Source organism: Curtobacterium sp. LFS079 (assembly GCF_047977865.1).
Taxonomy (GTDB): domain Bacteria; phylum Actinomycetota; class Actinomycetes; order Actinomycetales; family Micrococcaceae; genus Arthrobacter.
On the sequence record NZ_JBFPFO010000011.1, the window covers coordinates 1 to 114,441 of the forward strand.

Consider the following 114,441-nt stretch of genomic DNA (forward strand, 5'->3'; position numbering starts at 1 on the left):
ACCCACAGCGCCGATGGTACTGCACCCGGGAGGGTGTGGGAGAGTAGGACACCGCCGGACAACCATTACAGGTCGAGGCCCCCGGAAGGAACCCCCAACAAGGGCTCCCCCGGGGGCCTCCCACATTTAATGTGTGCAAACACGATTCGTGCCCCGGTCCTTGGACCGGGGCACAGCCGTTTAACAGCCATCAGCCGGGCTCAGCGGAACGCGGGAATTCCCGTGATGTGATTGCCAAGGACCAAGGTGTGGACTTCGTCGGTGCCCTCATAGGTGCGCACGGATTCCAGGTTATTGGCGTGCCTCATAGGCGGGTAGTCCAACGTGATCCCGTTGCCGCCGAGCATTGCCCTGGCTTCCCTGCAGATCCCGATGGCTTCGCGGCAGTTGTTCAGCTTGCCCGCGGAAATCTGGTGGGGCTGCAGCTTCCCGGCTTCCTTGAGCCGGCCGATCTGCAGGGCCAGGAGCATGCCCTTGTTGATCTCGAGGGCCATGTTGACCAGCTTCTCCTGCGTCAGCTGGTAGCCGGCAAGGGGCTTGTCGAACTGGAGCCGCTGGCGCGAGTACCCGAGTGCGGTGAGGTAGCTGTCCCGCGCTGCGCCCATCGCGCCCCAGATGATGCCGTAGCGGGCCTCGTTCAGGCATTCGAAGGGGCCACGCAGTCCCTTGGCCCCCGGCAGCAGGGCCGAATCGGGAAGCCGGACGTCCCGGAGCTCGATATCGCACTGGATGGAAGCGCGCATGGACAGCTTGGGTTTGATCGGCGTCGCCTGGAATCCCGGAGTGTCCGTAGGCACGATGAAGCCGCGCACGCCGTCGTCGGTCATGGCCCAGATGATGGCGAGTTGCGCGATCGAGGCGAGGCCGATCCAGCGCTTTGATCCGTTGATGATCCAGCCGTCGCCTTCGCGCCGCGCGAAGGTCTTCATGCTGCCGGGATCGGATCCTGCTCCCGGCTCGGTCAGGCCGAAGCACCCCACCACGGCACCGGCCGCCATGCGGGGGAGCCAGTGCTGTTTCTGCTCCTCGCTGCCATGCTTGTGGATCGCGCTCATTGCGAGGGAACCCTGCACGCTGACAAAGGTCCGCAGCCCGGAATCGCCCGCTTCGAGCTCCAAAGCTGCAAGCCCGTATTCAACCGCGCTGCGTCCAGGGCAGCCGTAGCCCTTCAGGTGCATGCCCAACAGGCCGAGCGCGCCCATTTCCGGGATGATCTCCACAGGAAAGACCGCGTCCTCGTACCAATTCGCGATGTTCGGCCGGATCCTGGCGTCGACAAACGCACGGACCTTCTCGCGCAAGGCGAGCTCGTCCTCCGTGAAGAGGGAGTCGATATCCAGCAGGTCGGGGTCGTCGGGCACAGTTGCTCCATTGTTTTCGGGCGTCATTGCTCCACGCTAAGGCGCCGAAAGCGCTACTGGCATTGGATGATCCGCCCGGCAAGGCGCGGAAACTGGTTAGATTGTCCAGTCCGCCTTAGCCGACAGGGCTTTTCCGAACAACGATCAAAGGCAGCCATGATCAGCCTTGCGCAGCTTCAGCACCGGCTCGGTGCCGAACTTAGTCCGTGCGACGGTGCCGCGGTGCCGAGGCGGCAGATTTCCGGGGTGCACATCTCCGAACTTGAAGACCCGACTCCCTACCTGGAAGGCGGGGAATTGCTCCTCACCACCGGGATACCTCTCGCCCGAAACGTGTCGGGGAATGCCCCGCGCATTCATTCCTATGTGGAACGCCTGGTGGAACGCGATGTTTCCGCTTTGGGCCTGGGCCTTGGCGCCGGGCTCGACTCCGTTCCTGCCGCTTTGGCGGATGCGTGCGGGGACGCCGGGTTGGCTTTGCTGCTGGTGCCTGCGGGTGTGCCCTTCATGAATGTGTCCCGTGCGTATTGGGACCTCGTTTCCAAAGCCGGCCAGTCCGACCTTGTGGCGAGCCTGGGCACCCAGACGGCCTTGGCCCGCGCCGCGCTGCTGCCGGACGCGCATGCTTCCGTGATCAAGGCATTGGCCCAGGCCCTGGGCGGATGGGCCGCCTACCTGCCCGCAGCCCCGGCCGAACCGGAGGCTGAAACGTTCTGGCCGCCAGGCACGCACGGGTTGATTCCACAGCTGCGCGAACAAACTGCCCGGCTGAACCTGGGTGCGCTGCACTCGGCCGCCACGTTCCAGATCCACGGAAGCGACGTCGTCGAGCATCCCGTGCTGGTGGGCCGCCGCATCGGCGGTTTCCTGGCAGTGGGCGCCGGCCGGAAACTGGGCAAAGCGGATCGCCAGATCATCCAGACTGTCTGCATGCTGCTCTCGCTCAAAGCGCAGCAGGAGCAGGAAGCCCTTTCCGCGGGAGCTGCCCTGGATTCGGCTGTGGCCAAGCTGCTGCTGGGCGGCCACACGGATGCCGCCAGGATGCTGGCGCGCGATCTGTCCGTCCCGTTGCCTGAGGGTCCCGTGCGGCTGCTGCTCCTGAAGGGCGCCTCACCGGCTGGCGGCCGGAGCCCGGGCGAAGAAGCGGCCGACGTCGTCGGGCGCTTGCGTGCGGAACATCCGCTGCCGTGGCTCCCCGCCGCCGTCCGCGGGTGCCGGCTGCGGTTCTCCGACGGGACGGTGTCCTGTTTCATCCTGGAGGCCGTGCCTTCCACTGACGATGGGGAAGACCCGCCGGCTGCCGGCGCCGCCGGGCAGCCGCTTGAACGCGCAGCGTTGAGCCGGGTGCTGCCCCTGCATCGGCTTGCAGAAGCCCGTGACGCGCTGGTGGAAGTGCTTCTTTCCCAGCAGCCCGGAACGCTCGGTTTGCCCGGTAGTCCGCATGCTGCTGACGCGAAGGTGGAGGAGTGGATCGAGGCGCTGCGGAGCTTTCCGAGGGCCGACCTGGTGGGGACGGTGCGCAGCTACCTGAGGCACCGGGGCCAGTGGGAGGCCGCGGCCCGGGAACTGGCGGTGCACCGGAATTCCCTCCGGCACCGGATTGCCACCGCGGCCAGGATCATCGAGGCCGACCTCGACGATCCGGATGTCGCCGCCCGGCTGTGGTTGGGATTGCGGCGCACCAGCTAGCTCAGCCATTCGCGGAGCGCGGCATCGTGTTCGCCCAGCGACGGCGGCGCCTGGGTGCGCGGAGCCAGCGGCGGAGTCCAGCTGACCGGATGCCGGACCTGGCGTCCGACGGCGGCACCAGAGGAATCGTGCACCTCGATGGTGGGATCCAGGCCAAGGGAGCCGGCGAACTCAAGTCCCTCATCAATGCCGGCCACGCGGCCCGCGGGTACCCCGGCGGCCGTCAGGCGCTCCTGCCAGTGCGCGGCGGGAGCCGCAGACAGCGCCTGTTCCAGCAGCGCGACAAGCTCGGCGCGGTTGCGCACGCGCTCAGGATTGCCGGCGAACCTGGGCTCGGCGGCGAGGCCGGGCAGGCCAAGGACGGCGCCGAGGGCCGCGAACTGGGAGTCGTTTCCGCAGGCCACGGCCAAGGGGCCATCAGCGCACTGGAGCAACTGGTAGGGAGCGATCGACGGGTGGATGTTTCCCAGGCGACCCGGCACTGTACCTGCGCCGAGGAACGCCTGGGCCTGGTTGGCCAGGGCACCCTGCAGGCTCGAAAGCAGGTTGACTTCAAGCAAGGCCCCGCGGCCATGGGCGCTGCGGGCCTGCAGTGCAGCGAGGATGCCGATGGTGGCGTCCTTGGCGGTCAGCACATCCACCAGCGCCACGCCCGCCTTCATCGCTTCGCCGTCCGGCGCGCCCGTGATGCTCATCAGCCCGCCCATGGCCTGGACTACGAAGTCGTAACCTGGAATCTCCGCTCCGCCGCCGCTGCCGAAACCGGAAATGGACGCGTACACGAGGGCAGGGTTGTCCGTCGAGAGTTCCGTGTAGCCCAGACCCAGCCGGGCCATGGTGCCGGCCTTGAAGTTCTCCACCAGCACATCGGCACGCAGGGCAAGTTCGCGCGCCAGCTTCCGGTCCGCCGGATCGCCCAGGTCCAGGCAGAGCGATTCCTTGTTCCTGTTCACGCTGTCGAAATACGTTGAACCCGTGTCCGAAAAGGGCGGACCCCAGCGCCTGGTGTCGTCCCCGGTGCCCGGCCGCTCCACCTTGATCACCCGCGCGCCCAGGTCAGCCAGCGTCATGGTTGCCAGGGGGCCGGCGAGGACGCGGGAGAAATCCGCCACGAGGACACCCTCGAGGGGCAGCACGGTTTGCGGTGTCGCGTTGAGGTGATTCATGGAGTCCTTCCGCCGGCGGGAACTGATACAGCACACCCTAGGGCGGGCCGGGAGGGGCGTCGCTGGACGGTTCGTCCTGTCCGGGCCGGAACGTCCCGGGCCGCGATGTTTTACGGCACGCGGCCGCGGGACGGCTCCCGCCGGACGCGAAGGACGGCGACGGCGGCAGCTGAGTACCGCCGTCGTCCTCCGTCCCAGCTGTGATGCTTCCCACGGGAAGTCTCCAAAGCGCTCCGGAAATGCGGGAGCAGGGGCACCGTCGCCTAGAATTGCAGGAGACATACGAGCCGGATCCCGGCGGCGTGAGAACAAAATACGGATACGAGCGGCTGCGCATGCGCCAGTGGTCGGCTCACAACAGGAGGAATCCAACATGGCTGAGCACAACGGCGGAAACCGCGGCAACTACGGCGGCGGCCGAGGGGATCGCGGGCCCTTCCGCGCCAACAACAACTCCGGGGGCGATCCGCGCGGATTCCGTTCCCGCGATGACCGTGACGGCAAGCCGTCCGGCGATCGTGACCGTAAGCCGTTTGGTGATGGTGAGCGTAAGCCGTTTGGTGATCGTCCGCGTCGTGAGGGTGAGGAGCGCCGGAGCTTTGGTGAGCGTCCTGCCCGTGATGGTGAGCGCAAGCCCTTTGGCGACCGTGACCGTAAGCCGTTCGGCGATCGCGACCGTAAGCCGTTCGGTGATGGTGAGCGTAAGCCGTTCGGCGATCGCGACCGTAAGCCGTTCGGTGATCGTCCGCGCCGTGAGGGCGAGGAGCGTCGCAGCTTTGGTGAGCGTCCTGCCCGTGACGGTGAGCGCCGCAGTTTCGGTGACCGTGACCGCAAGCCCTTTGGTGACCGTGACCGTAAGCCGTTTGGTGATCGTCCGCGTCGTGAGGGTGAGGAGCGCCGGAGCTTTGGTGAGCGTCCTGCCCGTGACGGTGAGCGCCGCAGTTTTGGCGATCGCGGCCCGCGCAATTTCGATGGTCCGCGCCGTGAGGGCGAGGAACGCCGCAGCTTCGGTGAGCGAAAGCCTTTTGACCGTGACCGTAAGCCGTTTGGCGACCGTCCGCGCCGTGAGGGTGAGGAGCGCCGCAGCTTCGGCGACCGTGACCGTGACCGCAAGTTCGGCGACCGCCCGGGGCGCGGCCCCCGTAACTTTGACGGCCCCCGTGACGGCCGCGGAGCCGGTCCCCGCGAAGAGCGACCCGTCCGCGTTCCCAACGCCGCTGACCTGCGCAGCGCCAACCGCCCGGACCGCGACCGCTCGCCGGAAATCGACGACGACATCACGGGCCAGGAACTGGACCGCGCCACGAAGCACCAGATCAACACACTCGAAAGCACCAACGCGAGCTGGGTCGCCAAGCACCTGGTGATGGCCGGCCGCCTCATGGACATCGATCCCGAGGTGTCCTTCCAGCACGCCCTCGCCGCCAGTCGCCGCGGTGGCCGCCTCGCCGTCGTCCGCGAAGCCGTCGGTCTGACCGCCTACGCTGCCGGACACTACGGCGAAGCGCTGCGCGAGTTCCGTACCTACCGCCGGATCAGCGGCTCCAACGTGCACCTGCCCGTCATGGCCGACTGCGAACGTGGCCTCGGCCGCCCGGACCGCGCGCTCGACGTCGTCCGCTCCCCGGAAGCCCAGGACCTCGACGCCCCCGGCAAGGTTGAACTGGCCATTGTCGCATCCGGCGCCCGGGCCGACCTGGGCCAGCTGGATGCCGCCGTCGCCGAACTTGAGATCCCGCAGCTGGACATCAACCGTGCCTTCTCCTACAGCCCGCGCCTCTTCCGCGCCTACGCCGAGGCCCTGATCGCCGCGGGCCGCGCCGAAGAAGCAATCCGTTGGCAGCGCCAGGCAGTGGTGGCCGAAGATGCCCTGGGTGTCGGCCAGTTCGAGGAGCCGGACATCATCGATCTCGGCGAGGACGACGACGAACCCGTCAAGCCGCGCTACCGCCGCGACGAGGCAGCCGAAGCGGCACCTGAGGCCGGGGAAGCGCAGCCCGCTTTCGGCGAAAGCGAAGAAGAAGCCCCGGAAGGCGACGACGTCGAACTTGATGACGTCGAGTCCGACTACTTCGAATCCGACGACACCGAGTCGGACCGTGACTCGGTGGAAGAAGATGTCCTGGAGGATGCCGAAACCGACGAGGAGACCGCCGAAGGCAAGCAGAATGACTGAGACCCCCTTGCTGGCGGGCTTCGACTCGGTTCTCTCCGACCTCGATGGCGTGGTGTACGCGGGACCGCACGCCATCCCGGGCGCGGTGGAGTCCCTGTCCAGGCTTGGGGAAGCCGGCGTGGGCCTGGGGTACGTGACCAACAACGCCTCGCGTACCCCGGCCCAGGTGGCCGCGCACTTGCGCGAACTCGGCGCCCCCGCCGAAGACCACCAGGTGGTGAGCTCCTCGCAGGCCGCGGCCGTCCTCCTGGCCGAACTGCTGGCTCCGGGTTCCCACGTGCTGGTCACCGGCAGTGCCGCGCTCGCCCATGAGATCGAGCTGGTCGGACTCGTCCCCGTCCACGACGCCGCCGGGAAACCGGTGGCCGTCGTCCAGGGCTTCAACCCGGAAATCGGGTGGAAGCAGCTTGCCGAGGCCTCCTACGTGGTGGCCGGCGGGGCGCTGTGGGTGGCCACCAACACGGACATGTCCATTCCCCAGGCCCGCGGCATGGCCCCCGGCAACGGCACCCTGGTGGCGGCTGTCTCGGCTGCAACCGGCCAGACGCCCCGGGTCGCCGGCAAGCCCGAGGCACCGCTGTTCCACGCGGCCGCCAAGCGGCTGGGCTCCGAACGTCCCCTTGTCGTCGGCGACCGGCTCGACACCGACATCCTGGGCGGCAACCGTGCGGGATTCGCGACCGCGGCGGTGCTTACCGGCGTCGACACCCGCGAGTCGATCCTCGCCGCGCGTAGCCTGGAACGTCCCAGCTACCTGATCCTGGACCTCACGGCCCTCTACGAGCCGTACCCCGCGATCAGCGAGGACGGCGGACGCTTCCGCTGCGGCAACTCCACGGCGTCCGTGCAGGACGGCACGGTCACGGTCAGCGGGCCGGCGGACGAGTTGGATTCGTGGCGCGCGGCCTGCGCCGCCTGGTGGGCGGCCACTCCCGATGCCGCCGAAGCCACCGCCCCGAACGTTGTTTGGCTTTAGGGCCGGGATGGATCGAAAACTAGACTGCTGGCATGACTGACGTGAACGGGATTCCGGACGAGGCGCGCTGGCCTGACCTCCCGGACGACGGCGGCGATCCATTGGTCGACGCCGTCGTGGCCGGCCTGGCTGACATCCCCGCGGCCCCTGTGGAGGAACACTTGGCGCGATACACGGAGATCCATGACGCCTTGCTGTCCGCCTTGGACACCGAAGAAAGCTGAACGGGAAAGCTGATCATGGCACGTCTTGACCAGGAACTCGTCAGCCGCGGGCTGGCGAGGTCCCGCACCCACGCGGCCAAGCTCATCGCCGACGGCAAAGTCAGCTCCGGCGGCACCGTGCTGCTCAAGGCCTCGCTCCAATGCGCGGAAGACACGGCCTTGGAAGTCCAGGCCCACGCGGAGGACGCCTACGTCAGCCGCGCCGGCCACAAACTCGCAGGCGCCCTTGAGGCCTTCCCTGAAGTATTGGCTGAGGGCAAACGCTGCCTGGACGCCGGGGCCTCCACCGGCGGCTTCACCGACGTCCTGCTCAAGCGCGGCGCCGCGCAGGTAGTGGCGGTCGACGTCGGGCATGGCCAGCTGGTGCCGGCGCTGCGGGAGGATCCGCGCGTCGTTGTCCATGAGGGCCTCAACGTCCGGTACATGGATGCCGCGCAGATCGGCGGCGAAGCCGCCCTGACCGTCGCGGACCTGTCCTTCATCTCCCTGACCCTGGTCCTGGAGCCGCTGGCGGCGTGCACTGAACCCGGGGGAGACCTGCTGCTCATGGTCAAGCCGCAGTTCGAAGTCGGCCGGGAACGGCTGTCCCGCACCGGTGTGGTGTCCTCCCCGGAAGAACGACGCCGGGCGGTGGCCGGCGTGGCCCGGGCAGCTCTGGATGCGGGGCTCGATTTGTGCGGGCTGGCGGAGAGCCCGTTGCCGGGCCAGGACGGAAATGTGGAGTACTTCCTGTGGATGAAGCGCAGGATGTCGCCGGTCCTGCCTAAGATCGAAGAGCGCGACGGGCACGTCGACGCACTGTTGTCGAAGATCTGGACCTGAGAACAGGCCACGAGCGGAACGGAACACCATGAGCAGGCGCGTACTGGTCCTTGCCCACACCGGGAGGGAAGAGTCCCTCCGCGCAGCGTGGGATGCCTGCGACGCCCTGCATACCTCCGGCCTTATACCGGTCATGCAGAAATCAGAGCTCGCTGATGTGGAACGCTTCTTCGGCCACGTGGACAAACCGATCGAGATCCTTCACGAAGACGTCCGGCTCGAAGACGTCGAACTCGTCATGGTCCTGGGCGGCGACGGCACCATCCTGCGCGCCGCGGAACTGGTCCGCGAGGTCGACGTACCCATGCTCGGAGTGAACCTGGGCCACGTGGGCTTCCTCGCCGAGAGCGAACGGGCGGACCTCACCCAGACCGTCGACTGGATCGCCAGCCGCGAGTACACCGTCGAAGAGCGCATGACCATCGACGTGCAGGTGTGGGTGCGGGGCCAGAAGATCTGGCACACCTGGGCCCTCAACGAGGCCGCCATCGAAAAGGCGGACCGGGAACGCATGGTCGAGGTGGTCACCGAGGTGGACGAACGCCCGCTGACCTCCTTCGGCTGCGACGGCGTGGTGCTCGCCACCCCCACTGGCTCCACGGCCTACGCGTTCTCCTCGGGCGGTCCCGTGGTGTGGCCCGAAGTCGAAGCCCTGGTGATCGTGCCGATCAGCGCCCACGCCCTCTTCACGAAGCCCCTGGTGGTGTCCCCGCGCTCCAAGCTCGCCGTGGAAATCCTCAACCGCACCGACGCCAAGGGCGTGCTCTGGTGCGACGGCAGGCGTTCGGTGGACCTGCCGCCGGGGGCCCGTGTGGAAGTAACCCGGTCCACCCGCCCCGTGCGCCTCGCCCGCACCCACCAGACGCCGTTCTCGGCCCGCCTGGTCCGCAAGTTCGAGCTTCCCATCCACGGCTGGCGCGGCCCGGTGCCGCGTTCGGCCGAGATCCACACGGGCCCGGTCCCGCTGGTCCGCACGCCCATGCCCACGCCCCTGCCTGGCCCCCATGATCCCGGGCAGGAAAGCTCCGCCGAAGCTACAGAGGAGAGCTGATCCATGATCGAGGAACTGCGCATCCGCGACCTCGGCGTCATCACCGACGCCACCCTGCCGCTCGGCCCGGGACTGAGCGTGGTCACGGGCGAAACCGGCGCCGGCAAGACCATGGTGGTTACCGCCGTCGGGCTGCTGCTGGGCTCGCGTTCCGACGCGGGTGCTGTCCGGACCGGCGCGAAGTCCGCCTCCGCCGAAGCCCTGCTGAAGTTGGATCCCGGGCACACCGCCGTCGAGCGCGCCCTGGAGGCGGGCGGCGAGGCAGAGGAGTTCGAGGGCGGTGCCCAGCTCCTGCTCGCCCGGACCGTCGGTGCCGACGGCCGCAGCCGGGCGTTCGTGGGCGGTCGTTCCGCCCCCGTGGGGGTGCTCGCCGAGCTCGGTGAGAGCCTCGTGGTGGTGCACGGCCAATCCGATCAGATCCGGCTCAAGAGCGTTACGGCGCAGCGGAACGCCCTGGACCGTTTTGCCGGGACCGAGCTCGCAGGGGTCCTGGGCGGGTATCAGGAGCTGTACAGCCGCTGGAAGTCGGACCAGACCGAACTGGACGCCCTCCGCGGCGAAGCCCGGGAACGCCTGCGCGAGGCTGAATCGCTGCAGGCGGCGCTGGAGGAGATCGACGGCGTCGATCCCCAGCCCGGCGAGGACGAGTCCCTCAAGGGCGAGGCCGTTAAGCTGGCCAACGTGGAGGAACTGCGGATCGCCGCTTCGGCCGCCCATGAAGCTTTGATCGCCGAGGATTTCGGCGACAGCGGAGACGCCACCACGCTGGTTGACTCGGCCAAGCGGCTCCTGGAACAGGTGGCCGAGCACGATGAGGCGCTCGGTGCGGCGGCGTCCCGGCTCGCGGAGGTCGGCTTCCTGCTCAACGACATCGCCGCGGAACTCTCCAGCTACCAGGCGTCACTCGATTCCGAAGGCCCGGAACGGCTTGCCGAAATCGAGGAACGCCGGGCCGCGCTGGCCAAGCTCATCCGCAAATACGCCCCCAGCATCGACGAGGTCCTGGAATGGGCAGCCACTGCACGGGTCCGCCTGGACGAACTGCAGGACGACTCTTCCCGGATCGAAGCCTTGGAAGCGGCGGTGACCTCCGCCGAGGCGGAACTGCGCAAGCAGGCGGCCCGGATCAGCAAGGCCCGCGCCAAGGCCGCAAAAGGCCTCTCCGCACGCGTCAGCGCCGAACTGACCGCCCTTGCCATGGCCGACGCCACCCTGGTGATCGAGGTGCAGGACAGCGGGGAGCTTGGCCTGCACGGCCAGGATGACGTGGCGTTCCTGCTGCAGCCGCATTCGGGGGCACCCGCCCGTCCGCTCGGCAAGGGTGCCTCGGGCGGCGAACTGTCCCGGGTGATGCTGGCCATCGAGGTTGTCCTCGCGGCGGTGGACCCGGTCCCGACGTTCGTCTTCGATGAGGTCGATGCGGGCGTGGGCGGCAAGGCCGCCGTCGAAATCGGCCGCCGGCTGGCGATGCTGGCCCGCCACGTCCAGGTCCTGGTGGTCACGCACCTGCCGCAGGTGGCCGCATTCGCCAACCAGCACATCCGTGTGACCAAAACCTCAGTGCGGGGCGCGGACGGCAAAACCTCCACCGGGTTCACTTCCAGCGACGTGCAGCTGCTGGACGAGGACGAGCGGGTGCGGGAGCTGGCGAGGATGCTCGCCGGACAGGAGGATTCCGAGTCCGCCCGCGCCCACGCGCAGGAATTGCTCGACGACGCCAAGCTCCTGCCGCAGCCCGCTTAGCCTCAGCGGGGTCCCCGGACGGCTCCCGGGAAGGCATTTCCGCGGGCAGGCTCTTGCCCGCGGGTGGCGCCGCGGGAGAGCATGGATCATTTGGGGAAACAAGCGGCGGAACCCTTGGAGGCGCAATTGATGATAAGCTCGAATTCCGTGGTGCAGCGATCTAATTCCCGTGTAAATTCCCGGTTCCCGGGCTCGTCCAAGACGACCAAACACATCTTTGTCACCGGCGGTGTGGCGTCCTCGCTCGGAAAGGGACTGACGGCATCCAGCCTCGGCCACCTGCTGCGGGCACGCGGTCTGTCTGTAACTATGCAGAAGCTCGATCCCTACCTGAACGTGGATCCGGGCACGATGAATCCTTTCCAGCACGGCGAAGTCTTCGTCACCGACGACGGCGCCGAGACGGACCTCGACATCGGACACTACGAGCGCTTCCTCGATGAAAACCTCGAAGGCTCGGCCAACGTCACAACCGGCCAGATCTACTCGACCGTCATCGCCAAGGAACGCCGCGGGGAATACCTCGGCGACACCGTCCAGGTCATCCCGCACATCACCGATGAAATCAAGCGCCGCATGCGCCTGCCTGCCGAAGGCCAGAACGCTCCGGACGTCATCATCACCGAAATCGGCGGCACCGTAGGCGACATCGAATCCCAGCCCTTCCTGGAATCCGCCCGCCAGGTCCGTCAGGACATCGGCCGCAACAACGCCTTCTTCCTGCACGTTTCCCTGGTGCCGTACATCGGTCCTTCCCAGGAACTGAAGACCAAGCCCACGCAGCACTCCGTGGCGGCGCTGCGCTCCATCGGCATCCAGCCCGAGGCGATCGTGATCCGTTCGGACCGCGAGGTCCCCGACGCGATGCGCGAGAAGATCGGCCGCATGTGCGATGTCGATATCGACGCCGTGGTCAACGCTGCGGATGCGCCGAGCATCTACGACATTCCCAAGACCCTGCACTCCCAGGGCCTGGACTCCTACATCGTGCGCGCCCTGGACCTGCCGTTCAAGGACGTCGACTGGACCAAGTGGGACAAGCTGCTCGAAGCTGTCCACAACCCGAAGCACGAGGTCGAGATCGCCCTGGTGGGCAAGTACATCGACCTCCCGGATGCCTACCTGTCCGTGACCGAGGCCCTGCGTGCCGGCGGCTTCGCCAACGAGGCCAAGGTCAAGATCCGCTGGGTCCCCTCGGACGAGTGCGAAACCCTCGAAGGCGCCCAGAAGTCCTTGGCCGGCGTGGACGCCATCTGCGTCCCGGGCGGCTTCGGCATCCGCGGCCTTGAGGGCAAGCTCGGCGCCCTCAAGTTCGCCCGCGAAACCCGGCTCCCGGTCCTGGGCCTGTGCCTCGGCCTGCAGTGCATGGTGATCGAGTACGCCCGCAACGTTGTCGGCCTGGAGGGTGCCTCCTCGTCCGAGTTCGAGCCGGATTCGAAGTACCCGGTCATCGCCACCATGGAAGAGCAGCTGGACATCGTGGACGGCAAGGGCGACCTTGGCGGCACCATGCGCCTGGGCCTGTACGAAGCCAAGCTGGACGAAGGCTCGGTTGTCGCCGAAACCTACGGCGCCACCGCAGTCAGCGAACGCCACCGCCACCGCTACGAGGTGAACAACAAGTACCGCGAGCAGATCGCGGCCGAGGGCTTGGTGTTCTCCGGCACCTCCCCGGACGGCAAGCTGGTTGAGTTCGTCGAACTGCCCCGCGAAGTGCACCCGTACTACGTGGCCACGCAGGCGCACCCTGAGCTCAGCTCCCGCCCGACCCGCCCGCACCCGCTGTTCGCCGGCCTGGTGAAGGCCGCCCTGGACCGCCGCAACGCACCCGCGGCAGAAGTTCCGGCAGCCAAGGCGGCAAGCAAAGCAACAGCAGCAGCAAAGTAGTTCACAGCACCCGCAAAGGACGGCGCGATGCCCGGCAGTTCCGAATCTTCCAGCAGTTCCCGGCAGTTTTCGGACACACCGAGCCCGCGCCGTCTTTTGTCGTCCAGCAAGGTCTATGAGGGCCGGATCTGGGACGTTGTCAGCGACGCCTTCGAACTCGCCGAGGACAGCGGCACCCTGATCCGGGACTACATCGACCACCCGGGAGCGGTCGCCATCCTTCCCATGAACGACGACGGCGACATCCTGCTGCTCAAGCAGTACCGTCACCCGGTGGGCATGGATCTCTGGGAGATTCCCGCGGGCCTGCTGGACATCGAAGGTGAGGATTTCGTCGTCGGTGCCGCCCGGGAGCTGGCGGAAGAAGCCGACCTGCAGGCCGGGGAATGGAACGTGCTGGCGGACTTCTTCAACTCGCCCGGCTCCTCCAGCGAAGCGATCCGGATCTACCTGGCCCGCGGCCTGTCCGACGTCCCGGAGGCCGAGCGCCACGTCCGCACGGACGAGGAAGCCGAGATCGAGCTGCGCTGGGTCTCCCTTGATGACGCCGTCGCCGCCGTCCTGGAGGGCCGGCTGCACAACCCCTCCGCCGTCGTCGGCATCCTTGCCGCCGCGGCCGCGCGCGCCGGCGGCTTCAGCGGACTGCGGCCCGGCAACGCCCCCTGGCCGGCCCACCCCAGCCAGCGCTGAGCATGCAGCCGGGGGAGGGCACACGGGCGGCCACCGCCGTCGACCGGGCCGTCAGCGACTACCTGCAGCACCTGGGGGTGGAACGCGGCCTGGCCAGCAACACGCTATCTGCCTACCGGCGCGATCTCTCCCGCTACGCCAACTTCCTCGCCGCTACCGGCGTCGACAAACCCGGCAACATCACCCGGCATGACGTCACGGCGTTCGTGCAGGCGCTCTCGGATGGGTCCGACGGCGCCACGGCACTGGGCGTCCGTTCCGCCGCACGGACGGTGGTTGCCGTGCGCGGCCTCCACAAGTTCTGGGCCCTGGAAGGAACCACGACGGCGGACCCCGCCAGCGATGTCCACCCGCCGATGCCCGGCAAACGGCTGCCCAAGGCGATCAGCGTGGACGAGGTCACCCGGATTCTCGAAGCTGCCGGCGCGGACACCCCAACTGGGCTGCGGGACCGCGCGCTGCTCGAATTCCTGTACTCCACGGGCGCCCGCATCAGCGAAGCGGTGGGTCTCGACGTCGACGACGTATCGCTGGAAAACGACTCCGAGGGGCCCGCGATTGTCCGGCTCTTCGGCAAAGGCTCCAAGGAACGCCTGGTGCCGCTGGGTTCCTACGGGGCACGGGCCGTCGGCGCCTACCTCGTGCGCGGAAGGCCCACCCTGGCCGCCAAAGGCAAGGGCACTCCCGCCCTGTTCCTCAACGCGCGCGGCGGGCGGATCAGCCGGCAGAGCGCGTGGACCATCCTGAAAACCGCAGCGGACAAGGCCAACATCACCAAGGACGTCTCCCCGCACACCCTGCGGCACTCCTTTGCCACCCACCTGTTGGAAGGCGGTGCGGACGTCCGAGTGGTCCAGGAGCTCCTCGGCCACGCCTCGGTGACCACCACCCAGGTGTACACGCTGGTCACGGCCGACACCCTCCGCGAGGTCTACGCGGCAGCGCATCCCCGCGCACTCGGCTGAGCCCGTTCGCGCCTCCACGCTGCCACGATCACGTTATACGGGCTGTAACCTGTGGTGCCCGGCCGGAAATCATAGGGTTAGAGGGCCATTCTTTGATGGCCGTCTGGATAGCCGGAAACCGGTGTGACCGGTGAGTGAAAGTAGGGGGAATTGTGCTTTCCGAGGGGGAGACGGCGTTCATCGCCTTGCATAGGGACACTTATCCGCGGGTGTTCCGATATGTACGCCGGCGCGTTGATGATGCGCACTTGGCGGAGGAGCTTGCTGCAGATGTTTTCAGGGTTGCGTGGCAAAAACGGGATGAGGTGTCTGGGGCGGACACTGCCTGGCTTCTCACCGTGGCGCGGAACCTGCTGGGTAATGCGTACAGGAGCCACAAACGTCAGACGGCGCTACACGAGAGGCTCCGGGAACCGGCATCGGTCCACGAAGAGGTGGACGGTGATTCGTATTCCTTGGTGGACGAGGTCCTGGATTCCCTTCGCGAAAAGGACCGCGACATCCTTCAGCTGGCCTATTGGGATCAGCTGACGATGGTTGAAATCGCTGCGGTGCTGGGGTGCCGTGAGTCGGCAGCAAAGGTGCGGTTGCACCGGGCACGGGAGGCATTTCGGAAGAACATGCCGGCGATGTCCAGGCCGCTGGCACAGGAAATGGGGGCTTGAAATGGATCCTATTCAGGAAATGATTCGTGATGCCGATCCGTTGAAGGCGGCTTCAGGGCCGGAGCCGGATGCCCAGGCGGCGCTGGAACGGATTCTTGCCGATCCCGACGGCTTTGTGGACAAGCTTCCGGCGGATGTTCCTTCGCTGGAGCATGCCCGTCGGCGCAGGACAGCGCGGGTGGTGGGACTGCTCACGATAGCCGCGGCCGCCGTGACAGCGGGGGTGTTGATTGTTGCCAACCTTGGGTCGCTTACCTCTGTGCCTGAGCCGGCCGGGACTGCCACGCCGACCGCGTCACCGACCGTTTCGGCCAGCGGCCCGGCTCCTGCGACGCCTACGCCCACGCCCTCAGCCACGGGGACGGCAGCAGCCGTGCCCACAGCTGCGTCGTGGAAGACGTTCACCGACATGACCGGACAGGCGACCTTCGAGATGCCCGCGGACTGGATCGCCGTGCAACGGCCCACCATGATTGACGGGATGCCTTTTGCGGGGGTCAGCGTGCGGAATGCCGCCAACAAGGAGCTCGCCAAGCTTGTCATGTACTACGACATGGCGGCAGGACCCTGCGAAGTTCCCAAGCCAGTCACCGTCTTGGATGCGGAGATACTCGACATCCCGCAAACGCCTTACAAAGGGCCTGCAGGGCCGAACAGGTTCAGGTTTGCCGTCATCCAAGGCGACAAGCTCTACGGAACAGTGGCGATCTCCGATGAACCTGGCCCGTCGGCCCAAGGTGCCTGCGAACTATGGAACATGGTGACCGGACCCGAAGGTGTGCCGGGGCTGTCGTTCGGTGACGTGCTGACACTCCGGGCGGATTCCACGGCGCCTCTGGTTTTCGATACCGTGGCGGAGGCCCGCGCGTACATGCAGACGCAGGAGTACCAGGACCTGAAGCGGATGTTGATTTCCCTGTCACTGCGTCCAAGCAAGACGGTGGTTTCCAGCCTGTACAGGAACGAAGCAACCAAGATGCAGTTTGAGCTTCCCATTGGCTGGACTGCGGCTGAGGTCCCTGCCGGAACCGCGGCAGCGCCGGAAACCGGCATCGTGGTCCGCAACGAGACCGGAAGGACAATGGCCCGTTGGAATTACGGTGCAGCCCAGCCGCCTACCAAAGTTTGCCGTCCGGGAGAGAGCTACCCCATGGCGGAGCTGGACACTTACAGGCCGCAGCTGACGAACGATTGGACCCTGAATGCCGGGGCACGGTTCTCCTACCGGACGGTGGACCGCACCGCGACAGGGCAGGGGGTCGCCTACGAAATCGGCCTGGTAGACAAGTCGAGCGGGACGCTCAAGGACTCCTGCACCCTGAGCTCGACCGTCAGCGGCGGACCGTTGGGAACGCTGACCTTTAGCACCGGCGATCCGCTGGGCGAGGTGAGCCACCAGTTCGCAACCATGGCTGAAGCGATGGCGTATATGGAAACGACTGAATACGCCAAACTCAAGATGCTGTTCAATTCAATGCAAATGTCGCAGTAGCACCTTAACAATCCGACGGCGGGGCCAGCCACCAATCAGGTGGCCGGTCCCGCCGAAGTTTTTCCAAGCCCTGTAAGAATCCGCTGCTCCCGGGACACTTAGTCATTAAGATCGAAGAGCCATCGAGTCCGGGGGGATCAAGATGTTGGCTGCCAGGGAACACGAGTTCATGGCTTTGCATGCTCAGCATTTCACTCGCGTCTACCATTACATCGCCTATCGCATCAGCGACCAGGCCCGGGCGGAGGAGCTCGCCGCGGATGTCTTCCGGATTGTCTGGGAGAAACGCCTCGAGGCGCCGCCGGGCATCGGCTGGCTGATCTCGACCGCCAGGAACGTGCTGGGCAATGAGTACAAGGGCCGGCGCCGCCGCGAACAGCTCGTCGAACGGCTGGCGGAGGAAGCCCGCACCCGGGGCGAAGCGGCCGACGACGGCCAGCGCGCCGCCGTCGCCGATGTCCTGACGCGCTTGAACGACCGGGACCGGGAGGTCCTCATGCTCAGCTACTGGGACGATCTGAGCACCGCCGAACTGGCCGAAAGCCTCGAGTGCTCGCCGTCAGCTGCCGCCGTCCGGCTGCACCGGGCGCGGAAAGCCTTCGCGAAAGCCGCCCCCTCACACCTCATGACAGAACGGAAGGGCTAGTCATGGACCGCATCGAAGAGCTCATGAAAGGCGCCAAGCCGCGCGTCGGCGAGCCCGGGACCAAGCCAGGAACCGACCCGGTCCGGTCGATCGTGTTCTCCACCGATCCGAATGTGGTGTCCCTGGCCGCTCGGAGACCGGCGCGGCGCATGGCTGTGCGCGTTGCCGCGGCCGGTATGGTCGCTGCAGCGGCGGTCGCGGCCGCCGTCGTTGTCGGCGGGAACTTGGTACAGGGGCCGGCGCCTGATCCAGCCAACACCGGTACCCCGTCGATTTCGGCAAGCCCGGCACCGACCGCCACGCCCAGTCCGACGGCGACACAGGCACCGGCGCTGAACACCAACGGCGTCGAGTGCACCCCCGCCAACATCGACCAACAGCGCAGTGACCAGGTCCGCGCCATCACGCCCATCCCGAAGGAACACTGGAAGTACTACACGGTGTTGGGCTGCGCCGACGGCTGGCTGGCCTACGCGACCTCTGATGAAGGCATCAGCGCGATGGGGATCGACGGCGGCAACGCCTGGTACAACCTGGCGAGGCTGCAGGAGAACAAGCGTTTCCTCACGGACTTCCAACAGGAATGGTCCTACGTCTTCACATGGAAGTTCCAGGCGTTGAACAACGATGTCTCGCAGAATGGCCGGCACCTCACGCCGCAGCAGGCCATGGACCAGGAGTTCGCGCAGAAGGGGATTCCTGTCCGGTTGCGGCCGCAGCTGCTGGGCGACGGTCCGGTGGCAACACCCGCAACCGGGCCATCGCTGCAGGGATATGTAAGCCCGGACGGACGGATCAGCTTCAGCTATCCGGCACAGTGGACCGTGCAGGCGAAGGAAAGCAACACAGCCGGCGCCGTGAACCTGGCGGTGAACGACGCCTCCGGGAAGAAGCTCGCGGAGCTGTCCTACGGAAACAAGGACGGCGGACTCAGCGGCTCCTGCACCTCGCCTGTTCCGTACACCGTGCTGGACTACGCCGAAGTCCGCTTGCCCTACAACAAGGGGTTTCCGGGCATCATCACGCCCCGTTTCGCCTACAGGGCCATGGAATCCGGCGGGAAGGTCCTTGCTTCCTACGGACTCACCAGCACCGTCGGAGGCGCGGACGGCAAGGCCTGCCTGATCTACAACGTGGTCAACGGTCCGCAGGAATCGCCCACCTACATGTTCGCCAGCGGAGTGCAGATGACGGCCGGCTTCAGCGACGAGGACGCGAAGGCCGCGGGGGTCCTCGTCTTCCGCACCATGGATGAAGCCATCGCCTACCGGAACAGCGAGGAGTACAAGCAGGTCAAGGCGATGATCACGTCGCTGACGATCGCCGGCGAACTGGTGGATTAGCAACACCCGTCGCGGCTATAGGGTGGGGGACATGGAATTCACCGCCGTCACCCTTTGCTTCCTGGTCCGGGACCTGCCCGACGGCGGCCGCGATGTTCTGCTCGGACAAAAGAAGACAGGATTCGGAAAAGGCAAGGTGGTGGGCCTTGGCGGGCATGTCGAGCCGGGGGAGACCGACGCCCAGGCGGCCTGCCGGGAGGTCTTCGAAGAGTCTGGAGTGACGGTCCGGGAAACGGATCTGGTGGACGCCGGGACGGTCCGGTTCGTGTTCCCGGCGCGTCCCGAGTGGAACATGCGCACCCGGCTGTTCGTGACCACCGACTGGGAAGGCGAGCCACAGGAAAGCCTGGAAATCGCCCCGGAGTGGTTCGCCGTGGACGCCCTCCCCGTCGAACGAATGTGGCAGGACGCAGAACACTGGCTGCCCATGGCACTGGGCGGAAAGATCCTGGACATCGACGTCGTCCTCAACGACGACAACACCACGGTCAGCCATGTGACGCACCGCTAGCTGACGTACCTGACGCTGATTCACGGAACTGAAGACGCGGCGGGCCGGCCACCATCAGGTGACCGGCCCGCCGTCGCGGGTTCTTGTGAGGGACTTACGGAAGGTGCCGCTCGTCTACGCCGTTGTATTCGCTCAACGGGCGGATCAGTGAGTTGGAGCCGAGCTGTTCCATGACGTGGGCGGTCCAGCCGGTGATGCGGCTGGCCACGAACAGGGGAGTAAACGTGGGAGTGTCGAAACCCATCAGGTGGTAGGTCGGCCCGGCGGGGTAGTCGAGGTTCGGCTTGATGCCCTTGGCCTCGTCCATGGCCTGCTCCAGGCCGTTGTAGAGCCCCAGCAGCTCGGGCCGGCCGTAGTGGGCGATCATCTTGTCCAGGGCGGCCTTCATGGTGGGTACGCGGGAGTCGCCGTGCTTGTAGACGCGGTGGCCGAAGCCCATGACCTTCTTCTTGTGGGTCAGGGCGTCTTCCATCCAGGCCTTCGCCCGGGCCGCGGCGTCCTCCATGGACTCTTCGGCGCGGATGCCGATTTCGTCGAAGGTGTGCATCACGGCCTCGTTGGCGCCGCCGTGCAGGGGGCCCTTGAGGGCGCCGATGGCAGCGGTGACGGCGGAGTGCAGGTCGGACAGCGTGGAGGTGACCACGCGGGCCGTGAAGGTGGAGGCGTTGAAGGAGTGCTCGGCGTACAGGATCATCGAGACGTTGAAGGCCTTCACCACCTCTTCCACCGGGTCTTCTCCGAAAGCCATCCAGAGGAAGTTCGCCGAATAGCCCAGGTCATCGCGGGGTTCCACAAGGTCCTGGCCGCGGCGGCGGCGCTGGTCGTAGGCGACGATCGCCGGCATCGCGGCGAACAGGTCCACGGCCTTCTTCATGTTGGCCTCGGGCGAGGAGTCCTCGGCCAGCGGGTGCCGGGCACCCATCACGGAAGCGGCCGTGCGGCACACATCCATCGGGTGGGATTCCAGCGGCAGGGTGTCAACCACCTGCTTCACCACAGGGTCCAGCGCACGGCCGGCACGCTCACGGGAGGTGAATTCCGCGAGCTGTTCCGGCGTCGGAAGTTCACCGTTCCACAGCAGGTAGGCGACTTCCTCGAAGCTGCACCGGGCGGCGAGTTCCTGCACGGGATACCCGCGGTAAAGCAGCGAATTGGTGTCCGGATTGACCTTGGAAATCGCGGTGTAGTCCACGACGACGCCGGCCAGCCCCTTCTTGATTTCTTCAGCAGCCATGCCGAACTCCTTCGTTCATCTGGCAGGGCACCGGCGGATGCGCGGTCCCTGCTTTGCCCTTCATTGATCCGCTTACCGGCGGGTGCCGGGAACCTGGAAGTTGAAAACGCCTGTGTCGAAGTGGTTGTAGGCTTCATAGTCCACCAGCTCATAGAGCCGGGCGCGGGTGAGCATGTTCTCCACCTGCGCCTGCTGCGTCCCAGATGCCTTGATCGTTTCCAGCGTACGCTCTGCAGCCCCCATGGCAATGCGGAGCAGCGTGACGGGATAGATCACCATATTCACCCCGACATCCTGGAGCTGTTCCACCGTGAACAGCTCGCTCTTGCCGAACTCGGTCATGTTAGCCAGGATGGGCACGTCCACGGCCTCGCGGATGGCCTGGAACTCGTCCAGGGTGGCCATGGCTTCGGGGAAGATCGCGTCGGCGCCGGCTTCCACGAGGGCCTGTGCGCGTTCCTTCGCGGCCTCGAGGCCTTCCACTGCGCGGATGTCGGTGCGGGCCATGATCAGGAAGTCCGGGTCCCGGCGGGCGTCCGCTGCGGCGCGGATGCGCTTGGCCGCGGTGTCTACGTCCACGACGTTCTTGCCGTCCAGGTGACCGCAGCGTTTCGGGTTGAACTGGTCCTCGATGTGGCAGCCGGCCAGGCCGGCATTCTCGAGCTCATGCACAGTACGGGCCACGTTCATCGGTTCGCCGAACCCTGTGTCCGCGTCGACCAGGCAGGGCAGTTCCGTCATCCGGGCGATCTGCCCGGCGCGCTGCGCGACCTCGGTGAGCGTGGTCAGGCCGATGTCAGGCAGGCCGAGGTCGTTGGCCAGGACGGCCCCGGAGATGTAGACGCCCTGGAAGCCCTTCTCTTCGATCAGCCGGGCGGAGAGCGGGTTGAAGGCGCCAGGGAACTGCAGGATCTCTTCGGAGGCAAGCATGTCCCGCAGCCTGCGCCGCTTCTGCTCCGGCGTGGTGGTGGAGTACAGCATCTAGAACAGTCCCTTCGGTGCGTCGGCGGGGTCGATCACGCCGGGTGCGGCGATGATGTTGAGCTGGTCCAGTTCGCCCGCGGCCAGTTCCGGGAGGCGTTCGACGGCGGCCAGGAACCGTTCGATTTCTTCTTCCGTCACGAGTCCGGCGGCCAGGGTGCGGAACTTGTTCACGTACTGTTCCCGGGCGAACGGGCGGGCACCGAGCGGGTGGGCGTCCGCGACGGCGATCTCGTCCGTAATCACCGTCCCATCGGTGAGGGTGATGACAACCGTGCCGCCGAAGGCCTTCTCGGCGATGTCCAGGGAGTGGTAGCGGCGGGTCCATTCCGGATCCTCCACCGTGGAGACCTTGTGCCACAGCTCCACGGTGTCCGGCCGGCCCGCGCGTTCGGGGGAGTAGGAGTCCACGTGGTGCCAGGCACCGTCCTGCAGGGCGACGGTGAAGATGTACGGGATGGAGTGGTCCAGGGTTTCCCGGCTGGCGGTGGGATCGTATTTCTGCGGATCGTTGGCCCCGGAGCCGATCACGTAGTGCGTGTGGTGGCTGGTCTTGATCAGCACCGACTTCACGTTCGCCGGGTCCGTGGCTTCCGGATGTTCCTTGTTCAGCTTGCGGGCCAGGTCGATCCAGGCCTGCGCCTGGTACTCGGCGGAGTGCTCCTTGGTGTAGGTGTCCAGGATGGCGCGCTTGGCTTCGCCCTTCTCCGGCAGGGGCACTTCGTAGGAGGCGTCCGGGCCGTCCAGCATCCAGGCGATCACGCCGTCTTCGCCTTCGTAGATCGGCACGGGGGAGGTCTGGCCGCGCATGGCACGGTCGGCGGATTCCACGGCCATCTTCCCTGCGAACGCGGGGGCGTGGGCCTTCCAGGTGGAGATTTCGCCCTTGCGGGACTGCCGGGTGGCGGTGGTGGTGTGCAGGGCCTGGCCCACGGACTGGAAGATGGTCTCCACGTCCAGGCCGAGCAGGGTTCCGATGCCGGCGGCGGCGGAGGGGCCGAGGTGGGCCACGTGGTCGATCTTGTGCTTGTGCAGGCAGATGGCCTTGACCAGGTTCACCTGGATTTCGTAGCCGGTGGCGATGCCCCGGACCAGGTCAGCGCCGGAGGCGCCCACGTGCTGGGCCACGGCCAGGATCGGCGGAATGTTGTCGCCCGGGTGCGAGTAGTCCGCGGCCAGGAAGGTGTCGTGGTAGTCCAGTTCACGCACGGCCACGCCGTTGGCCCAGGCAGCCCACTCGGGGGAGACGCTCTCCTGGATGCCGAACACGCCAGCGCCCTTGCCTCCGGTGCTCGGGGCGTGGGTCAGTGCCTGCGCACGGGCCGCGACGATCGGGGCCCGGTTCAGCGATGCGACGGCCACGGAGGCGTTGTCGATGATCCGGTTGATGATCATCTCCGTGACCTCCGGGGTCACCTCGACGGGGTCGGCGGCGACGACGGCGATCTTGTGGGCAAGTTGCTCCTCGCGGGGAAGGTTCTCTTCGCTCTTGTAGACACGGACGTGGTGGCTCTTGACCAAGGTGGCTCCTTCAGTGGGATGTGTTGCTGGCCTTGACGCTGGTTGTCTTGACGCTGCTTTTCTTGACGTGGGACAGGCTTCGGTGCAGGTGCAGGACGGTGGCGGCTTCGGCGAGTTTCGCGTTTCCGCCGGCGATCGCTTCGGCGATGGCAGCGTGTTCGGCCGCAGCGGCACCCAGCCGGGCGGCGTCGTCGGCGGCCAGGCGGCGGACCCGGACCAGGTGCACGCGCAGGCTGCGCATGGCCTGGGCCAGATAAGAATTGGAGATGGCGGCGTCGATCGCGTCGTCCAGCCTCGCCACCAGCGCGTAGTAGTCGTGGCGGGCGGGATCATCACCCTCGAGGAGTGCCGGCGCCTCGAGGAGTTCGGCGTGTAGCTGTTCGAAGACGCTGCGCTCGCCGCGTTCGGCGGCCAGCGCCGCCGCCCGGACCTCAAGGGTTTCGCGCAGCTCGAACAGTTCGTCGATGTCCTCCAGCGAGATATCGGTGACGACGACGCCACGGCCGCCTGCCGCCGTCGTCAGGCCTTCCGCGGTGAGCCTGCCGAGCGCCTCCCGGACCGGGGTGCGCGAGACGCCCAGGCGTTCGGACTGTTCCACTTCGCCCAGCACGGTTCCGGGCGCGAGGCGCCATTCGAGGATGTCCTCGCGGAGGGCGGCGTAGGCCTTGTCGCTGGCTCGCATTGGTCCTCCGATCGGTGCTCGTTGGGTGGCGGCCGGAAAAAGCTGCCGTTAGGAGTCAGTGTATACACAGAAGGTGGGAATGGCCAGTAAATCGCCAAAATCGGCGGCCAGTGTATACATTCGGCTGGATGGGGTCGGCAATCCACTCTGCCGGCGCCTACCCCCGCCCCCACCTGTATTCGTTCTCCGGCCGCCCGGGCGTTCCGTAGCGGGGGCTGCGGACCACCACGCCGGCATCGGCCAGGTATTCGAGGTAGCGGCGGGCCGTGACCCGGGACATGCCCAGGGCTTCGGTGGCTTCGCTCGCCGAGACCGCCCGGCCCAGTCCGGCCAGGTACTCCTTGACCGATTCGAGGGTCCCTGTGGACAGCCCCTTGGGCAGCGGTATCTCGGTGGGCGCGCGGAGGCTGGCAAAAGCCTGGTCGACGTCGCTCTGGGACGCACCCGTCCGCGTCCCCGGAGCGGTGGCAGCCAGCTGTTCCCGGAAGGCCCGGTAGCTGCGCAGCTTGTCCGCGAACGTGGCGAAGGTGAACGGCTTGATGAGGTACTGCACGACGCCGATGGAGACGGCGCTGCGCACGATGTTGACTTCGCGCACCGCCGTGATGGCGATGATGTCCGCCAGCAGCCCGGCGCCGTGCATCCTTCGCGCGACATCCAGTCCGTGCAGGTCCGGCAGGTTCATGTCCAGCAGCACCAGGTCCACCGGCTGTCCCGCTGCCGCGAAGTCGCTGAGCAGCCGCAGCGCCGACTGGCCGTCCGGCGCGGTGCCCGCGACGGTGAAGCCCTCCAGTCTGCCCACGTAGACGGCGTGGGCGTCGGCAGCGATGGGTTCGTCCTCGACGACGAGGACGCGGATGTCGTTCATTCGGTTTCCTTCGTCGGATCCGGTGCCGGCAGCACCACGCGGAACAGCGCCCCGCCCAGGCCGGCAGCCCCGCCCAGGCCGGCAGCCCCGCCCAAGGCGTCAGCCCCGCCCAAGGCGGCAGCCCCTCCCAAGGCATCGGCCGAAGAGTCGGCAGCGCCGATGGACAGCGTACCGTCAAGGCGCTTCACGGCCTGCCGCACCAGGGCGAGCCCGACGCCGCGGCCGCCCGCACCGGGGGCCGCACCGTCCGAAGAGGGCGCCTTGGTGCTGAAGCCGTACTCGAGGATGTCCCCGGCGATGGCCGGGTCGATCCCGGGGCCGGAGTCGGCCACGGCAAACACGACCCGGTCCGGGGCGGTCTCGATTGTCAGCGAAACTTTGCGCGGCGGGGGAGCGGCAGCGGCGGCGTCGAGGGCGTTGTCCAGCAGGTTCCCGAGGATGGTCACCAGGTCCTGCACCGCCAGGCCGTGCAGGCCGTCCCCGCCGGACACAGAGACTGACAGCTCGGCCCCGCGTTCATGGGCCTCCGCGGACTTGCCCATGATGAGCGCGCTGAGCACCGGTTCGTCCACCGAGGCCACGATGTCGTCGGTCAGTCGCTGGCTCAGCTCAAGGTCCTTGGTGGCGAAATCCAGGGCGTCGTCCGTGCGGCCCAGCTCCATGAGGGAGACGATGGTGTGCAGCCGGTTGGCGTGTTCGTGGGTCTGGGCCCGCAGCGCACCGGAGAGCGTCCGTATGGTCTCCAGTTCGCTGCCGAGGGATTCGATTTCCGTGCGGTCGCGCAGGGTGGCCACCGTCCCGAAGACCGCCGGGCTTCGTCCGCCCGCGCGGCCCAAACCTCCTGTACGGCCAGGGCCGACGGCGGGGGCTTGGTTGACCACCAGGATCCGGGAATCGCTGAGGTGGATTTCGTCGTGGGCGGTACGGCCGGATTCGAACAGTCCGCGCAGGCTGGCATCCAGCGGCAGGTCCGCAAGGCGCGGCGCGGCACCTGCGGAGGGGCCGACGTCGGACGGTTCCAGTCCCAGCAGCTCCGCGGCCTGGTCGTTGTACATGACCACCGTGCCCCGGGTGTCGATCAGGACCACGCCTTCGCGGACTGAATGCAGCACCGATTCGTAGTACGCGAACAGCTGCGCCAGCTGCTCGGGCCCCCAGCCGCGGGTGACCGAACGCAGGTAGCGGCCCAGCAGCCAGGACGCCAGCGAACCCGCGGCGAGCAGCGCGAGGCAGAGCGCGATGATCGCCCCGAAGCGGCCCGAGGCCGCGATGTCCACGTTCCGCACCGTCACGCCGGCAGCCACCAGCGCCCGGACCGTGCCGGCGCCGTCCTTCACCGGAACGATCGTCCGCACGGACGGGCCCAGGGTCCCGGCCGTGACCTCCGTGAAGGTTTCGCCGCGCAGCGCAGGCTCGATCGTGCCGATGTACGGCTTGCCGATCTCCGCCGGATTGGCGTGCGTCCAGCGCGTGCGGTCCGGCGCCATGATCGTGACGAAGTCGACGCCGGTCCCGGCCATGACATTCAACGCATACGGCTGCAGCGTGGTTGAGGGGGATGCGGTCCCGGCAGCTTGCAGGACCAGGGGATTGGCGGCGACGGCGGCCGCGACGGTCTGCATGCGGCGCCCGGCGTCGTCGTACGTCCGGTCCCGGGCGTCGATGATGGCCGCCGTTCCGAGCACCACGCTGAGTACCAGGACGAACAGCACATTGGCCGCGAACAAGCGGCGGGCAATGCTCCAGCGCCGGATCATGCGCACCTCCAATGACCAATATGACCACAACGGTGATCCGTGTCACCCCCGGCTCCATGATGGATATCACACCACCGGCGCAGGAAAGCAGTGCAGATGCCGCAGCGCCTCCAGAGTATCCAAAGGAGCATGCCATGACCTCTCAACGAGGAGAGTTTGCCAACGGTAAGGCCGGGCGCAAAGGCCTGGACAAATCGCACTACCTGTACATCGCCGTCATCGCAGCCGTCGTGCTCGGCGCGGTTGTCGGCCTGCTGTTCCCGGAGGTCGGCAAGTCGCTGAAGCCCCTGGGCGACGGCTTCATCAAGCTCATCAAGATGATGATCGCCCCCGTCATCTTCTGCACCATCGTCCTGGGCATCGGCTCGATCGCCAAGGCCGCCACGGTCGGCAAGGTCGGCGGGCTCGCGCTGGGCTACTTCGTGATCATGTCCACCTTCGCGCTCGGCATCGGCCTGGTGGTCGGCAACCTGATCCACCCCGGTGAAGGCCTCAAGCTCACGCCGTACGACCCCACCAAGAAGGCTGCCACGGACAGCACCGTGGACTTCCTGCTGGGCATCATCCCGGGTGACATCCCCGTGCTGCCCACCCTGCTCGCCGCCATCCTCGTCGGCTTCGCGCTGCAGAAGATGGGCAGCCAGGGTGCCCCGATCCTCAAGGCCGTCCAGCACGGCCAGACCCTCGTGTTCCGCATCCTCATCATGATCATGTGGCTGGCCCCCGTCGGCGCCTTCGGTGCGATCGCCGCCGTCGTCGGTGCCACCGGTGCCCAGGCGATCCTGAGCATGTTCACCCTGATGCTCGCCTTCTACATCACCTGCGCGGTCTTCATCGTGGTCATCCTCGGCGGGCTCCTGCGCATCGTGGCCGGCGTCAGCATCTTCCAGCTCATGAAGTACCTGGCCCGCGAATACCTGCTCATCTTCTCCACCTCCTCTTCCGAGGCCGCCCTGCCGCGCCTCATCGCCAAGATGGAACACCTGGGCGTCTCCAAGCCGGTTGTCGGCGTGACGGTTCCCACCGGCTACTCCTTCAACCTGGACGGCACCGCGATCTACCTGACCATGGCCTCCCTGTTCGTCGCCAACGCCATGGGCACGCCGCTGGACCTCGGCGCCCAGCTCTCCCTGCTGATCTTCATGATCATCGCCTCCAAGGGCGCCGCCGGTGTCACCGGTGCGGGCCTGGCCACCCTGGCCGCCGGCCTGCAGGCCCACCGGCCCGAACTGCTCGGCGGCGTCGGAATGATCGTCGGCATCGACCGCTTCATGTCCGAGGCCCGCGCCCTGACCAACTTCACGGGCAACGCCGTGGCCACCGTGCTGATCGGCACCTGGGTCAAGGAGATTGACCGGCAGCAGGTCAGCAACGTCCTCTCCGGCGCCGTCCCCTTCGACGAGACCACAATGATCAGCCACCACGCTGAGCCCGCCGTGAACGCAGCGGCAAAGGAAGCAGTGCCCGCCTGACGTTTCCGCAGGCCAACAGCGCAAAGGCAGGCTCCCGGACGGGGGAGCCTGCCTTTGTCATCCGCCCCGAAAGCGAGGTGAAGGAGGCAACCTTCGACCTCTACCAGAAGGTAAAGGCTCAAATTGCGGGCATTGTCAAGGTCCGTTGAATGCCGTGTCGGGGACGGTAACCTTGCTTGGGAGCAGTCATTGACCGTCGTGGAGAGAGTGGATAAAAACGTGAGCAGCGAACGGGGAACAACTACGCTGGAAGGCACGGATTTCGATCTGGAAGATGCCGTCATGGGACCCACCGGCCGTCCGTACCGCGAGTTCCCGGAGCCCGCGCCCCTGGACGCCCACGGCCCGGCGCGGGTCATCGCGATGGTCAACCAGAAGGGCGGCGTCGGCAAGACCACGTCAACCATCAACCTCGCTGCAGCGCTCGCCGAATACGGCCGCCGCGTGCTGCTGGTCGACTTTGACCCCCAGGGCGCCCTGTCCGCAGGCCTCGGCGCCAACCCGCACGAGCTCGACCTCACCGTTTACAACGTGCTGATGGACCGCAAAGTGGACATCCGGGACGCCATCCAGCAGACCGGCGTCGACGGCGTGGACCTGCTGCCCGCCAACATCGACCTGTCCGCCGCTGAAGTCCAGCTGGTCAACGAGGTGGCCCGCGAGCAGGTCCTGGACCGCGCGCTGAAGAGCGTCGAAGACGACTACGACGTGGTCCTCATCGACTGCCAGCCCTCCCTCGGCCTGCTGACCGTCAACGCGCTGACCGCGGCGCACGGCGTCATCATCCCGCTGATCTGCGAATTCTTCGCCCTGCGCGCCGTGGCGCTCCTGGTGGAAACCATCGAGAAGGTCCAGGACCGCCTCAACCCGCGCCTGCAGGTGGACGGCGTGCTGGCCACGATGTTCGACGCCCGCACCCTGCACAGCCGCGAAGTGATCGCCCGCCTCGTGGAAGCCTTCGGGGACAAGGTCTTCGAAACCGTCATCAAGCGCTCCATCAAGTTCGCCGACGCCACCGTTGCCGCGGAACCCATCACCAGCTACGCGGGCACCCACACCGGCGCCGACGCCTACCGCAGCCTGGCCAGGGAACTGATCCTGCGCGGCGGCGCGCCCTAAGCGGCGATGGCGGAACCGCTCACCCTGGCGGAGGAAACCGCCGACGCCGACAGCAGCAATGCCGTAAGCACCAGTGTCGAAAACAGCACCGCGCGCAAAGGCGGCTTTGAGGTCCGGCTGGCCAACTTCACCGGGCCTTTTGACCTGCTGCTCGGCCTGATTGCCAAGCACAAGCTGGACGTCACCGAACTTGCCCTGGCCACCGTCACGGACGAGTTCATCAAGTACATCCGCCGGCTCCAGGAACTGGGCGAAGGCTGGGCCCTGGATGAAGCCAGTGAGTTCCTGGTGATCGCGGCAACCCTCCTGGACCTGAAGGCGGCGCGCCTGCTGCCCGCCGGGGAGGTCGAGGACGAAGAGGACGTGGCCCTTCTCGAAGCCCGGGACCTGCTGTTCGCGCGCCTGCTGCAGTACAAAGCGTTCAAGCAGCTGGCCGCACACCTGGGCGAGACCCTGGAGAACGAGGCTGGACGTTTTCCCCGGCAGGTTGCCTTGGAACCGCATTTCGCGGCGCTGCTGCCCGAACTCATCTGGCGGCACACCCCGGAACAGTTCGCCGGCATCGCCGCCAAGGCCCTGGAGCCGAAGGACACCACGCCGCCGGAGGTCGGCGTCGACCATCTCCACGGAGCGCCCGTCAGCATCAAGGAACAGGCCGAGATTCTCGGCTACCGGCTGCAGCACGGGCGGCCGCTGTCCTTCCGGGCGCTCGTCGCCGACGCCGAGTCCACCCTCGTGGTGGTGGTCCGCTTCCTGGCCCTGCTGGAGATGTTCCGGGACCGCGTGGTTGCCTTCGAACAGCCCGCGCCGCTGTCCGAACTGACGGTCCGCTGGACCGGCCGGCCCGAGGGCTGGAGCAGCGAAAACCTGAACGAAGAATACGAAGCAGGATCCGGCCTGGCTCCGGGTGAAACGGACGAACAGGAACAGAATGAGTGACTACGAGGACGCCGTCGCCGGGCTCGCCGCGCTGGGGGAACGCCCGGGCGGGGCGCGCGCGGCACTGGAGGCCGTGCTGATGGTGATCGACCAGCCCGCCACCTCAGAGGAACTGGCCGCGGGGCTGGGACTGGGCACCGCCGTCGTCGAGGAACTGCTGGCGGAACTGCAGCAGGACTACAACGGCTATACTGTTAAGGCCCCGGGCACGGATGCTGACGGTTCACCTGCTGACGCAGGCGCCAGCACAGCACCCCGGGGTTTTGAGTTGCGGAACGTTGCCGGCGGGTGGCGGATATACTCACGGGCCGAATTTTCCGACGTCGTGGGGAAGTTCGTCCTTGACGGGCAGACGGCGCGGCTGACCCAGGCAGCACTGGAAACCATGGCGGTCATTGCGTACCGGCAGCCGGTCTCGCGGGCCAGGGTTTCGGCCATCCGCGGCGTGAACGTCGACTCGGTGGTGCGGACTTTGGTCCAGCGCGGCCTGGTCGAGGAAGCCGGCACCGATCCCGAATCCGGGGCGCTCCTTTATCGGAGCACTTCCTACTTCCTGGAACGGATGGGCATCGCTTCCCTTGAGGAACTGCCGCCGGTTTCACCGCACCTCCCGGGACTCGAAGGCATCGAGGAATTCTTCGACGCCGAGCGCATGTAAGTGCGCTGGCGGGACCAAACACACGCAAGGCAGAATTAAACACAGTGGGCAGAGCCAATCTGCCCGGCCGGCACCAGAAGCCGGCCCATAACAAAAGGACGGGTCATGACACAGGCGGGACGCCAGGGTTCACCACGTAACAGTTCGGGACGCAGCGGCGGTTTCGGCAGCAGCCGGGGCAACGCAGGCCGCGGAGGAGCAGGCCAGGGCGGCGGTTCCGGCGCGGGCAAGCGCAACTTCGCAGACGGCGAACGCCGCGGCGACCGCGGCTTCCTGGGCGAACGGCCGTTCAAGCCCTCCCGTCCGCGTGAAGAGCGTCCCTTTGACCCGGACAACCCCACCACGGCCGGCGGCTTCGGCGACCGCAAGGCAGGCCCGGCAAAGGCCCCCCGCAAGCCCGGCTCCAACAAGCCCGGCTACGGTAAGGCTCCCGGCACTCCGGGTGCATTGAAGCCCAAGAAGAAGCCCGTAAAGCAGGCAGGTGCCCGCGCCTTCGGTGGCGAACGCTTCGGCCAGAACCTCGGCCCCGTCCGCAAGTCGCGCGGCCCCAAGGGCGCAGTGGCGCAGTCAGAGCAGCACGACGCCGACGGCGTGCGCCTGCAGAAGGTCATGGCCCAGGCCGGCGTGGCATCGCGCCGCGTGTGCGAGGAACTCATCCTCGAAGGCCGCGTGGAGGTCAACGGCCAGGTCACCACCGAACTCGGCATGCGCGTGGACCCCAAGACCGCGGTGATCCACGTGGACGGCATCCGCATCCAGCTGGACGAGCACCTGCTGTACATGGTCTTCAACAAGCCCAAGGGCGTTGTCTCCACCATGGAAGACCCCGAAGGCCGCCCCTGCATCAGCGACTTCCTCAAGAGCAGCAAGACCCACGGCGAACGCCTCTTCCACGTGGGACGTCTTGACGTCGCCACCGAGGGCCTGCTGCTGCTGACCAACGACGGCGAACTCGCCAACCGCCTCACCCACCCCTCCTACGAGGTGCCCAAGACGTACCTGGTGCAGGTCCGCGCTCCGTTCCCGCACGGCGTCGGCGCGAAGCTGAAGGCCGGCGTCGAGCTCGAGGACGGCATCGCCGCCGTCGACTCCTTCCGCCTGGTGGACTCCACGCCCGGCTACGTGCTGATCGAGGTCGTGCTGCACTCGGGCAAGAACCGCATCGTGCGCCGCATGTTCGACGCGGTGGGCTTCCCGGTGCAGCGCCTGGTGCGCGTCAAGATCGGCCCCATCGGACTGGGCGACCAGCGCCAGGGCAGCATCCGCAACCTCGGCAAGCAGGAAATCGGCCACCTTCTGTCCTCGGTGGGGCTCTAGGGCATGTCGGCATTCCACACGCACGGCCGCGGGCACCTGGACGGGCCGGTGGTCATCTTCGGCACCGGCCTGCTCGGTGCCAGCATCGGCTTGGGCCTGCGCGGCCGCGGCGTGCCGGTTTTCCTCTCCGACCCTTCGCCCACCAACCAGGCGGTTGCGGTCGACATCGGGGCAGGCCGCCCTCTGACTGAACTGGCAGAAGAGCCCGACGGCGGTCCCCAGCTTGTGGTCGTGGCCGCGCCGCCGGACGTAACAGCCGACGTCGTCGAACGCGCCCTGGGCGAGTACCCCGGCGCCGTGGTGGTGGACATCGCCAGCGTGAAGTCCGGCATCCAGGCCGAGCTGCGCCGCCGCGGCGTGGACATGTCCCGCTACGTGGGCACGCACCCGATGGCCGGCCGCGAGAAGTCCGGTCCGGTGGCTGCCCGCGGCGAGCTGTTCACGTCGATGCCGTGGGTGCTCTGCCCTTCGGAGGAAAGCAGCGGCGACGCCCTGCAGGTCGCGCGTTCCCTGGCGAGCGACCTGGGCGCGATCGTCACCCAGTTCACCCCCGAGGAACACGACGAAGCGGTGGCGCTGGTTTCGCACCTGCCCCAGGTGATGTCCTCGCTCCTGGCCAGCCGGCTGCAGGGAACGCCGCTGCATGCGCTGTCCCTGGCGGGCAACGGGCTGCGCGACACCACCCGCATCGCCGCCAGCGATCCCACCCTTTGGGTGCAGATCCTGGGCGGCAACGCGGAGCGGATCGTGGAGATCCTGTATGGCGTCCGGGAAGACCTGAACCGGCTGATCGGCACGCTGGAGGATCCGTTGGCACCGGGCGCACGCCTGGACCTTGCCCAGCTGATCAGCGAGGGCAACGCCGGGCAGGCCCGCATTCCGGGCAAGCATGGCGGGCCGCCGCAGGCCTATTCCTGGCTGACCGTGCTGGTGGACGATAAGCCCGGCCAGATCGCCCGGCTCCTCACGGAGATCGGCGAGATCGGCGTCAACCTCGAAGACCTCCGCCTGGACCACTCCTCCGGGCAGAACGTGGGCATGGTGGAAATCTCCGTCCTGCCCAACAGGCATGACCTCCTTGTAGAAGCCCTCAGCGACCGTGGATGGCGGGTACTCCAGTGACACGTGAACTCTTTGGCCCCGAAACCGTCGTCCGTCCCGGAAAGCCGCTGGTGGTGGCCATCGACGGCCCCTCAGGCTCCGGCAAGTCCAGCGTGAGCAAGGAAGTGGCGCGCCGCCTCAAGCTCGCCTACCTGGACACCGGCGCGATGTACCGGGCGCTCACCTGGTACTGCCTGAAGACCGGCGTGGACCTGAACGATGGTGCCGCCGTCGAGCAGGCTTCCGAAGACCTGCCCCTGGAACTGAGCACCAGCCCCAACCAGGAGTATGTGGCGGTGGGCGGCGTCGACATCACTGAAGACATCCGCGAACCGCGGATTTCCTCCTCGGTCAGCGCCGTCGCCACCACCCTCGGCGCGCGCAACGAACTGATCCGCCGCCAGCGCGAGCTGATCGACCAGCACCACCACCGCATGGTGGTCGAGGGCCGGGACATCACCACCGTCGTCGCGCCCAACGCCGAAATCCGCATGCTGCTGACCGCCAGCGAAGAAGCCCGGCTCCGCCGCCGCGGCATCCAGCTCGGCGGCACCCAGAGCAAGGAAGAGCTCGCCGCGCAGGTGATCCAGCGGGACGCGAAGGACTCCACCGTGGTGAACTTCACCCGGGCCGCCGACGGCGTGGTCACGCTGGACTCCTCGGAGCTGGACTTCGAACAGACCGTGGACACCGCGCTGGAGATCGTGGCCAAGGTCATCTACGGTGACTGACCGCGCGCTGCCGGCACAGTCTTTGCCGGCGAAGTGGACCATGCTCTGGAGCCGGCCCGTCGGTTTCCTGCTGGACCACGTGCTGTACAAGACCAGCGTGCGCGGGCGCTCCAACGTCCCCAAGGCCGGGCCGGTGATTTTCGCCGGAAACCACATCAGCTACCTGGACGGGCCGGTGATGTTCGGAGCGGCTCCGCGGCCCATGCACATCCTGGTCAAGAAGGAGATGTTCAAGGGGTTCCTCGGCCGCGTGCTGCGGGCCTCCGGGCAGATCCCGGTGGACCGCTCCGGCGACCGCGCCGCCCTGCAGGCCGGCAAGGGACTGCTCGACGGCGGCCGTTGCGTCGGGATCCTGCCTGAAGGAACCCGGGGGAGCGGCTCCGCTGAAAGCATCGCCAACGGGGTCGCCTGGCTCGCGCTGGCCACCGGCGCCACAGTGGTGCCGGTTGCGATCCTCGGCACCCGCCGCGGCATGGAACACCGCGATTCGATCCCGAAGCTCCGCCGCCGACTGTCCGTCAGCTTCGGTGCCCCGCTGTGCGTAAGCCGCCGGGCCGGCGAGTCCGGACGTGTTTCAATGGACAGGGCGGCCGCCGAGATCCAGGCCGCGCTGGCCGGCCACGTCCGGGACAGCGTGGCAATTACAGGACAGGCTTTGCCCCACATACCACCACTAAGGAAAGTGCAATGAGCGATACGACTCATAAATCCGGCCTCCACGGAGCCGGCGACGACGAATACACGCCCACCGGCACCGACCAGGTGGCGGAGAACCTTGCCGCCCTGGACGACGAGGAAGCAGAGCTCCGCGCCGCCTCTCTCCGCGCCGGCCTGGAAGACTACGACCTCGACGAGGACGACGCGGCCCTCCTCGACGGACTCTACGAAGACGAAGGTGAAGAGGGACCGCTCAAGCTGGATCCCGTGCTGGCCATCATCGGCCGCCCGAACGTCGGCAAGTCCACCCTCGTGAACCGCATCCTCGGCCGCCGCGAGGCCGTCGTCGAGGACGTTCCCGGTGTTACCCGCGACCGCGTGATGTACTCGGCGCGCTGGAACGGCAAGAACTTCACCCTTGTGGATACCGGCGGCTGGGAGCATGACGCCAAGGGCATCCACGCCCGCGTGGCCGAGCAGGCCGAGATGGCCGTTGAACTGGCCGACGCCGTGCTGTTCGTGGTGGACTCCGCCGTGGGTGCCACCGCCACGGACGAGGGCGTCATGAAGATGCTGCGCAAGTCCAAGAAGCCGGTCATCCTGGTGGCCAACAAGGTGGACGACTTTGTCCAGGAAGCAGACTCCGCCGTGTTGTGGGGCCTTGGCTTCGGCGAACCGCACCCCGTGTCCGCCCTCCACGGCCGGGGCGTGGCCGACCTGCTGGACAAGGTGATCGACACTCTGCCCGAGTTCTCCCAGGTGGAAAGCGTCGACCGCTCGGGCGGACCCCGCCGCATCGCGCTGATCGGCCGCCCGAACGTGGGCAAATCCTCGCTGCTGAACAAGCTCGCGGGCACCGAACGCGTCGTCGTCGACCCCCTCGCCGGCACCACCCGCGACCCCGTGGACGAATTCATCGAACTCGGCGACCGCACCTGGCGCTTCGTGGACACCGCAGGCATCCGGCGCCGCCAGCACATGGCCCAGGGCGCGGACTTCTACGCCTCCCTGCGGACGCAGGCCGCGCTCGAAAAGGCGGAGGTCGCCGTCGTGCTCCTGGCAGTGGACGAGGTGCTCAGCGAGCAGGACGTGCGCATCCTGCAGCTGGCCATCGAATCCGGCCGCGCGCTGGTGCTCGCATTCAACAAGTGGGACCTGCTGGACGACGAACGCCGCCGCTACCTGGAACGCGAAATCGAGCAGGACCTGGCACACGTGGAGTGGGCGCCGCGAGTCAACATCTCCGCCAAGACCGGCTGGCACAAGGACCGCCTGGTGCCCGCGCTGGACACGGCCCTGGAGAGCTGGGACCGGCGTATTCCCACCGGCCGCCTCAACGCTTTCCTGGGCGAGCTTGTGGCCGCGCACCCGCACCCGGTGCGCGGCGGCAAGCAGCCCCGCATCCTGTTCGGCACCCAGGCCTCCAGCCGTCCGCCGAAGTTCGTGCTGTTCACCACGGGCTTCCTGGATCCCGGATACCGCCGCTTCATCACCCGCCGCCTGCGCGAGACCTTCGGCTTCGAGGGCACGCCCATCGAGGTCAGCATGCGCGTGCGCGAGAAGCGCGGGAAGAAGCGGTAGTTTCTTCGTTTGACGCACGACGGCGCGCCTCCCCATTGCGGGAGGCGCGCCGTATGTGTTTGGCGGGGTTACGCCTCGGCCACCGCGGACTGGTTGTGGAAGTGCCCGGTGACGATGAGCAGGACGCCTGCCACTGCCCAAGCCCCGAGGACCAGCCAGGGGAACAGCGTGGCGGCGTCCGGGAAGTAGGACAGGTTCCGCAGGAGCGTGCCGGAGGCGCCGGGCACGAACCACTGGCCCACGTCGCCCCATGGAGCCGGGAGGAATTCCCTGGGCTGGGTGAGCGCGGAGATCGGGTTGCCGATGAACAGGGTGATCACGGCGCCCACCGCGATGCCGGCCCGGCCGATGAGCGCGGACAGGCCTGTGATGATGGCGGCCGTTGCGGAGATGCCCAGCCCGACGGCGGCGCTGTTGATCCAGAAGTCGCCCTGCAGCACGTGGAACCAGCCCTGCAGGATGCCCACCAGCCCTAGGCCGCCGGCGATGCCGTAAGCAATGACCGCGCCAAGCCGCCGCCACGCCCCGGCGACCAGCAGGGAGATCAGGATGCCGCCCACCATGCCGCCCATGGCGAGCGGGAGCCCGGCGACGGCGAGCCCCGTGCCGCGCGGATCATCGGAGGAGAGGGGCACGACGTCGGTCACCGCCACCGTGGGGACGGCCACGGGACCGGAGGGCTGGGTGGCAGGCGGTTGGGTTGCCGGCGGGGTGTGCCCTTGGGCAGCTGCCTGCTGGGCGGCGGCAATCTTCGCTTGCATCTGACCGATGGCATCCGTCAGTGCCGCGATGGCCTGCTTGTCGATCTGCTGCTGCAGGCCGATGCCCAGCTGGCTCAGGGCCGCGCTGGCGGCGGGACTTGCCGCGCTGGCCACAAGGATCTCCGGGGTGGCAGGAGTTGCGCCGGCCGCGGGCAGCACGACGGCGCCGTAGACTTCCCGGTCCTTGATGCGGTTCACGGCGTCGTCGCGGTTGTCCGCGGTGCGGATGTCCAGCATGCCTTCCGGCGCCTTTGCCGTGAGCTGCTGGACCTGTTCCGCGGAGCCGACGACGGCGACGGGCAGGTGCTGCGGCTTGGCCGTCACGCTGGGCCAGGCGAAGGCCAGCAGGATGATGCACACGGTGACGGCGGCTAGCACGGCGGTGCGGAGTGCATGAGCCCAGCTGGTGAGGGGCCGTTGGTGCGCTTGGGTGGTGGCCATGACTGGCTCCTTCAATAAAAAGAATGTTCGTTCTCTATTTTCCTCAAGGAGGGTAGACTGTCAAGAACGATCATTCGTTTTTAGGGACGCCGGGTATTCGGGTGAAGGAGCGCCATGCCGAAGGTCAGTGACGAGCACCGCGAGAAGCAGCGCGAGCGGATCTTGGACGCCGCGCTCAGCTGCGTGGCGCGCAAGGGGTTCGCGTCGACGTCGATGGCGGACATCATTGCGGAGGCCGGCCTGTCCGCGGGAGCGGTGTACCTGTACTACCGCAGCAAGGAACAGCTCACCGTCGACGTCGGGCGGAGGGTGCTCAGCAAGAAGATCGCGGTGCTCGACGGCTTCCTGGCGCTCGACGAGGTGCCGGCTCCCGCCGTGGCCATCCCGGAGTTCCTGGCACAGATGCCGCGCGACGGATTCTTCCCGGACGTCGCGGTGCAGGTGTGGGGCGAGGCGATCCATTCAACTGAGCTCATGGAAACGGCAAGGGACCTGATTTCGGAGGTGAGCGGGCATTTCGCCGCCTACTTCGCCGCGTGGTTCCGGCAGACCCGCGGGCTGGGGGAGAAGGAAGCGCTGATGGAGGGTGCGCGGGTGGCGCCGGCCGCCGTCGGGCTCGTTCAGGGGTACATGGTGCAGAGCGTCTTCCTGGACGACGCCGCGCGGCAGCGGTACCGCGACGCCGCGGCGGCGGTGCTCGCGGGGCTGTAGCGCGGTTGGCCGGGTGGCCTAATAATGTCGTAGCTCGGTGATGTGATGGATTCATGGAGATCACCACTGGCTTGAGCGAGAGGACGGCGCAGCCTGACGCAGCGTCCGATCCCTTAGCGGTGCTGGACGGGCTGGTCTCTACGCTCGGGTCCCTTGAGCAGGCGATCGCAAGCTTGCAGGCGTTGCGTGAGTACACGCTCGCGATTGCGTCCCGGCTGGCGGACGTGATGAACGACGACGGCGGCGCCGCGGTGAGCGGGGCACCGGCCGGCTTTACCGCGGCGGGGTGGGATCCGCGATCGGCTGAACTCGGCCAGCGTGCGGTGGCCGCCGAGATCGCCACGGCCATCCGCGCGAACGACCGCACTGTGCAGCGGCAGATGGGCCAAGCGGTGGAGCTGCTGGACCGCTTCCCGGCCACATTCCAAGCCCTCGCGCAGGGTCGGATCAGCCTGGCGCACGCCCGGGTGATCCAGGACGTCGGGACCGCGTTGGACGATCCCGCCGCCTTGGCCCGGTACGAAGGCGTGGTGGTGCCGTGCGCGGAGCAGCAGGCGCCCGGCCGGGTGCGTCGCCTGGCTGTCCGGGAAGCCGAGAAAGCCCAGCCCGAGCCGTTGGCCTCCCGGCATGAGCGGGCTGCGGCGGAACGCCATGTCCGGGTTACGCCCCTGCCCGACGGCATGGCCGAACTCGCCGCCGTCCTGCCCGCGGCCGTGGCCTACGGCATCCACGACCGCCTCACCCAGATGGCGCGGGCGCATGCCGAAGCCGGGTTCGAAGTCGGCTCCGCCGCGCCGGGCCGGAGCCTTGAAGGGAGCCGGAACACCGACCAGCGCAACACCGATCAACTCAGGGCCGACCTTCTGTCGGATTTGCTGCTGTGTGGCGCTCCCACTGCGCACGACACCCCCGACGGCCTCCTTGCGGCCGTTACTGCCCGCGTGGATATCACTGTTCCGGTGCTGACTCTGATTGATAGCGAAGCCGACCGCGCCGCAGGCGACGCAGTCGCAGGCAGCACGGAACAGGTTCCGGCCGAGCTGGACGGACGCCACCCCATCGACCCCGGCACCGCCCGCATCCTCGTCGGGCATGCCACCGCGTGGAACAGGGTCCTGACGGACCCGTTCACGGGAGGCGTGCTGGCCGTGGACCGCTACCGGCCCGGCGAGGACCTCAAACGCCTCCTCGCAGCACGCGACACCAGGTGCCGTTTCCCCGGCTGCGGGATCAAAGCCCGCAGCCTGGATCTGGACCACACGCACGACGCCGCCCTCGGCGGCGCTACCGAAACCGGCAACCTCGCCGGGCTTTGCCGGCGTCACCACATGCTCAAGCACCATTCACCGTGGAAGGTCCGGCAATCCGGAGAAGGGGTTCTGGAATGGATCAGCCCCGCCGGCCGAAGCTACACGGATCACCCACACACACCCGCGACGCACATGACCGGCGCCGCCAACAAGCCGCCGCCATTTTGAGTTGCCACTTGGGCGGCCTGGCTACGGGTAAAGTCCTAGCCGTTCGGGTATGCGGCGGTGATCGCCTTCTGCCGCAGGACGGCGAACTGGGCATACATGTCGTGCATCAGGTACAGGTCCCGACGGCGGGTCCACGGCTGGCCGGACTTCGCATCGTAGTCACCGGGCATCTCGACTCCGGCCGGGGCGTAGGCGGTCATGCCGCGGTCGCGGGTGGTCTGCACGCAGCGCTTAACGTGGTCGCGGAAACCGACCACGCCGGCGGTGCCCGAGGTCCCGCGGAAGGCGACCACCTGGGCGGCGACGCCGTCGGTGCTGAGGTAGGTGATGGTGCCGTCCGCCGCGATGACGGGCTCGATCGAGGTCACCCGGCTCATGCCGTATTTGCTGTCGAGGAAGCGGGCGATTTCCCACTGGGCGTAGACCGGCACGTCCTTCTGCTCGCGGATCGAAGCGATGGTGTCCGCGAGGGCTTCGTTGACCGGGCCGGGTTCGTAGAGGACCTTGGCGGGATCGCCGCCGCCGGCCGGGGCGCGGTTGCCGAAGGCGTAAGCCACGATGTAGTCGATTTTGTCCACCGCAATCACCGGCGGCTGCCAGTTGAGGCCGATGTCCTGGATGTGCGGTTCGACGACGGCGGCCGTCGCGGGATCGTCCAGCTCGCGGCTGAGGGCGTCCAGCATGAGGCGGGTGAGCTTCTGTTCCTGGGCTGTGTCCGCCGGGTTTGCCGGGCCGGCTTGGGCGGCGCCGGCGGCGAGGAGGGGGAGCGAGGCCGCTGCCGTGGTGGCGGCAGCGGTGGTGAAGAAACGACGGCGGTCCATGGGGGAGCCTTTCGGGGTTGGTTGGGTGCTCCGGAACCGTAACGACGCGGGCTGAACGGGGATTGAACCGGGGGTGGCCGGCGGGTTCGCTGTAGTAGATTTCGGCAGGCCGCGACACGGCGTGTCGGAGGCCTCCCGATTTCTCATCCGGGCCGCTTTCGTATAGGCTGATACGCGTTGCTTGAACGGCCGCGAACAGCGATAACGGTCAGGCAAGGCGGGCTGTAGCGCAGCTTGGTAGCGCACCTGACTGGGGGTCAGGGGGTCGCAGGTTCAAATCCTGTCAGCCCGACCGCAAGCCGCGGGAACTCAAGGTTCCCGCGGCTTTTTCGTTGGTGAGATGTGAACCGGCCAGTTGCCTGTCCGGCAGTTCCTGAACCAGCCGAATGAGTGGGCCCCGGCCAGGGAACCGCCTCTCCGCGGGCTGGCTACGCGGGCCGTTCCCGGGTCAGGACCGAGGAGAGGTCGTAGCTGACGGGTTCCTCGAGCTGGTCGTAGGTGCACGACTCCGGCGAGCGGTCCGGGCGCCATTGGACCCATTGCGCGGTGTGGCGGAACCGCTCGCCCTCCATGTGGTCGTACCTGACCTCGACGACTCGCTCCGGCCGCAGCGGGGTGAACGAGAGGTCCTTGTCTGCATTCCAGCGGGAGCGCGCCGCCGCCGTCGGGGTGCGCGGTGTCGATTGGTCGCGGTTGTCGGGCAGCACCGCGGCGGGCTGCGCCCACGCCCAGGGGTGCCCGTCGAACGTGGTCACGAGGGGCTGCAGCTCCTCGAACAGCTCCTTGCGGCGGGCCATGGGAAACGCCCCGATGACGCCCACCGAATTGAGCTGGCCCTGGGCGTTGTACAGGCCAAGGAGCAGGGATCCGATGGCGTCCGGCTCGTCCTTGTAGAGCCGGTACCCGGCAAGGACGCAGTCGGCCGTGCGCTCGTGCTTGAGTTTGGACATGACCCGCTTGTCCTCGGCGTAGAGCTCTCCGAGGGGCTTGGCGATGACGCCGTCCAGGCCGGCACCCTCGAACGTGCTGAACCACTCCAGCGCGAGGGCGGGGTCCTTGGTCGCCTGAGTGAGGTAGACCGGGGGCCTGGCGTCCTTGAGTGCCTCCTCAAGGGCCGCGCGCCGCTCGCCGAACGGGCGCTCCACGTAGTTGGTCTGGCCCAGGGCGAGCAGGTCGAAGGCCACGAAGCTCGCCGGCGTTGCGGCGCTCAGCTTTGCGATGCGGGAGGCCGCGGGGTGGATGCGCTGCTGAAGGGCATCGAAGTTCAGCCGGTCGCCGGTGTCCGGGTCCACGAGGACAATTTCGCCGTCGATGACCGAGTGGTCGGGCAAGTTTGCGACGATGGCCTCGACGAGCTCCGGAAAGTAGCGCGTCATGGGCAGGGAATTGCGCGAGCCGATCTCCACCCGATCGCCGGAGCGCCACACGATCGAGCGGAAGCCATCCCACTTCGGCTCATACAGGTACTCGCCGACCGGGAGATTCTTGACCGGCTTGGCCAGCATCGGTCCGTACGGTGGGGCGATCGCGGTGCCCCACTCGGCGTCGCGCTCGGCTTTGGGCGCCGAATAGTCCTCGTCGGCTCGGTCCGCCTTGCGCTTGCTCGGCGGCACCCGCGGTGGCTCGCCGGGCATCTTGGGGTAGTCCGGCGGGAAGTTGAGCTCGCCGAGGCCGCGCTCGAGGTCCGCGTCCCACAAGGCGAGGGCGCCCGAAATGTCGCCCGGCGCGTCGTCGATGTCCGCCCACGGGCAGTCACGGGCGGCCAGGATCGCGGGAACTGTACGGACGGTGAACTCGCGAGGGTCGGCGTCGGGGAGCTCGTCCCATGTCAGCGGGGTCGAGACCGGCGCGTGCGGCAGCGGCCGGGGCGAATAGGCGGCGGCGATCGTCCGGTCGCGGTTGGCCTGGTTGAAGTCGACGAAGACCCGCTCACCGCGCTCCTCCTTCCACCACGAGCTGGTCACAAGGTCCGGCATACGGCGCTCCAGCTCGCGTGCAATCCCGATGACGGCATGCCGCACATGAAGGAACTCGTGCGTGGGCCGGATCCGCGCGTAGACGTGGACACCCCGGTTGCCCGAAGTCTTCGCGTACGCCGTGAGTCCGGCCTCGGCCATGACCTCGCGCAGCGCGAGCGCGGCGGTAACGGCGTCCCGGAAGTCGCGCCCGGGCTGCGGATCGAGGTCGATCCGCAGCTCGTCCGGGTTGTCCAGATCGGCCGTGCGCACTGGCCATGGGTGAAAGGTGATCGTTCCCATCTGTGCCGCCCACGCAAGCGCGGCGGCCTCGTCGAACACGAGCTGGTCGTGGCGCCGGTGGGACGGGTAGGTGCACATCACCGTCCTGAGATAGGAAGGCGCACCACGTGGCGGCCGCTTCGAGAAGAACTCCTCGCCGTCGATCCCCTCGGGGAAGCGCTGCAGAGTCATGGGCCGGTCGCCGTTGAGCCGCAGAAAGGACGGTGCCACCGAGATCAGGTAGTCGGCCAGGTCGCGCTTGGTAAGGGGGTCATGCCCCTCGACGCCGGGCCACAGCACCTTGTCCGGGCTGCTCAGCTTGACCTCCCGCGCGCCGTCGGGGCCGTCCACGTGCAGGATCTCAGAATCCGCCATGACCCAACGGTAGCTGCCACAACGCCGTTGGGGCAGAGGGCGCCCGCCAACTCGTCGACATCCCTGAGAACACCCCTGCCCCCGTCACCCACCGAAACAAGCCGCAACCTTTCCGGCATCCGCCGTAACCTTGTTCACATGCCTCGTTTCGCCCTTGATATCGATTCCGTGCCCCGCCCTGCCCGCGCCCAGGCGCTTCTGGATGCCGTGAACCAGCGGGTCGTCATTGCCGACGGCGCGATGGGCACGATGCTGCAGGGCCGCGAGCTGTCGCTGGAGACGGATTTCCAGAACCTCGAAGGCTGCAACGAGATCCTCAACGACACGCGTCCGGACGTCATCGCTGACATCCACGACGCCTACTTCGCCGTGGGGATCGACGCCGTCGAAACCAACACCTTCGGCGCGAACTGGTCCAACCTCTCCGACTACGGCATCGACGACCGCATCGCCGAACTCGCCCTGAAGGGCGCCAAGATCGCCCGCGAACGCGCCGAAGCGGCAGAAGAAACAGACAACCGCATGCGCTGGGTCCTCGGCTCGATGGGCCCGGGCACCAAGCTCCCCAGCCTGGGGCACACCAGCTACGACTACCTCAAGCAGACCTTCGCCCTGCAAGCTGAAGGCCTCATCGACGGGGGAGCGGACGCCTTCCTCATCGAAACCAGCCAGGACCTGCTGCAGACCAAAGCCGCGGTCAACGGCTGCAAGCAGGCCATCGTGTCCCGCGGCGTCCGGCTGCCGATCTTCGTCGAGGTGACGGTCGAGACCACCGGAACCATGCTCATGGGCTCCGAGATCGGCGCCGCACTCACCGCGCTGGAGCCGCTCGGCGTCGACGCCATCGGCCTGAACTGCGCCACCGGACCGGACGAGATGAGCGAGCACCTGCGCCACCTGTCCAAGCAGTCCTCCGTGGCGATCGCCTGCATGCCCAACGCAGGGTTGCCCGTCCTCGGCGCGAACGGCGCGCACTACCCGCTCTCGCCCACGGAACTCGCCACCGCGCACGAGCAGTTCGTGCGGGAGTTCGGCCTGGGACTGGTGGGCGGCTGCTGCGGTACGACGCCGGAGCACATGGCCGCCGTCGTCGAGCGTCTTGAGCCTTTCCGCACTATCAGCAACGTGCCCGACGCCGGTACCACTGGCGGCGCGAACGGCACCGGCGCCCGCGTCCCCACGGAGCGCGAGGCCGGCGTCGCTTCCTTGTACCACCACGTGCCGTTCGACCAGGAGTCCGCGTACCTGGCCATCGGTGAGCGCACCAACGCCAACGGTTCGAAGGCGTTCCGGCAGGCGATGCTGGAAGAGCGTTGGGACGACTGCGTCGATATCGCCCGCGAGCAGGTACGCGTCGGCGCGCACCTGCTGGACGTCTGCATCGACTATGTGGGACGTGACGGCGCTGCCGATATCAAGGAAGTCGTTTCGCGTTTCGCGTCGGCCTCCACGCTCCCACTGGTCATCGACTCCACCGAACCGCCGGTCCTGCAGGCCGGGCTCGAACATATCGGCGGACGCCCGGTGGTTAACTCCGTCAACTACGAGGACGGCGACGGCCCGAACAGCCGCTTTGCGCGGATCATGCCGCTGGTCAAGGAACACGGCACTGCCGTGATTGCCTTGACCATCGACGAACAGGGCCAGGCGCGCACCACCGAGGGCAAGGTGGCCATTGCGTCCCGCCTGGTTGACGCCCTGGTGGGCGAATGGGGGATGCGCGTCGAAGACATCATCGTGGACGCCCTGACCTTCCCGATCGCCACCGGCCAGGAAGAAACCCGCCGGGACGGCATCGAGACCATCGAAGCCATCCGCCAGATCACCACCAAGTACCCGGGAATCCAGACCACGCTCGGCGTCTCCAACGTGTCCTTCGGCCTGAACCCGGCCGCGCGCATGGTGCTGAACTCGGTGTTCCTGCATGAGGCTGTGCAGGCGGGCCTGACCAGCGGCATCATCGACGCCGCAAAGATCGTGCCGCTCGCGTCGCTGCCGGAGGAACAGCGCAAGGTGGCGTTGGACCTCGTCTGGGATCGCCGCGAATACGACGCCGATGGCAACGTCACGTACGATCCCCTGGCCATCATGTTGGACCTCTTTGCCGGCGTCGACACTGCGGCTCTCAAGGACCAGCGCGCCGCGGAACTCGCGGCCCTGCCGACCGGCGAGCGCCTGCAGCGCCGCATCATCGACGGCGAAGGCAAGGGCCTCGAAGCGGACCTGGATCTCGCCCGCAGCGAAGGCATGACCCCGCTTGGCATCATCAACGACCAACTGCTCGAGGGCATGAAGGTGGTGGGTGAGCGCTTCGGTGCCGGTGAGATGCAGCTGCCGTTCGTGCTGCAGTCCGCTGAGGTGATGAAGAACGCCGTCGCCCTGCTGGAGCCGCACATGGAGAAGTCGGATTCATCAGGCAAGGGCACCATGGTGATCGCCACCGTACGCGGAGATGTGCACGATATCGGCAAGAACCTGGTGGACATCATCCTCACCAACAACGGCTACAAAGTGGTCAACATCGGCATCAAGCAGGGAATCGCCGAGATCATGGCTGCAGCGGAGGAGCATGACGCCGACGTGATCGGCATGTCGGGCCTGCTGGTGAAGTCCACCGTGGTGATGAAGGAGAACCTCGCCGAGCTCCAGTCCCGGGGCCTCGCGAAGAAGTGGCCCATCATCCTGGGCGGCGCAGCCCTGACCCGCGCGTACGTGGAGCAGGACCTGGCCGAGCAGTTCGAGGGAACCGTCCGGTACGCCAAAGACGCCTTTGAAGGCCTCGCACTCATGGAACCGCTGGTGCAGGTGGCCCGCGGCGCCGACCCGGACACCGTCGGCCTGCCGCCGTTGAAGAAGCGCATCCACAAGGGCGGCCCGCAGTTCACGGTCACCGAACCGGAGGCAATGCCAGGCCGCTCGGACGTCGTCGCCGACAACCTCGTTCCGGCTCCCCCGTTCTGGGGCACGCGTATTGTGCGCGGTGTGGCCTTGCACGACTACGCTGCGTTGCTCGACGAGCGCGCCACCTTCATGGGGCAGTGGGGGCTCAAGCCCGGTCGGGGTGACGACGGCGCCTCCTACGACGAACTGGTGGAACTTGAGGGCCGGCCGCGCCTGCGGTACTGGCTGGACCGGATCCTTGGTGAAGGAATGCTTGACGCTTCCGTCGCATACGGCTATTTCCCGGTGGTCGCCGAGGGCGAACAGGTGGTGGTCCTGCACCACGGTGAAGACCAGGACGGCGTCCTCGGCACTGCGGGGCTGCTCGCACCCGATGGCGGCTCCGGCGGTCAAATCGGCACCGAGCGCTTGCGTTTCGACTTCCCGCGCCAGCGCCGCGACCGGCACCTGTGCCTCGCCGACTTCGTGCGCTCACGCGAGTCCGGCCAGATCGACGTTCTGCCCGTGCAGTTGGTGACCGCCGGGGCGAAGATCGAGGAGTTCACGTCCAAGATGTTCGCGGCCAATCAATACCGCGACTACTACGAGCTCAACGGCCTGGTCATGCAGCTCACCGAGGCGCTGGCAGAGTTCTGGCACGCCCGGATCCGTTCCGAGCTGGGTTTCGCGGCCGAAGAGCCCAAGGACAAGGCGGGCTACTTCAAGCTCGACTACCGCGGTGCGCGTTTCTCGCTGGGCTACCCGGCGTGCCCCGACATGGAGGACCGCCGCAAGGTCACGGAGTTGCTGAAGCCCGAACGGATGGGCGTGGTCCTTAGCGATGAGCTGATGCTGCACCCCGAACAGTCCACCGACGCGTTCGTGTTCCACCACCCGGAGGCGAAGTACTTCAAGGTGTGACGGGGCTCCTGACCGGCTTCACCCGCCGCAGCGCGGCGAGGATGGCGCGCCCCACCACGCTGATTCCGATGATCGTGGTGACGGCGCGCAGGGTGTCCCAGCCCGCCGTCGAGGTCAGGAGCGAGTACAGCAGGAAGCTGCTGAGGTTGGTGCCCAGCGGCGCGCCGGGCGCGTAGGAGATCCCGGTGCCGGCGCCGACGGCAAAAGGCCAGAACCACAGATTGGTCAGCAGGCCGAACACATAGGACGAGACGATGCTGTAGCCGCACAGCATCCACAGCTCGGCCCTGCCCCGCACCCGGCGGGGGAGCAGGCCGGCCCCGGCGCCCACCCATGCGCAGGCGAATATCTGGAACGGCGACCACGGCCCGATGCCACCCCACAAGGCACTGGACAGGGCGATCGTGGCGGCGCCCAGCAGCAGGCCGAAACGCGCACCGAACGCGCGGCCGGCCAGGATCAGGAGGATGAAGACTGCCTCCACGCCCCCGACGCCGGTGCTCGCCACCCGCACCACCGAACCGACGGCGGCCAGCACGCCGAGCAGCGCGACCGTGTGTGCCGAGCGGACCGAGCCGTCGAGCGATACCGCGATGACGACGGCTGCCAGCGGCGCAATGGCCAGTGCAGCGAAGGGGACGGCCGCCGCGGCATCTTCAGGCAAGGCGGCGGCGAGCAAGGGCCAGCAGAAGGAAGCGAACGCAAGAAGGTTCGCAGCCGCGAGAACGGTGAGCTCGGCAGCCCGCGGAAGCCGGACACGACGGGTCTTTTCCGCGGCCTGAAGTTCTGGTCGTTCGTCGTTGACCCACGCCCGGGCGCCAGCTGTTTGACCACCGGCTGCCGGGGAAGGGGCGGCAAGCGCCGGCTCAGGCGCCGAAACTGGCTCCGGTGACGGGGCGACGCCGTCACGCATGGGGAGGATCCGGGCATCAAGGCCGTGCACGAAATCGAGGTCGTGGGTGGCGATCAGGACCGCCGCACCGGCGTCCGCTGCCGCCCGGAGCGCCCCTGCGACAGCCGCGCGTGCCGCCGGATCAAGGCCACGGGTCGGCTCGTCGATCAGGAGCACCGGGGGATCGCCGGCGGTCTGGAGTGCGATGGCGAGGATCCTGCGCTCGCCTGCCGAGAGGTCCCGGGGGTGCTCGGGTCCCATGGGATTCCGGACGTCTCCCCGCAGGCGCACCAGGCGGGATGCGGCAAGCCCGGGGCGGGGTTCGTCGCCTGTCCGGCCCGAGCGCCGCCAGGCACGCGCCTGGCGCCGGTCGGCCGCGCGGAGCTCGGCAGCCACCGTGTCCCTCGTGAAGAGGTCGTCCGAGGCGTCCGGGACCAATGCAATACGGGCGGCGGCGACTGGACTGCCGTCGAGCGTGCCGCCGTCGAGCGTTCCTGCGCCGCCCTCACCGAGGGCGAGCGCCACGAGCAGGGACGACTTCCCCGCGCCGTTCGGCCCCACCAAGGCCACTACTTCGCCGCGGTGCAAAGTCAGGGATGCGTCGCGCACCAGCGGCTTGCCCGCCCTGTGCACTGAGATCTTGGTCGCGGTCAGCACGGGATCGTCGCCCGCGGGCACAGCATGCACGGCATGGGCAGCTACCGAGGCTGGGGCGGACGGCGCGACGCCGGGCACCAGGGCACCGTCGTCGATCGTCCACCACGCGTCGGCAACGGGTACCAGCGCTTCCGCCCGGTGCTCCGCCACGATGACGCAGACACCGGCTTCGCGTGCGAGGGCGTTGAGCACGCCGATCACGCGCGAGCGCGCGGCGGTGTCAAGGTCGGCCAGCGGTTCGTCGACCAGGAGCAGGGCAGGATGCTCGACGACGGCGGCGGCGATGGCCACGAGCGTCGCCTCACCCGCCGAGAGGGTGCTGAGATTCCGGTCCAGCAAGGCCGAGACCCCGATGCGCTCGGCGAGCTCCACGACGCGGACCTTGGCGACGCCGGGTGCCACGCCGCGCAGTTCGAGAGCCAGGCCGATTTCGTCGCGGACGCGGGTGCTGGCGAATGCTGCGCGCGGGTTCTGCAGGACGACCCCGATGAGGTGGGCGGTATCGCGCGGCGGCGTGACGGCGCGGTCCGTTCCGGCGATGTGCACCGTGCCGGAGATTTCTCCGCCGTCGACGTGGGAGAGGAGGCCGGCCAGTCCCCGCAGGATGGTGGACTTGCCGGAACCGGTCGGCCCGGTGATTACAGTGACCGAGCCACGCAGCGGGGCGAACCCGGCTACGAACACCCGCGTGTCAGCAATGCGGAACTCTGCGTTCCGGACGAACAGCGGCGCTTCGTCGCCGCGGGAGGACTGAGGCGCTGCACGGCTCCCGAAGCCCCGCAACTCCAAGGCCGCGGCGACCCGTCCGGCGTGTTCGAGCGTGCGTTCGAGCACGGGAATGAGCGCGCGGGCTCCGAAGCGTTCGCCCCGCAAGCGAAAAGCCAACCGCACGGATCCCACGGCCTCGGAAAGGGCCGGGAGCGCCGCCCAGGCCACCACAAGCATCCGGGCCATGCCCTGCAAGGGGCCGCCACGGGCCAGGAGAACGAAGCCGCGCGCCACGTCGACCACGGAGTTGAGCAGGCCGAAGCCGAGGATGATCCCGGCGATCGGCAAGGCAGACAGGACCGCTGCCCACAGGCCTTCTGCTGTGACGGGGCCGAGGACAACCACATGGGCGTACGGGGGAGGCAACTGGATCGCCGGCATGTCGAGCCATACCGTGTCCCCGGTACCTGCCCCGTTGAAAAGGACGCGGTAGGCGACCCGCGCCGCGACGAACACGACGGCGAGCGCCGCCCCTGCGCGTAACGGCGCGGGTCGAAAGGTCACGCCGCGGGTGCGGCCGGCGCGCCGTCGACTACGAAGAGCAGTTCCAGGCTCTGGCCCGGGCTGACCTTCAGCGTGGTAAGGCCTTCCGGCGCGTAGGCCCAGGCGCCGGAGGCAGGCTTGACCCAGAGGGACCAGTAGGCAAAGCCGGCGGGCATCTTCTTGCATTCTTCGCGGTACGTGCCGCCCTTGTGCACGATGTCGAAGTCAGCGGCCGGCACACCGTTCGCACGGCAGACGACTTCCTTGGGGTAGGCGTCAGTGCCTTCGGTTTTCACCTTCGCTTCGTCGAGCACCTTCGAAGCGAGCGTCGGGCCGTCCACGGACACGCAGGTGTTCACATCGGCGGCGGACTGCTTCAGGGAGCCTGAATCGACGATGACCTTGACACCCGTGCACGGCTCCGAGGCGGCGGAGGAGGAAGCCGTGGTTGAGGACACGGGAGCGGAACTGGCTGACGGGGTGGCGGCCGGTGTGGAACAGGCGGCGAGGGAAAGCAGGAGACCAGCGGCGGCGAGGGAGCTCGCGGCGGCGGTGCGGAATTTAGTCAATGTCACGTGTCAAGGGTAGGACGTGCTTGGTCCCGGATCGGAGCCATGGCGTTGTGTGACGGGAGGTGCGCCCGATGGGGCGGGTGCGAAGATGAATCCAAGCCGTCCGCGCCACCAAAGGGGAACCATGAACCGCTTCGAAGACAAGGTCGCGCTGGTCACCGGGGCGGGGCATGGAATCGGCGTGGCTACCGTGCGCCGCCTGCATGAGGAGGGCGCCGCCGTCGTGCTTGCTGACCTCGACGTTGAGGCTGCGCAGCAGATTGCCGAAGGGCTCGACGGCGGCAGGACCCTTGTCGTCGCCTGCGACCTCACCAGCCGCACGTCTGTGGACGCGGCCGTTGCCGCCGTCGTCACCCGTTTCGGACGGCTCGACGTCCTCGTCAACACGGCCGGCGGCGCGCTGCCGCATCCGCCGCTCGCCGACGGAATGAGCGATGAGCACTGGGCAGCCGACGTCGACCTCAACCTCACAGGTCCCATGCGCCTGATCCGCGCCGCCGTTCCGCATCTGCAGACTTCGCACCTGGGGAAAAGGGGCGGATCGATTGTCCTGGTCGGCTCCGTCAACGGCATCCAGGCCTTCGGTGGAGAGTCCTACTCGGCCGCAAAAGCCGGGCTCGGCCTGCTCGCCAGGAACCTCGCCGTCACGCTCGGCCCGGACGGCGTCCGCATCAACGTCGTCTCGCCGGGAACCATCCGCACCCGCGTCTGGGACACGCAGGGCGGGCCGGACCGCCTCGCGCCCCTGTATCCGCTCGGGCGGGTGGGGGAGCCCGACGACGTCGCCGCGGCCATTGCCTTCCTCGCCTCCTCCGATGCCGCCTGGATCACCGGGGTCACCTTGCCGGTCGACGGCGGCGCGCTCGCCGGGCCCCTGCATGTCATGCACCATCTGGAAGGCGAGGGCAAACCCGGGGCGCCGGTATCCTTGGACGGTGAGTGACTCCCTGCCCCCGTGCCCCGAATGTTCCAGTGAATACAGCTATGAAATGGGTGCTTTGCTGGTCTGCCCCGAATGCGCCCACGAGTGGGAGCCGGCAGAGGAAAGCGGCGAAGGGCTTGCAGAGCGCGTGATCAAGGACGCCGTTGGCAACGTGCTCAACGACGGCGACACCGTCACCATCATCAAGGACCTCAAGGTCAAGGGCAGCTCCACCGCCATCAAGGTCGGCACCAAGGTCCGGGGCATCCGCCTCGTGGACGGCGTGGGCGACCACGACATCGACTGCAAGGTGGACGGTTTCGGCCCGATGCAGCTCAAGTCCAGCGTGGTCAAGAAGGTCTAGGCAAGAAAGTCCAGGCGCGCCTCCCGTCAAGGGCATTGCGTGCGTATAGGGTCAGGCGGTATGGCGCTGCGACTCGTTCAGGTGAATTTCAAGGCCCGCGATGACTCGGCACTTGGCCGGTTCTGGGCGGAAGCGCTCGGCTGGGGTATTTCCAGTGAGGGGCCCGGTGTGACCAATGTCGAACCCTTGGGCTTCACGTGGCCGGACCCTGCCGCGGTCTGCATTGACGTGGTTTCCGTCCCGGACCCTGAAACGGTGAAATACCGCACGCACCTTGACCTCGCCACCGCTTCAAAGGCCCATCAGAAGGAACTGGTTGCCCGGCTGCTGGAGCTTGGCGCGACCCATGCCGACATCGGCCAGGGCGATGTGCCTTGGACGGTTCTGGCCGATCCGGAAGGCAACGCGTTCTGCGTACTGGAGCCGCGGGAAACCTACCGGGACACCGGGCCGATCGCCACGGTGGTAGTGAATTGTGAAGATCCCCGGGCTCTGGCCCGGTTCTGGAGCGAAGCTACGGACTGGACCCTGCACGAGCTGGACGACGACCATGCAAGGTTGCGCTCAGCCCAGGGCGTGGGGCCTTACCTCGAGTTGCTTCGTACTGGTCCGGAGACAGTCTGGAACCGCGTCCACCTCGATCTCATGCCATATGCCGGCGACGACCAAACGGCAGAAGTTGCCCGGCTGCTCGAGCTTGGCGCAAGCCACGCCGACGTCGGCCAGGGCGATGTGCCGTGGGTATGCCTTGCCGATCCCGAGGGCAACGAATTCTGCGTCCTCACCCCGGGCTGAGCTACACCGCCTGCAGCACCGTCAGGGCCTTCACCAGCGGTTCGAGTTCCGGCACCGCCCCGGCTGCCTCCAGGGCTTCCTCCAACGCCTTGTCGTGCACGGGTCGCGCGTCGAGCAGCAGTTTCTGCCCGGCGTCGGTCAGCTCGGTGTAGATCCCGCGGCGGTCGTCTGCGCACAGGATCCTGGTCAGCAGCGCGCGGTCCTCGAGCCGGTTCACCAGCCGCGTGGTGGCGCTGCTGGACAGCGCGGTAGCGCGGGCGAGCTGCTGCATCCGCATGTGCCATCCGTCCTGCCGGCTCAGTGCGTCCAGCACCGTGTACTCGACCACTGAAAGCTCGACGGCGGACTGCAGCGCCTTCTCCAGCGCGGCCTCGATGCTTCCATGCAGCGCGGCAAGTGTCCGCCAGCCCTGCGCGCGGACCTCGACGGCGTCGTCCTTGATGCCCATGTTCCCGTAGCTCCCTGCCGATTGATGACGAAACGCCGACACCTCAAAGTAGTTGCTTGTGCAATTAACCAGCGTGTGCAACTATATATGCAGCGTCTGCAACTAATATTCTACGGTTCCCGGCGGCGCACTTCCAGCCCATCCAGCCCGCGGGGACCGCATCCACACAAGGAGTCCACTATGCCTGCAGGGTTGATCGCCCTTGCCATCGGCGGGTTCGGCATCGGCCTGACCGAATTCGTCATCATGGGCCTGTTGCCCGAAGTTGCCGCCGACTTCGCCGTGAGCGAGGCCGCGGCCGGCTGGTTCATCACCGGCTACGCGCTCAGCGTCGTCGTCGGCGCCCTCCTGGTGACGGCCGCCGTCACCAGCCTCCCCAGGAAACCGGTACTGATGGGCCTCCTGGTCCTCTTTATTGCCGGAAACTTCCTCTCCGCTATCGCGGACAGCTATGCACTGATGCTCGCCGGCCGCATTGTGGCCGCGCTCTGCCACGGCGCCTTCTTCGGCATCGGCTCCGTGGTCGCCGCAAGCCTGGTCCCGTCCAACCGGAAGGCCGGGGCAATCGCCATCATGTTCACCGGCCTCACCGCCGCCAATGTCCTCGGCGTTCCCTTTGGTACCTTCCTCGGCCAGAACCTCGGATGGCGCTCCACCTTCTGGGCCATCACCATCATCGGCGTCATCGCACTGGCCGGCATCGCCCTCCTGGTGCCGGGTTCCGGAACGGGCGCAGCCACTGACACGGCACCCGGCAGCCTCCGCAGTGAACTCCGCGCCTTCAGGTCCGGCCAGGTCTGGCTGTCCATCATCGTCACCATCCTCGGCTTCGGAGGCATGTTCGGCGCCTTCACCTACATCGCCTTCACCCTCACCGATGTGTCCGGCTTCGACCCTCACGCCGTCCCGTGGCTGCTGGTGCTCTTCGGCGGCGGACTGTTCATCGGCAACATCGTGGGCGGCAAGGCTGCCGACAAATCCATCGACAAAACCCTCGTCACCATCCTTGCCGGCCTCGTGGCGGTGCTCGTGTTCTTCGCGCTGACTGCGGCCAGCCCGGTGGCAACTCTCTTCTCCCTGGCGCTGATGGGCGGCTTCGGTTTCGCCACCGTGCCCGGCCTGCAGATGCGCGTCATGAAGTTCGCCGCGTCAGCGCCCACGCTCGCCTCCGGCGCCAACATCGGTGCCTTCAACCTCGGCAACGCGCTCGGCGCGTGGCTGGGCGGGGTCACCATCAGCCTGGGACTGGGCTACACCTCGCCGGTCTGGGCCGGCGCCGGGATCACCGTGGCGGCGCTTCTCGTCATGCTTGCCGCCGCGGTCGCCGCCCGGCGCGGGGGAGTGGACGTTGCTGCGCCTGCGTCCCGGGAGGAACCGGACCCGGTCCCTGCCGCCTAAGGAATTGTTGGTGTCTCCGGCGGCTGAACCTGCTCGCCGTCGACGTCGTCCGCCGCGCGCGTCTTCCCGTCGCCCAGTGCCGCGGTGGAGCCCGACGGCGGCTGGCCGGCTTCGGTGCTCCCGGTTTCCTTCTCGGCCTGCTGCCGGTTCCTTTCGGCCTGCTGGAGCGTCTTCATCTTCTTGCCGCGGCTGCGCCACAGCTGGATGAGCACTACGAGAGCCACTGCCGCCGCGAAGCCGGCGATTGCAGCGACGAGCGAGGCAGTACGGAATCCGGGAGCGTCGACGTCGAGCACCCGCTCACCGGCATGCGCCCCGTTGCTGCTGCCGAGGGCAATCGAGAGGGTCAGCAGATTCGGGGTCGAGATCGCAACGCCAAGCACCACGAGTGCGATCTTGAAGGGCCAGCCCACCTTCCTGTTCAGGCCGATGAGTGCCACGAGGGCCGCGGCGAAAGTAAAGACAAAACCATAGAACATGCCGGCCAGGATCCCGGCGGAAATGCTGCCGTTGACTTGCTGTCCGATGGTCTGGGACCACCAGCGGGGAAGGAACGCAGCGAGTGCGAAGTAGGAAATGACGGCGAAGACCAGCGCGACAAGGATCAGGATGATCTTGGCGCCCCAGTTGCCTTTTTTCTTAGGGGGTACTGGCGCTTGTTCAGTCATGGCACCCATCATGGCAGAGCCCGGTGGCCGCGGGATGGATCAAGGTCAGTCCTCGGCTGGTTCCTTTTCGGCGCCGCCGCGTGCGGCGGGCCGTTCGAGGATCTCTCCGCCGCTCTGGCAGCCGGGACAGTATTGAAATGACGTCCCCACGTACGCCAGTTCCTGGATGGTGGTGCCGCAGACGGGGCAGCTTTCGCCGGTACGGCCATGGACGGCCATGGCGGCCTTCTTGGCGGCTTTCAGTTTGTCCGGCGCCAGCCCGTTCAGTGCTTCGGTGGCGTCACCCAGCACGGTTCGCATCGACGCATAGAGCCGGCCGACGGCTTCCGCATCCAGCGACGCGCCAGGCGCCAACGGAGACAGCTTGGCCGCGTGAAGGATCTCGTCGCTGTAGCCGTTGCCGATCCCCGCGAACCGCTTCTGGTCCCTGATGATGTCCTTGATCCGCTGGCGGGACGTGAAGAAACGGGCGAAGTCTGCAAGCGCGAGATCCGTGGCCTCCGGACCGAGCTCGGCAATGCCGGGAACCTCCGCGAGGCTATGGACAATGTAGACCGCCAGGCCTTTCCATCTCCCATGGTCCATGAGGTCCACGCTGTAGTCCGTGCCATGGTTGCTGAATTCAAACAGGGCAAGGGGACCCGCAGCAGACTTGCTTTCCGGTTCGGGTTCGGGTTCGGCAGCTTCCTTGACTTCGGGAAATTTCCCGGACAATTGCAACCAACCGGCTTTAGCGAAGTTGACCACGATGCTTTCGGCGCCGCCGTCCTCTGCGTATTCGGCCGAATCGGTGGCCGCGGACGTCTGGAACACCAGGAATTTCCCGCGCCTGTGCACCCTCCTGACCGTCCTCCCCACCAGGACTCCGGGGTCCGGGTCCTTCGTCTTCAGGGCGAAGCGGTTGGGGAACTGGAGGCTCACCACCGTGGCACTCCCAAGGCGCTGGTCGAGGTAGGCGGCCAGGGCAGTGAGTTCTGGAAGTTCAGGCATGGCGATGCTCCTCCAAAGGAACCTTCCGGCAGGGCGGACCCTCTTGCGCCCATCATCCCAGAGACCTCTGGGGGCGGGGGAGGAATGTGCCTATACTTTCAGCGGCGGCTGGAAGTCTGCTCCGCCGTCGTGGCCCTCAAAGTCCTGATGAAAGGCGACCCATGAGCAACATTCCTGCCGATCTCTCCTACACCGCCGAGCACGAATGGGTGGCTGCCCCCAATGCCGATGGCGTCGTCCGCATCGGCATCACCGACTTCGCGCAGGACGCCCTGGGTGACGTTGTCTACGTCCAGATGCCGGAACCGGGCACTACTATCACCGGCAACGAGGTGGTGGGAGAAGTTGAGTCCACCAAGAGCGTCAGCGACATCTACGCCCCGGTGAGCGGCGAAGTCATCGCCCGCAACGACTCCCTGGACACGGATCCCGCCCTGATCAACTCCGATCCCTATGGTGACGGCTGGCTCCTGGAGATCAAACTGGCCGAGGCAGATGCCGTCGATTCGCTTCTCAGTGCATCCGAGTACGAACAGCAGGTAGGCTAAAACCATCTGGTCCGACACGCCGGTTCTTCCCTTGGGGGAGAACCGGCGGGGCCAGCAACCCGTTTGGCCCGGCGGAACCGGGCAGAAGCGAACCGGCGTCCGTGGGGGCCGTCGGCGGATGAGGAGGATTTCCATGGTTGGCGGCGAACAGAACCCGGTCCCGGGCCGGTCCGAAGGACTGGATCAGCCAACGTCGGAGACCACCTCGATCCAACTCACCCCGATCAGCAGCGAACCAGGAATCACCCCGAAACTGCTCTCCGAGGAACGCGCGGCCGTGGAAGCACTTCCCCCCGGATCCGCACTCCTGATCGCCCACAGCGGTCCGAACGCCGGTGCCCGGTTCCTGTTGGACTCGGACAGCACGACGGCGGGCCGTCACCCGGATGCCGACATCTTCCTTGACGACGTCACCGTGTCGCGCAAACACGTCGAATTCCACCGCACCCCCGGTGGCTTCGAAGTGGTGGACACCGGCAGCCTCAACGGCACCTACGTCAACCATGACCGGGTAGACAGCGTCCAGTTGAGGAATGGCAGCGAAGTCCAGATCGGCAAGTTCCGCCTCACCTTCTACCTGAGCCCTGCCCGCGCTGCAGGCCAGGCCTGAATCCGGAGTACCTGCTTGTGGCACTTGCCCAGCCGGAACGGCGCGGACCCCAGGTCCTGAACATCGGCGAAGTCCTCGCCCAGCTGAGCGACGACTTCCCGGCGATGACGGCGTCCAAGATCCGCTTCCTTGAGGAAAAAGGACTGATCAACCCCAAGCGGACCCCCGCCGGGTACCGCCAGTACGCCGAAAGCGACGTCGAACGGCTTCGCTTTGTCCTGGCCCTGCAGCGGGACCAGTACCTGCCGCTGAAGGTCATCAAGGACTATCTCGACGCGATTGACCGCGGCGAACGCCCGGAGAACCTTCCGCCGGGAGTGTCCGTTTCCCCGCGGATCGTTTCGGACGAGCTCGCTGCCGAACTGCACGGCCGTGCCCGTGCACTGAGCGAGGAGCAGCTGCGCACCGAATCCGGCGCCAGCGTGCCGCTCCTCCAGTCGCTGCTGAGCTTCGGGCTGATCAGCCACGTCAACGGGAAGTTCGACGAACATGCCCTGCAGGTTGCGCGGGCCTGTGTGCAGCTTGAAAGCCACGGCCTGGAGCCGCGGCACCTGCGCCCTTTCCAGGCGGCCGCCGAGCGCGAGTTCGGGCTGGTGGAACGCGCGGTGGCCCCGTTGATGTCCCGCAAGGATGCAGCCTCCCAGTCCCGGGCAGCGGAAGCAGCCCGGGAAATCAGTGAACTCTGCCTCACCCTGCACCGGGCCCTGGTGCAGGACCGGATCTCGCGCATGGAATCCTGATGATTGAAGTCGAGATTGTCGGAGTCAGGATCGAGCTCCCTTCCAACCAGCCGCTGGTCCTCCTCAAGGAGATCCAGGGGGAACGCCACGTACCCATCTGGATCGGCACCCCCGAGGCCAGTGCCATCGCCCTCGCGCAGCAGGGTGTCGTCCCGCCGCGGCCCATGACGCACGACCTCCTTGTGGACGTCGTCGAGGCCCTCGGCCATACGATCGTCAGCGTGAATATCGTGGCTGTGGAGGACAACATCTTCTACGGCCAGCTCCAGTTCGACGACGGCACCACCGTCAGCTCCCGGGCCTCGGACGCGCTGGCCCTTGCCCTGCGTGCGAAGTGCCGGATCTGGTGCGCCGACGCGGTGATGGAAGAGGCCGGCGTCCGGATTACCGAGCATGATGAAGGGGAAGAGGCCGAGCCCGGCCCCAGCGTGGACGAAGAGCGCGAAATGCGCCGTTTCCGGGAGTTCCTCGACGACGTCGAACCCGAGGATTTCGAGGGCTGACGGCCTCTTAACGTTAAAGTCGAAGGTGAAAGTTTCGACACGACGCGAAAATGCCCCAAGCGTCTTTGACCTTGGGCCTCCGCCCGCCTAACGTCGGAGGTATCAAGTTCCCGTTGCATGCACGGCCTGCGCAAGTCACACTGGAGAGTGCGGACGCGTTTGAAATTACACGATTGACGTTCCATTCGTGTCGGCTGTGGACGCACCATCCCCAAGGGAACTTCGGACAAGGAGGGTCACGTGAGTCCCAAAGGCGAAGCAGGCGAGCTGAAGCAGGCCTCGATTGGTGTTGCTGCGCCCGCTAGCGGTGCCCAGGGTCTTCTTTTCACCGAGGACCTGCCCGTCCTCGACGAAGACGCCGGCTATCGTGGCCCCACGGCATGCAAGGCAGCGGGCATCACGTACCGCCAACTCGACTACTGGGCACGCACCGGTTTGGTCGAGCCCGCGGTGCGCGGCGCCGCCGGCTCCGGTTCACAGCGCCTCTATGGTTTCCGCGACATCCTGGTCCTGAAGGTCGTCAAGCGCCTTCTGGACACCGGCGTATCCCTCCAGCAGATCCGCACCGCCGTCGAGCACCTGCGTGAGCGAGGCGTCGAGGACCTGGCCCAGATCACCCTGATGAGCGACGGCGCGAGCGTCTACGAATGTACTTCCGCCGACGAGGTGATCGATCTCGTCCAGGGCGGTCAAGGTGTCTTCGGCATCGCCGTCGGGCGCGTCTGGCGCGAGGTCGAAGGCAGCCTCGCCGAACTCCCCAGCGAACACGCCGCCGAGCAGACTTTCCCCGACGACGAACTCAGCAAGCGCCGCTCGGCCCGCCGCACCGGCTAGAAACGCACCGGTCGGCCGGAAACACACCAGTCAACAGGAAAGCCGCCTTCCCGTGGAAGGCGGCTTTCGTTGTCAGGGGACTGCCGGCGTCGGCCGTTTTTGAAGGAAGCGGCTTAGCGGCGGCGGCTGCGGAGCTCGCTTGTGCCGGGCAGGCCGTTCGACGGGGACTGGCCGTTCGAGGCCAGCAGGTTCTCCAGCAGGGTGTCGAAGAGCTTCGCGGTGCCCTTGGCGGAGTCGCCGGGCCAGTGATGCACGGCGTGCGCGGCGCCCTGGATCTGCTGCCAGTTCGCCTGCTCCGGGATGTGCGGCGACAGCAGGAGCCCGCCGAACATCGATTCCATCTCGGCGAGGCGGAAGCCGTGCTCTGAGGATCCGCTGCGCACCCGGTTGGCCACAATGCCCGCTGGAGCCAGTTGCGGGGCGAATTCCTTGCGGAAGAGCTGGATGGCGCGCATGGTCCGTTCGGTACCGGCCACGGAAAAGAGGCCCGGCTCGGCCACCAGCACCACGCGGTTGCTCGCATTCCATGCCATGCGGGTAAGGCCGTTCAGCGACGGCGGGCAGTCCACCAGGATGAGCTCATAGGAATCGGCGCCGGCGAGCACCGCCGAAAGGCGGCGGAGGTCGCGGCGCCCGAGGTCGGGGCGGTCGTAGATGCCCGTGAACGCGGAGCCGACGGCGACATCCAGGACGGCATGGCCGTTGCCGGCGGCAGGGGAGCCGGCGCCGTCCGGGATCTGGCCGATCCAGCCGCTCGCCGCCACGTTCTCGCTCAGGCGGGCCTTGCGCGGGTTCTTGAGCATCCGCCCGATGTCGAGCTGCTCGGCGGGCTGGACGCCCAGCGCCGTGGTTGCGTCCGCGTGCGGATCAAGGTCCACTACCAGGGTGGGAATGCCCGCAGCCAGCGCTGCCGATGCCAGTCCCGTCGTCACGGAGGTCTTGCCCACGCCGCCCTTGAGGCTGCTGATGCTGACTACTTGCACTTGAAAACCCAAAACCTAACGCCGGTTGCCGTGTAGCTGCGGTGAGTGTCCCGGCCTCGCCGGAACGGGGGCCTGCCTGACGCCCCAGAACATTCTATGTTGAGCGGCCGGGGAATCACGGTTACACCGTTCCGGGCGCCTGCCGTGGCACTTTCATTAGCACGTCGGATCGTGTTGTCGGCGAAGGTGAACTTCACGTGACGGGCGTCATTGTGACGGTCGACACAAAGATTTGTGTTTGTCCGGGCCGTTCTTACACACTGTGACCACCGACCGGTTACACCCGCAATGATGCAGGAGAAGTATGTTTTCCAAAATTCTGGTGGCCAATCGCGGCGAAATCGCGATCCGTGCCTTTCGCGCCGGCTATGAGCTGGGCGCCAAGACTGTAGCGGTTTTCCCCTATGAGGATCGCAATTCGATCCACAGGCAGAAAGCCGACGAGGCCTACCTTATTGGTGAAGAGGGCCATCCGGTCCGCGCTTACTTGGACGTTGCGGAGGTTGTCAGGGTCGCCAAGGAGGCCGGGGCGGACGCGATCTACCCGGGCTACGGCTTCCTGTCCGAGAACCCGGACCTTGCCCGTGCCGCCAAGGCTGCGGGCATCACCTTCGTGGGCCCGCCCGCCGAGGTCCTGGAGCTCGCGGGCAACAAGGTGGCCGCGCTCGAAGCGGCCCGCAAGGCCGGTGTCCCGGTCCTCAAGTCAAGCGCCCCGTCCCGTGACATCGACGAGCTGATCGCTGCGGCGGACGAGATCGGCTTCCCGATTTTCGCCAAGGCCGTTGCCGGCGGCGGCGGGCGCGGCATGCGTCGCGTGGACACCCGCGAAGCCCTCCCCGAAGCCCTGCAGTCCGCCATGCGCGAAGCCGACGCTGCGTTCGGTGACCCCACGATGTTCCTGGAGCAGGCCGTACTGCGCCCGCGCCACATCGAGGTCCAGATCCTTGCCGACGGCGAGGGCAACGTCATGCACCTCTTCGAACGCGACTGTTCACTGCAGCGCCGCCACCAGAAGGTCATCGAGATCGCACCGGCCCCGCAGCTGGACGAGTCCATCCGCCAGGCCCTGTACCGCGATGCGGTCGCCTTCGCCAAGGCGCTCAACTACGTCAACGCAGGCACGGTTGAGTTCCTCGTTGACACCGTGGGTGAGCGCGCCGGCCAGCACGTCTTCATCGAGATGAACCCGCGCATCCAGGTGGAGCACACGGTCACCGAGGAAATCACCGACGTCGACCTCGTGCAGGCCCAGATGCGCATCGCCGCGGGCGAGACCCTCGCGGACCTTGGCCTCAGCCAGGAGAGTGTCTCCATCAAGGGTGCTGCCCTGCAGTGCCGGATCACCACCGAGGACCCGGCCAACGGCTTCCGCCCCGACGTCGGAAAGATCACCGGTTACCGTTCCGCCGGCGGCGCCGGGGTGCGGCTCGACGGCGGCACCGTCTACTCGGGTGCCGAGATCAGCCCGCACTTCGACTCCATGCTGGTGAAGCTGACCTGCCGCGGCCGCGACTACCCGGCTGCGGTTGCCCGGGCCCGCCGTGCCCTCGCCGAGTTCCGTATCCGTGGCGTATCCACCAACATCCCGTTCCTGCAGGCAGTCCTGGATGACCCGGACTTCGTCGCCGGAAACGTCGCCACTTCCTTCATCGACGAGCGTCCCGAGCTGCTTAAGTCACGCAGTTCCGCTGACCGCGGCACCAAGCTCCTGACCTGGCTGGCCGAGGTCACCGTCAACAAGCCCAACGGCGAGCTCAAGGTCCATTCGGATCCCGCCGCGAAGCTGCCCTCCGTGGAGGGCAAGACGGCCCCGGCGGGCTCCCGGCAGAAGCTGCTGGAACTCGGACCGGAAGGCTTCGCCAAGGCACTGCGCGAGCAGACCGCCGTCGCCGTCACGGACACCACCTTCCGCGACGCCCACCAGTCCCTGCTGGCCACCCGCGTCCGCACCCGCGACCTCGTGGCCGCCGCTCCCGCAGTGGCCGCCCTGACGCCGCAGCTGCTCTCCGTCGAGGCCTGGGGCGGCGCCACCTATGACGTCGCGCTGCGCTTCCTCGGCGAAGACCCCTGGGACCGCCTCGCAGCGCTGCGGAAGGCCCTGCCCAATGTCTGCCTCCAGATGCTGCTCCGCGGCCGCAACACGGTGGGCTACACCCCGTACCCGGAGGAAGTCACCGAGGCCTTCGTCAACGAGGCCGCAGCGACCGGCATCGACATCTTCCGCATCTTCGATGCCCTGAACGACGTGAACCAGATGGCCCCGGCCATCCGCGCCGTCCGGGCCACCGGCACCGCCGTCGCCGAGGTCGCCCTCTGCTACACCGCGGACATGCTGGACCCGGAGGAGAAGCTCTACACGCTCGACTACTACCTCGAGCTGGCACAGCGCATCGTCGACGCCGGCGCGCACATCCTGGCCATCAAGGACATGGCCGGCCTGCTGCGCCCCGCCGCGGCAGCCAAGCTGGTCTCGGCCCTGCGCGAGCGTTTCGACCTGCCGGTGCACCTGCACACCCACGACACCGCAGGCGGCCAGCTCGCGACGCTCCTGGCGGCAGTGGACGCAGGGGTCGACGCTGTCGACGCCGCCTCCGCCTCGCTCGCCGGAACCACCAGCCAGCCTTCCGCTTCGGCGCTTGTGGCCGCCCTTGCGCACACGCCGCGGGACACCGGCCTGGATCTGGCCGCGGTCAGCGCGATGGAACCCTACTGGGAAGCAGTGCGCCGGGTCTACGCGCCGTTCGAGTCGGGACTTCCGGGCCCCACCGGTCGCGTCTACCAGCACGAGATCCCCGGCGGCCAGCTGTCCAACCTGCGCCAGCAGGCCATCGCCCTGGGGCTCGGCGAGCAGTTCGAAGCCATCGAGGACATGTACACGGCCGCGGACCGCATCCTGGGCCGTCTGGTCAAGGTCACGCCGTCCTCCAAGGTGGTGGGCGACCTTGCGCTCCACCTGGTGGGCCTCAACGCCGATCCCGCGGACTTCAACGAGAACCCGCAGAACTACGACATCCCGGACTCCGTCATCGGATTCCTGTCCGGCGAACTGGGCGATCCTCCCGGAGGCTGGCCGGAACCGTTCCGCACCAAGGCCCTGCAGGGCCGCAGCATCAAGGTGCGGGACGTGGAACTGAGCGCCGAGGACAGCGCCGCGCTCAAGTCCGATTCCGCCACCCGCCGCCGGACCCTGAACCGGCTGCTCTTCGCCGGTCCCACCAAGGACTACCTCAAGAGCGTCGAAAGCTACGGCAACCTCTCGGTACTTGACACCCGTGACTACCTGTACGGCCTCCAACGCGGTGCAGAACACGTGATCGAGCTGGAGAAGGGCGTCCGCCTGATCGCCTCGCTCGAAGCGGTGTCCGAGGCCGACGAGAAGGGCATGCGCACCGTCATGTGCACGCTCAACGGGCAGTCCCGTCCGGTGGTCGTGCGCGACAAGTCGGTGGTCAGCAACGTCAAGACCGCCGAGAAGGCCGATCCTTCCCAGCCGGGCCAGGTGGCCGCACCGTTCGCCGGTGCGGTGACCGTGACCGTCAAGGTGGGCGACGCCGTCAACGCAGGCGACACCGTTGCCACGATCGAGGCGATGAAGATGGAAGCGTCCATCACGACGCCGGTGGCCGGCAAGGTCTCGCGCCTGGCCATCAACGCCATCGAACAGGTCCAGGGCGGGGACTTGCTGATCGTCGTGGAGTAATCCGCCGGTAGCGGCGTAGCCGCATAGCGGACATAGGGAAAAGGAGCCCTGCGCGGTAATCGTGCAGGGCTCCTTTTTCCTTCTGCCCTGGCGTTGCCGGGTCAGGGCTGGGCGTAGACGGTTGGGTCCCTATCGGCTGCTGTATTCCGTTCTCTTGCTGCCGGACCGTGGAATTTGGGGGCGCAGGGAGTAGAAGGGCGTGGACCTGGCGCGGGTACCCGGCGGAAGGTTGCATTGGATGATCTGGGCGTCTTCGAGGACCTTCAGGTGGACGCCGAGAGTATCCCTGCAGGCGCTGACTTCATTGAGGATTTCGGAAATCCGGCTGGCCCCGTTGCGTGCGAGGTAGCTGATGATTTGAGCGTGGATCCGGGTGTGCCTGGTCCGGACTTCGGCGGTTGAAAGCGCAGGCGCGGGTTCTTGGCGTTCGATGGTCTGGGTCATGGTGGGGATTGTTTCCTCAGGCTGTAAGGCGCCCTGGCACGTCGTTGTGCCGGACACCGGGTTTGGGCGTGATGGAACCGCACCTGCCCGACAAAGCGGACGGGTGAGGGGTGTTGGTGGCGGTGATGAAGCAGCGCCGGCTACGCATCCTGCGGGTGTGTGCCCGTGAGTGAGTGAAGAGCGAACTCCACACCCTGAAGGTGGAGCATCATCGCGAGGGTGGCCTCGTCCGACGAGCCCCGTTCGATGGCGGCGAAGATCGCGGCGTGTTCGACCCCGGAGTCGTGCCGGCGGTCCAGGACAAGGTTCAGGGTATTGGACTGCCTGGCCATGGCATCATCAATGTCGGCGAGCATGGCCGAGAACACGCCGTTGCCGCTGGCCCTGGCGATCCGGGCATGGAATTCCGAGTTCAAAGCCACCCATTGGGGCAGTTCCTCCTCGGCCTCCATGGCCTCCAGGATCTCCCGCAGGCCTTCGAGGTCCTCCGGTGTTCGCCGTTGTGCGGCCAAACCGGCAGCGGGGATCTCGATGTGTGGCCGGGCTTCGAGGAGCTGGCGTCCCGAATACTTTCCCAGCCGCAAATCCGCAACCGCCTGGTCGGCGATCACAAAGGTCCCTTTGCCTGTCTGTGTTGCTGTCAGGCCCAGGGAGCCCAGGGACCGTAAAGCCTCCCGCACCATGGTGCGGGATACCCCGAACCGCTGGGCCAGGGACGCTTCGGAGTCCAAGCGCGTCCCAACCGGCAGCTTCCCTGTTTCGATGGCAGAACGCAATGCCGCCAGGACACCTTCAGCGGCACCTACCCGCACGATTCGGTCCTGACCAGCTGTCCAGCTGTCCAACAGGTTTTCCATGACTCGACCATGGCATGGATCACATTCTCCCGTCAAAACGGGACCACTTAGATGACGACGGAGCGGCCGTGGCCGCTCCGTGCAACTACGAACCCCTGGGGGCCGCGTACATCTCCTCGATGACGGTCTCGAAGTCCTTCATCACCTGGGCGCGCTTGACCTTCATGGACGGCGTCAGGTGGCCGGAAGCTTCGGTGAAGTCCGAGCCGACGATCCGGAAGGACTTGATGGCCTCGGCCTGGGACACCGACTGGTTGGCCCTGCTGATCAGTTCCTGCACCGCGGCCCGTACCACGGCGTTGTCGGTCGCCTCCTGGAGGCTTGTGCCCGCGGGCAGGCCGTGGCGCTCCAGCCAGCCGGGAAGGGCCTCCTCGTCCAAGGTCACCAGGGCGCCGATGAACGGCCGGTTGTCGCCGAGGACCACTACCTGGGAGACGAGGGCGTCGGCACGGATCTGGTCCTCGAGCAGCGCCGGAACCACGTTCTTGCCGCCGGCGGTGACGATGATTTCCTTCTTGCGGCCGGTGATTTTCAGGAAGCCCTGCTCGTCCAGTTCGCCGATGTCTCCGGTGCGGAACCAGCCATCCACGAAGGTTTCGGCAAGAAGGTCGTCGCGCTTGAAGTAGCCCTTCATTACGCAGACACCCTTGGCGAGGATCTCGCCGTCGTCCGCGATCCTGACCGCGTTGCCCGGCAAGGGAGCGCCCACAGTGCCGATCTTGATCAGGGAGGGGGTGTTCACGGAGATCGGGGCTGTGGTTTCCGTCAGGCCGTAGCCCTCGAGGATCTGGAGCCCGATGCCTTGGAAGAAGTGGCCCAGGCGTTCGCCCAGCGGGCCGCCGCCGGAGACCGCGTGGGAGACATGCCCGCCCATTGCCGCACGGAGCTTGCCGTAGACGAGGCGGTCGAAGAGCGCGTGCTTGAGCCGCAGGCCCAGGCCGATGGAACCGCTCTGGCGTGCCTTCGAGTAGGCGATGGCGGTGTCCGCCGCCGTGTGGAAGATCCCGCCCTTGCCGCCGTCCTCGGCTTTGCTCAGAGCCGAGTTGTAGACCTTCTCGAAGACCCGCGGCACAGCCAGGATGAAGGACGGCCTGAAGCTCTGGAGGTCTGACAGCAGGTTCTTGATGTCCGGGGTATGGGCCACCTGAGCGCCGGCCGCGACGGCCAGGACCGAGATGAAGCGGGCGAACACGTGGGCGAGCGGCAGGAACATGATGGTTCGGGCGTGCTCGTTCACCACGTCACCCAGGGAAGCCAGCGCGTTTTCGGACAGTTCCACGAAGTTGCCATGGGTCAGCTCGCAGCCCTTGGGCCGGCCCGTGGTGCCCGAGGTGTAGATGATCGTGGCGGTGTCCGAGAGTACCGCCTTGCTGCGGCGGGATTCGAGTTCCTCGTCGCTGACTCCGGCGCCGGCGCTGCGCAGCAGGTCGAGTCCACCGCCTTCCAGCTGCCAGACATTGGCCACCGTGCCGAGGTCCTGCCCGGCCACTGCCTGCCGGATGATGTCCTCGTGGTGCGCGGCCTCGGCGAACGCTGCCACGGCGCCCGAGTCCCCGAGGTTCCAAGCCACCTGCGAGGGGGAGGAGGTTTCGTAGATCGGAACCGAGATGCCGCCGGCGAACCAGATGGCGAAGTCCACCAGGGTCCATTCGTAGCGGGTGCGGGACATGATGCCCACCCGGTCGCCGAGCTGGACGCCGTTGGCGATCAGGCCTTTCGCCAGTGCCGATACATCCGCGAGGAACTCCCGGGCGTGGATGTCCTGCCACTGGCCGGCCCCGTCCAGCTTGGCGAAGAGGGCGGGGTTGGACGGCTTGTTTGCCTGCCGGATCACGAGGTCCGTGATGTTGGTTTCAGGGGCAACATTTACCAGGGGCGGAACACTGACTTCACGCACGATAGCTCCTTTGATATCAACAGACCAATGCAGGGCTGCTCTAACTCTAATACGCCCGTTGTATGGGTGTGTCGGAGTTCACCTACTGGCGAGTAACTTTACGGCGAAGCCCGGAAATCCGCCAATGCGCGGGCGTTTCGACGTGTTGCGCTGCTGCCTTCGCATCCCCGGGTATGTCCTGCCCCGGGAATAGGATGGCGGGATGCTGAGAACCACACCGCCAGCCGGCGGCCGGGCGCGCAAGGCGCCCTGGCCCGCATCCGCCGCCGTCCGCCGTCGTGGTCCGCTGCGGAAAGGTGCCGCCCCCTGGGCCCCTGGCGGGGGAAACCAGGTGGCAGCGTCCGCCGGGCATTCGCGGCTGGGACGGCGCGGCCTGGCGATCGGGATCGACATCGGTGGCACCAAGGTGGCCGCCGGTGTGGTCGACGCCGAGGGCCGGGTCCTGGAGGAACGGCGCCGGACGACGCCGGGCAGCGACCCCCGCGCAGTGGAGGGGGTAATTGTTGAACTTGTCCAGGAGCTTGGGGAGAATCACCGGATTGCTTCCCTTGGCATCGGCGCTGCCGGCTGGATGGACCTCGACGGCGGCACGGTGCTGTTCAGCCCGCATCTCGCCTGGCGCAATGAACCGCTGCGGGACAACCTGCAGAAGCTCCTTCGCCGGCCAGTGCTCCTCTCCAACGACGCCGACGCCGCCGCCTGGGCCGAGTGGCGCTTCGGCGCCGGGCGCGGCGAGAGCCGCCTCGTGTGCATCACCCTGGGCACCGGCATCGGTGGTGCGATGGTGATGGACGGCCGGCTGGAGCGCGGGCGCTTCGGGGTCGCGGGCGAGTTCGGCCACCAGGTGGCTGTTCCCGGCGGCCACCGCTGCGAATGCGGCAACCGGGGCTGCTGGGAACAGTATGCTTCGGGAAACGCGCTCGGCCGGGAAGCCCGGGAACTCGCCCGCCGGAAGTCCCCTTTGGCCTACGAACTGCTGAAGGCCAGCGGCGGGGTGGTCGACGACATTACCGGGCTGACGGTTTCCCAGCTGGCGAAGTCCGGCGATCCGGCGTCCAGGGAACTGCTGGAAGAAGTCGGCCAATGGCTCGGCCTGGGCCTGGCCAACCTCGCAGCCGCGCTCGACCCGGGGACGTTCGTGATCGGCGGCGGCCTGTGCGACGCCGGCGAACTGCTGGTGGGACCGGCGCGGCAGGCATTCACAAGGAACCTCACCGGCCGTGGTTTCCGCCCGCCGGCGGCGATCAAGCTTGCCGAACTCGGGCCCAGCGCAGGCATGATCGGCGCGGCCGATCTGTCCAGGGTCAGCGGCAGGCTGCAGGGCTAGGCAGGTCAGCGCACGCGCTTAGACGCGCGCGCCGTCGTCGTAGTCGTCCTTTTCGCGGGGGAGCCGCATGATGAGGTAGACCACGGAAGCAAGGAAGGCAGCCACCATCCCGAGGATTGCCGGCAGCGGCGCCGAACGCCAGAACATCGCCGTGAACAGCAGGGCGAGCGGCCCGCCGATGGCGCCCACCCAGGCCAGCATTGTCAGCGGCTCGGTTCCCGCCAGGCTGGGCGGCTCCTCCGGGATGAAACCCTCGTCGTCTTCGGCCGCTTCGTAATCGCGCGGCCCACCTTCGGATACGGCGTCGCCAGCATCGGTTTCCTCGAAGGCCGGCCGGGAAAGCCCCAGCGGGTCATAATCGCTGAAGCTGCCCGTCCGGGGGCTCCGGTCCGGTAACGCCGGAGTATCGCCGGGGCCGTCCAGGTCTTCGTCCGGCATGGCTTCGAGCCTGGCTACGAGGTCAAGCCAGATGGCGTCCTCGTCCTTGTTCGCGCTTTGGTCCGCGGAGTCGGGCCCCGGCCTGTTCATGGGTGCCGTCCTTCGGGGCCGGAGTCGTCCAGGGCGCGGCCGGTCTCCCCGGCGGCCAGTCCGGCAACGGTTTTCCGGATGAATTCCGCGGAAGCCTGGAAGATTCCCGGGGCGTCGTTGTCCAGGGTCGCCACGTGATAGCTGTTCTCCAGGACGGTCAGCTCCACGGGTGCCGAGACAAGGCGCCGCAGCTGCCGGATGCTGGCGTCGGACACCACATGGTCGACGGAGGAACGGAATACGCGCACCGGCGCGGAAATCCGGGGGAGCAGCGCCCAGGTGTCCTTGTACAGCTTCTTCAGTTCATGGGCCGCGGCCACCGGGGTGCGCGGATAGGCGCCTTCATCCATGCCGGGCTTGCGGATGTCGTTGGCGATGGCCGGAGTGGTCTTGAGGACATGCTTGAGGATGCCGACCACCGCGGCGCGGGGGTCGTCGATGACCAGGCCCGGATTGATCACGATGGTGCCGGCAACCGGCCGGGTGGCCCCGATCCGGAGTGCAAGCGCGCCTCCCATGGAGAGCCCTGCGGCGAACACATAGTCGCATTCGGCCTGCAGCTCGAGGTAGGCGGCATCCACCGCGTTGTGCCACTCCTGCCAGTGCCGGGTGGCCATGTCCTGCCAGCTGGTACCGTGGCCGGGCAGCAGGGGAAGCCGGACGGCGAAACCTTCTCCAGCCAGGTACCGCGCCCAGGGGCGCAAGCTGTGCGGACTGCCAGTGAATCCGTGGCTCATCACCACGCCGACGCTGGGGCCTGAACCGGTGAAGCTGCTTGAGAACGGCGAAGAATCGGGGAGAGTGTTCATGATGACTCCGAGGCTACTCTGTCGGCGGCGTGCCGCAGGAAAAACGCGGCGGATTCTTCAAGGACCACGGGCGCGTCCAGGTCAAGGGTCGCCACGTGTCCGCTGTGCGGAAGGGACACCACCCGTAGGTCCTTGCTGCCGATGCGCTTGCGGATCATCTGCAGGGAACTCGGCGGTACCACCGTGTCCTGCTGCGACTTGAGCACCAGTGCCGGTGCCGTGATGGCCGGAAGTGAGCGGTAGGCGGAACGGAACAGCTTCTTGAGTTCGTGCACCGCCGCCAGCGGCGTGCGGGAGTAGTCGCCGTCGTCGGTGGCGGCCGCCGTCGGGTCTTCCTCCTCGATAGGTGCGGTGGTGCGCATGACGTGCTTGAGGGCGCCGATGTACCGGACCCGCCGGTCATAAAAGCTCAGTCCGGGATTCACGACGGCGACCCCTGCCACCGGGTGCCGGGCCGCAGCACGCAGCGCCACGGCGCCGCCCATGGAGAGGCCCGCTACGAAGCAGCGCGAGGTTGCGCCGGCCAGCTCCAGGTAGCTTTCCTCGAACGCTCCGTACCAGTCCTTCCAGGAGGTCCGGGCCAGGTCCTGCCAGTGCGTCCCGTGCCCTGGGAGTAGCGGGACCGTGACCGCGAAGCCCCGGGCGGCAAGGTATTCGGCCCACGGCATGATGCTGAGGGGGCTGCCGGTGAATCCATGGCAGAGGGCGATTCCGGTGTCCGCGTTGGCCCCGTGGCCCGCATACCGGAAGGGCCGTGGACTATCCGGGACGCTGCTTTCCGTCATGAGTCCATCGTGTCACTGTTCCGCACAATTCACACAGGAGTAGGGTGGCAATTGAGCGTCGAACGGAAACGTCCGGCCATATTCATATGCCGCCCGGGGAGGAACCACGGTGTTCTATTGGGTCATGAAGCGGATCTTTATCGGTCCCATCCTCAAACTGCTGTTCCGTCCATGGATCAAGGGACTGGACAACGTACCGGCCGAAGGCGCAGCGATCCTCGCTTCCAACCACCTTTCCTTCTCCGACTCGATCTTCCTGCCGCTCATGGTGCACCGCCCGGTGATCTTCCTGGCCAAGTCCGAATACTTCACCGGAACCAGCATCAAGGGCAGGCTCACGGCGCTGTTCTTCAGGCTCACCAAGCAACTGCCCATGGACCGCTCGGGCGGTGCGGCCTCCGAGGTGTCCTTGCAGGCCGGCCGGGACGTGTTGCTGGGCGGGGGACTGCTGGGAATCTACCCCGAAGGAACCCGCAGCCCTGACGCCCGCCTGTACCGGGGCAAGGCCGGGGTGGCCAAGCTGGCGCTGCAGACCCGTGTTCCGGTGATTCCCGTGGCAATGATCGGCACCGAAAAGGTGCAGCCCATCGGCAAACGGATACCGAACATCAGGCGCATCGGCATGATCATCGGGCAGCCGCTGGACTTCAGCGAGCACTATGGCGAAGAAGAAGACCGTATGGTCCAGCGCACGGTCACGGACCGGATCATGTACGAGATCATGCGGCTCTCCGGGCAGGAGTACGTGGACGAATACGCCGCCGACGTCAAGGCCCGGCAGAGCGGCCAGGACCACGACGGCGGAGCCGGCGGAAAAGTGTGACGGCACCGCCCGCGAGGGTTACGGCAGCCGTGTCCCCAAAGCGACAGCCGCCCACTAGTCTTGTAGGGTGACTGAGCTTATTCCCGCACCCTCGATGACCGGCCCCATGACCAGCACGGCGCAAAGCGGCGCCGCTGACTATCCGGGCCTGGACGACTGGCGCGAGCTGCCGATTTCGCAGCAGCCCACATGGTCGGACAAGGACGTCTTCGACGCCTCCGTCAAGGAACTTTCGGTGCTGCCGCCACTGGTGTTCGCCGGTGAAGTCGATGTCCTGCGCGAACGCCTTGCCGCCGCCGCCCAGGGCCGTGCCTTCCTGCTCCAGGGCGGCGACTGCGCGGAAACCTTCGAAGGCGCCACCGCGGACAAGATCAGCGCGCGGGTCAAGACGATCCTGCAGATGGCCGTGGTGCTGACCTACGGTGCTGCGATGCCTGTCATCAAGATGGGCCGCATGGCGGGCCAGTTCGCCAAGCCGCGCTCCTCCAACGAGGAAACCCGCGACGGCGTGACCCTCCCGGCATACCGCGGCGACATCGTCAACGGCTACGACTTCACCCCTGAGTCCCGCGCGCACGACGCCGGCCGCATGTTGAGCGCATACCACACCTCCGCCTCCACGCTGAACCTGATCCGCGCCTTCACGCAGGGCGGCTTCGCCGACCTGCGCCTGGTCCACCAGTGGAACAAGGGCTTCACCGAGAACCCGGCCCACGCCCGCTACGAATCCCTCGCCCGGGACATCGACCGTGCCATCCGGTTCATGGACTCCTGCGGCGCCGACTTCGAGGCCCTCAAGCGCGTCGAATTTTTCGCCAGCCACGAGGCCCTCCTGCTGGACTACGAGCGCGCACTGACCCGCATCGACTCCCGCACCGGGCTGCCGTACGACACCTCCGGCCACTTCCTGTGGATCGGCGAGCGTACCCGCGAACTCGACCACGCCCACGTGGACTTCCTGTCCCGTGTGCGCAACCCGATCGGCGTGAAGCTCGGTCCGGGCACCAGCGGCGATGATGCCCTGCGCCTCATCGACAAGCTGGACCCCAACCGCGAACCCGGCCGCCTGACCTTCATCACCCGCATGGGTGCTAAGAACATCCGCGAGAAGCTGCCCGCCGTCGTCGAGCGCGTCACTGCCTCCGGCGCGCAGGTGCTGTGGGTGACGGACCCCATGCACGGGAACACGGTCACTTCGCAGAACGGCTACAAGACGCGACGCTTCGACGACGTGATCGACGAGGTCCGCGGCTTCTTCGAGGTGCACCAGGCCCTGGGCACCGTGCCGGGCGGCCTCCACATGGAGATGACCGGCGACGACGTAGCCGAGTGCCTCGGCGGATCGGACCCGATCGACGAGGACGCCTTCGCCGACCGTTACGAGTCCGTTTGCGACCCGCGGCTGAACCACATGCAGTCCCTCGAAATGGCCTTCCTGGTCGCCGGGGCGCTGGCCAAGCACTAGCAAGAGCCACGAACGTACAGCTGTGGCCCCGGAATCGCGGATTTCGGGGCCACAGCTGTACGTTCGCGCAAGAAGTCTGGACGCTAGACCACCGTCAGGGTGATCGTGGACCCCTCCGGGACAGCGGTATCCACCGGGTCCTGGTCCCGGACCGTTCCGAAGAAGCCGCCCAGGACGTTGTTGAGCTCCACCTGGAAGCCGAGTTTCTTCAGCTCCTTTTCGGCCTGTTTGGCCGGCTTGCCGATGAAATTGGGAACCTCGACCATGCGCGGCCCCTTGGACAGGGTCAGGGTCACCGTGCCGCCGCGGTTCAGGGTGCCGTCCGACGGCGACTGGCGGACCACCGAACCGGCGGGAACCTTCTTGTCGAAGACGGTGTCCGCGGCGATCTTCGCCGTCAGTCCGGCATCGGTGATCGCCTTCACCGCCGAGTCCCGGTCCATGCCGCGCACATCCGGAACAGGAAGGGGCTGCGGACCCTTCGAAACCACCAGGGCCACGGCCGTTCCATGGCGCACCGGAGTGTCCTTGGCCGGTGCCTGCGACAGGATGGTCCCAGCCGGTGCCTGCTCGTCGTATTTTTCAGTGACCTGGCCCAACGTCATCTCTGCGCCGGCCAGCGCGTCCTTGGCCTGCTCCAGGCTCAATCCGCCCAGGCCGACAAGGGGAAACAGCTGCGGGCCCTTGGACACGAACAGGGTGACCGGCAGGAACTTCCGGATCTCGACACCTGCGGCGGGGTCGGTTCCCACGGTGTAACCGGATTTCACCTCGTCGTCGAAGACATCCTGGGACCGGGATTGGAAGCCGGCTGTGCGCAGGAGCTGTTCGGCTTCCTGCGCCGGCTTGTTCTTGAGCGGCGGAATGGTTCCCGGGGAGCCGGGGCCCACGCCGAAGAACCAGCCGGCCGTTCCGGCCAGGATGGCAAGTAGCAGTATCACAAGGGTCCAGACGACGGCGCGGCGCCGGGGGTTTCCTTCCCGAAGCGTGCGTGACGGGATTGCGGCCGCCCGCACGCGGTCCTTCTCGGCTTGGCGCGCGGCCCGCTTTTCCTCGCGCGGGGAGAGTTCCTGGGCCGGGGGCTCCGAGTCGGCGTCACCCTCCCCGGCAAGGGCGCCGGACAGCGCGGGCGGCAGCACCGACGTCGGGAAGGACTGCGCTGAAAAGCCCTGCGTCAGGATCGAGGTGGGCTGGTGGCCGGAGGAAATGATCTCTGTCCGGCCGGCATTGTCTTCGTTGAGGGCGGCGCGTTCCAGGAGCTCGGTATGGGCGTCGGCTGGATTCCCTGCCTGTCCCGCGGCCGGAAGGGCCGACGGCGGCACGTAGTCCAGCTGCTCATCGCTGAGCGTGGTGCGGATGTGCCGCAGCTCGGAGAGCAGGGCGCCGCCGTCGACGGGGCGCTGCTCCGGGTCCTTGGCGGTACACCACTGGACGAGCTCGTCGATGTCGGACGCCAGGCCGGGGGCGGTGTCCGAAGGCGGCGGCATGTCCGCATTGACGTGCTGGTAGGCCACCTGGATAGGCACCTCGCCCGAGTACGGCTGGGCGCCGGTCAGCATTTCGTAGAGCATGACGCCCGCCGAGTAGATGTCGCTGTGGGCGTCGGCCGCCTGGCCCAGCACGAGTTCAGGGGCCAGATAGCCGACCGTTCCGATCAGCGATCCCGTACTGGTGGCGGCGGTGACGGCCCGGGCCAGGCCGAAGTCGCCCACCTTGATCCGGCCGTCGTCAGCGATCAGCACATTCTCCGGCTTCACGTCCCGGTGGATGAGGCCGGCGTCGTGGGCCGCGGCGAGGCCTTCGATGACCGGGTCTATCAGGGCCAGTGCGAGGCGCGGCGGGAGGGCGCCCTTTTCCTGGAGAACATCGCGGAGCGTGTGGCCCTTGATGTACTCCATGACAAGGTACGCCGTGTGGCCGTCCTGGCCTTGGTCGAGCACACCCACCACATGGGGATGGGAGAGGCTGGCGGCGGCACGTGCTTCCCGGCGCAGCCGCTCCAGGAAGCTGGCGTCGTTCGCCAGGTGCGGATGGAGGACTTTCAGGGCGACATCACGGTCCAGCCGCTCGTCGGTGGCCAGGTACACGGTGGACATTCCTCCGCCCGCGAGCCGGGCCCGCACGAGGTAGCGCCCGTCCACGAGGGAGCCGAGAAGGTGGTCCGATACTTGTTCCTGCACCCTACGATCCTAAATGAGCAAAGACAACGGGCCCGAATCGTCCATGCGATCCGGGCCCGTTGCGTGGGCGGACAGACGTCCTAGAACTGCTTCATCAAGGCCTTGATCGAGGCCACGTATTGCTTCGTGTCGGCGTACATTCCGTGCTTGCTGACGGAGTACTGGCCCTGGTAGTAGCCGGCGATCGCCAGGTCAACGGTCTTGCTGGTGCTGACGAGAGCACGGATGATCGCGACGCCGGCGGTCGCGTTGTCGTAAGGGTCGAGCAGGTTGAGCTCGCGGCCCACCAGCTCCGAAGCCCATTCGCCCGAGGACGGAATGACCTGCATGGTGCCGATGGCATTGGCGGGGGAGACGGCGCGCTGGTTGAAGCCGGACTCCTGGTAGGCGAAGGCCATGGCCAGGGACGGGTTGACGCCCATGCGCCGGGCAGTGTCCGCCACGATGTTCTTCATCTGCTCGCGGGTTGGAACCGGCGAAGCTTCCAGGATCGCCTTGTTCTTGTTTGCGGAGCTGACGACTGCTGCCGGGTACGTGTAGCCGAGGAAGGAACTAGGGACCAGCGGTTTGGAACTTGACGCCGGCTGGAGCGTGGAAGCGCCCGGGATGGCCAGTTTCTGCCCGGGGTAGATGATGGTGCTGGCCTTGAGCCGGTTGGCCGAAAGCAACTCGGACAGGGAGACCTTGTGCCGGTAGGCGATGCCGCCGAGGGTCTCGCCGGCCTTGATGGTGTAGGAGCCCGGGGATGCTGCCGGGGCCGGTGCGGCGGGACTCGGGGCGGCCGGGGCCGCACCGATCTTGATCTTCTGGCCCGGGTAGATGATGGAGCCCGCGTTCAGGCGGTTCCAGCTGAATACCTTGGACAGGCCGACGCCGTGCCGCGCGGCAATGCCGCTCAGGGTGTCGCCCGGCTTGACCGTGTACGTTCCGGTGGGGATGCTGGCCGGGCGCGATGCCGGCGCGGTGGAGACAGCCTTGAGCTTGACCCGCTGGCCGGGATAAATGACCGAGCTGGCCGAAAGCCGGTTGAGCTTCAGCACGGAACCGGTGTTCAGTCCGTGGCGCGCGGCGATGCCGCTGATGGTGTCGCCCGGCCTCACCGTATAGGTGGAGGGAACCGCTCCCGGCTGGGCCCGCAAGGCCGCAGGGATGGCGGCGGGCACGGACGACGCCGGGATGACGGTGCCGGAAGCCTGTGCGGCCTGTGCCTTGATGGCTGCGGCAAGCGTTGCGGGGATACGCTGCGGCTGCGAAGCGGGCAGGGCGGCAGCCGCCGGGTGCGCCAGGGCCAGCGATGAGAGCACGACGGCGGGCAACGCTGCTGTGGTGGCCGCAAACACGGGCATGCCTGTTGTCTTCTTGGACGAACGTGGGGTCGTCATAGGAAATCCTCATCTCAGCCGCGGCCTTTGCAGAACGCTGCTGCCAGTGATGCCAATGTTACTAATGTGAAAAAAGATGCAATTGTGATCAAAGTGAATCTCTCACAGATTTGAAGCAGGCACAAGAAAACACCTGCTCAATGGCCCATTCATTGATCAATCGGCTTTGGCAAAGCGGGCGGCCCCCGGCTAGGCGAAGCGGCCCGGGCGTGGCAACCTTGTTTTCGTGAGTACTGTAGAAAGCCTCGTTTCCGAATGGCTGCCGCTTCCCGACGTCGCCGAAATCCTCGACGTTCCCATTACCAAGGTCCACGGACTCCTGGATGAGCGCGCACTGGTTGCGCTGAGGGTAGGCGAACGGAAGATCCGCAGCATCCCGGCCCTCTTCATCCAGGACGGTCATGTGCTGGACAGTCTGAAAGGTACCGTCGCGGTGCTGGGGGATGCCGGTTACACCGATGAGGAACTCATCGTCTGGCTCTTCACTCCGGATGAGTCCCTCCGCGGCCGGCCCGTGGACGCCCTGCGCGAAGGCCGCAAGACCGAGATCCGCCGCCGGGCGCAGTCTCTGGCCTGGTAGCCGCAGGACATACCCCCGGGCGGTTGCCCGCCACAACAGAAGACGACGGTAAACAGAGGACGACGGCGGCAGGTGACCTGCCGGCGTCGTCCTCTGTTCTGATTATTCTTATGGGTGTCCGGGTATTACGGGTGCCCGCGCGGCCTTCTCAGGCGGCCCGGCTCACGGCGGCCTCGGCAAGGCCCCGGAGCGCAGACAGGGGAAGCTCGGCGAGGGGGAGCTGCTCAAGGGCTTCGAAGGCCCGGCCGCTGAGTTCGTCGATCATGGCCTCGGTGGCGGCAAGTGCCCCGCAATCAACCATGATCTGCCGGATCTTCCCCACCTCGCTTTCGTCCAGGTCCTGCCGGCCAAGGTTGGCATCAAGGTAGGCGGAAACTGCCGGCTCGCTTTGGTTGATCGCGAAGCCGACCAGTACGGTCCGCTTGCCTTCGCGCAGGTCATCGCCGGCCGGCTTGCCCGTGGTCCCGGGATCGCCGAAGACGCCCAGGACGTCGTCGCGCAATTGGAAGGCCTCGCCCAGCGGAAGCGAGAAAGCCGAATAGCCGGCGAGCAGGGCCTCGTCCGCGCCGGCCAGAGCACCGCCCAGGCCCAGCGGGTGCTCGGCAGAATACTTCGCCGACTTGAAGCGGATGATCGAGGTGGCCCGGTCCACGGCGCCTGCACGGTCCCGCACGGGTCCGGCCACCTCTTCAAGGATGTCCAGGTATTGCCCGGCCATGACCTCCGCCCGCATCAGGTTGAAGATGTGCCGCGCAGGAGTTCCCGACGCCGCGCGCGGGCCAATGCCGGTGAACGCCTCTTCACTGAAGGAGAGGCACAGATCGCCGGTCAGGATCGCCGCGGCATGGCCGAAGCGTTCCTCGTCCAGTGCCCAGCCTTCCGTCTGGTGGAGCTGGCTGAAGCGTCGATGCACACTGGGACCGCCCCGCCGGGTATCGGAGCGGTCAATGATGTCGTCGTGGATCAGTGCCGCGGCCTGGAACAGTTCCAAGGCGCAGCCGGCATTGACGATGTCCGGGTGCGCCGCGTCACCGCCTGCACCCCGCCAGCCCCAATACGCCATGAGGGCCCGGAGGCGCTTCCCGCCGGTCACCAGCTTCGAGATCGAATCCATCAGCGGGGCGACATCCGGGGAGATGTCCGCCATGACGGTTTCCTGCCGGGCGAGGAAGCTGTGGAGTCCGCCGGCAACGTCCGCGATGAAACGGCCCTGCTCGGCTGCAATCTGCGACGCCGTCACTTCAGGGACCCGGCCGCAACGTTGGCGCCGACGGTGAAGGTGGAGACACCTGCTTCTTCGATGACCGAGATATTGGCCGTTTCGCCGTTGGCGCGGATGAGGTCACGCGACTTGGTGCCGCCCACCTTGTCTCCGGGTACCGCCTTGAAACCCTGGGCCGTAAGGGCGGAGGTGTAGAAGGTGAACACTGCGGAAGCGGGTGCTGCGATGGTGCCCACAAGAGCTGCAGAAGCAGGTGAGGAGTTCTTGTCGAGGCTGCTGGATTTGATGCTCGCCTTGGGCATGAGGGGAATCAGTTTCTGCGGGAAGCCCGGCGCAAGCGATGCGACGGCGGCGGCCGCGCCCGGAACCGGGGAAGTTGCCGCCTCAGGAGAGGCGGAAGACGACTCCGCGGGCTGCTGCTGGCTCGCCTGGGCCGATGAAGGAGATCCAGGGGACGAGGGGGCGCCGCACGCGGCAGCGGCCAAAGCAATGCCGGCAGCACAAGCGGCCAGAGCTGTGCTCTGGTGCCTTCGAACGAACTTCACAGGGGATTCCTCCTGGGGGAGACGGTGCCGGATGCTGCCTACAGTTTAGCGTTCGGGCCCCCGGCCCGATTTCGCAGCACCAGGGCCCGGCCCCGCCAGGTACGCGGCACCGGGCATAGGATTTTCCTGTGAGAACAGACGGAGCTACTGGAGGCGGCGCCGGGCGGATTGACCCGTCAACGCTGAAGGAACTCCGGCGTACCAGCATCCTTCACGTGGACATGGATGCCTTCTTCGTTTCCGTCGAATTGCGCTCGCGCCCGGAATTGCGTGGCAAGCCGGTCATCGTCGGATTCCCCTCGGAGCGCTCCGTAGTGCTGTCCGCTTCCTATGAGGCGCGCGGGGTCGGTGTGAAATCCGCGATGCCGATGGCTGTCGCCATGCGCTTGTGTCCTTCCGCCGTGATCCTTGAGCCCCGCCACCACCTCTACTACGACGTCTCCGCGGAATTGATGCGGATCTTCGAGTCGATTACTGACTTGGTGGAGCCGCTCAGTGTCGACGAAGCGTTCCTCGACGTCGGAGGAGCCATCCGGCGGCTGGGTCCGCCCGTGGAGATCGCCAAACTGGTCAGGCGAAGGGTGTCCGATGAGCTGGGCATCACCGCTTCCGTCGGCATCGCTGCGAACAAGTTCGTGGCCAAGATCGCCTCAACGCGCTGCAAACCGGACGGGCTTTTGCTGATCGAAGCGGACCGCACTGTTGAATACCTGCACAGCCTGCCCGTGAACGCACTGTGGGGAGTGGGTGCGAAGACCGCGGAGGTGCTGGCCAGGCTCGGGATCCGCTCGGTTGCGGACGTCGCCGCCACGCCTCTGGCGGCCCTCCGGAAGATACTGGGGGCATCCGGGGAACACGTCCACCGTCTGTCCATGGGGCTTGATCCCCGCCCGGTGACGCCTGTCCGGCTGGAGAAAAGCATCGGCGCGGAGGAGACCTTCGCGGTCGATACCTTCGACGACGCCTTGCTCCACCGCGAACTGCTCCGGCTCTCGCACCGTACCGCCACGCGCCTGCGGGCCAGCGGAATGATGGCACGAACGGTGGCCTTGAAACTCCGCTACGCCGACTTTTCCACTGTGAGCAGGAGCAAGACGGTCCATACACCGGTGGATAGCGCCCAACTCGTCTACCAGGTCGCTTCCCAGTTGCTGGCTTCCCTGGGCGCCCGGCCGATGAGTGTCCGCCTCATCGGTGTGAGGCTGGAACAGCTTGAAACAGCCGATGGTGCCGCGCTGCAGCTGAGCCTGGACCGGCGGGATGACAACTGGCGCTCGGCGGAGCAAGCGTTGGATCAGGTGAGCAGGAAATTCGGCGGAAAAACAGTGCTCCCGGCCCGCTTGCTCGGGCCGGGCATGGAAAGAGGGCCCGACGGCGCCCAATAGTGCCGGAAAGCCCGTCCTGCACACTTGGTGCGTCTTTCAGAACTGTGCGCAACAAACTATCCTATAAATACACACAGAATTAGATCGTCTGGACAAAGTGCCTCATCGCGTCTGGTTCCATGGGCTAGGACTGGGAACCCTTTTTCAGGCCGGTCCGTTTATGGATACAGAGGCGATGGCCGCCCCTTATCTGGACCCTGGCCGACTACAAGGAGGTCGCGATGCCCCTCTCGGAGCACGAACAGAAGCTTCTCGAGCAACTTGAGAAGCAGCTGCATGAGGACGATCCGAAGTTCGCCAATTCAATGGGGTCGGATCCCATCCGTGCCTGGTCGACCCGGCACATCATCATGGGAGTCCTTGGCACCATTGCCGGTGTTCTGCTCTTGTTGGTCGGTGTCTCCCTTCAGAACATTTTCCTGGGCGTTCTCGGTTTTGTCGTCATGGGCGCCGGCGTCTATTTCGCGACGCTCCGCAGGATCTCCGGCGGCAAGCTCAAGTCCCGCAAACCGGGGAAGCCGAAGAGTTCCTTCATGAACAACCTCGAAGAGCGCTGGGATGAACGCCGCCGCGGCGATGACTAGCTGAGTCCTTCCGCGGAGGTTTCCCGGAATCCCCCACTTCGCACCACAGACCACGCATCTGAAGAAAAAAGACCCGTTTGACGGGTCTTTTTCCGTTTAAGCACAGCGGCATAGTCTGCGCACGGACACCGCACGCCGCGCGGTGCGAATTTCCCTCCACTTCCCACCACGCACGGCATTCCCCGGGTTCCTGCGGCCAAATTCACCCCGAGTGGTGCCAAAACGCCCGCGTGTGCGTTGACTGTGGGGGCTTGTGGAGTAAAGTGGAGGACGTAAGAGGGTAGTGGCGGAGTGGGGCAGGTACGGCACCTTTTCACGGATGGGCGGTGAGCCAGTGTTTCTTGGCACGCATTCACCGCGTCTGGATGAGAAGGGGCGCATCATCCTCCCCGCCAAGTTCCGGGAGGAACTTGCAGAGGGTCTCGTCCTCACCAGGGGGCAGGAACGCTGCATCTACGTCTTCAGTCAGCGGGAATTCGAACGTATCCACGAATCCATGCGGGAGGCCCCCATCTCCTCCAAGCAGGCTCGTGACTACATCCGGGTTTTCCTGTCCGGAGCCTCTGACGAGGTGCCTGACAAGCAGGGGCGCGTGACGATTCCGCCGGCGCTCCGGGCCTACGCAGGACTCGGCCGGGAACTGGCGGTCATCGGAGCCGGCACCCGGGCAGAGATCTGGGATGCCCAGGCCTGGGACGAGTACCTCACCGAGAAGGAAGCCGCCTTCTCGGAGACCGACGACGACAACCTTCCCGGATTCATCTAGACGACGGGCAGCACCTGCTTCTTGGACGGGATCTCCAGCCGCCCATTGCACGCCAACCTGGCTCACCTTCCCCGGAGCCAGGCGGACGCAGCGATAGGCGCGGATGGGGATCCGGCCCAAGAAGCAATGAAGAGCCAGCGAACAAGTACTGAGGAGGCCGCATGGAAGAGCAGAACACGCCAAAGCCGACCTCTGAGCGCCATGTGCCGGTCCTGAAGGACCGGTGCATCAATTTGTTGGCACCAGGTTTCGAAGCCGCACGCGGCCGCGGGGAGACACCTGTGGTCATCGATGCGACGCTCGGCATGGGCGGACACTCCGAAGCAATGCTCCAGCGTTTCCCGGACCTGCACCTCGTGGGAATCGACCGCGACGAGGAAGCCTTGGCCCTGGCAGGGGCGCGTCTCAAGCCCTTCGGGAAGCGCACCGACCTTGTTCACGCCGTCTATGACGAGATCGAGGAGGTCCTGGAGGACCTGGGGCTGTCCGAAGTGCACGGCATCCTGATGGACCTCGGCGTTTCGTCCCTCCAATTGGACGAGCGGGAACGCGGCTTCGCGTATTCCTACGACGCTCCTTTGGACATGCGGATGGACACGAGCCGCGGGCAGACAGCGGCCGACGTCGTCAACAACTACTCCGAAGAGGAACTTGTCCGGATCATCCGGAAGTGGGGCGAAGAGAAGTTCGCGGGACGGATCGCGAACCGGATCGTCGCCGCCCGGGCTGACAGGCCCTTCACCACCACTGGTGAACTCGTCGAACAGATCCGCAGCGTGGTGCCGGCCGCCGCTGCGAAATCCGGCGGACACCCGGCGAAGCGCACCTTCCAGGCATTGCGCATCGAGGTCAACGAGGAACTCGATGTCCTGGAGCGGGCCGTTCCCGCCGCCGTTGATTCCATCGCCCTCGGCGGGCGCGTGGTGGTGATGTCCTACCACTCGCTCGAGGACAAGATCGTGAAGTCCGTCTTCCAGAAGCGTTCCAAATCCTCGGCACCGCTGGGCTTCCCGGTGGAGCTTGAGGAACACAAACCCGAACTGAAAACACTGACCAAGGGCACCGAGGTGCCCACCGCAGAAGAAATCGCCGAGAACCCCCGGGCTGCCTCAGCCCGGCTGCGGGCCGTTGAACGGATCAAAGCAAGGAGAAACGCATGAGCACCGCTGCTGCGAAGGCAACGCCGTCCACCGTGGGCAACACCGCGCGCGCCCTGCCCCTGCGTTCGGCCGACGCCGGCCGCAAGGTCCGCACGCCGCTCTCCCTGGTCCGGAGCACCCCTGGCAAGCGCAGGGTGCCCTTCTTTGTCTTCTGCTTCAGCGTGCTCGCCGCGGCGCTGCTGACGGTCCTGGTCCTCAACATCTCCGTCTCCACCGCCCAGTACAACCTGGTCCAGCTGAAGGCCCAGGACGCCACCTTGGCCAAGCAGAACCAGGAACTGACACAGCAACGCCAGGCATTCGAAGCTCCCCAGAATCTGGCTGCCAAGGCTGCACAATTGGGAATGGTTGCTTCCACTGCCAAGGGCCAGATCAACTTGGAGACTCTCGCGATCACCGGCGATGCTACGCCGGCGCTCAAGGGGACCGGACGGGGTGCCGTCATCGCGCCTCCGGCAATCACCGGCCAGCTTGATGCTGTCCCCCCGGCAAGCAGCAAGGAACCGCTGGAGAGCCATGCTCCCTCTGCAGGCAAGGACGAGAAAGCCGACGCAAAGCCCAAGCCTGCAGCCAAGAAGGCGGCGCCGAAGGCTCCGGCAATGAACCTCAACGGAGGCTCGGTGCCGGCTCCCCCGCAGAAGGCACCCGGGCAGTAAGCCTCCAGCCGAACTGACAGCAAGGCAAGCAGCAAGGAAACGACGTGGCGCAGAACTCCGGGAAATCGAAAACGAAGAAGGCGTCAACGGCCAAGCTGCGGCTGCGTGTAGGCCTTGCCTTGATGCTGACCTTGCTGCTGGTGGTCGGCGGCAAGTTGTTCCTCGTCCAGGGACTGGACATGGGCGGCATGGCCGAAGCCGGCATCAACAAGCGACTGACACCCGTCGAGCTGCCGGCCGAGCGGGGACAGATCCTTGACGCCAATGGCACCGTGCTTGCCAGCAGCGTGATCCGCTATGACATCGTGGCGGACCAGCGGGTCAACACCAACACCCCGGAATTCGGGCGCTACAACAGCGCCACCAAGGAAGTAGACACCGTCAGCCGTGATCAGGGCATCAAGGACCTCGCTTCTGCGCTCGGAACCGATGCTGCGGCCCTGACCACGGCGCTGACGGGGGACAAGCCGTACGTCGTCCTTGCCCGCGAAGTGAAACCGGACCTCGAGGACGCCATCTCCAGGCTGTCCATTCCGGGGGTCGTCTCCAAGCCCGTCAGCAAGCGCGTCTACCCGAACGGCAGCGTAGCCGGCGGCGTCATCGGTTTCCTCCAGGACGGCACCACCGGCCAGGCCGGCATCGAACAGACCCAGGACGAAGTGCTGCGCGGCACCCCCGGAAAGCGCGTGTTCGAGATCGGCGCCGACGGCCTCCGCATTCCCGTGGCCACGGACGAGCTGACTCCCGCCGTCAACGGCAAGGACGTGAAGCTGACGCTCAATACCGACCTGCAGTACTTTGCGCAGCAGGCCATCCAGAGCCAGGTCAACAGCCTCAGCGCGCAATGGGGATCGATCGTGGTGATGGACGTCAAGACCGGCAACATCGTCGTCATGGCAGATACCAACGCCCCCGATCCGAACAAACCGGGTGGTGTTGCCGCTGCAGACCGGGGCGTGCGTTCCGTGACGGCAGCCTATGAGCCGGGGTCGGTGGAGAAGATGATTACGGCAGCGGCTGCCATCGAGGAAGGAAAGGCCAGCCCGCTGGACACCTTCACCATTCCTCCGACCGTCACGATCGACGGCGAGACTTTCAGCGATGCTTTCACCCACGGTACCGAGAAGCGGACCTTGGCCGGCATCCTGGGCTGGTCCATGAACACAGGCACCGTGATGGTCGGCAGCCGGCTGAGCAAGCAGCAGCGCTATGACTGGCTGAGGAAGTTCGGCATCGGCGAGGCCCCGGACATCGGACTGCCCTCGGAAGCCAAGGGCATCCTTGCCAAGCCGGACCAGTGGGACAACCGCCAGCAGTACACGGTGCTGTTCGGCCAGGGTGTTTCGCAGTCCACCCTGCAGACGGTCCGGGCTTACCAGAGCGTCGCCAACGACGGCGTCATGCTCCAGCCCCGCCTGATCGACAGCTACATCTCACCTGACGGAACTGAAGAGAAGGTCCCCGCCAAGGAATCCCGCCGGGTGGTCAGCAAGGAGACAGCACAGAAGATCCGGGACATCCTGGAGAGCAACGTCACCGAGGGCGAGATCAAGGAAGCCGCGATCGACGGTTATCGGGTCGGTGCCAAGACCGGTACTTCCGAGGCCCCCCGCGAGGACGGGCTGCCGGGTTTTGACGGCTTCACCGCGTCCATGGTGGCCATGGCCCCGATGGAAAACCCGCGCTTCATCGTCGAGGTGGTGGTGCAGCGACCGAAGGGCAACATCTACGGCATCACGAACGGTCCGGTCCTGCGTTCGGTCCTCGGCCAGGTGCTGCGTACGTACAACGTTCCGCCCTCCACCGGGACCCCGGCCCGGTTCCCGCAGTTCGCCAAGTAGCCAGTTCGCCAAGTAGCCAGTTCGCCAAGTAGCCAAACCCGGCCGGCGCAGCCTGCCGAGTAAGCTTGTGTGGCAGCTGTCCGGCCACACCCTGAGTCCTTTTACACTGATCCATCCACGCCGCATCCGGGAACCGCTGGCCCTGAGTCATCGGGCCCGGCAGCGCGGCCAGTTCCACGAGTACCATCGGAGACCCACCTTGCCAGAGCAGAATGACGCCATTCAGATCCCGCCCGGGACTCCAGCGACGGCTGGAAGCACGGCCGCAGGGCGCAGTGGTTTCCGTCCGGCCAAGGTGGCTCCGGTGCCGCTCCGCGAGATCGCGGCGTCGCTGGGAATCCAGGCGCCCGAAGCAGGCGCAGGCGTTGCCGTTACGGGTGTCTCCTTGAATTCCCGGGCCGTGGAGCCGGGCGACCTGTACCTTGCCCTGCCCGGAGCGAGTCGGCACGGCGCTGAATTCGCCGGACAGGCCGTGGCGGCAGGGGCGGTCGCTATCCTCAGCGACGACGACGGCGCGCAGCGGCTTACGGCCGACGGCGGCCCGGGCGTTCCGGTGCTGTCCGTCCGGGAGCCGCGTACCGCCGTCGGGCCTGTTTCCGCGCTTGTCTACCGCAGCCAGCCGGCGGGGGAGGTTTCGCCGACGCTTTTCGGGGTGACCGGCACCAACGGCAAGACCACCACCACTTACTTCATCAATTCCCTGCTGCGCGCCCTGGGCAAGACGCCCGGCCTGATCGGAACCATCGAAATCCTGGCCGGCGCCGAGGCGATCCCAAGCCTGCTGACCACACCTGAGTCCCCGGACGTCCACGCATTGCTTGCGCTGATGCGCGAGCGGGGCCTGGACGCCGCATCCATGGAGGTTTCCTCGCATGCGGTGTCGTATCGGCGCGTGGACGGGGTGATGTTCGACGTCGCCGGCTTCACCAACCTCACGCAGGACCACCTGGACCTGCACGGCAGCATGGACGAATACTTCCGCACCAAGGCGGAGCTTTTCACGCCGGCCCGCTGCCGCCGCGCGGTGGTGATCGTCGACGACGAGTGGGGCAGAACCCTCGCGGCGGAAGCAACAGTGCCGGTCACCACGCTGTCCCTGCAGGCCACGCTTTCCCTGCAGGGAGCCCAGGCACCGGAAGCGGACTGGACCCTGGCCGGCAGCACCCCGCGCGGCCTCGGCAGCGGCTTTGTGCTCCGGCACCGCGACGGCGGCGAACTGAGGGCACGCACAGCTCTTCCCGGTGACTTCAACATCGCCAACGCGGCCTTGGCCAGCATCATGGTCCTTGAATCCGGCGTCGGCCGTGATGTACTCCAGGCGGCCCTCGAAGAGCAGGACCCTTTCGCGGTCTCCGTTCCCGGCCGCATGCAGCTGGTTTCCGAGGCGCCGGCGTCAGTGGTCGACTTCGCCCACAACCCGGATGCGCTCGCCCGTGCCCTCGAAGCCGTCCGCTCCCGGGAGGAGGGCTCGCGGGTGATCGTCGTTTTCGGCGCTACCGGCCAGCGCGACCAGGGCAAACGCCCGACCATGGGTGCAATCGCAGCCCGCCTGTCCGACATCGTGATCATCAGCGACGACGACCCGCATGACGAAGACGCCGCAGCCATCCGCGCGGAGGTCCTCGCCGGTGCCGTCGCTGCCCGGGACAACGAGCAACTGGGCTGCGAAATCATCGAATCCTTCCCGCGCGAGGTGGCGATCCGCAAGGCCGTGGAGCTCGCCACCGAGAAGGACACTATCCTGGTGGCCGGCCGCGGCCACGAAGTCTGGCAGGAAGTCAAAGGCGTCAACCTTGCCCTCGACGACAGGGAAGAACTGAAGGCTGCCTTGACAGCCAGGGGATTCCGGGTTCCAGCAGACGAGCGGATAGAGTCCTAGACCGAGATGATTGCACTGACAGCGGCGGAAATCGCCCACATCACCAATGGAACCCTTGCAGCCGATCCCGGGATCGTCCCCCTTTCCGTGGTGACGGACTCCCGCGAAGCCGAAGCCGGCTCGCTTTACGTGGCTAAGCCCGGAGAGCACGCGGACGGCCACAGCTTCGTCGGGGCCGCCTTCGAACGCGGCGCTATGCTTGCGCTGTGCGAACGTGAAGTCGCCGATTCAGAGGGCCGGCCGTACCCCGCCGTCATCGTCGAGGATGCCGTCCTCGCGATGGGCGCCCTCGCGGCCGAAACGGTCCGCCGCATCCGCGCGGAGCGCACCGCGGCAGGCGAACAGTTCACCGTCATCGGCATCACCGGCTCGGCAGGCAAGACCACCACCAAAGACCTCCTGGCCGGAATCCTGTGCAAAGCCGGGAAGACCGTGGCGCCCAAGGGCTCCTATAACGGCGAGGTCGGCGTCCCGCTCACCGTCTTCACCGCGGACGCCGGCACCCGGTACCTCGTGATCGAAATGGGTGCCACGGGAATCGGCCACATCGAATACCTGGCCGGCATGGTGAAGCCGGACATCGGCGTCGTGCTCGTCGTCGGAACAGCCCACGCCGGCGAGTTCGGGGGAGTCGAAAACATCGCCCGGACCAAGGGCGAGCTGCTCGAGGCCCTTGGCGCGGACGGCACGGCCGTCATCAACCTCGACGATCCCCGGGTGGCCGCCATGGCCCCGCGCACTGTTGCCCCGATCCTTGGAACGAGTTCGGCCGGCGCCGCCAGTGCCGTCGTCGAGGCGCGCGGCGCGGACATCGACGCCCTGGGCCACCCGGTGTTCGACCTCGTACTGCCTGACGGCGCCGGGCCGCGTCCGGTGCGCAGCAAACTGATCGGCGCGCACCACCTGGGGAACCTGCTCGCCGCCGCAGCGGCCGCTTACGCCGCGGGCATCCCCGGTGACGACATCGCGGCGTCGCTCTCGGAGCAGAGCGCGGCCAGCCGCTGGCGCATGGAACGCACCGAACGCGCAGACGGCGTCACCGTCATCAACGACGCCTACAACGCCAACCCTGAGTCCATGCGGGCTGCGTTGCGCACCCTGGCGGACATCGGCCAGGGCCGGCGCACCTGGGCAGTGCTGGGCGCGATGCTCGAACTCGGCGAGGATTCGATCCGCGAACACACGGCCATCGGAACCCAGGTGGTCCGGCTGAACATCAACCGGCTCCTGGTGGTGGGACGCGAAGCCCGCGCCATGTACATTTCGGCCATCCAGGAAGGCTCCTGGGGCGATGAATGTGTCTTCGCCGAAACGGCTGACGAGGCCTTCGAGCTCCTCCAGCAGCAGCTTGAACCGGGTGATCTGGTGCTGTTCAAGTCCTCGAACGGCGTTGGGCTGAGGCATCTGGGCGATCGGATAGCATTAGCCCCACAGGCGGGGACGATCATGGACACTGCGGCTGTAGCTGCCGCCAATGAAGGGAACGAGCTGCTGTGATTGCACTGTTGATCGGCGCCGGCGTCGCCCTCCTGGTGGCCTTGATAGGCACTCCGCTTTTCATCCGTTTCCTCGTCCACAAGGGCTACGGACAGTTCATCCGCGACGACGGACCCACCACGCACCACACCAAGCGCGGAACCCCCACGATGGGCGGCACCGTGGTGGTGGCGGCGGTGCTCATCAGCTACGGATTGACCCACCTCATCATGTGGATGATGAACCCGCGTTCCCCCGGCCCCTCCGCGTCCGGGCTGCTGCTGCTGTTCCTGATGGTCGGCATGGGCTTCGTGGGCTTCCTCGATGACTTCATCAAGATCTCCAAGCAGCGCAGCCTTGGCCTGAACGCCAAGGCCAAGCTGATCTTGCAGGGCCTCGTCGGCATCGCCTTCGGCATCCTCGTGCTCCAGTTCCCCAACGCCGACGGGATCAGCCCCGCCTCCTACGAGATCTCCCTGGTCCGCGACATTCCGTGGCTGAACCTCGCCTTCGGCGGTACAGTGCTCGGCGCCATCCTCTTCGTAGTCTGGTCGAACCTGATCGTCACTGCGGCCACCAACGGCGTCAACCTCACCGACGGCCTGGACGGCCTCGCGGCGGGCGCCTCGATCATGGTCTTCGGCGCCTACACCCTCATGGGGATCTGGCAGAACAACCAGGCCTGCGGCTCGCCCAGGCAAACCGGCAGCGGCTGCTACATGGTCCGCGACCCCCTGGATCTCGCCCTGCTCGCGGCCATCCTGAGCGCAGCCCTGGTCGGTTTCCTCTGGTGGAACACTTCCCCGGCAAAGATCTTCATGGGTGACACCGGCTCGCTTGCCATCGGCGGTGCCGTGGCCGGTTTTGCGATCCTCTCCCGCACCGAACTGCTGCTGGGCATCATAGGTGGCCTGTTCGTGCTGATCACCCTCTCGGTGATCATCCAGGTGGGCTACTTCAAGGTCACCAAGGGCAAACGCTTCTTCAAGATGGCCCCGCTGCAACACCACTTTGAACTCAAAGGCTGGGCCGAGATCACCGTGGTGGTGCGCTTCTGGATCCTCTGTGGCCTCTTCGTCGCTGCCGGGCTCGGTATTTTCTACGCTGAATGGGTGGTGCTGCTGTGAACACGAACGACCGGCTCAAGGAACTGACCAGCTGGGATGCGGACTGGCGCGGCCTGCGGGTGGTGGTCACCGGCATCGGCGTTTCCGGTTTCTCCGCGGCGGACACCCTGATCGAACTCGGCGCCCGCGTGGTGGTGGTCGACGCCGCCATCACACCGAAGGCTGAGGCCCAGGCTGACACCCTGAAGATCGTCGGCGCCGTGGATGTCCTCCTCGGCCCGGACGCCGTACTCACCATCCCCGAGATCGACGGCGAGAAGCCCGAACTTGTGGTGACTTCCCCGGGGTGGCGGCCGGACCAGGCCCTGCTCGCCGCGGCGAAGCGGGCGCACGTCCCGGTGTGGGGCGACGTCGAACTCGCCTGGCGGCTGAGGGAGCGCGAGGGCCGCAAGACGGCCGACTGGCTCACCATCACGGGGACCAACGGCAAGACCACCACCGTGGGCATGACCGAATCCATGCTGCAGGCAGCGGGCCTGAAGGCGATCGCCGTCGGCAACGTCGGCACACCCATCCTGGACGCCCTCCGCGACCCGGTCGACTACGACGTCTTCGCCGTCGAGCTCTCCAGCTTCCAGCTGCACTGGAGCGAATCGCTGTCCCCGGCCGCAAGCGTCTGCCTCAACGTCGCCGAGGACCACGTGGACTGGCACGGCTCCTACGAGGCCTACCTGGCGGACAAGGCCAAGGTCTTCGAAAACACCCGGATCGCCTGCATCTACAACGCGGAGCAGATCGAAACCGAACGCATGGTGGAGAACGCCGACGTCGTGGAGGGCTGCCGCGCCGTCGGCTTCACCACGGTGACGCCCGCCATCAGCATGCTCGGCGTCGTCGAAGGCCTGTTGGTGGACCGCGCCTTCATCGCCGAACGCAAGGACTCGGCCACCGAGCTAGCTGCGCTTTCGGACCTCGGACCGGTGGCGCCCCGCCACCTCGTGGCCAACGCGCTGGCCGCCGCGGCATTGGTCCGTGCCTACGGGGTGGAGCCCGCCGCGGTGCGCGAAGGCCTCAAGCACTACCTGCCTGGCAAGCACCGCATCCAGCCCGTCAGCAAGCACGGCGACGTCCTCTGGATCAACGACTCCAAGGCCACCAACCCGCACGCCGCTGCGGCGGCCCTCGCCGCCTTCGAGAACGTGGTCTGGATTGCCGGCGGCCTGTCCAAGGGCGTCAACTACGACGACCTGGTCAAGGAGCAGGCGCACCGCCTCAAGGCCGTGGTCCTCATCGGCACCGACACGGAAGCCCTGGAAGCCTCCCTTCAGCGACACGCAGCGGATGTCCCCGTGATCGGGCAGCCCAAGGGCGAAACTGAAGAGGCGCAGACCCCCGGTACGGACCGAACGGGCGAGGAACTGTCGCCGATCTTCGGGGACACCGTGATGGCCCAGGCCGTTGCCGCAGCCGCCCGGATCGCCGTACCGGGCGATACGGTGCTGCTGGCTCCGGCGGCCGCGTCCATGGACCAGTTCTCGTCCTACGCCCACCGGGGCGACGCTTTCATCCAGGCAGTTCGCGATCTCGTGGAAGGCACGCCACAGACCACCGAGGAGTAGCAATGGTCACCACGCCCACCCGCCAGGCGCCGGCCAAGAAGGCAGCCGGGCAGAAGCCAGGGCTTCGGGACCGTTTCCGGCGGCTCTGGGAGGGCATCGAAGGCAAGGGCGCGGTAGCCAACAGCTCTACGTACTACCTGATCCTCGGCTGCACCCTCGCGCTCACGGCGATCGGCATCATGATGGTGCTGTCCGCCTCCAGCGTGGAAGCCATTTCGGTGGGCAGGTCGCCCTACGCTGATGCGATGAAGCAGGCCGGCTTCGGCGTGCTTGGCATCATTGCGATGTACCTCATTTCGCGGACCAACGTGACCTGGATGAAGCGGCTCTCCTGGCCCGCCATGGGCGTGGTGGCAATCCTCCTCGTCCTCGTCCAGGTGATCGGCCGCAAGACCCTCGGCAACCAGAACTGGATCGACGTCGGCGGAGTCAGCATCCAGCCGTCCGAAATCGCCAAGCTCGTGCTCTGCGTCTGGATCGCCACGGTGCTGGCCCGCAAGGAGAAACTGCTCCACCGCTGGATGCACGTGATCATCCCGGTGGTTCCGGGGGCCGGCCTGGTCCTCGGACTGGTCCTGTTGGGCAACGACCTCGGCACGGCCATCGTGGTCATGGCCATCATTGCGGCGGGCCTGTTCTTCGCAGGCGTCCCCGGCAAGATGCTTGCCATCGCGGGTGCGGCCGGTGCGGTCGCCGCCGCCGTGCTGACCGTCAGCAGCGCCAACCGCATGTGCCGGATCACCTCCTGGCTCGGCAACGCCTCGGACACCTGCAAGGCCCAGTTCGATTTCGACTTCCAGTCCACCAACGGCATGTACGGCCTCGCCCAGGGCGGATGGACCGGGCTTGGCCTGGGCCAGAGCCGGCAGAAGTACAACTGGCTCCCGGAAGCCCACAACGACTTCATTTTTGCGATCATCGGCGAGGAACTGGGCCTGCTGGGCACCATCGTGGTCCTGCTGCTTTTCGCGATCCTGGGCATCGCGATCTTCCGCGTCGTGATCCGGCAGACCGACCCCTTCCAGCGCACGCTTGCCGGCTCCATCATGGTGTGGCTGCTCGGCCAGGCGAGCATGAACATGGCCGTCGTCACCCAGCTCCTGCCGGTCATCGGGGTGCCCCTGCCGTTCATTTCCTACGGCGGCTCGGCGCTGTTGATGTCCCTTTGTGGCGTGGGCGTAGTGTTGTCCTTGGCCCGCGCCCAGATCGCACCCGGCAACCGCCCCCACCTGTGGGGCAGATCCGCGAAAACTGCACGAAAGCGTAAATAGCACTTCATGAATTCCCAGCCCGAGGAAACCCAGACAAGGGAAACCCAGTCCAAGCCACTGTCCGTCGTGCTTGCCGGAGGCGGAACCGCCGGCCACATCAGCCCGATGCTCGCCATCGCCGACGCCCTCAGGGCTGCCCGCCCCGACGCGTCCTTCCTGGCCGTCGGCACCGCCGAAGGCATGGAGAGCCGCCTCGTGCCGGCAGCAGGCTACGAACTGGCCACCATCGGCCGGGTTCCGTTTCCGCGCCGGCCTTCCCTGGCGATGCTGAAGTTCCCGGCCCGTTTCGCCGGTGCCGTGAAGCAGGCCGGCCGCATCCTGGACGAGGCCCGAGCGGACGTGCTGGTGGGCGTCGGGGGCTATGTCTGCACCCCGATGTACCTGGCTGCCCGGAAGCGGAACATCCCCATCGTCATCCACGAAGCCAACAGCCGCCCCGGCCTGGCCAATCGGGTGGGGGCCCTGTTCAGCCGCCACATCGCCGTGGCCTTCCCGGAAACCAGGCTGCGGAACGCCCGCCATGTGGGCATGCCCATGCGCAAGGCGATTTCGGGCCTCGACAGGCTTTCGGCCCGGGCGGATGCCCGCCGCGCCCTTGGCCTGGACGGCGACCGGCCTGCCCTCATCGTGACGGGCGGCTCCTCGGGCGCCCAAAGCATCAACCGCACCATCTCCGGAGCGCTGGACGCTTTGGCTGCGGCGGGCGTCCAGACCCTGCACATCACGGGACGCGGCAAGGAAGTCAAGGACGACGGCGGCGTGCTGCTCAGTGCCGAGGGCTACCGGCAGGTGGAGTATGTGGACGGCATGGAGAACGTCTACGCGGCCGCAGACGTACTGCTGGCCCGCGCCGGCGCCGCGACAGTGTGCGAGGTGGCCGCAGTCGGCGTTCCGGCCGTCTTCGTTCCGCTGCCGGTGGGCAACGGCGAACAGGCCCTGAACGCCCGCGCGCTGGTGAACGACGGCGCCGCGCTCCTCGTCGACGACAAGGCACTCACCGCCGAGTGGCTCGAGCGTGAGCTGATCCCGCTGCTCGGTGACCGGCAGCGCCTCGAGAACATGGCCGCCAAGGCCGAAAGCCTTGGCATCAGAAACGCCGATCAGCAGATGGCTGATCTTGTCCTGGAAGCGGTATCCGAATGACCCAGCCCATAGCAGACCTCGCCTCCCTCGGCCGGGTGCACTTCATCGGGATCGGCGGCGTCGGAATGTCCGCCGTCGCCCGGATCATGGTTGCCCGCGGCGTTACCGTCAGCGGCTCCGACGCCAAGGACCTGCCCGTCATGCGCGAGCTCGCCGCGGCGGGGGCGAGGATCGCCGTCGGCTACGCCGCGGAGAACCTGGGCGACGCCCGCACCGTGGTGGCCGGCTCCGCGATCCGGCAGGACAATCCGGAGCTGCTCGCCGCCCGGGCCGCCGGCCTGCCGGTGCTGCACCGCTCGGAAGGCCTTGCTGCCACCATGGGCACGGACCGGGTGGTTGCCGTGGCCGGTACCCACGGAAAGTCGACCACCACCTCGATGGTGACGGTGCTCCTGCAGCAAGCAGGCCTGGATCCCTCCTTCGCCATTGGCGCCAATGTCCCGTCCCTCGGCGTTAACGCTGCCAGCGGCAGTTCGGACATCTTCGTAGCCGAAGCCGATGAATCCGACGCCTCCTTCCTGAACTACCGGCCGCTGATCTCCATCGTCACCAACGTCGAGGCCGACCACCTGGACCACTACGGCACGCCCGAGGCCGTCTTCGCCGCCTTCGACGCCTTTGCGGCGCTGCTGCCGGAGACTGGCCTGTTGCTCGCCTGCGCGGACGACGACGGCGCCCGCGCCCTCGCTGCCCGGGTCCGGGCCGCGGGGACCACCCGGGTACTGACATACGGAACCGCCGAAGACGCCGACGTCCGCCTGTACGACGAGGGTACGGCCGGCAGCTGGGTCGGCCTGGCGGGCGAAAGGCAGCGCCTGGAGCTGCAGGTTCCAGGCCGCCACAATGCCCTCAATGCGGCAGCCGCATTCGCTGCCGCCGTCGAGCTTGGCGTAGAGCCGGCCACCGCCGCCGCTGCCTTGGCACATTTCAGCGGGGCGGCCCGCAGGTTCGAGTTCAAGGGCGAAGGCGGGGGAGTGCGGGTCTACGACGACTACGCCCACCACCCCACGGAAGTCCGCGCGGCACTGTCCGCCGCCCGGACCGTGGCCGCGGGGAAGAAAGTGCATGTCCTCTTCCAGCCGCACCTGTTCTCCCGGACCCGCGAGTTTTCCCGGGAGTTCGCGGAAGCACTCAACCTGGCGGACACGGCGCTGGTCCTGGACATCTATCCGGCCCGTGAGGATCCCATCCCCGGCGTCACGAGCGGGCTGATCACCGAGCACCTCCGGTCCGGCCGCCTGGTGGCCGCCGACGCCGCCGTCGAACAGATCATTGCCGGCGCGGGGGAGGGCGACATTATCCTCACCGTGGGCGCCGGGGACGTCACGGCCTATGGGCCCCTGATCGTGGAGCGGCTGGGTGGCTAGCACCCGGAAGCCCACGTTCCGGCCGGGGGCTAACTCCACGTCAAGGACCGGCCGCGAGCCCGGGGTAATCAGCGCGGAGCGCACCGTTGACGGGCCGGCGGCACCGGGAGGCGAAGGCTCCGCCGGATTCTCCGCCAGCAAGGCGGCAGGGCCGGCCACTGCGGAGCCTGCCGCGAAAGTAGATTCAGGGAAGGTCCTCGCTTTTCCCGAGCCCAAAGGGCGCAAGCGGAAACGGATCGTCCTCACCACCGCGGCCGTGGTGATCGCCCTCGTGGCGGGGTTCCTCGCGGCCGCGGTCTACTCGCCCATGCTCGCAGTCCGCAGCATCGCGGTGGACGGTACCAAGCTGCTGAAGGCGGAGGCGGTCCGGAAGGCCCTCTCGCCGGTTGAGGGGACGCCCCTTCCACAGATCGACGAGGCCGAAATTACCCGGCTGCTCAAGCCCCTTGTCCAGGTCCGCTCGATCACCACGGAGGCACGGCCGCCGTCCACGCTGCTGGTCCATGTGGTGGAGCGGGTGCCCGTGGCGCTGCTGAAGAGGGACAACAACTACCTGCTGGTGGATGTGGACGGAGTCCAGCTGGGCTCAACACAGGACCCGGCCTCGGTGCCGCTGCCGCTGATCGACGGCAGCGCCTCCAGGCCCGCGTTGTTCAAGGCCATCACGGCGGTGCTGGCAACCCTTCCGGCGGATGTCCTGGCAAAGATGGCCAGCGCCTCAGCGAAGTCGCCGGACGCCGTCGAGCTCAGGCTCATCGACGGGAAGACGGTGGTTTGGGGCAACGCGGAGGAGAAGGAGCTCAAGGCCCGGGTGCTCGAAGCGCTCCTCAAGGCCCCTGCGGATCCGAAGGTGCCTGTGAACGTCTATGACGTTTCCGCGCCGCGGCACCCGCTGACGAAGTAGGCTCCACGGGGGCGCAGGGGCCGGGTAACAAGCAGGCGGCCAAGGGCTAATTTCGGGACATTCACACGACACGCGGAGCGGGTCATTGAATGTCTGATTCCCAGCCCATACCGTCGCATAAGAGTTACTTGACATAACTATAACCTTCAACTAGAGGGTTAAGGTCCAAGGATTCAAGTTGGACTCGATCAGTTTCGCTATAGGACACAAGCAAGGGGCACGAAACGTGGCAGCACCGCAGAATTACTTGGCCGTCATCAAGGTCGTCGGCATCGGCGGCGGTGGCGTGAACGCAGTCAACCGGATGATCGAAGTCGGCCTTCGCGGCGTCGAGTTCATCGCCATCAACACCGACGCGCAGGCGCTTCTCATGAGTGACGCCGACGTCAAGCTCGACGTCGGCCGTGAACTCACCCGCGGCCTCGGAGCGGGTGCCAACCCCGACGTCGGACGCCAGGCGGCCGAAGACCACGCCGACGAAATCGAAGAGGTCCTGCGCGGCGCTGACATGGTCTTCGTGACCGCCGGCGAAGGCGGCGGCACCGGAACCGGTGGCGCCCCCGTGGTTGCCCGCATCGCCCGCTCCCTCGGTGCGCTGACCATAGGAGTCGTGACCCGCCCCTTCACCTTCGAGGGCCGCCGCCGCGCAAACTCTGCCGAGAACGGCATCGACGCCCTGCGCGACGAAGTCGACACCCTCATTGTCATCCCCAACGACCGTCTGCTTTCCATCAGCGACCGGAACGTCTCTGTCCTTGACGCCTTCCGCTCCGCCGACCAGGTGCTGCTCTCCGGTGTCCAGGGCATCACCGACCTCATCACCACGCCCGGCCTGATCAACCTCGACTTCGCCGATGTGAAATCCGTCATGCAGGGTGCAGGTTCCGCGCTCATGGGCATCGGCTCGGCCCGTGGCGAAGACCGCGCGGTCAAGGCCGCCGAACTCGCCATCGCTTCGCCGCTGCTCGAAGCGTCGATCGACGGCGCCCACGGCGTCCTGCTGTCCATTCAGGGCGGCTCGGACCTCGGCCTCTTCGAAATCAACGAAGCGGCACGCCTGGTCCAGGAAGTGGCACACCCCGAAGCGAACATCATCTTCGGCGCCGTCATCGACGACGCCCTGGGCGACGAAGCGCGGGTCACGGTCATTGCGGCGGGCTTCGACGACGTCAAGGCAACCTCGCCGTCCATGAACCAGCAGCCCGCCGCCCAGCCGGCGGCACAGCCGCAGGCACCCGCCGCTCCGGAACGCACTGCGGCCCCGGCCTACCAGGCTCCGCAGCACGCAGCTGCCGGCGTCGCCAGCTCCGGCCTGAGCAACTGGGGCCAGCAGCGCACGGCCGCCCTGCCCGCCGACTCCGGTTTCGACGTCGACCTCCCCGCAGTGGTCGAACCGGACCTGTCCGGCGGCCGCAGCGACGACCTCGACGTCCCCGACTTCCTGAAGTAACCCGGGGAGTCAGTCAGCAGTGTTTTGGTGGCGTAAGGAAGTGCGGCCGGGACTGTCGGTCGCCTTCACCGATGCCGGTGCCGGCAACCTTGCCCTGCATGTCGGCGACGACCCCGACGACGTCCTGGTGCGCCGGGCCCGGCTGGAAACAGCGGCCGGGCTCGGCGGCCGGCACTTCCAATACATGTCCCAGGTGCACGGGAACACCGTGACATTCATCGAGGACTTCCCTGAACCACCCACCGCGGACGCGATGGTCTCCACCGGGCAGCCCCTTGCCGTGATGGTGGCCGACTGTGTTCCCGTGGTGCTCGTGGGTGAGGGGGCGGACGGCCCGGTGCTCGGTGTTGCCCACGCAGGCAGGCCGGGCGTATCGACCGCCGTGGTGGCGGCGACCGTCGGCGAAATGCGGCAGCACGGCGCGGAAGGCATCAGAGCCTGGATCGGTCCGTCAATCTGCGGAAAATGCTACGAAGTTCCCGGGGAACTCCGCGCCGAGGTCGCCGGGGTCGTGCCGGAAAGCTGGTCGGTGACCTCCTGGGGAACGCCGGCGCTGGACCTGCCGGCCGGTGTCCGCGCCCAGCTTGAGGCGCTTGGCGTTCCCGTTGAGTACTCAGGCGAATGCACCAAGGAGAATCCCGGGCTGTTCTCCTACCGCCGCCAGCAGCAGACCGGACGGTTCGCAGGTTTGGTGTGGCTCCATGAATGAGTCCGGCCTGACAAGGTCTTCTTCGGCCCAGCCCGGGCGGGAAGGCGACATGGACGAGCGGGCGATTCAGCTCGGGGACAGACTTGCTGCCGTGCGGTCCAGGATCGCCGCTGCGACCCTGGCAGCTGGGCGCAGCGAAGAGCCGGGGCTCATCGTGGTTACCAAGTTCCACCCGGCCGCCGACGTCGCCCGCCTGGCCGCCCTCGGGGTCCGGGATGTGGGGGAGAACCGCGACCAGGAAGCCTCCGCCAAGGCCTCCGGCCTCGAGAAGCTGGGGCTTCGCTGGCATTTCATCGGCCAGCTCCAGAGCAAGAAGGCCAAGTCCGTCGTGAAGTACGCGCACTCGGTGCAGTCCGTCGACCGGCCCCAGCTCGCCGAGGCCCTGGCCAAGGCCATGCTTCGTGCCCGGGAAGAAAGCGGCCGCGACGACCTGGACTGCTTCATCCAGGTCAGCCTCGACGACGACGCCGGTGAGCACCGCGGCGGGGCCGCACCGGCCGCCGTCGGGCAGCTTGCGGACAGCATTGCCTCCGCTGCCGGGCTGCGGCTGGCCGGGGTGATGGCCGTTGCGCCGCTCGGCGTGGCGCCTGAGGTCGCGTTCGAAAAGCTCGCCGGAGTTTCGGCGGCTTTGCGCGAGGTCCATCCGGGGGCGTCCGCGATCTCGGCAGGGATGAGTCAGGACCTTGAGGCGGCCGTGCGCTTCGGGGCGACACACCTGAGAATTGGCTCGGATATTCTCGGTTCCCGTCCCCCCGTGGGGTAGCGTCACAGTATTGGAAGCGACGGGCCTGTGCTTTATCTCCAGGCATCCAAGCCGAGTCACGGGCGGCCCGCCAACTGCACGCACGATTGGAGTCCAGCATGGCTGGCGCACTGCGCAAGACAATGGTTTATCTTGGGCTCGCCGACGGCGATGAGCACTACGAGTCTGAGCACCACCTCCCGCACCGGGACGACGAGGCCGCCGTCGAGCAGGAAGAGCGCCGCGCCCCCGCACCTGTCCGGGAAGCCGTCCGTGAAATACCCCAAGCCGCCGAAGAGGAATACCGCGCCCCCGTGACACCCATCAAGCGTGCGGCATCGAGCCGCGAAGACAGTTCCGGACTCCGCCAGATCACCACGGTCCATCCCCGTTCCTACAACGATGCCAAGATCATTGGCGAGAGCTTCCGGGACGGGATCCCCGTGATCATGAACGTCACCGACATGGGCGAGGCGGATGCCAAACGCCTGGTGGACTTCTCCGCCGGCCTGGTTTTCGGCCTGCATGGCAGCATCGAGCGGGTGACCAACAAGGTGTTCCTGCTCTCGCCGGCGTACGTCGAAGTCCTTGGCGACGACAAGAAGGCGAGCGAAGCGCAGGCCTCCTTCTTCAACCAGAGCTGACAAGCAGAACAGCTGTCATTGATGCCAGGCAGGCCATCTGCCTGGCATCTGTGTTGGAATAGAAGTCCAGCCGTATGCGATCGAGGAGAACTGAGCTAAGCCGTGGGCATTGTTTTTGGCCTTATTTACATTGCATTGCTGCTGTTCCAGATTTCCCTCATCATCAGGATTGTCTTTGACCTGGTGCAGATGTTTGCCCGGCAATGGCGTCCGCGCGGAGCCGCCTTAGTGGCAGCGCACATGGTGTATTCGGTAACGGATCCGCCCATCAAGCGGATCCGCAGGATTGTGCCGCCCCTGCAGCTCGGCGGGATTTCCCTCGACCTGGCGTTCCTGATTGTTTTCATTGTGGTGGTCATTGCCATGGGATTCATCTGGGGCCTGGTGTAGCTTCTTCCTAGGGCAAGGCTCCCCGGCAGCTCCGGCGGCCCGGCCCTGTACCCGTGATTAACGCCAAAGGGTGTTGAATTGGGGGAATCAGATGATATTTAGGTACCGTAGGTTTTGAACGGCCGGAAGGCCTCCTGACTGACTAGACCAACGAGGTGACCAGATGGCTTTGACGCCAGAAGACGTTGTCAACAAGCGCTTTCAGCCGACTAAGTTCCGTGAAGGCTACGACCAGGACGAGGTGGATGATTTCCTCGACGAAATCGTCGTCGAACTGCGCCGCCTGAACCAGGAGAACGACGAGCTCCGCAAGAAGCTCGCCGAGGCCGGAACCCCCGTCGCTGCCAACGCCGCCCCCGCACCCGTCGTCGAGAAGGTCCCGGCTCCGGTCAAGGCCGACAAGGACGCAGACGCCAAGGCAAAGGCCGAAGCCGAAGCAAAGGCTGAAGCTGAGGCCAAGGCTGCTGAAGCAGACGCCAAGAAGAAGGCCCAGGCCGCCGAAGCTGCCGCTCCGGCTCCCGCCGCCGGCGGAGCATCGGTCGCTTCCCCTTCCGCCGAGTCCGCTGCCGGCCTGCTGGCCATGGCCCAGCAGATGCACGACAAGCACGTCGCAGACGGCGAGCAGCAGAAGGAAAAGATCATCGCCGAGGCGCAGATCGAAGCTTCCACCCTTGTCAACGACGCGCAGGACAAGTCCCGCAAGATCCTCGGCGCCCTCGAGCAGCAGCGCTCCGTCCTTGAGCGCAAGGTGGAGCAGCTCCGCGGCTTCGAACGCGACTACCGCTCCCGCCTGAAGGCCTACATCGAAGGCCAGCTGCGCGACCTGGATGCCCGTGGCTCCGTTGCCGCCCCAGAGGTCGGCGAAGCAGCTGCAGAGGTCTAAGCAAGTATTCTGAAAGCCGGTGGCTGAGGACTCCTCGGCCACCGGCTTTCGCTGTTAAGAGCAGCGACCCGCCCACGGCCACCCGGATGAAAGCACTATGAGCGACGAACACAACAGCGGCACCACGGAACCGGACCGCACCATACGCCGGACACCGCGACCGGGCCTGCTTTGGCTTTTCGCGGGATTCGCGGCATTAGCCTACGCCTTTGACCAGCTCACCAAGCTGTGGGTCACCGGCACCATGGTGGAGGGCGAACGCATCCCCGTCCTGCCTCCTTTGCTGCACTGGTACTACATCCGCAACTCCGGGGCGGCCTTCTCGATCGGCGAGAACGTCACCTGGGTCTTCACGCTCGTGATGGCCGGGGTGTCTGTGGCCATCTTCTTCCAGTTGCGCAAGCTCGGTTCGGTCTGGTGGTCCCTTGCCCTCGGCCTGCTCCTTGGCGGTGCCTTGGGCAACCTGACGGACCGGCTATTCCGTGAACCGTCCTTCGGAATGGGGCACGTGGTCGACTTCATCCAGCTGCCCAACTTCGCGATCTTCAACGTCGCCGATTCCGCCGTCGTCACCGCCGTCACGGTGATCTGCCTGCTGACCCTCCGCGGAATCGGCCTGGACGGGTCAAGGCAGCAGCCGGCCCGGAAGGCGGCTGAAACGGAGCAGACCGGAACGGACCAGGAGGCATCCGGCGATGCCTGAGACCTTCCAGGTGCCGGAGGAGCTGGGTGGCGCCCGCGCCGACGCCGGCCTGGCAAAGCTCATGGACATTTCCCGTTCCGCCGCGGCCGTCCTGCTGGCCGAAGGCAACGTGAGGGCGGGCAAGGCGGTCTTGGCGAAATCGGCGAAGCTCACCGCCGGCTCCGTGCTGTCAGTTACCGTTCCCGAACGCCGGGATCCCTTGGAAGTCGTGGAGGAAGTAGTGGAAGGCCTGAACATCCTGCTGGACGATGAGGACTTTGTCGTCATCGACAAGCCCGTGGGTGTTGCGGCGCATCCGTCGCCCGGCTGGGTGGGGCCCACGGTCGTCGGCGGCCTGGCCGGCGCCGGCTACCGGATCTCCACTTCGGGGGCAGCCGAGCGTGCCGGCATCGTGCACCGGCTCGACGTCGGAACTTCCGGGGTGATGGTGGTCGCCAAGACCGAGCACGCCTACACCGTGCTGAAGCGCGCCTTCAAGGAACGGACCGTGGACAAGGTCTACCACGCCGTCGTCCAGGGCCTGCCGGAACCCCTCGAGGGAACCATCGACGCCCCGATCGGCCGGCACCCCGGCCACGACTGGCGCTTTGCCGTCATCGAGGACGGCCGTCCTTCGGTCACCCACTACGAAGTCCTGGAAGCCTACGGCAAGGCCAGCCTGGTGGAGGTGCACCTGGAGACCGGCCGGACGCACCAGATCCGTGTCCACTTCTCGGCGCTGCGGCATCCCTGCGCGGGAGACCTCACCTACGGTGCCGACCCGCGCCTGGCGGCCACACTCGGCCTCACCCGGCAATGGCTGCACGCACGCAGGCTCGGGTTCACGCACCCCCGCAGCGGCGACTGGGTGGAAGTAACCAGCCAGTACCCTGCGGACCTCCAGTACGCGCTCGACCTCCTCGCCAGCGGCGACGCCTGACCTCCGCTTGGCCTGCCCGGATCCGTTGACCCTGTCCCGGCCCGGGAGTTCCCCCGTGGGCGGGCCCGTGCCCTTGCCGGGACCGCGGCAGCCGCCTTGCTTGCCGGGGCCCCGATGTTCGTCTGGTGCCTGGCGGCCACCAAGGACGTTCCGCCCTTCGTGTTCTAGCTGAAGCCTCGGCGGCCGCCGTACTGCTCCGCCGGACACCCGACGACGGCGGGAACGCCCCGGCCGCTCGAAGGTAGACTGGCGTGGTGACTTCCAGCAATGCCTCGTTCGTCCACCTGCACACCCACACCGAGTACTCCATGCTGGACGGGGCGGCCCGGCTTGGCGAGCTGTTCAACGAGACCGAGCGGCTGGGCATGCCGGCGCTGGCAACGACCGACCACGGCTACCTCTTCGGGGCTTTCGACTTCTGGAAGAAGGCCACGGACAAGGGCATCAAGCCGATCATCGGCGTCGAGGCCTATGTCACGCCCGGCACCGCGCGCACCGACAAGGAACGCGTGCGCTGGGGCGACGAAAGCCAGCGGAAGGACGACGTCTCCGGTGGTGGCGCCTACACCCACATGACGCTACTGAGCTACAACAACGCCGGCATGCGGAACCTCTTCCGGGCCTCCTCCATCGCTTCGCTTGACTCGGTTTTCGGTAAATGGCCCCGGCTGGACCGCGAATTGCTGAACACGTACTCCGAAGGCCTCATCGCCACCACGGGTTGCCCTTCAGGCGAAATCCAGACCCGGCTCCGCCTCGGCCAGTACCGTGAGGCGCTCGAAGCCGCCGCGGAATTCAGGGATATTTTCGGCGCGGAGAACTACTTCTGCGAGCTGATGGACCATGGCCTGGACATCGAGCGGAGGGTCACCGGAGACCTGCTGCGGCTGGCCAAGGAACTGAACATCCCGCTGGTGGCCACCAACGACCTCCACTACACGCACGAACACGACGCCAAGGCCCACGAGGCCCTGCTGGCCATCCAGTCCGGTTCGACCCTTCTGGAGCCGACCTACGACCAGGGCGGCTCGCGCTTCGCGTTCTCCGGCAGCGGCTACTACCTGAAGTCCCCGCAGGAGATGCGGGAACTGTTCCGGGACCATCCGGAGGCCTGCGACAACACCCTTCTCATCGCCGAGCGCTGCGAAGTGTCCTTCAACACGGGCGCCAACTACATGCCGCGTTTCCCCTGCCCGCCGGGGGAGGACGAGACGTCCTGGCTGGTCAAGGAAGTGGCCTCCGGCCTGGAGTACCGCTACCCGCAGGGCGTGCCGGACAAGGTCCGCAAGCAGGCGGACTATGAACTCGACGTCATCACGTCCATGGGCTTCCCCGGCTACTTCCTGGTGGTTGCCGACTTCATCAACTGGGCCAAGAACAACGGCATCCGCGTTGGTCCGGGACGTGGTTCCGGTGCCGGTTCCATGGTCGCGTACGCCATGCGCATCACGGACCTGGATCCGCTGGAGCACGGGCTGATCTTCGAACGCTTCCTTAACCCGGACCGCGTGTCCATGCCCGACTTCGACGTCGACTTCGATGACCGCCGCCGTCCGGAAGTCATCGACTATGTGACCCGGAAGTACGGCGACGAGCGCGTGGCGATGATCGTCACCTACGGCACCATCAAGACCAAGCAGGCGCTCAAGGACTCCTCGCGTGTGCTCGGCTACCCCTTCAGCATGGGCGAGACGCTCACCAAGGCCCTGCCGCCCGCCGTCATGGCCAAGGACATCCCGCTCTCCGACATCCAGAACCCGCAGGCCAAGCGCTACGGCGAAGCCGGCGATTTCCGTCAATTGATCGCCACGGATCCCGAGGCCGCGAAGGTCTTCGAGACCGCACTCGGCATCGAGGGCCTGAAGCGCCAATGGGGCGTCCACGCCGCCGGCGTGATCATGTCCTCGGACCCGATCATCGACGTCATCCCGGTCATGCGCCGTTTCCAGGACGGCCAGGTCATCACCCAGTTCGACTACCCCACGAGTGAAGGCCTCGGCCTGATCAAGATGGACTTCCTGGGCCTGCGGAACCTGACGATCATTTCCGACGCCCTGGAGAACATCAAGCTCAACCGGGACATCGACCTGGACCTGGAAAACCTCGCCCTGGACGATGCGGCGTCCTACGAACTGCTCGCCCGTGGCGACACGCTGGGCGTGTTCCAGCTCGACGGCGGGCCCATGCGTTCGCTGCTTAAGCTGATGAAGCCGGACAACTTCGAAGACATCTCCGCCGTGCTGGCTCTGTACCGGCCAGGCCCGATGGGCGCCAACGCCCACACCGACTATGCCCTGCGCAAGAACAAGATCCAGGACGTCATCCCGATCCACCCTGAGCTGGCCGAGCCGCTCGAGGACATCCTGGGTGGCACGTTCGGCCTGATCGTGTACCAGGAACAGGTCATGGCCGTGGCCCAGAAACTGGCCGGCTACTCACTCGGCCAGGCAGACATCCTGCGCCGCGCGATGGGCAAGAAGAAGAAGGAAGAGCTGGACAAGCAGTTCGCCGGCTTCTCCCAGGGCATGCGGGACAACGGCTACTCGCAGGAAGCTGTCAAGACCCTCTGGGACATCCTGCTGCCGTTCTCCGACTACGCCTTCAACAAGGCCCACTCCGCCGCCTACGGCGTGATTTCCTACTGGACCGCGTACCTGAAGGCGCATTACGCGCCGGAGTACATGGCCGCCCTGCTGACCTCGGTGGGTGACGACAAGGACAAGTCGGCCATCTACCTGAACGAATGCCGGCGCATGGGCATCACGGTGCTCCCGCCGGACGTCAATGAATCCGCACTGACCTTCACACCTGTGGGCAATGACATCCGCTTCGGCATGGGTGCCATCCGCAACGTCGGATCGAACGTCGTGGACTCCATGGTGACTGCCCGCCAGGAGCAGGGCCGTTTCGAGTCGTTCTCGGACTTCCTGATGAAGGTTCCCGCGGTGGTATGCAACAAGCGGACCATCGAATCCCTCATCAAGGCGGGGGCCTTCGACTCCCTGGGGCATTCCCGCCGCGCCCTGGCGATGATCCACGAAGAAGCGATCGACTCCGTCATCACCCTCAAGCGCAACGAAGCGATCGGCCAGTTCGATCTCTTCGCCGGGTTCGAGGACGACAAGTCAGAGCCCTCCTTCACCACCGAAATCCCCGACCTGCCTGAATGGGAGAAGAAGGACAAGCTCGCCTTCGAACGCGACATGCTCGGGCTCTACGTCTCAGACCATCCGCTCCAGGGCCTGGAAGGGGTGCTGAGCCAGCACGCCGAGCAGTCCATCTCCTCGATCATTGCCGAGGACGGCCCCCACGACGGTGCGATCGTCACCATCGCCGGCATGATCACCTCGCTGAGCCGCCGCATCGCGAAGGCCAGCGGCAACGCCTACGCACGCGCCGAGATCGAGGACCTGGGTGCATCGATGGAGGTCATGTTCTTCGGCCAGGTCTACGGACCGATCGCCTCCGTCCTTGCCGAAGACCTGATCGTCGTGGTCAAGGGCCGCCTCCAAAGGCGCGACGACGGTGCCGTCACCTTGAACTGCATGGAACTCTCAGTGCCGGACCTGAGCGAGGGCGTGAACGGGCCGCTGGTCATCACCATGCCCACGCACAAGGCCACCGAGGCCGTGGTTACGGAACTGAGGGACGTCCTCGGTAACCACCGCGGCAACTCCGAGGTGCGGCTGAACCTGCACGGGGACACGAAGATCGAGGTGATGGCGCTGCCGATCCACCTGCGCGTGAACCCGAACCCGGCGCTGTTCGGAGACCTGAAAGTGCTGCTCGGGCCGGCCTGCCTGGACGGCTGACTGTCTGGGCAGCCAGGCGGCCGGGCTCAGATTTCGTAATCGAGCGGGACCGGCTGCCCATAGCTGCCCGAGTGGTAAAGCAGCGGGGTGCCGTCCTCGCCCACCTGCCCGTCCACCACTTCGACGACGACCACCGCGTTGTTCTCGAAGGACAGCCGCATCTGGATCTTTCCGATGAGCCAGCCGGTGACGTTCTTCAGCAGCGGCACTCCGAAGGGGCCCGGTTCCCAGTGGTCGCCTTCGAAGCGTTCCCCGCCTCCGCGGGCGAAGCGGTCTGCCAGGGCCTCGTTCTCGTGGCCGAGCATGTGCAGTCCGATGTAGGTCGAGTTCGCCACGGCGGGCCATGAGCTGGAACTGCGGGACATGTTGAAGGTGAAGCGGGGCGGTTCGGCGGACAGTGATGCGACCGAGGTTGCAGTGAACCCGAAGGGCCTGCCGTTGAGGTCCGCCGTGATGATCGCAACGCCCGCGGCGTGCCGGCGGAACATTTCCTTGAAGGTTCCCACGAAGGATGGGGTGTCCAAAGCCATGGCCAGCTCCTGCTCGAAATCGCAATCCGGTTCTTGGAATCAGCGTATTCCCAGGAGCCGCCGTGAGGGTATTCCGGCCGTGCCGAGGTCGCGTTGTTGCGGCAGCGGGCGCAATGTTTGTTAATGTGGCATCCATGATCCTGCCTGCATATGAGAGCACCGGCCCCGCCTGGAACGGGATGCCGGCAGAACGGGGCAGGGAAGAGGCGCGGCGTGGCCCGGCCTGGCTGTGGTTCGTGGTGCCCGCTGTCTCCGGCGTCCTGCTTGGCATTGCCTGGTGGCTCCTCGCCCCCGGGGGCGCCAACCTGCTCACCGGCGACCCCGCCCTCGCGGATCCTGTTGAGCCCCTGACCCGGCTTCCCCGGGACCTTGTACTCGCCGCCCTGCTGCTCCTGGCCGGCTGTTTCACCGCCGTGTGGCTGGATTCGAGCAGATCGGACAACGGCCGCGGCCTGCGTACCTTCCTGGCCATCGCGGGCGGCCTGGCCGGATCCGCGGCGGCCTGGCAGGTAGGATTGCTGGCCGCGCAGTGGTGGGGCCCGTCCGGCGCCCCGCCCGCAGGCGAGGAAGGCTTCACGCTCCGTTCCGTCGTCGTCCTGCTTGTCTGGCCGTGCACCCTCGCCGTGCTCGCCTTCCTCTACAACCTGATCGCGCTGTTGAGCAGCGGAACACGGTCCGGCGGGCAGGCACACTAAAATAGCCGCGTGACCATTTCTCCGGAGAACCCAGCCGCCACCCTTATCGAGTCCCTTGAGTTCCGCAGCATCGACCTGCGGGGCCGGGCGCTTTCGCTCGCGGAACTGCGCGCCGCCGTGCCGCGGGCGCAGCATCAGACGGTGGCCGACGCCGAACAGAAGGTCCTGGAAATCATCGCCGCCGTGCGCTCCCGCGGTTTTGCGGCCCTGGGCGAGTTCGCACAGGCGTTCGACGGCGTCGAGCAGTCCCACCCCCGGGTTCCGGCGGCGGCACTGGCCGGGGCCCTGGAGAGCCTCGATCCCGCCGTCCGTTCCGCCCTGGAAGAATCCATCAGCCGCGCCCGGAAGTTCGCCGTCGCCCAGCGTCCGGAGGACGTCGACGTCGAACTGGGGGACGGCGCCGTCGTCAGCCAGAACTGGGTGCCGGTCGGCAGGGTCGGCCTGTACGTACCCGGCGGCCTGGCGGTGTATCCGTCGTCCGTGATCATGAACGTGGTTCCGGCGCAGGCAGCCGGCGTCCCCTCGGTGGCGCTGGCGTCCCCGCCGCAAAAGGAGTTCGGCGGCCTTCCGCACCCCACTATCCTGGCTGCCGCCGCGCTGCTCGGCATCGACGAGGTCTACGCCATCGGCGGTGCCCAGGCCGTGGCTGCCTTCGCCTATGGGATCCCCGGCGCGGACGGTGAGGAAGCCATCGAACCCGTGGACGTTGTCACCGGTCCCGGCAACATCTTCGTGGCGACGGCCAAGCGCCTCGTCAAGGGCGTGGTGGGCATCGACTCCGAGGCCGGCACCACCGAAATCGCCGTCCTCGCCGACGGCACGGCCCAACCGGAACTCGTGGCCGCCGACCTCATCAGCCAGGCCGAACACGATCCGAAGGCGGCGTCCGTGCTCGTCACTGACTCACCCGAGCTGGCTGCGGCGGTGGACGCCGAGCTCAAGCGCCAGGCCGCCCGGACCAAGCACCGCGAACGGGTGGTGACGGCGCTCTCAGGGCCGCAGTCCGGCGTCGTGCTGGTCGACAACCTGGAGCAGGGGATCGCAGTGTGCGACGCGTACGCGGCGGAGCACCTGGAAATCATGACGGCGGACGCTCCGGCGGTTGCCGCCCGCATCCGCAACGCAGGGGCGGTCTTCGTCGGCGACTACAGCCCGGTAAGCCTCGGCGATTACTGTGCCGGCTCCAACCACGTGCTGCCTACCAGCGGCACGGCGGCGTTCTCGTCAGGGCTCAATGTCACCACCTTCCTGCGCGCGGTCCAGCTCATCAACTACAACCGTCAGGCACTGGAAGAGGTCAGCCGGCACATCGTCAGCCTGGCCGGGGCCGAGGACCTTCCGGGCCACGGCGACGCCGTCACAATCCGCTTCGCGGGGTCGTAAGCACTACATATACGGCGGACGGCACTACATGTAGTAGTTACATGCTTGTCATTAGCATGCGTGCGAACGTAAAATAGTGGCGGAAGCATTGCTTCCGCCACTATTTGCATTTCCAGATTTGAGTGTCCGCGGAACAGGGAGGCCGGCGTGTATTGTCCGTTTTGCCGTAACCCCGATTCCCGGGTGGTGGACAGCCGCATGGCCGAAGACGGCTCATCCATCCGCCGCCGCAGGCAGTGCCCCGAATGCGGCCGCCGTTTCACCACAGTGGAAACCACCAGCCTGTCCGTCGTCAAGCGTTCGGGCGTGGGCGAACCCTTCAGCCGGAGCAAGATCATCAACGGCGTCCGCAAGGCGTGCCAGGGCCGTCCTGTCACCGAGGACGATCTCGCCATGCTCGCCCAGGAGGTCGAGGAGAACATCCGTGCCTCCGGTGCGGCCGAGATCGATGCCCACCAGGTAGGCCTCGCAATCCTTGGGCCGCTGCAGAAGCTGGACGAGGTCGCATACCTCCGCTTCGCCAGCGTCTACCAGGCGTTCGAATCCCTGGAAGACTTCGAATCCGCCATTGCGTTGCTGCGCGAAGAAGCCCAGTTGCGGCAGGAAGCCGTGGGCAAGAACGGCAGGAGCAAGGCCGGCGCCAAGGGCTCCCAGTAGTTCCTTGCAAGACTCCGGTGGTGGCGGCGGAGGGGAAGCCCCTGCCACCACCGGCACCACGTCATCCGCAGCGGTCTGCCGCCAACCACATCCCGGGCGCCATTGGCATCCGAAGAGTAGTTGACGGCAACGCCGCGGCTACTTGACGAGCTTGTGGTGGAAGGCGACTTCCAGGGCGGCGCCGACGATTCCGGCGTCGTTCTTCAGTTCCGCGGTGACGATCTTGGTCCGCAGCTCCAAGTGGGGGAAGTATTCGTCGGAGCGCTTCGAAATCCCGCCGCCGATAATGAAGAGTTCGGGGGAGAAGAGGAATTCGACGTGCCGCAGGTAGCGGTTGAGTTTGACCCCGTACTCGTCCCAGCTCAGGCCGTCACGCTCACGGGCGACGGCGGAGGCCTTGGTTTCGGCGTCGTGGCCGTCGACTTCGAGGTGGCCGAGCTCGGCGTTGGGGACCAGTTGGCCATTGAAGATGAACGCGGAGCCGATGCCGGTGCCGAGGGTGATGACCAGGACGGTACCGTCCACGCCTTCACCGGCGCCGTAGCGGGCCTCGGCGAGGCCGGCGGCATCGGCGTCGTTGATGACCTCGACCGGGCGGCCCAGGCGTTCGCTGAACAGGCTGTCGACGTCGGTATCGAGCCAGGACTTGTCCACATTCGCTGCGGAGCGGACCACGCCGTGCTGGATGATGCCGGGGAAGGTGACGCCGACCGGCGAGCCTTCTGCCGGGGCATCCGGGCGGCCGGAAAGTTCTTCGACGATCTGGGCTACGACGTCGGCGACGGCTTCCGGGGTGGCCGGCTGCGGAGTGGGGATCCGGAAGCGCTCACCGACGAGCTTGCCCTTCTTCAGGTCCACGATCCCGCCCTTGATGCCGGTACCGCCGATGTCGATCCCGATCAGCGGCGCGTGCTTGTGGGTCTTCGAATCCTTCGTCAATGCATATCCGTTCTTGGCAGGTGGTTGGCGGCAGACAGGGGCGCGGGGCAGCCAGGACTTCCGGCGGCCCGGTTCAGGGCAGCGTGAGGATTTCCGCGCCGGTGTCGGTCACCAGCAGGGTGTGTTCGAACTGCGCTGTGCGCTTGCGGTCCCGGGTCACTACGGTCCAGTCGTCCGGCCACATGTCCCACTCGATGGTGCCGAGGGTCAACATGGGCTCGATGGTGAAGACCATGCCGGACTGGATGACCGTGTTGTAGGCCGGTGCGGCGTCGTAGTGCGGAATGATCAGGCCCGTATGGAAGGCCTCGCCCACTCCGTGGCCCGTGAAATCACGGACCACTCCGTAACCGAAACGCTTTGCGTAGGATTCGATGGCCCTGCCGATCACGTTGATTTCGCGCCCGGGTGCCACTGCCTTGATGGCCCGGTTGAGGGACTCCTGTGTCCGCTCCACCAGGAGACGGGACTCGTCGTCCACGTCGCCCACCAGGAAGGTGTAGTTGGTATCACCGTGCACGCCGTTGATGAACGCGGTGATGTCGATATTCAGGATGTCGCCGTCCTGGACCACGGTGGAGTCCGGGATGCCGTGGCAGATGACCTCATTGAGCGAGGAGCACAGCGACTTGGGGAAGCCCCGGTAGCCAAGGGTGGACGGGTAGGCGTTGTGGTCCATGAGGAACTCGTGCCCGATCCGGTCCAGCTGGTCCGTGGTGACCCCCGGCTGGATATGCTTTCCGACCTCGACGATCGCCTGAGCGGCAATCCGGCCCGCGATGCGGATCTTTTCGATGGTCTCCGCCGACTTCACTTCAGAGCCGGTGAACTTGGCCGGCGCCGGCTTGCCGACATACTCGGGGCGTGCGATGGACGCCGGCACCTGCAGCTGCGGGCTGACGGTTCCTTGGGTGAGCGTGCCGATGGGTGCGGTCAAAGCGGGGGAAGGCATAGATTGATCATATAAGGGAGCAACGAGACGCAGCTAACAATGCGGCCGGCCGGGCATGGCCGCCGCGAAAAGTTACGCGGCGGCCGCCCATAAGGAAGGAGCCATCGTGACGGAGTACTGGTACAACGTGCAGACCCACAAGGTCGAAGAGGACGCGATGTCCGACTGGACCCAGCTGATCGGGCCGTACAAGACCCGCGAGGAAGCCGAACATGCCCTCGAAAAGGTCCAGGCCCGCAATGAGGCCTGGGAAAAGGACGACGACTAGCCTTCCCGCTCGGGGGCAAGTTCGTCGCTAGAAAGAATGCTCGGGGCCGGGGAAACTGCCTGAGCGCACCTCGTCGGCGTAGGCCCGGGCGGCGTCTCCGAGAATGCTGCGCAAGTCCGCGTACTGCTTGACAAACTTTGCCATCTTCCCGCCGCGCAGCCCGGCCATGTCCTGCCAGACCAGCACCTGGCCCGTGGTCGCGTTGCCCGCGCCGATGCCGACGGTGGGCACCTTGATTGCGGCGTCGACGGCGGCAGCAGTGTCTGCCGGGACCATCTCCATCAGCACGCTGAAGGCACCGGCATCAACCAGCGCGACGGCGTCGTCGATCAGGCGCTTGGCATCGTCCCCGCGTCCCTGAACCCGGTAGCCGCCGAGCGCATGCTCGCTCTGCGGGGTGAAACCGATGTGCGCCATGACGGGAATGCCTGCCTGGACCATGGCGCGGACCGTGGGTGCGTAGTAGGCACCGCCCTCGATCTTCACGGCATGAACCAGGCCCTCCTTGAGGAAGCGCACGCCGGTGGCGACAGCCTGTTCGGCGGATACCTCGTAGCTGCCGAAGGGCAGGTCAGCCACAATGAGGGCACGCTTGGCGGAGCGTGCGACCGCGCGGCACAGGGGGAGCAGTTCATCCACCGTGACGGGAAGGCTGCTTTCGTTGCCGAAGACGTTGTTGGACGCGGAGTCACCGATCAGCAGGACCTCGACGCCGGCCTGGTCGAAGATTTCGGCGGTGTATTGCTCGTAGGCCGTCAGCATGGCGAAGCGCGAGCCGTTGGCCTTGGCCTGCTGGAGGTGGTGGATGCGCACGCGGCCGGACGGGGCAGTGCCGGCAGTTCCTCCGGACGGCACAGCAGGCGCCGACGGGCCGGAGCCGTACGGTGCAGCGGTCTCTGGACTGCTGCTGCCGGGTTCGGGATGGTTGCGCTCTTCAGGATGGTTGCTTGGGGCCATGACAAGAGCGTATGCGGTCCCCGGCCGGCTAGCCACCGGCGGGAGAGCGCTCCCGATTTGTAAACGCTGTGTTACGGGGAGCTCCGACACCGGCATTCGCGGGCAATGCTTAGTAGAGTGAAGGCTGAGCTTCCGCAGGCCCGGTAAAAACGTGCCTGCGGTGTGGACATTGAATCTGAAAAGGGGCCCCATGGACCGCCAGCAAGAGTTCGTACTGCGGACCATCGAAGAGCGCGACGTGCGCTTCGTGCGCTTGTGGTTTACCGACGTCGTCGGTTCGCTCAAGTCGGTGGCACTTGCCCCGGCCGAGGTGGAGGGCGCCTTTGAAGAAGGCCTCGGTTTCGACGGATCGGCGATCGAAGGCCTGGCCCGCGTCTTTGAGTCGGACATGCTGGCCCAGCCGGACCCCGCCACCTTCCAGATCCTGCCTTGGCGCGGCGACACCGAACAGACGTCGCGGATGTTCTGCGACATCCTCACCCCGGACGGCGAGCCATCCGCCGCCGATCCCCGCAACGTCCTCAAGCGCACCCTCGCGAAGGCCGCGGACATGGGATTCACCTGCTACACGCACCCGGAAATCGAGTTCTACCTGCTGAAGTCCAGCGAGCTGGGCCCCAACGGGGCTCCGGTTCCGGTGGACGAGGGCGGCTACTTCGACCACGTTCCGGGCGGCGTGGCCCAGGACTTCCGTCGCACCGCTGTCACCATGCTCGAATCCGTGGGCATCTCGGTGGAATTCAGCCACCATGAGGGCGGACCGGGCCAGAACGAGATCGACCTCCGCTACGCCGACGCGCTGCAGACGGCGGACAACATCATGACCTTCCGCACGGTCATCAAGGAAGTGGCGCTGCAGCAGGGAACATACGCCACCTTCATGCCCAAGCCGTTCACCGACCACCCCGGCTCCGGCATGCACACCCATTTCTCCCTCTTCGAAGGCGACACAAACGCCTTCTACGAGGCCGGTTCGGAATTCCAGCTTTCCAAGACCGCACGGCAGTTCATCGCGGGCATCCTCAAGCACGCCCCGGAATTCACGGCGGTGACCAACCAGTTCGTGAACTCGTACAAGCGGCTTTGGGGCGGCGGCGAAGCTCCGAGCTACCTGAGCTGGGGGCACAACAACCGCTCGGCACTGGTCCGGGTTCCGCTCTACAAGCCCGGCAAGGGCCAGTCCGCAAGGATTGAGTACCGCGGCATCGACTCCGCCACGAATCCTTACCTGGCTTACGCCGTACTCCTGGGCGCCGGCCTGAAGGGCATCGAAGAAGGCTACGAACTGCCGCCGGCGGCAGAGGACGACGTCTGGTCGCTGACGTCCGCGGAACGCAAGGCCATGGGCCACGCCCCGCTGCCGTCCAGCCTGCACGACGCGATCCGCGCCATGGAAGACTCCGAGCTTGTGGCCCAGATCCTGGGGGAGCAGGTCTTCGAGCACTTCCTGCGCAACAAGCGGGCGGAATGGCAGGACTACCGGCTCCAGGTCACCCCGTACGAGCTGCAGCGCAACCTCGGCATCCTTTAGGCGGGCGGCATGAGCCTGGCACGCCGGCTCATTTCAGCCGGTTTCAGCGACCTTGACAAGGGGGAGCGGTTCCTTGGCGCCCGCGAACTCGACGGAATCGACCAGGAGACCCTCTTCGCGGGCCTGCACCTGAGCGCCAGCCCGGATACGGCCCTGCAGACCCTGGTGCGGCTGATCGAGAAGCACCCTGCCCTGCGGGAACTCGCAGCCGCCGGGACGGACCGCAGTGAACCGCTCTACCGGCTGCTCGGCGCGTCCGAGGCCTTGGGGGAGTTCCTGATCCGCCATCCCGAGCACCTCGACGTCTTCGACGAGCGGGTCAGCCCGGAGCCGCAGGCCCAGGACCCCGCGGTGCTCCGGTCCCGGCTGCTCGCGTCCGTCCGGGCGGACGCCGCTTCCTCGCGGCCTGTCGCAGGACTGACCGGTACCCCGGCCTACGCTGCCCTGCGCACTGCTTACCGCCGCGGCCTCACGGAGCTCGCCATCAGGGACCTGTGTGCCGCCAGCCCGCAGGATGCCATGCCGGTCGTCGGCGCCGAGCTGGCCGACCTTGCCGGAGCCGCCATTGAAGCGGCCCTTGCCGTGTCCCGTGCCGAGGCCGCCGCCACCTTCGACCCGGACGACGTCGCCGCCGTCCGGCTGACGGTAATCGGCATGGGCAAATGCGGCGCCCGCGAGCTCAACTACATTTCCGACGTCGACGTCATCTATGTGATCGAAGCGCAAGGGCTGGAGGACGCCCACGCCGCCACCATCGGCACTGCCCTGGCCAGCGGCATCTCGCGGGCGA

The 114,441-nt window shown here is 66.8% G+C and carries 102 protein-coding genes and 1 tRNA gene (1 of these 103 only partly in view); 71 read left to right on the plus strand and 32 right to left on the minus strand.

Features of this window, described 5'->3' with window-relative positions; all coding sequences use genetic code 11:
• Positions 1–200 precede the first annotated feature (200 nt).
• Positions 201–1,388: an acyl-CoA dehydrogenase family protein gene (locus ACNQPB_RS15945; protein WP_498753348.1), complete on the minus strand. Its 1,188-nt coding sequence runs from the start codon at positions 1,386–1,388 to the stop codon at positions 201–203.
• Between the two features lie 129 nt (positions 1,389–1,517).
• Here ACNQPB_RS15945 and ACNQPB_RS15950 point away from each other — a divergent pair, with 129 nt between their 5' ends.
• Positions 1,518–3,050 carry a PucR family transcriptional regulator gene (locus ACNQPB_RS15950; protein ID WP_498753350.1) on the plus strand — a complete coding sequence of 511 codons (1,533 nt, stop codon included), beginning with the start codon at positions 1,518–1,520 and terminating at the stop codon, positions 3,048–3,050.
• On the opposite strand, the gene ACNQPB_RS15955 is transcribed toward ACNQPB_RS15950, so the two are convergent.
• Together ACNQPB_RS15955 and ACNQPB_RS15960 are read right to left on the minus strand one after the other, a co-directional pair.
• Entirely contained in the window at positions 3,047–4,216 is a 1,170-nt protein-coding gene (locus ACNQPB_RS15955) for a CaiB/BaiF CoA transferase family protein (RefSeq protein WP_498753352.1), read from the minus strand. The two genes, ACNQPB_RS15950 and ACNQPB_RS15955, sit on opposite strands and share 4 nt — an antisense overlap.
• A 352-nt stretch (positions 4,217–4,568) precedes the next feature.
• The gene (locus ACNQPB_RS15960; RefSeq protein ID WP_498753354.1) at positions 4,569–5,528 is read right to left on the minus strand and encodes a hypothetical protein; all 960 of its coding nucleotides are present in this window, start codon (positions 5,526–5,528) and stop codon (positions 4,569–4,571) included.
• 54 nt (positions 5,529–5,582) lie between these two features.
• On the opposite strand from ACNQPB_RS15960, the gene ACNQPB_RS15965 reads away from it, so the two are divergent.
• From ACNQPB_RS15965 to ACNQPB_RS16030, 14 genes are all read left to right on the plus strand, one after another.
• A complete protein-coding gene (locus tag ACNQPB_RS15965; RefSeq protein WP_498753356.1) occupies positions 5,583–6,392 on the plus strand; it encodes a hypothetical protein in 810 nt (269 codons plus the stop codon).
• Entirely contained in the window at positions 6,385–7,368 is a 984-nt protein-coding gene (locus tag ACNQPB_RS15970; protein WP_498753358.1) for an HAD-IIA family hydrolase, read from the plus strand. Before ACNQPB_RS15965 ends, ACNQPB_RS15970 begins: the two co-directional genes overlap by 8 nt.
• A gap of 32 nt (positions 7,369–7,400) precedes the next feature.
• Positions 7,401–7,592, plus strand: a complete 192-nt coding sequence (locus ACNQPB_RS15975) for a hypothetical protein (protein WP_498753360.1) — start codon at positions 7,401–7,403, stop codon at positions 7,590–7,592.
• Between the two features lie 15 nt (positions 7,593–7,607).
• Positions 7,608–8,414 carry a TlyA family RNA methyltransferase gene (locus tag ACNQPB_RS15980; RefSeq protein WP_498753362.1) on the plus strand — a complete coding sequence of 269 codons (807 nt, stop codon included), beginning with the start codon at positions 7,608–7,610 and terminating at the stop codon, positions 8,412–8,414.
• 28 nt (positions 8,415–8,442) lie between these two features.
• Positions 8,443–9,465 (plus strand): NAD kinase, encoded by a 1,023-nt coding sequence (locus tag ACNQPB_RS15985; protein WP_498753364.1) that lies wholly within the window; start codon positions 8,443–8,445, stop codon positions 9,463–9,465.
• Positions 9,466–9,468: 3 nt separating this feature from the next.
• Entirely contained in the window at positions 9,469–11,208 is a 1,740-nt protein-coding gene (recN, locus tag ACNQPB_RS15990; protein WP_498753365.1) for a DNA repair protein RecN, read from the plus strand.
• Positions 11,209–11,337: 129 nt separating this feature from the next.
• Positions 11,338–13,095 (plus strand): CTP synthase, encoded by a 1,758-nt coding sequence (gene pyrG / locus ACNQPB_RS15995; RefSeq protein WP_498753367.1) that lies wholly within the window; start codon positions 11,338–11,340, stop codon positions 13,093–13,095.
• 27 nt (positions 13,096–13,122) lie between these two features.
• On the plus strand, positions 13,123–13,785 hold the full coding sequence (locus ACNQPB_RS16000) for an NUDIX domain-containing protein (protein ID WP_498753369.1): 663 nt from the start codon (positions 13,123–13,125) through the stop codon (positions 13,783–13,785).
• A gap of 2 nt (positions 13,786–13,787) precedes the next feature.
• Positions 13,788–14,750, plus strand: coding sequence for a site-specific tyrosine recombinase XerD (gene xerD / locus ACNQPB_RS16005; RefSeq protein WP_498753371.1), 963 nt, complete (start codon positions 13,788–13,790; stop codon positions 14,748–14,750).
• Positions 14,751–14,902: 152 nt separating this feature from the next.
• The gene (locus ACNQPB_RS16010; protein WP_498753373.1) at positions 14,903–15,415 is read left to right on the plus strand and encodes an RNA polymerase sigma factor; all 513 of its coding nucleotides are present in this window, start codon (positions 14,903–14,905) and stop codon (positions 15,413–15,415) included.
• Between the two features lie 409 nt (positions 15,416–15,824).
• Entirely contained in the window at positions 15,825–16,907 is a 1,083-nt protein-coding gene (locus tag ACNQPB_RS16015; RefSeq protein ID WP_498753375.1) for a hypothetical protein, read from the plus strand.
• 169 nt (positions 16,908–17,076) lie between these two features.
• Positions 17,077–17,553, plus strand: coding sequence for an RNA polymerase sigma factor (locus ACNQPB_RS16020; RefSeq protein ID WP_498753377.1), 477 nt, complete (start codon positions 17,077–17,079; stop codon positions 17,551–17,553).
• Between the two features lie 2 nt (positions 17,554–17,555).
• Positions 17,556–18,896 carry a hypothetical protein gene (locus tag ACNQPB_RS16025; RefSeq protein WP_498753379.1) on the plus strand — a complete coding sequence of 447 codons (1,341 nt, stop codon included), beginning with the start codon at positions 17,556–17,558 and terminating at the stop codon, positions 18,894–18,896.
• Positions 18,897–18,927: 31 nt separating this feature from the next.
• The gene (locus ACNQPB_RS16030; RefSeq protein WP_498753381.1) at positions 18,928–19,407 is read left to right on the plus strand and encodes an 8-oxo-dGTP diphosphatase; all 480 of its coding nucleotides are present in this window, start codon (positions 18,928–18,930) and stop codon (positions 19,405–19,407) included.
• 94 nt (positions 19,408–19,501) lie between these two features.
• Here ACNQPB_RS16030 and ACNQPB_RS16035 read toward each other — a convergent pair whose 3' ends face one another.
• The 6 genes from ACNQPB_RS16035 to ACNQPB_RS16060 all read right to left on the minus strand — a co-directional run bounded on the left by ACNQPB_RS16035 (position 19,502) and on the right by ACNQPB_RS16060 (position 26,450).
• Positions 19,502–20,641 (minus strand): bifunctional 2-methylcitrate synthase/citrate synthase, encoded by a 1,140-nt coding sequence (locus ACNQPB_RS16035; RefSeq protein WP_498753382.1) that lies wholly within the window; start codon positions 20,639–20,641, stop codon positions 19,502–19,504.
• 72 nt (positions 20,642–20,713) lie between these two features.
• Positions 20,714–21,622 (minus strand): methylisocitrate lyase, encoded by a 909-nt coding sequence (gene prpB, locus ACNQPB_RS16040; protein ID WP_498753384.1) that lies wholly within the window; start codon positions 21,620–21,622, stop codon positions 20,714–20,716.
• On the minus strand, positions 21,623–23,143 hold the full coding sequence (locus ACNQPB_RS16045; RefSeq protein WP_498753386.1) for an MmgE/PrpD family protein: 1,521 nt from the start codon (positions 23,141–23,143) through the stop codon (positions 21,623–21,625).
• Between the two features lie 10 nt (positions 23,144–23,153).
• Positions 23,154–23,825 carry a GntR family transcriptional regulator gene (locus tag ACNQPB_RS16050; RefSeq protein ID WP_498753388.1) on the minus strand — a complete coding sequence of 224 codons (672 nt, stop codon included), beginning with the start codon at positions 23,823–23,825 and terminating at the stop codon, positions 23,154–23,156.
• A 157-nt stretch (positions 23,826–23,982) separates the two neighbouring features.
• Positions 23,983–24,693: a response regulator gene (locus ACNQPB_RS16055; RefSeq protein ID WP_498753389.1), complete on the minus strand. Its 711-nt coding sequence runs from the start codon at positions 24,691–24,693 to the stop codon at positions 23,983–23,985.
• The gene (locus tag ACNQPB_RS16060; protein ID WP_498753391.1) at positions 24,690–26,450 is read right to left on the minus strand and encodes a sensor histidine kinase; all 1,761 of its coding nucleotides are present in this window, start codon (positions 26,448–26,450) and stop codon (positions 24,690–24,692) included. Before ACNQPB_RS16060 ends, ACNQPB_RS16055 begins: the two co-directional genes overlap by 4 nt.
• A 134-nt stretch (positions 26,451–26,584) precedes the next feature.
• On the opposite strand from ACNQPB_RS16060, the gene ACNQPB_RS16065 reads away from it, so the two are divergent.
• The 9 genes from ACNQPB_RS16065 to der all read left to right on the plus strand — a co-directional run bounded on the left by ACNQPB_RS16065 (position 26,585) and on the right by der (position 36,025).
• Positions 26,585–27,922 (plus strand): cation:dicarboxylate symporter family transporter, encoded by a 1,338-nt coding sequence (locus ACNQPB_RS16065; protein WP_498753393.1) that lies wholly within the window; start codon positions 26,585–26,587, stop codon positions 27,920–27,922.
• Between the two features lie 219 nt (positions 27,923–28,141).
• Positions 28,142–29,041, plus strand: a complete 900-nt coding sequence (locus ACNQPB_RS16070) for a ParA family protein (RefSeq protein ID WP_498753395.1) — start codon at positions 28,142–28,144, stop codon at positions 29,039–29,041.
• A gap of 6 nt (positions 29,042–29,047) precedes the next feature.
• Complete coding sequence (locus tag ACNQPB_RS16075) at positions 29,048–29,980, plus strand: segregation and condensation protein A (RefSeq protein WP_498753396.1); 933 nt, start codon at positions 29,048–29,050, stop codon at positions 29,978–29,980.
• Positions 29,973–30,638: an SMC-Scp complex subunit ScpB gene (scpB, locus tag ACNQPB_RS16080; RefSeq protein ID WP_498753398.1), complete on the plus strand. Its 666-nt coding sequence runs from the start codon at positions 29,973–29,975 to the stop codon at positions 30,636–30,638. The genes ACNQPB_RS16075 and scpB overlap by 8 nt, the downstream gene beginning before the upstream one ends.
• Positions 30,639–30,743: 105 nt before the next feature.
• On the plus strand, positions 30,744–31,955 hold the full coding sequence (locus ACNQPB_RS16085; protein WP_498753400.1) for a pseudouridine synthase: 1,212 nt from the start codon (positions 30,744–30,746) through the stop codon (positions 31,953–31,955).
• A 3-nt stretch (positions 31,956–31,958) separates the two neighbouring features.
• Positions 31,959–33,077, plus strand: coding sequence for a prephenate dehydrogenase (locus tag ACNQPB_RS16090; RefSeq protein WP_498753402.1), 1,119 nt, complete (start codon positions 31,959–31,961; stop codon positions 33,075–33,077).
• The gene (gene cmk / locus ACNQPB_RS16095; protein ID WP_498753404.1) at positions 33,059–33,787 is read left to right on the plus strand and encodes a (d)CMP kinase; all 729 of its coding nucleotides are present in this window, start codon (positions 33,059–33,061) and stop codon (positions 33,785–33,787) included. The genes ACNQPB_RS16090 and cmk overlap by 19 nt, the downstream gene beginning before the upstream one ends.
• A 40-nt stretch (positions 33,788–33,827) precedes the next feature.
• On the plus strand, positions 33,828–34,478 hold the full coding sequence (locus tag ACNQPB_RS16100; protein ID WP_498753499.1) for a lysophospholipid acyltransferase family protein: 651 nt from the start codon (positions 33,828–33,830) through the stop codon (positions 34,476–34,478).
• On the plus strand, positions 34,475–36,025 hold the full coding sequence (gene der / locus ACNQPB_RS16105) for a ribosome biogenesis GTPase Der (RefSeq protein WP_498753406.1): 1,551 nt from the start codon (positions 34,475–34,477) through the stop codon (positions 36,023–36,025). The genes ACNQPB_RS16100 and der overlap by 4 nt, the downstream gene beginning before the upstream one ends.
• 68 nt (positions 36,026–36,093) lie before the next feature.
• Here der and ACNQPB_RS16110 read toward each other — a convergent pair whose 3' ends face one another.
• Positions 36,094–37,227 carry an ABC transporter permease gene (locus ACNQPB_RS16110; protein ID WP_498753407.1) on the minus strand — a complete coding sequence of 378 codons (1,134 nt, stop codon included), beginning with the start codon at positions 37,225–37,227 and terminating at the stop codon, positions 36,094–36,096.
• A 114-nt stretch (positions 37,228–37,341) separates the two neighbouring features.
• On the opposite strand from ACNQPB_RS16110, the gene ACNQPB_RS16115 reads away from it, so the two are divergent.
• Together ACNQPB_RS16115 and ACNQPB_RS16120 are read left to right on the plus strand one after the other, a co-directional pair.
• Positions 37,342–37,938, plus strand: coding sequence for a TetR/AcrR family transcriptional regulator (locus ACNQPB_RS16115; protein ID WP_498753409.1), 597 nt, complete (start codon positions 37,342–37,344; stop codon positions 37,936–37,938).
• 53 nt (positions 37,939–37,991) lie between these two features.
• Complete coding sequence (locus ACNQPB_RS16120) at positions 37,992–39,416, plus strand: HNH endonuclease signature motif containing protein (protein ID WP_498753411.1); 1,425 nt, start codon at positions 37,992–37,994, stop codon at positions 39,414–39,416.
• A 35-nt stretch (positions 39,417–39,451) separates the two neighbouring features.
• Here the strand turns inward: ACNQPB_RS16120 and ACNQPB_RS16125 are convergent, their stop codons facing one another.
• Positions 39,452–40,237: a hypothetical protein gene (locus tag ACNQPB_RS16125; RefSeq protein ID WP_498753413.1), complete on the minus strand. Its 786-nt coding sequence runs from the start codon at positions 40,235–40,237 to the stop codon at positions 39,452–39,454.
• A gap of 218 nt (positions 40,238–40,455) precedes the next feature.
• Between ACNQPB_RS16125 and ACNQPB_RS16130 the strand changes: the two genes are divergently transcribed.
• A tRNA-Pro gene (locus tag ACNQPB_RS16130) sits at positions 40,456–40,529 on the plus strand.
• Positions 40,530–40,665: 136 nt separating this feature from the next.
• On the opposite strand, the gene ACNQPB_RS16135 is transcribed toward ACNQPB_RS16130, so the two are convergent.
• The gene (locus ACNQPB_RS16135; RefSeq protein WP_498753414.1) at positions 40,666–42,849 is read right to left on the minus strand and encodes an ATP-dependent DNA ligase; all 2,184 of its coding nucleotides are present in this window, start codon (positions 42,847–42,849) and stop codon (positions 40,666–40,668) included.
• 138 nt (positions 42,850–42,987) lie between these two features.
• Between ACNQPB_RS16135 and metH the strand changes: the two genes are divergently transcribed.
• On the plus strand, positions 42,988–46,650 hold the full coding sequence (gene metH, locus ACNQPB_RS16140; RefSeq protein WP_498753416.1) for a methionine synthase: 3,663 nt from the start codon (positions 42,988–42,990) through the stop codon (positions 46,648–46,650).
• Here metH and ACNQPB_RS16145 read toward each other — a convergent pair.
• On the minus strand, positions 46,640–49,471 hold the full coding sequence (locus tag ACNQPB_RS16145; protein WP_498753418.1) for an ATP-binding cassette domain-containing protein: 2,832 nt from the start codon (positions 49,469–49,471) through the stop codon (positions 46,640–46,642). The genes metH and ACNQPB_RS16145 overlap by 11 nt on opposite strands.
• Positions 49,468–50,025 carry a hypothetical protein gene (locus ACNQPB_RS16150; protein WP_498753420.1) on the minus strand — a complete coding sequence of 186 codons (558 nt, stop codon included), beginning with the start codon at positions 50,023–50,025 and terminating at the stop codon, positions 49,468–49,470. Before ACNQPB_RS16150 ends, ACNQPB_RS16145 begins: the two co-directional genes overlap by 4 nt.
• 121 nt (positions 50,026–50,146) lie before the next feature.
• Here ACNQPB_RS16150 and ACNQPB_RS16155 point away from each other — a divergent pair, with 121 nt between their 5' ends.
• From ACNQPB_RS16155 to ACNQPB_RS16165, 3 genes are read left to right on the plus strand one after another with little or no spacing between them, the layout of a single operon-like run.
• The gene (locus ACNQPB_RS16155) at positions 50,147–50,965 is read left to right on the plus strand and encodes an SDR family NAD(P)-dependent oxidoreductase (protein ID WP_498753422.1); all 819 of its coding nucleotides are present in this window, start codon (positions 50,147–50,149) and stop codon (positions 50,963–50,965) included.
• On the plus strand, positions 50,958–51,308 hold the full coding sequence (locus ACNQPB_RS16160) for a zinc ribbon domain-containing protein YjdM (RefSeq protein ID WP_498753424.1): 351 nt from the start codon (positions 50,958–50,960) through the stop codon (positions 51,306–51,308). The genes ACNQPB_RS16155 and ACNQPB_RS16160 overlap by 8 nt, the downstream gene beginning before the upstream one ends.
• Positions 51,309–51,368: 60 nt before the next feature.
• On the plus strand, positions 51,369–52,103 hold the full coding sequence (locus ACNQPB_RS16165) for a VOC family protein (protein ID WP_498753426.1): 735 nt from the start codon (positions 51,369–51,371) through the stop codon (positions 52,101–52,103).
• Between the two features lies 1 nt (position 52,104).
• Here ACNQPB_RS16165 and ACNQPB_RS16170 read toward each other — a convergent pair whose 3' ends face one another.
• Positions 52,105–52,551 carry a MarR family winged helix-turn-helix transcriptional regulator gene (locus ACNQPB_RS16170; RefSeq protein ID WP_498753427.1) on the minus strand — a complete coding sequence of 149 codons (447 nt, stop codon included), beginning with the start codon at positions 52,549–52,551 and terminating at the stop codon, positions 52,105–52,107.
• 180 nt (positions 52,552–52,731) lie between these two features.
• Between ACNQPB_RS16170 and ACNQPB_RS16175 the strand changes: the two genes are divergently transcribed.
• On the plus strand, positions 52,732–53,949 hold the full coding sequence (locus tag ACNQPB_RS16175) for an MFS transporter (RefSeq protein WP_498753429.1): 1,218 nt from the start codon (positions 52,732–52,734) through the stop codon (positions 53,947–53,949).
• On the opposite strand, the gene ACNQPB_RS16180 is transcribed toward ACNQPB_RS16175, so the two are convergent.
• Complete coding sequence (locus ACNQPB_RS16180) at positions 53,946–54,617, minus strand: DUF485 domain-containing protein (RefSeq protein WP_498753431.1); 672 nt, start codon at positions 54,615–54,617, stop codon at positions 53,946–53,948. The genes ACNQPB_RS16175 and ACNQPB_RS16180 overlap by 4 nt on opposite strands.
• A gap of 45 nt (positions 54,618–54,662) precedes the next feature.
• Positions 54,663–55,607, minus strand: coding sequence for a DNA-formamidopyrimidine glycosylase family protein (locus ACNQPB_RS16185; RefSeq protein WP_498753433.1), 945 nt, complete (start codon positions 55,605–55,607; stop codon positions 54,663–54,665).
• 161 nt (positions 55,608–55,768) lie between these two features.
• Between ACNQPB_RS16185 and gcvH the strand changes: the two genes are divergently transcribed.
• The 5 genes from gcvH to ACNQPB_RS16210 all read left to right on the plus strand — a co-directional run bounded on the left by gcvH (position 55,769) and on the right by ACNQPB_RS16210 (position 58,842).
• Positions 55,769–56,155 (plus strand): glycine cleavage system protein GcvH, encoded by a 387-nt coding sequence (gcvH, locus tag ACNQPB_RS16190; RefSeq protein ID WP_498753435.1) that lies wholly within the window; start codon positions 55,769–55,771, stop codon positions 56,153–56,155.
• Positions 56,156–56,288: 133 nt separating this feature from the next.
• On the plus strand, positions 56,289–56,765 hold the full coding sequence (locus ACNQPB_RS16195; protein ID WP_498753437.1) for an FHA domain-containing protein: 477 nt from the start codon (positions 56,289–56,291) through the stop codon (positions 56,763–56,765).
• A 17-nt stretch (positions 56,766–56,782) separates the two neighbouring features.
• Positions 56,783–57,505: a transcriptional regulator FtsR gene (gene ftsR / locus ACNQPB_RS16200; RefSeq protein ID WP_498753439.1), complete on the plus strand. Its 723-nt coding sequence runs from the start codon at positions 56,783–56,785 to the stop codon at positions 57,503–57,505.
• The gene (locus tag ACNQPB_RS16205; protein WP_498753441.1) at positions 57,505–58,008 is read left to right on the plus strand and encodes a bifunctional nuclease family protein; all 504 of its coding nucleotides are present in this window, start codon (positions 57,505–57,507) and stop codon (positions 58,006–58,008) included. The genes ftsR and ACNQPB_RS16205 overlap by 1 nt, the downstream gene beginning before the upstream one ends.
• A gap of 240 nt (positions 58,009–58,248) precedes the next feature.
• Complete coding sequence (locus ACNQPB_RS16210) at positions 58,249–58,842, plus strand: MerR family transcriptional regulator (protein ID WP_498753443.1); 594 nt, start codon at positions 58,249–58,251, stop codon at positions 58,840–58,842.
• 113 nt (positions 58,843–58,955) lie between these two features.
• Here the strand turns inward: ACNQPB_RS16210 and ACNQPB_RS16215 are convergent, their stop codons facing one another.
• Positions 58,956–59,825 (minus strand): ParA family protein, encoded by an 870-nt coding sequence (locus tag ACNQPB_RS16215; RefSeq protein ID WP_498753445.1) that lies wholly within the window; start codon positions 59,823–59,825, stop codon positions 58,956–58,958.
• A gap of 304 nt (positions 59,826–60,129) precedes the next feature.
• On the opposite strand from ACNQPB_RS16215, the gene ACNQPB_RS16220 reads away from it, so the two are divergent.
• The gene (locus tag ACNQPB_RS16220) at positions 60,130–63,525 is read left to right on the plus strand and encodes a pyruvate carboxylase (protein ID WP_498753447.1); all 3,396 of its coding nucleotides are present in this window, start codon (positions 60,130–60,132) and stop codon (positions 63,523–63,525) included.
• 129 nt (positions 63,526–63,654) lie between these two features.
• On the opposite strand, the gene ACNQPB_RS16225 is transcribed toward ACNQPB_RS16220, so the two are convergent.
• From ACNQPB_RS16225 to ACNQPB_RS16235, 3 genes are all read right to left on the minus strand, one after another.
• Positions 63,655–63,969, minus strand: coding sequence for a hypothetical protein (locus tag ACNQPB_RS16225; protein WP_498753449.1), 315 nt, complete (start codon positions 63,967–63,969; stop codon positions 63,655–63,657).
• 140 nt (positions 63,970–64,109) lie between these two features.
• Positions 64,110–64,826: a FadR/GntR family transcriptional regulator gene (locus ACNQPB_RS16230; RefSeq protein WP_498753451.1), complete on the minus strand. Its 717-nt coding sequence runs from the start codon at positions 64,824–64,826 to the stop codon at positions 64,110–64,112.
• Positions 64,827–64,911: 85 nt separating this feature from the next.
• Positions 64,912–66,723, minus strand: coding sequence for an AMP-dependent synthetase/ligase (locus tag ACNQPB_RS16235; RefSeq protein ID WP_498753452.1), 1,812 nt, complete (start codon positions 66,721–66,723; stop codon positions 64,912–64,914).
• A gap of 202 nt (positions 66,724–66,925) precedes the next feature.
• On the opposite strand from ACNQPB_RS16235, the gene ACNQPB_RS16240 reads away from it, so the two are divergent.
• On the plus strand, positions 66,926–68,050 hold the full coding sequence (locus ACNQPB_RS16240; protein ID WP_498753453.1) for an ROK family glucokinase: 1,125 nt from the start codon (positions 66,926–66,928) through the stop codon (positions 68,048–68,050).
• 18 nt (positions 68,051–68,068) lie between these two features.
• On the opposite strand, the gene ACNQPB_RS16245 is transcribed toward ACNQPB_RS16240, so the two are convergent.
• From ACNQPB_RS16245 to ACNQPB_RS16255, 3 genes are read right to left on the minus strand one after another with little or no spacing between them, the layout of a single operon-like run.
• The gene (locus ACNQPB_RS16245) at positions 68,069–68,578 is read right to left on the minus strand and encodes a hypothetical protein (protein ID WP_498753454.1); all 510 of its coding nucleotides are present in this window, start codon (positions 68,576–68,578) and stop codon (positions 68,069–68,071) included.
• Positions 68,575–69,387 (minus strand): alpha/beta hydrolase, encoded by an 813-nt coding sequence (locus ACNQPB_RS16250; RefSeq protein WP_498753455.1) that lies wholly within the window; start codon positions 69,385–69,387, stop codon positions 68,575–68,577. Before ACNQPB_RS16250 ends, ACNQPB_RS16245 begins: the two co-directional genes overlap by 4 nt.
• Positions 69,384–70,172 carry an alpha/beta hydrolase gene (locus ACNQPB_RS16255; protein WP_498753456.1) on the minus strand — a complete coding sequence of 263 codons (789 nt, stop codon included), beginning with the start codon at positions 70,170–70,172 and terminating at the stop codon, positions 69,384–69,386. The genes ACNQPB_RS16250 and ACNQPB_RS16255 overlap by 4 nt, the downstream gene beginning before the upstream one ends.
• A 109-nt stretch (positions 70,173–70,281) precedes the next feature.
• Between ACNQPB_RS16255 and ACNQPB_RS16260 the strand changes: the two genes are divergently transcribed.
• Both ACNQPB_RS16260 and ACNQPB_RS16265 read left to right on the plus strand, forming a co-directional pair.
• Positions 70,282–70,995 carry a lysophospholipid acyltransferase family protein gene (locus tag ACNQPB_RS16260; RefSeq protein ID WP_498753457.1) on the plus strand — a complete coding sequence of 238 codons (714 nt, stop codon included), beginning with the start codon at positions 70,282–70,284 and terminating at the stop codon, positions 70,993–70,995.
• A gap of 94 nt (positions 70,996–71,089) precedes the next feature.
• Positions 71,090–72,460: a class II 3-deoxy-7-phosphoheptulonate synthase gene (locus tag ACNQPB_RS16265; protein ID WP_498753500.1), complete on the plus strand. Its 1,371-nt coding sequence runs from the start codon at positions 71,090–71,092 to the stop codon at positions 72,458–72,460.
• Positions 72,461–72,543: 83 nt separating this feature from the next.
• Here the strand turns inward: ACNQPB_RS16265 and pknB are convergent, their stop codons facing one another.
• A complete protein-coding gene (pknB, locus tag ACNQPB_RS16270) occupies positions 72,544–74,640 on the minus strand; it encodes a Stk1 family PASTA domain-containing Ser/Thr kinase (protein ID WP_498753458.1) in 2,097 nt (698 codons plus the stop codon).
• A gap of 80 nt (positions 74,641–74,720) precedes the next feature.
• Positions 74,721–76,022 (minus strand): lytic transglycosylase, encoded by a 1,302-nt coding sequence (locus tag ACNQPB_RS16275; protein ID WP_498753459.1) that lies wholly within the window; start codon positions 76,020–76,022, stop codon positions 74,721–74,723.
• A 226-nt stretch (positions 76,023–76,248) separates the two neighbouring features.
• Between ACNQPB_RS16275 and ACNQPB_RS16280 the strand changes: the two genes are divergently transcribed.
• On the plus strand, positions 76,249–76,602 hold the full coding sequence (locus ACNQPB_RS16280; RefSeq protein ID WP_074590526.1) for an Rv2175c family DNA-binding protein: 354 nt from the start codon (positions 76,249–76,251) through the stop codon (positions 76,600–76,602).
• A 148-nt stretch (positions 76,603–76,750) separates the two neighbouring features.
• On the opposite strand, the gene ACNQPB_RS16285 is transcribed toward ACNQPB_RS16280, so the two are convergent.
• Both ACNQPB_RS16285 and ACNQPB_RS16290 read right to left on the minus strand, forming a co-directional pair.
• Entirely contained in the window at positions 76,751–77,842 is a 1,092-nt protein-coding gene (locus ACNQPB_RS16285; protein WP_498753460.1) for a polyprenyl synthetase family protein, read from the minus strand.
• A complete protein-coding gene (locus ACNQPB_RS16290; RefSeq protein ID WP_498753461.1) occupies positions 77,839–78,126 on the minus strand; it encodes a hypothetical protein in 288 nt (95 codons plus the stop codon). The genes ACNQPB_RS16285 and ACNQPB_RS16290 overlap by 4 nt, the downstream gene beginning before the upstream one ends.
• 410 nt (positions 78,127–78,536) lie before the next feature.
• Here ACNQPB_RS16290 and dinB point away from each other — a divergent pair, with 410 nt between their 5' ends.
• The 23 genes from dinB (at position 78,537) to dnaE (ending at position 105,739) form a co-directional block, all read left to right on the plus strand.
• Complete coding sequence (dinB, locus tag ACNQPB_RS16295; protein ID WP_498753501.1) at positions 78,537–79,754, plus strand: DNA polymerase IV; 1,218 nt, start codon at positions 78,537–78,539, stop codon at positions 79,752–79,754.
• Positions 79,755–79,975: 221 nt separating this feature from the next.
• Positions 79,976–80,338, plus strand: coding sequence for an SCO2097 family morphological protein (locus ACNQPB_RS16300; protein WP_498753462.1), 363 nt, complete (start codon positions 79,976–79,978; stop codon positions 80,336–80,338).
• A 334-nt stretch (positions 80,339–80,672) separates the two neighbouring features.
• Positions 80,673–81,104 (plus strand): division/cell wall cluster transcriptional repressor MraZ, encoded by a 432-nt coding sequence (gene mraZ, locus ACNQPB_RS16305; protein WP_498753502.1) that lies wholly within the window; start codon positions 80,673–80,675, stop codon positions 81,102–81,104.
• 161 nt (positions 81,105–81,265) lie between these two features.
• A complete protein-coding gene (rsmH, locus tag ACNQPB_RS16310; RefSeq protein ID WP_498753463.1) occupies positions 81,266–82,264 on the plus strand; it encodes a 16S rRNA (cytosine(1402)-N(4))-methyltransferase RsmH in 999 nt (332 codons plus the stop codon).
• Positions 82,261–82,920, plus strand: coding sequence for a cell division protein FtsL (gene ftsL, locus ACNQPB_RS16315; protein WP_498753464.1), 660 nt, complete (start codon positions 82,261–82,263; stop codon positions 82,918–82,920). Before rsmH ends, ftsL begins: the two co-directional genes overlap by 4 nt.
• A gap of 44 nt (positions 82,921–82,964) precedes the next feature.
• Positions 82,965–84,761, plus strand: a complete 1,797-nt coding sequence (locus ACNQPB_RS16320) for a peptidoglycan D,D-transpeptidase FtsI family protein (RefSeq protein ID WP_498753465.1) — start codon at positions 82,965–82,967, stop codon at positions 84,759–84,761.
• Between the two features lie 226 nt (positions 84,762–84,987).
• The gene (locus ACNQPB_RS16325) at positions 84,988–86,640 is read left to right on the plus strand and encodes a UDP-N-acetylmuramoyl-L-alanyl-D-glutamate--2,6-diaminopimelate ligase (protein ID WP_498753503.1); all 1,653 of its coding nucleotides are present in this window, start codon (positions 84,988–84,990) and stop codon (positions 86,638–86,640) included.
• Positions 86,641–86,646: 6 nt separating this feature from the next.
• Complete coding sequence (locus ACNQPB_RS16330; RefSeq protein WP_498753466.1) at positions 86,647–88,137, plus strand: UDP-N-acetylmuramoyl-tripeptide--D-alanyl-D-alanine ligase; 1,491 nt, start codon at positions 86,647–86,649, stop codon at positions 88,135–88,137.
• On the plus strand, positions 88,134–89,243 hold the full coding sequence (gene mraY / locus ACNQPB_RS16335; RefSeq protein WP_498753467.1) for a phospho-N-acetylmuramoyl-pentapeptide-transferase: 1,110 nt from the start codon (positions 88,134–88,136) through the stop codon (positions 89,241–89,243). Before ACNQPB_RS16330 ends, mraY begins: the two co-directional genes overlap by 4 nt.
• A complete protein-coding gene (gene murD / locus ACNQPB_RS16340) occupies positions 89,225–90,802 on the plus strand; it encodes a UDP-N-acetylmuramoyl-L-alanine--D-glutamate ligase (RefSeq protein ID WP_498753468.1) in 1,578 nt (525 codons plus the stop codon). Before mraY ends, murD begins: the two co-directional genes overlap by 19 nt.
• A gap of 2 nt (positions 90,803–90,804) precedes the next feature.
• Positions 90,805–92,073: a putative lipid II flippase FtsW gene (ftsW, locus tag ACNQPB_RS16345; RefSeq protein ID WP_498753469.1), complete on the plus strand. Its 1,269-nt coding sequence runs from the start codon at positions 90,805–90,807 to the stop codon at positions 92,071–92,073.
• A 6-nt stretch (positions 92,074–92,079) separates the two neighbouring features.
• The gene (gene murG, locus ACNQPB_RS16350) at positions 92,080–93,216 is read left to right on the plus strand and encodes an undecaprenyldiphospho-muramoylpentapeptide beta-N-acetylglucosaminyltransferase (RefSeq protein ID WP_498753470.1); all 1,137 of its coding nucleotides are present in this window, start codon (positions 92,080–92,082) and stop codon (positions 93,214–93,216) included.
• Positions 93,213–94,583 (plus strand): UDP-N-acetylmuramate--L-alanine ligase, encoded by a 1,371-nt coding sequence (murC, locus tag ACNQPB_RS16355; protein ID WP_498753471.1) that lies wholly within the window; start codon positions 93,213–93,215, stop codon positions 94,581–94,583. The genes murG and murC overlap by 4 nt, the downstream gene beginning before the upstream one ends.
• Positions 94,576–95,487, plus strand: a complete 912-nt coding sequence (locus ACNQPB_RS16360; protein ID WP_498753472.1) for a cell division protein FtsQ/DivIB — start codon at positions 94,576–94,578, stop codon at positions 95,485–95,487. Before murC ends, ACNQPB_RS16360 begins: the two co-directional genes overlap by 8 nt.
• A 226-nt stretch (positions 95,488–95,713) precedes the next feature.
• Positions 95,714–96,937, plus strand: coding sequence for a cell division protein FtsZ (gene ftsZ / locus ACNQPB_RS16365; RefSeq protein WP_498753473.1), 1,224 nt, complete (start codon positions 95,714–95,716; stop codon positions 96,935–96,937).
• Between the two features lie 19 nt (positions 96,938–96,956).
• Positions 96,957–97,646, plus strand: coding sequence for a purine nucleoside phosphorylase YfiH/LACC1 family protein (locus ACNQPB_RS16370; RefSeq protein ID WP_498753474.1), 690 nt, complete (start codon positions 96,957–96,959; stop codon positions 97,644–97,646).
• Positions 97,639–98,409 (plus strand): YggS family pyridoxal phosphate-dependent enzyme, encoded by a 771-nt coding sequence (locus ACNQPB_RS16375; RefSeq protein WP_498753476.1) that lies wholly within the window; start codon positions 97,639–97,641, stop codon positions 98,407–98,409. The genes ACNQPB_RS16370 and ACNQPB_RS16375 overlap by 8 nt, the downstream gene beginning before the upstream one ends.
• Before the next feature lie 98 nt (positions 98,410–98,507).
• Positions 98,508–99,032, plus strand: a complete 525-nt coding sequence (locus ACNQPB_RS16380; protein ID WP_498753477.1) for a cell division protein SepF — start codon at positions 98,508–98,510, stop codon at positions 99,030–99,032.
• A gap of 102 nt (positions 99,033–99,134) precedes the next feature.
• On the plus strand, positions 99,135–99,422 hold the full coding sequence (locus ACNQPB_RS16385) for a YggT family protein (RefSeq protein ID WP_498753478.1): 288 nt from the start codon (positions 99,135–99,137) through the stop codon (positions 99,420–99,422).
• A gap of 163 nt (positions 99,423–99,585) precedes the next feature.
• On the plus strand, positions 99,586–100,305 hold the full coding sequence (locus ACNQPB_RS16390) for a DivIVA domain-containing protein (RefSeq protein ID WP_498753479.1): 720 nt from the start codon (positions 99,586–99,588) through the stop codon (positions 100,303–100,305).
• Between the two features lie 97 nt (positions 100,306–100,402).
• The gene (gene lspA, locus ACNQPB_RS16395; RefSeq protein ID WP_498753480.1) at positions 100,403–101,008 is read left to right on the plus strand and encodes a signal peptidase II; all 606 of its coding nucleotides are present in this window, start codon (positions 100,403–100,405) and stop codon (positions 101,006–101,008) included.
• Positions 101,001–101,927 (plus strand): RluA family pseudouridine synthase, encoded by a 927-nt coding sequence (locus ACNQPB_RS16400; protein ID WP_498753481.1) that lies wholly within the window; start codon positions 101,001–101,003, stop codon positions 101,925–101,927. Before lspA ends, ACNQPB_RS16400 begins: the two co-directional genes overlap by 8 nt.
• 254 nt (positions 101,928–102,181) lie before the next feature.
• The gene (gene dnaE, locus ACNQPB_RS16405; RefSeq protein ID WP_498753482.1) at positions 102,182–105,739 is read left to right on the plus strand and encodes a DNA polymerase III subunit alpha; all 3,558 of its coding nucleotides are present in this window, start codon (positions 102,182–102,184) and stop codon (positions 105,737–105,739) included.
• 26 nt (positions 105,740–105,765) lie between these two features.
• On the opposite strand, the gene ACNQPB_RS16410 is transcribed toward dnaE, so the two are convergent.
• Entirely contained in the window at positions 105,766–106,269 is a 504-nt protein-coding gene (locus tag ACNQPB_RS16410; RefSeq protein WP_498753483.1) for a flavin reductase family protein, read from the minus strand.
• 134 nt (positions 106,270–106,403) lie between these two features.
• On the opposite strand from ACNQPB_RS16410, the gene ACNQPB_RS16415 reads away from it, so the two are divergent.
• The 3 genes from ACNQPB_RS16415 (at position 106,404) to nrdR (ending at position 109,004) form a co-directional block, all read left to right on the plus strand.
• Complete coding sequence (locus ACNQPB_RS16415; protein ID WP_498753484.1) at positions 106,404–106,964, plus strand: hypothetical protein; 561 nt, start codon at positions 106,404–106,406, stop codon at positions 106,962–106,964.
• A 9-nt stretch (positions 106,965–106,973) separates the two neighbouring features.
• Positions 106,974–108,347 (plus strand): histidinol dehydrogenase, encoded by a 1,374-nt coding sequence (gene hisD / locus ACNQPB_RS16420; RefSeq protein ID WP_498753485.1) that lies wholly within the window; start codon positions 106,974–106,976, stop codon positions 108,345–108,347.
• 147 nt (positions 108,348–108,494) lie between these two features.
• The gene (gene nrdR, locus ACNQPB_RS16425; protein WP_498753486.1) at positions 108,495–109,004 is read left to right on the plus strand and encodes a transcriptional regulator NrdR; all 510 of its coding nucleotides are present in this window, start codon (positions 108,495–108,497) and stop codon (positions 109,002–109,004) included.
• Between the two features lie 138 nt (positions 109,005–109,142).
• Here nrdR and ppgK read toward each other — a convergent pair whose 3' ends face one another.
• On the minus strand, positions 109,143–109,943 hold the full coding sequence (gene ppgK, locus ACNQPB_RS16430) for a polyphosphate--glucose phosphotransferase (protein WP_498753487.1): 801 nt from the start codon (positions 109,941–109,943) through the stop codon (positions 109,143–109,145).
• Between the two features lie 73 nt (positions 109,944–110,016).
• On the minus strand, positions 110,017–110,895 hold the full coding sequence (gene map, locus ACNQPB_RS16435; RefSeq protein ID WP_498753488.1) for a type I methionyl aminopeptidase: 879 nt from the start codon (positions 110,893–110,895) through the stop codon (positions 110,017–110,019).
• A gap of 55 nt (positions 110,896–110,950) precedes the next feature.
• Between map and ACNQPB_RS16440 the strand changes: the two genes are divergently transcribed.
• Positions 110,951–111,163 carry an SPOR domain-containing protein gene (locus ACNQPB_RS16440; protein WP_498753489.1) on the plus strand — a complete coding sequence of 71 codons (213 nt, stop codon included), beginning with the start codon at positions 110,951–110,953 and terminating at the stop codon, positions 111,161–111,163.
• Between the two features lie 27 nt (positions 111,164–111,190).
• On the opposite strand, the gene panB is transcribed toward ACNQPB_RS16440, so the two are convergent.
• A complete protein-coding gene (gene panB, locus ACNQPB_RS16445) occupies positions 111,191–112,120 on the minus strand; it encodes a 3-methyl-2-oxobutanoate hydroxymethyltransferase (protein ID WP_498753490.1) in 930 nt (309 codons plus the stop codon).
• Positions 112,121–112,310: 190 nt separating this feature from the next.
• On the opposite strand from panB, the gene glnA reads away from it, so the two are divergent.
• Both glnA and ACNQPB_RS16455 read left to right on the plus strand, forming a co-directional pair.
• Positions 112,311–113,651 carry a type I glutamate--ammonia ligase gene (glnA, locus tag ACNQPB_RS16450; RefSeq protein ID WP_498753491.1) on the plus strand — a complete coding sequence of 447 codons (1,341 nt, stop codon included), beginning with the start codon at positions 112,311–112,313 and terminating at the stop codon, positions 113,649–113,651.
• A 9-nt stretch (positions 113,652–113,660) separates the two neighbouring features.
• Positions 113,661–114,441: the 5' portion of a bifunctional [glutamine synthetase] adenylyltransferase/[glutamine synthetase]-adenylyl-L-tyrosine phosphorylase gene (locus ACNQPB_RS16455; RefSeq protein WP_498753492.1), read on the plus strand. 2,231 nt of this gene lie beyond the right edge of the window; the window shows 781 of its 3,012 coding nt (coding positions 1–781); it begins with the start codon at positions 113,661–113,663; its stop codon lies beyond the right edge, outside the window.

Coding starts and splice junctions, on each gene's coding strand:
- murC (WP_498753471.1), top strand. CDS start 93,213: ATGACCCAGCCCATAGCAGACCTCGCCTCCCTCGGCCGGGTGCACTTC.
- ACNQPB_RS16410 (WP_498753483.1), bottom strand. CDS start 106,269: ATGGCTTTGGACACCCCATCCTTCGTGGGAACCTTCAAGGAAATGTTC.
- ACNQPB_RS16120 (WP_498753411.1), top strand. CDS start 37,992: ATGGAGATCACCACTGGCTTGAGCGAGAGGACGGCGCAGCCTGACGCA.
- ACNQPB_RS16255 (WP_498753456.1), bottom strand. CDS start 70,172: ATGACGGAAAGCAGCGTCCCGGATAGTCCACGGCCCTTCCGGTATGCG.
- ACNQPB_RS16015 (WP_498753375.1), top strand. CDS start 15,825: ATGACCGGACAGGCGACCTTCGAGATGCCCGCGGACTGGATCGCCGTG.
- ftsL (WP_498753464.1), top strand. CDS start 82,261: ATGAGCACCGCTGCTGCGAAGGCAACGCCGTCCACCGTGGGCAACACC.
- ftsW (WP_498753469.1), top strand. CDS start 90,805: ATGGTCACCACGCCCACCCGCCAGGCGCCGGCCAAGAAGGCAGCCGGG.
- ACNQPB_RS16025 (WP_498753379.1), top strand. CDS start 17,556: ATGGACCGCATCGAAGAGCTCATGAAAGGCGCCAAGCCGCGCGTCGGC.
- panB (WP_498753490.1), bottom strand. CDS start 112,120: ATGGCCCCAAGCAACCATCCTGAAGAGCGCAACCATCCCGAACCCGGC.
- ACNQPB_RS16055 (WP_498753389.1), bottom strand. CDS start 24,693: ATGAACGACATCCGCGTCCTCGTCGTCGAGGACGAACCCATCGCTGCC.
- ACNQPB_RS16415 (WP_498753484.1), top strand. CDS start 106,404: ATGATCCTGCCTGCATATGAGAGCACCGGCCCCGCCTGGAACGGGATG.
- ACNQPB_RS15975 (WP_498753360.1), top strand. CDS start 7,401: ATGACTGACGTGAACGGGATTCCGGACGAGGCGCGCTGGCCTGACCTC.
- ACNQPB_RS16225 (WP_498753449.1), bottom strand. CDS start 63,969: ATGACCCAGACCATCGAACGCCAAGAACCCGCGCCTGCGCTTTCAACC.
- ACNQPB_RS15945 (WP_498753348.1), bottom strand. CDS start 1,388: ATGACGCCCGAAAACAATGGAGCAACTGTGCCCGACGACCCCGACCTG.
- ACNQPB_RS16265 (WP_498753500.1), top strand. CDS start 71,090: ATGACCGGCCCCATGACCAGCACGGCGCAAAGCGGCGCCGCTGACTAT.
- gcvH (WP_498753435.1), top strand. CDS start 55,769: ATGAGCAACATTCCTGCCGATCTCTCCTACACCGCCGAGCACGAATGG.
- xerD (WP_498753371.1), top strand. CDS start 13,788: ATGCAGCCGGGGGAGGGCACACGGGCGGCCACCGCCGTCGACCGGGCC.
- ACNQPB_RS16165 (WP_498753426.1), top strand. CDS start 51,369: ATGGCGCTGCGACTCGTTCAGGTGAATTTCAAGGCCCGCGATGACTCG.
- ACNQPB_RS16115 (WP_498753409.1), top strand. CDS start 37,342: ATGCCGAAGGTCAGTGACGAGCACCGCGAGAAGCAGCGCGAGCGGATC.
- ACNQPB_RS16170 (WP_498753427.1), bottom strand. CDS start 52,551: ATGGGCATCAAGGACGACGCCGTCGAGGTCCGCGCGCAGGGCTGGCGG.
- ACNQPB_RS16205 (WP_498753441.1), top strand. CDS start 57,505: ATGATTGAAGTCGAGATTGTCGGAGTCAGGATCGAGCTCCCTTCCAAC.
- recN (WP_498753365.1), top strand. CDS start 9,469: ATGATCGAGGAACTGCGCATCCGCGACCTCGGCGTCATCACCGACGCC.
- ACNQPB_RS16180 (WP_498753431.1), bottom strand. CDS start 54,617: ATGACTGAACAAGCGCCAGTACCCCCTAAGAAAAAAGGCAACTGGGGC.
- ACNQPB_RS15955 (WP_498753352.1), bottom strand. CDS start 4,216: ATGAATCACCTCAACGCGACACCGCAAACCGTGCTGCCCCTCGAGGGT.
- pyrG (WP_498753367.1), top strand. CDS start 11,338: ATGATAAGCTCGAATTCCGTGGTGCAGCGATCTAATTCCCGTGTAAAT.
- rsmH (WP_498753463.1), top strand. CDS start 81,266: ATGGAAGAGCAGAACACGCCAAAGCCGACCTCTGAGCGCCATGTGCCG.
- ACNQPB_RS16400 (WP_498753481.1), top strand. CDS start 101,001: ATGCCTGAGACCTTCCAGGTGCCGGAGGAGCTGGGTGGCGCCCGCGCC.
- ACNQPB_RS16000 (WP_498753369.1), top strand. CDS start 13,123: ATGCCCGGCAGTTCCGAATCTTCCAGCAGTTCCCGGCAGTTTTCGGAC.
- ACNQPB_RS16125 (WP_498753413.1), bottom strand. CDS start 40,237: ATGGACCGCCGTCGTTTCTTCACCACCGCTGCCGCCACCACGGCAGCG.
- ACNQPB_RS16390 (WP_498753479.1), top strand. CDS start 99,586: ATGGCTTTGACGCCAGAAGACGTTGTCAACAAGCGCTTTCAGCCGACT.
- ACNQPB_RS16440 (WP_498753489.1), top strand. CDS start 110,951: ATGGCCGCCGCGAAAAGTTACGCGGCGGCCGCCCATAAGGAAGGAGCC.
- ACNQPB_RS16155 (WP_498753422.1), top strand. CDS start 50,147: ATGAACCGCTTCGAAGACAAGGTCGCGCTGGTCACCGGGGCGGGGCAT.
- ACNQPB_RS16085 (WP_498753400.1), top strand. CDS start 30,744: ATGACACAGGCGGGACGCCAGGGTTCACCACGTAACAGTTCGGGACGC.
- ACNQPB_RS16060 (WP_498753391.1), bottom strand. CDS start 26,450: ATGATCCGGCGCTGGAGCATTGCCCGCCGCTTGTTCGCGGCCAATGTG.
- ACNQPB_RS16075 (WP_498753396.1), top strand. CDS start 29,048: ATGGCGGAACCGCTCACCCTGGCGGAGGAAACCGCCGACGCCGACAGC.
- der (WP_498753406.1), top strand. CDS start 34,475: ATGAGCGATACGACTCATAAATCCGGCCTCCACGGAGCCGGCGACGAC.
- ACNQPB_RS16135 (WP_498753414.1), bottom strand. CDS start 42,849: ATGGCGGATTCTGAGATCCTGCACGTGGACGGCCCCGACGGCGCGCGG.
- ACNQPB_RS16330 (WP_498753466.1), top strand. CDS start 86,647: ATGATTGCACTGACAGCGGCGGAAATCGCCCACATCACCAATGGAACC.
- cmk (WP_498753404.1), top strand. CDS start 33,059: ATGGCGGGTACTCCAGTGACACGTGAACTCTTTGGCCCCGAAACCGTC.
- ACNQPB_RS15980 (WP_498753362.1), top strand. CDS start 7,608: ATGGCACGTCTTGACCAGGAACTCGTCAGCCGCGGGCTGGCGAGGTCC.
- glnA (WP_498753491.1), top strand. CDS start 112,311: ATGGACCGCCAGCAAGAGTTCGTACTGCGGACCATCGAAGAGCGCGAC.
- ACNQPB_RS16195 (WP_498753437.1), top strand. CDS start 56,289: ATGGTTGGCGGCGAACAGAACCCGGTCCCGGGCCGGTCCGAAGGACTG.
- ACNQPB_RS15970 (WP_498753358.1), top strand. CDS start 6,385: ATGACTGAGACCCCCTTGCTGGCGGGCTTCGACTCGGTTCTCTCCGAC.
- ACNQPB_RS16290 (WP_498753461.1), bottom strand. CDS start 78,126: ATGCCCAAGGCGAGCATCAAATCCAGCAGCCTCGACAAGAACTCCTCA.
- ACNQPB_RS16065 (WP_498753393.1), top strand. CDS start 26,585: ATGACCTCTCAACGAGGAGAGTTTGCCAACGGTAAGGCCGGGCGCAAA.
- metH (WP_498753416.1), top strand. CDS start 42,988: ATGCCTCGTTTCGCCCTTGATATCGATTCCGTGCCCCGCCCTGCCCGC.
- ACNQPB_RS16300 (WP_498753462.1), top strand. CDS start 79,976: ATGCCCCTCTCGGAGCACGAACAGAAGCTTCTCGAGCAACTTGAGAAG.
- ACNQPB_RS16245 (WP_498753454.1), bottom strand. CDS start 68,578: ATGAACAGGCCGGGGCCCGACTCCGCGGACCAAAGCGCGAACAAGGAC.
- ACNQPB_RS16380 (WP_498753477.1), top strand. CDS start 98,508: ATGGCTGGCGCACTGCGCAAGACAATGGTTTATCTTGGGCTCGCCGAC.
- ACNQPB_RS16185 (WP_498753433.1), bottom strand. CDS start 55,607: ATGCCTGAACTTCCAGAACTCACTGCCCTGGCCGCCTACCTCGACCAG.
- ACNQPB_RS16230 (WP_498753451.1), bottom strand. CDS start 64,826: ATGGAAAACCTGTTGGACAGCTGGACAGCTGGTCAGGACCGAATCGTG.
- ACNQPB_RS16275 (WP_498753459.1), bottom strand. CDS start 76,022: ATGACGACCCCACGTTCGTCCAAGAAGACAACAGGCATGCCCGTGTTT.
- scpB (WP_498753398.1), top strand. CDS start 29,973: ATGAGTGACTACGAGGACGCCGTCGCCGGGCTCGCCGCGCTGGGGGAA.
- ACNQPB_RS16020 (WP_498753377.1), top strand. CDS start 17,077: ATGGCTTTGCATGCTCAGCATTTCACTCGCGTCTACCATTACATCGCC.
- ACNQPB_RS15985 (WP_498753364.1), top strand. CDS start 8,443: ATGAGCAGGCGCGTACTGGTCCTTGCCCACACCGGGAGGGAAGAGTCC.
- ACNQPB_RS16110 (WP_498753407.1), bottom strand. CDS start 37,227: ATGGCCACCACCCAAGCGCACCAACGGCCCCTCACCAGCTGGGCTCAT.
- ACNQPB_RS16030 (WP_498753381.1), top strand. CDS start 18,928: ATGGAATTCACCGCCGTCACCCTTTGCTTCCTGGTCCGGGACCTGCCC.
- ACNQPB_RS16035 (WP_498753382.1), bottom strand. CDS start 20,641: ATGGCTGCTGAAGAAATCAAGAAGGGGCTGGCCGGCGTCGTCGTGGAC.
- ACNQPB_RS16100 (WP_498753499.1), top strand. CDS start 33,828: ATGCTCTGGAGCCGGCCCGTCGGTTTCCTGCTGGACCACGTGCTGTAC.
- prpB (WP_498753384.1), bottom strand. CDS start 21,622: ATGCTGTACTCCACCACCACGCCGGAGCAGAAGCGGCGCAGGCTGCGG.
- ACNQPB_RS16250 (WP_498753455.1), bottom strand. CDS start 69,387: ATGAACACTCTCCCCGATTCTTCGCCGTTCTCAAGCAGCTTCACCGGT.
- murG (WP_498753470.1), top strand. CDS start 92,080: ATGAATTCCCAGCCCGAGGAAACCCAGACAAGGGAAACCCAGTCCAAG.
- ACNQPB_RS16240 (WP_498753453.1), top strand. CDS start 66,926: ATGCTGAGAACCACACCGCCAGCCGGCGGCCGGGCGCGCAAGGCGCCC.
- map (WP_498753488.1), bottom strand. CDS start 110,895: ATGCCTTCCCCCGCTTTGACCGCACCCATCGGCACGCTCACCCAAGGA.
- ACNQPB_RS16090 (WP_498753402.1), top strand. CDS start 31,959: ATGTCGGCATTCCACACGCACGGCCGCGGGCACCTGGACGGGCCGGTG.
- ACNQPB_RS16175 (WP_498753429.1), top strand. CDS start 52,732: ATGCCTGCAGGGTTGATCGCCCTTGCCATCGGCGGGTTCGGCATCGGC.
- ACNQPB_RS16375 (WP_498753476.1), top strand. CDS start 97,639: ATGAATGAGTCCGGCCTGACAAGGTCTTCTTCGGCCCAGCCCGGGCGG.
- murD (WP_498753468.1), top strand. CDS start 89,225: ATGGGTGGTGCTGCTGTGAACACGAACGACCGGCTCAAGGAACTGACC.
- lspA (WP_498753480.1), top strand. CDS start 100,403: ATGAGCGACGAACACAACAGCGGCACCACGGAACCGGACCGCACCATA.
- ACNQPB_RS15965 (WP_498753356.1), top strand. CDS start 5,583: ATGGCCGGCCGCCTCATGGACATCGATCCCGAGGTGTCCTTCCAGCAC.
- ACNQPB_RS16220 (WP_498753447.1), top strand. CDS start 60,130: ATGTTTTCCAAAATTCTGGTGGCCAATCGCGGCGAAATCGCGATCCGT.
- ACNQPB_RS15950 (WP_498753350.1), top strand. CDS start 1,518: ATGATCAGCCTTGCGCAGCTTCAGCACCGGCTCGGTGCCGAACTTAGT.
- ACNQPB_RS16050 (WP_498753388.1), bottom strand. CDS start 23,825: ATGCGAGCCAGCGACAAGGCCTACGCCGCCCTCCGCGAGGACATCCTC.